The following is a 115,343-nucleotide window of genomic DNA, read 5'->3' as shown; positions in this document are numbered from 1 at the left end:
CACGCGGCTGGTTTCGTAGCCTTCGCGGATGTTTAGGAACTCGGCCCCGACGTGCAGCTCGTATAGGGCCGCCTTGTGGCGCAGGGCCTGATGCTCCAGCAGCCGGGCAGCCACGCGGGCAAAACGCTCATCGGTCAAGGGCTTCACAATGTAGTCGAAGGCCGCAGCTTCGATGCTGTCGAGGGCGTATTCGGGGTGGGAGGTGATGAAGACGGCCAGCGGCGGCTGGGGCAGGCTTTTGTAGTAGGCCATGCCGTTGTCGGCCCCCATTTCGATGTCCAGAAACAGCACGTCGGGCGGCGCGGGCAGGGCGGCCGTCATCTCGGCCACGCTGGCAAACTGGCCCAGCAGCTGCAGGCCAGCGTGTTGGCGCAGGGCTTTTACCACGGCCAGGCGCGGCAGCAGTTCGTCGTCGAGCACGGCGCAGGTGAGCGGCGGCGGCGCGGTAGTGGGCTCAACGGGTCGCGAGGTGATGAACATGACTTGCAAGATAACGCGCCAGCCCGCCAATCTGGCAGCCACTGCCCCGCGCAACCGTGCCAGCAGCCTTAGAACTTGGCCGTCAGGCCGACTTTCAGGAAACTCTGGTCGTAGCCGACTTCGCCAAAGGCCCCGATATTATCGGTGAAGAAATAGCGCCCGCCCGCAAAAATTCCGGTCACAAAATCATTGTAGCTACTAGAGCTAAGAGCTTCGAAATAATCTCCTTCGTAAGAAGTACTGCCGTGACGAATGCCGATTCCAACCCCGCCATAAGCATCAAACTCCGGGGTAACCGGATAGTGGAACGCTCCGCGCACCGTCACGAGGATGTCGCGGTACTTAATCTTGTCGCCGCCGCCGAGGTCGTAGCTGGCGCCCTGGTAGCCCACAAACCCGCCGATGCCCAGAATGCCCGGCCCAATCGTCCGGATACCCCGCTCATACGAGATGCTAAGCGCGGGCGACACCGACGAGCTACCGCCAAAATAGCCCCCCCCAAAGCTGTACACACTGCCAATGCCGATGCCCAGATTCAGGGCGTTGGTGCCTTCCTTGAAGGGACCGGTGCGGGCGGCGCGGCTGGCTCGCGGCGCGGCTTCGGCCGGAGCGGGGGCGGGCGCCGGGGCCGGCGCGGCGGCTGGCTTGGGAGCGGCAACAGGCTTGGTCGTCGTGGTTTTGGTAGTGGTTTTCGTGGTGGTGGCCGGCGCTTTCGTGGCGGGCTTGGTGGTGGTTTTGACCGTGGTTTTGGTGGTCGTTTGGGCGGTGGCGCTGCCCAGGGTCAGCCCGAGCAGAGCAACAACCAGGGCGAGACGAGAAGTGGTGGCTTCCATTAGCTACGCGGGAGTTGATTGAATAGAAAATTTTACAAATATAGCGGGCAACACTAAAGCCGAACCAGCTCTACGCGGCGGTTTTTGGCTTTGCCGGCATCGGTGGCGTTGTCGGCCACGGGCTTGGTCTGGCCGAAACCCTGGGCTTTGAGGCGGTCGGCGGCGATGCCCTGGGCGCTGAGCGTGGCCACCACCGTGCGGGCGCGGGCTTCGGAAAGCTGCTGGTTGTGGGCGGCGGTACCAGCGTTGTCGGTGTGGCCGTCCACGGAGAGCTTCAGGTCGGGGTTTTGGGCCAGCAGGCTGATAATTTGAGCAATGCTGGCCTGGGCGTCGGGCTTGAGGGTGGCCTGGTCGGTGTCGAAGTTGAGGTACACGGCCACGTGGCCGGTGGCGTCGAGGGCCTTTTTCATCTCGGCGGCGGGCAACACGGAGGCCTCCATGGGCAGGGCTTTTTTCTCCACCACGGTCAGCCAGTAGTTTTCGGGCGTGTTGCCGTAGGCCTGGTAGGCTTCCACCCAGATTTCCTTGTCGGGTGTGCGCAGCATGTACACGCCCGATTTTTCGTGGGGCAGCATGTTGTAGCGGGCCCGGTGGCGCGGCTCTTCATACTTGAGCTTGAGGTCGGCCATTTTTTCGCCCGGGCCCTCAAACACCGTCACGCCGCCGAGGTCTTTGACCAGCTTTTCGTAGGTTTTCTGCACCTGGAAGAACGAGGCCGAAGTGCCCTTGGCGTACATCGTGCGTAGCCGCCCCTCGACGGGGATGATTTTGGCGCCATCGAAAAACTCGTAGCGGTCGAAGTTGGCGTCCTTATTGAACTCGCGCAGCGAATTGCCGGGCTCCGTTTTCTCGTCCACCTTCACGTAGCCATCCAGCAGGCTGAAGAAGGGAAACGCGCCCAGTGTGGGCGTTACCACGGGCGCCGTGGCGGGGTCGAAACCGGCCGGGGCAGTGGGAGCGGCGGGGGCTGGCGTAGCGGCAACCGGCTCGGCAGCCGGGGCAGCGGCCACCGGCGCCGGCGTAGCGGCGGGCGGCGGCGCGACCGTCTCATTGGTCTTTTTATCGGAGGAGCAGGCCGCCGTCAGCAATAACAGGCCGACGACGGGCAAAACGGGCAGGCGAAGCATAGCTAAAAGGAGTTGAGAAACTAGCGGGACGATGGCGGGACGAGGACGAGCCCCGGCCCTGCTTCTAAAAGAATATCAGGTCGTGCACATCGAATGTGCCGTTGGTCAGCTGCTTGGTGGTGGCAGTCTGCCCGCTGGGCGGCAAAGTGCTGCCCGTGAAGCTGAAAGTACCCTGAATGCGCTTGGCAGCGGCATCGTAGCTCGTCACCACTACCTGCCCCACGGTCGTGCCGGCATTGGGCATGTACTGCGAATAGTAAAACGGCCCGCCCAGCCCATTTTCCGAATAGCTGGCGAGGCTGGTGCCAATGGTAGCATCGTAGTCAGCTTTCAGTAAGTAAGTACCCGCCCCGTTGAACTTTATCAGCGTGATAATGATAATACTGCCCTGGCTCATTGTGCCGCGCAGCACCAGTCGGGCCGGGGCATCCTCCGGGTCGGAGCTGCTGAGGCGCGTACCGTTCACCACCCCTATATCACCCGTCGCGTCGAAAGCCGGGCTGCCGGCCACGGTGGCTTTTATGAAGGAATTGCCGGTCGGATTGGGGTCGGGCGTGGGCGAATCGGAGTCTTTTTTGCCGCAGCCCACGAGGAACAGGACCGACAGGCAAAGGGTGCAAAACGTTTTCATGAGCAGCATTTTATAGGTTAATTATTGTACGTCGGTCGAAGTACGGGTCACCCAGAACTTGCCGTTGGTGACGGTCAGCGGCACGCGGGTGGCGTTGTTATAAAGCGTGCCCGAGAAGGTGCCTTCGATGCGGCCTTTGTTGGCGCCGTACTTGGTGATGGTGGTTTGGCCACCGGCCGGGGTACCGGCCGCCAGGAAACACACGTATTTCAGCGTCTCACCATTACGCACCACGTTGAGGTAGATGGTATTGCGAGAATAGTCGAGATTGAGACTGTTTTCCCAGGCGCGGGTGACGGGTGCGGCAGGGCCTTGTACAATCACGCCCCAGTAGTTCTGGCCGTCTTCGCTGGCCTTGGCGCTGTTCACGGCGCACAGCGTGAATTGCCGGGCACTGGCAAACACACCCTCGCCATCGGGCGCGCCAGCGCGTGAGGCGGTCTGGCTGAAAGCGTAGTTAGTGAAGCCGTCGCCGTTGAGGGTAGCCGATACTTCGCCGATAGTATCGGCGCTGGGTGTGGGACTGTCGTCGCTATCGTCGCTGCAGCTGGTGAGGGCGACGGCAAAAGCGAGTGGCAACAAGCAGGCAAGCAGGTGCAGGGGGTGGGCAAAGCGTTTCATAGGGAAAGGGCTGGAATGGTGGAGAATGAGAGATTGATGAGAGATTAATGACTAAGTAGTTGCGTAGCGTACCAGTGCCCAATCCATAAGGGTGGGTGCGGCAGCATCAACTGGACAATGTCCGACCACCCGAAAGCCCAGGCGCTGAAAAAAAGGCAGTTGGGCAGCCTCGGCAGTAGCCGTGTAGCAGGGCTGCCGGGTGGCCTGCCGGGCGGCCAGCGTGGCCAGCAACAGCCGCCGCCCCACGCCCCGGCCCCGCGCCGCCGGATGCACCGCCAGCACCAGCAGGCGCTGGTGAGGCAGGGGCGCACTGTGCTGGTGCAGCCAGCCCGTGGCCATCAGCCAGGTCTGCAGGCGCTGGTAACCAGCTATTCCCAGGCGCCAGGCCGCACCGGGCAGCAGCCCGGCGCGCAGCAGACGCCCCAACGTGGCCCGCACCCGCCCCGGCAGCCACAGGGCCAGCGCCGTACGCTCGGGGCTGGCATACACGGCCCCGTAGCGCAGGCCGAAGCGCAGCAACCCACGCAGCAGCCATGCCACCGACAACCCCGGCGCCACCGCCCGCAGGTAGGCCCATAGTGGGTAGTCGGCCAGCGCCGCCTCCAGCAGCTCGGTAGCCCAGGCCAGGTCGGCCACGTTGAGGCGCTGGGCCGGCACGGCGGCAGGGGAAACAGAAAAAACAGGGGCGCTTGACATGGCCGGGGGCGGGCAGCAAATCCGGTGAGTTTGTGTTTGCAAAACACGGATTTGCGGTGGGCGGCAGCCATGCCATTTTGTTGCAAAAAGCTTAGGACAAAGCCTTAGGCGTTGCAAAAGGCTTCGTTTTTGTTGCGCGGCGCCGAAAATGCAGGGGCGGGTCTTACCCTCGCCTGGCAAAACCTCACCGTCAAAAAGAACGGCACAACCGATTCGGACGGGACAAGCCCCACCCCTACCACCAGTTTTTACTTTGTTCTTCTAAACTGCGTCCCCCTTCCCCACCGCGCTTGGTGGGTAGCCAAATTGCTTGGAGAAGGCCGTCGAGAAATGGTTGGGGCTGCTGAAGCCCACCTGGTACGCCACCTCGGCCACCGTGCCCACCCGCGCCTGCAGCAGCGCCAGCGCCCGCAGCAGCCGGGTTTGCCGGATGCAGTCGCCGGGCGACTGCCCGGTGATTGCCTTGAGCTTGCGGTGCAGCTGCGTCCGGCTGAGGCCGATTTCCTGGCCCAACTGGTCCACGCCAAATTCCTCATCGTCGAGGTGCTGAAGAATAAGCTCGTTCAGGCGGTTCAGGAATTTCTGGTCGGCCGAAGGCAACGCGGCCACGGCGGCGACGTGGGCCGCCAATGGGTCGGGAACGGCGGGCGCTGGTTCGGCAGCAGTGAGTGGTTCTTCGACGGGTAAAGCTGGCTGCAATGCCGTTTCGACCCGCGCCCGCACCTGTTGGCGCAGCGTCAGCAGGTTGCGCACCTGGGCCCGCAGCTCGCGCGGGGCGAAGGGCTTGGCCAGAAAGCTGTCGGCCCCGGTTTCGAGGCCTTCGAGGCGCGCATCGGGGCCTGACTTGGCCGTGAGCAGTACCACCGGGATATGGCTGGTGGCTGGGTCAGCCTTGAGTTGGGCACACACTTGGTAGCCGTCGAGGCCAGGCATCATCACGTCGCTCACCACCAGGTCGGGCACTTCAGCCTGGGCCAAACCTATGCCGGCTGTGCCATCGGCAGCCAACAGCAGGCGGTAGCCCACTGCCGCCAGCGTGGCGCGAATGAACTCCCGAATTTCGGCACTGTCTTCGATAACCAGCACTAAATCAGCCTCAGCATTTACGCCAGCAGCCTCGGCGGGCCCATATTCAGCATCGGCCAGCAGTTCGGCTACGGCGCCTTCTACCACCGACACCGGGCCCACCATTGGCATGGGGATTTCGGCCACCGGCCGCAGCCCAACCGGCAGCCACACCGTGAAGTGGGCTCCGGCACCGGGCGTGCTGCTGGCCGCCACGGTACCACCGTGCAACTCCGTGAGCTCACGCACCAGTGCCAGCCCGATGCCGGTGCCCGTGCGCAACGGGCCAGCGACAGGAGCGGTGGCCTGATAGAAACGGTCAAATAAATGTGGTAAATCGGCCGCGGCAATGCCTACGCCACTGTCCTGCACCATAATGCTGACGCCTCCCAGCGGAGCAGCAACCGTAGCGACCGTGCTCGTTGCCAGCACCCGCACCTCGCCCCCATTCGGTGTGAAGCGCAAGGCATTAGCCAGCAAATTGGTCAGAATATCCTCCAACTTGGCTTCGTCAAATACCAGCGGCAGCTCTGCCGCCGCCTCAAAGTGCAAGTTGATTCCCCGGCTTGCGGCCAACGGTTCGAATGCCGCCACCAATTGCCGCACCGTGCGGGCCACATCGCCGGAGGTGGGCAGCAGGCGCAGGGCCCCCGCTTCCAGCTTGCTCAAATCCAGCAGGCGGTTGATAAGAGTAAGCAGCCGTTGGGCGTTGCGGAGTACCATCCCGCCCTGCTCGCGCACTACGGCATCGGCGGGCTCGGTGGCCAGCATCTCGGCGGGCCCCAGAATGAGCGTGAGCGGAGTGCGCAGCTCGTGGCTTACGTTGGTGAAGAAGTCAGTTTTGACTCGGTCCAGCTCCTGCAGGTGCAGCAGCGCCTGCCGCTCCAGCTGTCGTTCGGCGCGTTGCCGCTCGCGGGCTTTGGTGTTGGCCAGTACCACGTACATCCCCAAGCCCAGACTGCTTGCATACAGCACGTAAGCCCACCAGGCACGCCACCACGGCGGCCGCACCTGAAAGCTGAAGGCCACGGGCTCCCGGTTCCAAATGCCTTCGTTGTTAGCCGCTTTTACCTCAAACGTGTAGCTGCCGGACGGCAGGTTGGTGTAGGTGGCGGCAGTAGTCGTCACGGGCCCCCGCCAGGTTTCATCGAACCCCCGCAGCCGGTACTGGTAGCGCACTTTGGCGGGGTTGGTCAAGCTCACACCCACGTACTCAAAGGCCAGGTTATTCAGCCGATAGGGCAGCACCAGCGCCGTCGTCAGCGTCGTGTCGCGGAAAGCCACGCGCAGGCCGGTGAGCTGCGTTTGGGGCGCCACACGGTTGGCATGGGCGCGGGCGGGGTCGTAGTGCATCAGGCCGTTCACGGTACCAATCCATAGTTGGCCTGCCTGGTCCGGAATCACGGCGTTCTGATTGGTTTCCAGACCTGCGAAACCCTCGGCCGGGCCGTAGCTCACGGCCCGGCGGGTAGCAATAGTGAAGCAGTCGAGGCCCCGGTTGGTGCCCAGCCACACGTGCCCGGCGCTGTCGCACTGGGCAAAATAGGGATTGAGCGTTTGCAGGCCGGTTTCGAGCCCGAAGGCCTGCAAATACCCCGTGCCGGGCTCGTAGCGCAGCAGCCCGGCCCCGATGCTGCCCAGCCACAGATTCCCTTGTTGGTCTTCGCTAATTGAACCCACGCTCAACCGCCCCTCCCGGCCATCGACGCGGCGAAAGGTGTCGTGCTCGGTATCAACCAAAATCAGGCCCGCCTCATCCGAACCCAGCCATAGCCGGCCCGCGTGGTCTCGAAACACTTTCCAGAAACTACTGCTACCCAGCGCACTATTTTCATCATTAAAATTGCGAAAGCTCCCGCTAGCCGGGTCGAACACCGTCACGCCGCCCTGCCGCGTGGCTAGCCAGACGCGCCCGCGCCGGTCTTCGGCCATGCTGGCGATGCGCTGACCGCGCACGCCCGGCTTCTGGTTAAACGAAGTCCAGCGCTGCGTACCAGGGTCGTAGCGCAAGGCTCCTTCGCCCTGCGTACCCACCCAGATGCCGCCGCGCCGGTCGCGCAGCAGGCTCCGCACGAAGTGCCCGCCCAGCCCGCCCGGCAGCGGCACCGGCCGGAAGGGCCGGCCGCTGGCCGCAGCCGTGTTCAGCGCCACCAGCCCGGCCCGGGTGCCTACCCAGTAGGTGGTTAGCCCGATTTTCAAGACACTATGCACCTCGTTGTCAGGCAGTCCCTCGGCGGGCGCGTATTGCGTAAACCGCTCATCGGCCAAGTGCTGCCCCAGCCCGTTGTCGTCCACTATCCACAGGCTGCCCTCGCGGTCTTCCAGCAGGTCGTGAGCCTGCTCGCTGTCGAAATTGCGCTGCCCGGCAAAGCACACGAAGCGGCGCTGCCCGCGCTGCGCCCGGCACAAGCCGCCGCCGGTAGCCACCCACACCTGCCCGGTGCGGTCCTGCACTACGTTGAGCACTTGGTTACTACACAGCCCATCGCTGACGTCGTAACGCTGAATCTGCCAGGGCTGCCCCTTTGCCCGGCAGTTCAGGCGCAGCAGGCCATTGGCGGTGGCACACCAAGCCAGCGTGTCGCCGACGCAGTGAAAGCCGTTGACCGCCGTTCGATTCGGCGAAGCGGGCAAGGCTTGTGTCTTTAAACCCACCGCCACTAACCCGCCCGCGGTAGCGGCCCACAATTGCCCGCCCGGCCCGGGCTTCACGCAGCTTACCGAATCGCTGGGCAGGCCTTGCCCCCGGCCAAAACGCGTCAGCAGCGTATCGCGGGGCCCGCACTGTAGCCGCCACAGGCCCTGGCCCGCCGTGGCTACCCAAATTATCTGGCTGGAAGCGCAGTAGATGCTTCGCACGTGGGCCGGTAGATGCAACCCACGCAGCCGGCAGGGATGCACGCGCCCTTCGCGCAGCCACGATACGCCGCCGTATTCGTGACCCAGCCAGATAGTGCCGTCGGGGGCCGGGGCCACCGCCCGCACGTGGTTGTCGGGCAGGTGATGCCGGCCGTCGTAAGTTCGAAATTCCTGCCCGTTGAAAACACAGACCCCGCCCTGCGTTCCTGCCCAGAGCTGCCCGCGACCATCCTGACAGATAGCGTACACCATGGTTTGCGGCAGGCCGTTGGCGGTAGTGTAGCGGCGCAGGGCCAGCGTCTGGGCCGAGGTTACATTACTTAACAGCAGCAGCAGCACCCAACAGTTTCGCCAACTACCTGAGCACAAAACAAACGCACGCATTATCAGCTTAGATTATGCAACGGATAGCTAAAGTTCAGTATCGAAAGTACGAATCAAAACCGGACAACTACGTGTTGAAGCCGTTCGACCAAACAAGCTGCCATCGGCTGTGGCGTTGCCCGGTGGTCGTGTCGTATCTTCGTAGCCGTTTTCTTTAAAAAACGCTTTCCCCCGCCCAGCCTCGCCCAATGCCCGAAATCACCTGTTCCTTTTGCAACAAGCCCAAGCGCGACGTTTCCGTGATGATATCGGGTATCAATGCCCACATCTGCGAGAAATGCGTGGGGCAGGCCCAACATATTCTGGCTGAGGAAGCAAAAATGCAAAGCGCCGCCAACCAGCCGCGCTTTAATCTCATCAAGCCCCGCGCCATTAAGCAACACCTCGACCAGTATGTAGTGGGGCAGGACGAAGCCAAGCGCGTGATGTCGGTGGCGGTGTACAACCACTACAAGCGCCTGATGCAGAAGCCCCAGGAGGATGAGGTGTATATTGAAAAGTCCAACATCATCATGGTGGGCGAAACCGGCACCGGTAAAACCTTCCTGGCCCGCATGCTGGCCAAAATCCTGCAAGTACCCTTTTGCATCGCCGATGCCACGGTGCTGACGGAGGCCGGCTACGTGGGTGAAGACGTGGAAAGCATCCTCACCCGCTTGCTGCAAGCCGCTGACTATAACCTCGAAGCGGCTGAGCGCGGCATCGTGTACATCGACGAAATCGATAAAATTGCGCGCAAGAGCGACAACCCCAGCATCACCCGCGACGTGAGCGGCGAGGGCGTGCAGCAGGCCCTGCTGAAGCTACTCGAAGGCACCGCCATCAACGTGCCGCCGCAGGGCGGCCGCAAGCACCCCGAGCAGAAAATGATTTCGGTGAACACCGAAAACATCCTCTTCATCTGCGGCGGCGCCTTCAGCGGCCTCGACCGCATCATCAAGAGCCGCCTGAATACCAAGCCGATGGGTTTTGCCAAAACGAACCTCGACGAGCAGGTAGACACGCAGAATTTCCTGCGCTACGTGTCGGCGCAGGACATCAAGAGCTTCGGCCTCATCCCCGAGCTCATCGGCCGCCTGCCGGTGCTTACGCACCTCAACCCACTGGACAAGAGCACGCTAAGACTCATCCTCACCGAGCCCAAAAACTCGCTGGTGCGGCAATACAAGCGCCTGTTCGGCATGGAGAACATCGACCTGCACTTCACCGATGAGGCGCTGGAGTACATCGTGGAGAAGGCCGACGAGTACCGCCTCGGCGCCCGCGGCCTGCGCTCCATCTGCGAGAGCATCATGACGGATGCCATGTTTGAGATGCCCTCCGAAATTGGGGCTGATGAGTTGACTATCAACCTGAGCTACGCGCGCAGCAAGTTTGAGAAGTCGCCTTTGCGGCACATGCGGGCGGCGTAAGCCCCCGACTCCTTTCCAAAAGAAAGGTGAGCCTGACGAGTACCATAAATTAGTTGAAAAGCAGAAAAGCCATTGCGATGCAATGGCTTTTCTGCTTTTGTCAGAGCATAACCGGCTCCTCTCTCTAGCGGATTCGACGGCGAGGTTTACGCCGTCAAATAATTTACCATCAGTTCCGCCGCTTTGCGGGCCGCCTGCTGCTGCCCCAGCTTTGCCCGGATTTCGGCGTAGCCGGCTTTCATCTGCGCCATGTACTCCTTGTCGTCAAACAGGTGGCGGAGCTCATCCATCACGTTGCGGGCCGTGAACTCGCCCTGAATCAACTCTTTCACTACCTCGCGGCCGGCGATTAGGTTGACCAACGAAATGTACGGCACCTTGATAACGGCCTTGCCGATGGCATACGTGATGGCGCTGGTGCGGTAGCACACGATTTGTGGCACGTCGAACAGCGCGGTTTCGAGTGTGGCGGTGCCGCTGGTAACCAGCGCCGCCTTGGCATGGCTCAGCAGGTCGAAGGTTTCTTCGAAAATGAATTTGATGCCGTTACGCTCAAAGTGCTGGTAGTAGGTACGCTCCAGGTTACTCACGCCCGCTACCACAAACTGGTATTCCTGGAAAGCGGGCAGAATGGCAATCATCTCGTGCAGCATCTCCTCGATTTCCTGCTTGCGCGAACCCGGCAGCACGGCAATGATGGGTCGGTCAGGACTCAGACCGTTGCGCTCCAGAAAGTTGGGCGTGGGCTGGAATTCGGCCACGGCGTCGGCGGTAGGGTTGCCGGTGTAGTCGGCATCGTAGCCGAAACGCTGGTAAAATTCCTTTTCGAAGGGCAGGATGAGGAACATCTTGTCCACGCGTTCCTTCACTTTCTCGACGCGGCCCTGGTTCCAGGCCCAGATTTTGGGCGAGATGTAGTAGAACACTTTGATGCCGTGCTCCTTGGCAAACTTTGCCACGCGCAGGTTGAAGCCGGCATAATCGACCAGGATGAGCACGTCGGGCTTGTATTTCAGCAAGTCCTGCTCGCATTCCTTGAGGTAGCCGCGCATCTTGAGAATGCTGGTGGCAGCCTCCCAGAATCCCATGATGGCCAAATCCTTATAATGATGCACCAGCTCGCCGCCCTGCTCCTGCATCATGTCGCCGCCCCAGTAGCGAAACTGGGCGGCGGGGTCCTGCACCTTGAGCTCGCGCATAAGGTGAGCCGAGTGGAAGTCGCCCGACCGTTCGCCGGCAATGAGGTAGTATTTCATGTGTTTAAGTTATGAATTATGAGTTTTGAGTTACGAGTTATGAATTTGCAACAGCTGTTTTGAGCGGCACTGCCAACTCACAATTCATAACTCACAATTCATAACTCATCCTCCGTAGTATTCCACGAAGTTGCGCGGCGTTTCGTAGAGCTTTACGCAGTGCAGCTTAGCCGGGGTAATGGCGGGCAGCTCGCGCTCCAGAATCTGCCAAAAGGCGACGGCCAAGTTTTCGGTGCTGGCCATCTGGCCGGCCATGAAAGGCACGTCGAGGTTGAGGTTTTTGTGGTCGACCTGGTCGATGACGTGGCGCTTGATGAGGTCGGACAAGGCCTTGAGGTCTACGACGAAACCGGTATCGGGGTCGGGGGTGCCCTTCACCGTCACGATGAGTTCGTAGTTGTGGCCGTGCCAGTTGGTATTGGCGCAGGGCCCGAACACTTCGCGGTTGCGCTCCTCGCTCCACTTGGGATTGTAGAGCTTGTGGGCGGCGTTGAAATGTTCCTGGCGGCTGATGTATATCATTCGGGTAGCTGTTAGCCTTTAGCGGCTAGCTGTTAGCTTTTACTGGTGAAGCGCTAGCAGTCAATAGAGCAGCTAGCAGCTAACCGCTAAAGGCTAACAGCTAAGAAGTTTTTCGCAGCAAATATACGAAGAAGGGTACCCCGAAGAGGGCCGTAACCAGCCCCACGGGCAGCCCGGCCGGCGGATAAAGCAACCGCGCCAGCAGGTCGCAGGCCAGCAGGAAGGCTCCACCCAGCACCGCGCAAAACAACACATTGAAGCGCCCCGTGGCGCCCAGCAGCCCCCGCGTGAGATGCGGAACCAGCAGACCCACAAAGCCTACCGGACCGCACAGCGCTACCACGCCCCCGGTGAGGCCAGCAGCCAGCAACACCAGCAGCCAGCGCCGCCGCGCTACGGGCAGGCCCAGGGCGGCGGCCCGCTCCTCGCCCAGTAGCAGCAGGTTGAGGTCCTTTTGCAGGAAAGCCAATAAAACAAGACTCAACAACAAGGCAATGGCCGGATACGGCAGCACATCCCAGCCCGCCCGCTCGAAGCTGCCGAACGCCCAGAATACCACCGTGCGCAAGCTTCCCTCGGGCCTTGCCAGAAAGGTGAGCAGGCTGCCCAGGGCCGTGGCCAGCGCCCCCACCGCCACTCCCGCCAGCAGCAGCGGCGCGGGCAGAATGCGCCCCCGCCGGGTGCCGATGGCCACTACTACCAGCGTGGCAGCCAGGGCCCCCAGCAGCGCCGCCAGCGGTGGCAGGTAGAGCCCGGCCAGCGTGAGCGAAGGCACCAGCACGTAAGCCGCAATGGCCCCCAGCGAGGCGCCGGAGGCCGTACCAAGTAAATAAGGGTCGGCCAGCGGGTTATTGACCAATGTTTGCAGCAGGTAGCCGCTTACGGAAAGGCTGGCGCCGGCCAGCAGCGCCAGCAGCAGCCGCGGCAGCCGGAGCTGCAGGAGCACGAGTTGAGCGGGGTCGTCGGGGTTGTAGTGCAGAAAGGTATTCAGAATAAACTCGTAGCTGGTGGCATAGCTGCCCACCCGCAGGCCCAGCACCAGCAGCAGGACGAGACTCGTCCCCAGCAATGCCCAAATCAAGGTGTTACGCGGGCGCATCAACGGGAAGACTTGACTGGGGAGCGAGGAATGGATTTCTCGACAATCTGCCGCAGTTCGCGCACCGATTCTACTACGCGGGGGCCGGGCCGTTCCATCAGGTCGCCGGTGATGGGGTAGATACTGTGGGTTTTATAAGCGTTGATACGGCGTAGCTCGGGGTAGTTTTTGAAAAACGTGCTGTCGAGCTTTTCGAAGCTGCCGCCCAGCAAAATATCGGGGTTGAGCTTGAGGATATATTCTCGGGTGAGCGCCGGGAAGGGTTGGGCGAAGGTTTCGGTGACGGCATTCTGGCCGCCAGCCAGGCGGATTTGGTCGGTAAACAGCGTGTTCTGGCCGTAGCAATAAATAGGGTCTTGCCATGTGATGGCCAGCACTTTAGATAGCGTAGCAATTGGAGCTCTTGCCGAATCAGGCAGGGTCTTCAACTCCTGGCGCAATGAATCCGTCAGGCGCTTTGCCTGAGTTGGTCGACTTACCAAAACGCCCAGCCGGTCAATTCCTGCAAAAACATCCTCCACCCGCCGATACCGCTGGTAATACACCGGAATGCCCAGTTGCTGCAGCCGCTGCGCATCGTCGGGCGAGGTCATGCCTTCGACGGTAAAAATAACGTCGGGCTTCAGGGCCACCAGCTTTTCGAGGTCGAGCGGGTAGTTGTTGACGACGGGCTTGCGGAGGGCGGCGGCGGGGTAGTTGTCGTTGGGCGTGCGGGCAATGATGGTGGCAGTATCGGCCACCGCGAAGAGCATTTCGGTCATGCTCGGGGCCAGACCGATGACGCGGCGCGGGTGCGCGGGCAGCGTGAGCAGGCGGCCGAGGTCGTCGGTCACCTGCACGGTGGCGGGCGTTTGGGAGGCGGGTTTGTCGGGCTGGCAGGCGACTAACAGGGCCAGCAGGGGCCCGAGAAGAATGCGACGCATGGGGCAAAGGTAGCCCGGGCCGGGGCGGCCGGTTTCGGCCATTGAAGCCAACTTTTCGTTCTGTTCTACCTTTACGCTTCTAAACGCCCCGCATATGATAGTCGTCACTGGGGCGGCCGGCTTTATTGCCAGCTGCCTGGTTTCCCGCCTCAACGCCGCCAATTTCAACGACATCGTTGTGGTGGACAATTTTGCCGTCGAGAAAAAACTCCCCAACCTGCACGGCAAAAAGCTGCGCGAGTACGTGGACCGCAACGAGTTTTTCGACTGGCTCGATGACAACCACGAGCAGGTCGAATTCATTTTCCACCTCGGCGCCCGCACCGATACCACCGAGCAGGACCGCGCCGTGCTTGACCTGCTCAACCTCAACTACAGCAAGCAGATGTGGCAGGCCTGCGTGCGCTATCAGCTGCCGCTGGTGTACGCTTCCTCGGCGGCCACCTACGGCGACGGCACCCTCGGCTACACCGATACTGAGGAGGCGCTGTTCCCCCTCTACCGCCCGCTTAACCCCTACGGCGACTCGAAAAACGACTTCGACAACTGGGCGCTGCAGCAGGAAGAGAAGCCGTATTTCTGGGCCGGCCTGAAATTCTTCAACGTGTATGGCCCCAACGAGTACCACAAGGGTCGCATGGCGTCAGTTATCATGCACGCCTTCAATCAGATTCAGCAGCATGGCTCGATGGTGCTCTTCAAATCGCATAACCCCGACTACACCGACGGCGGGCAGATGCGTGACTTCGTGTACGTGAAGGATGTGGTGGAAGTGTGCTATTTCCTGCTACATAATCGCACGCACTCCGGTATTTACAACCTGGGCAGCGGGCAGGCGCGCACTTTCCTCGATTTGGCGCTCAACACCTTCAATGCCCTGGGGCGCACGGCCGATATTCGCTTCATCGACACGCCGGAGGATATTCGGGATAAGTATCAGTATTTCACCGAGGCGGCGATGGGCAAGCTGCGCAGCATCGGCTACGACCGGCCGTTTACCTCGCTGGAGGACGGAATTACGGATTACGTGCAGCAGTATCTGGTGCCGGGCAGCTATTATTAACCGTTTGTCATGCTGAACGTAGTGAAGCATCCTTTCACGCTGGAACGACGCAGTAGTCCATCGTTTCGGCGCGAGAGGATGCTTCACTGCGTTCAGCATGACACGTTCTTTAGCCCTATCCATCTGTGAATAAAACGGCTACCCATCCTGTCATTACTATCGTCGGTGCGGGCTTTGCCGGCACGGCGCTGGCGCTGCAGCTGCGGCGCGAGCTGCCGCAAGCCGTTATTCACCTCGTGGAGCCGCGCCCGGTGCCGGGGCCGGGGCTGGCCTATTCCGGGCAGCGGCCGGAGCATCTGCTCAACGTGCGCCCCCGCTCGCTGAGCTTGTATGCCGACCTGCCCGAGCACTTTGCCGAATGGCTGCGCGGGCAGCCTGAAGCCGCGCCTGCGCTACCGGAATTTGCCACCCGCGCCACCTACGGCCGCTATCTGCTGGAGGAATTGGGGGCCGGGCTTATGGCTTCGCAAAAAGCTGAGGCGGGAGTTCATTGGTACCCGACTACGGCAGTGGCAACTTCAGCTACTGCCAATGGCCGCGTGGTTGAGTTAGCCGACGGCAACGCCATTCACAGCCAATTCGTGGTGCTGGCGCTGGGCAATTTCCCGCCGCCCCCGCCCGTTGGCTCAGGCACCGGTTACCTGAAACATCCCGCTTATCACGCCGCCCCCTGGAACCCGGACACCTTAAGCAATATCGGAGCTGCCGAATCGGTAATACTCATCGGCTCGGGCCTGACGGCGGTGGATGTGCTGCTGACCTTGCGTCGGCAGGGCCACCGCGCGCCGGTGGCGGTAGTGGCCCGCCACGGCCGCTGGCCCGCCGCGCACGGCCCGGCGGAAGCGACTTATCCCGATTTTTATCCGGAACTGGCCGCTAAAACGAACGTGGCGGATACCTTGGCCGTGTTGCGGCAACACCTGCGACAGGCGGCCGCGCAAGGCATCGATTGGCGGCCGGTGCTCGATTCGCTACGGCCGCACCTCGGCCGCATCTGGGCGAACTGGCCATTGGCGGAACAGCGGCGCTTTTTGCGGCATCTGGCAGGGCGCTGGTCGGTGGCGCGGCATCGCAGCCCGCCGCAAAATGCGGCTGCCATTGCCGAAATGCTGGCCAATGGACAAGTACAGCTGCACATCGGTCGCATCAGCGAAATCAAACCTGACAGCGACCGGCTGCAAGTATGCGTGCAGCATGGGCCAGCAGCTGGTCAATGGCTGGCGGCGCAACACGTCATTTGCTGCACCGGGCCGCTGCTCGACTATAGCCGTATCGACACTCCACTGGTGCGCAGCCTGCGCGAAACCGGCGAGCTGACTCCTGACCTCCTGGGGCTGGGACTGCAAACCGATGCGCACGGCGCCTTGCTGGCCACCGATGGGCAGCCCTCGCCTACCCTGTTCACCCTCGGCCCCAGTCGCCGGCCAGCCTATTTCGAATCGACGGCGGTACCGGAAATCCGGCAGCAAGCCGCCGCGCTGGCGGCAGAACTGGCCCGGCGGGCAACTGAAAACCGCTAGGCGGCCAGCCGCTCCGGCGTGGGGTAGAGCGGCAACACGGGCGTATCGTCGGCAAAAAATGAGGCCGCCGCCGAAACAGCCGGACGCGGAGCGGGCGCAGTTTCATCGGCGTGGCGGCGCAGGGCGCGCATCAGCAGATATTTATACTTTTCGGCATCGGCCAGGGCCTGGTCGATGGCTTGCACGGCAGCCTCATACGCCACCACCGGCTGCAATTCACGGCGCGGGCGGCGGGCTTCGAAAACGTGATTCTGGAGGTATTCGGCGGCAGTTTTCATGGCGGACAAATTAGTGGCAGCCAGCACGTCTGGCTTCGTGATTCAAACGCCGAAAATGGCTTTTTCATTCACTCCAGAGCCGTTTTTTCCGGCATTTTGGCTCTTCGGCCAGCCGTTTGTCTGCCGCTGATTCTACGCGCCGATACGCAGCACTATTTTGCCGAACTGCTCGCCTTTTTTCAGCCTGCGCAGGGCGGCTTCGGTTTCGGCCAGCGGGAAAACTTCGTCCAACACGGGCACGATTTTGTGCTTTGTCACCAACGCCAGCATCTCGGCAAAATCCTGTTCCGTACCCATCGTGGAGCCCAGGATGTTGAGCTGTTTCCAGAACACGCGGGCGGGCGGCAGCTGCGGAATGGCGCCCAGCGTGCCGCCGTAGAACACGATGCGCCCACCCGGCGCAGCGGCTTCGAGCAGGGCGTTGAAGGCTGGGCCGGCGGCGCTGTCGATGATGACGTCGAAGGGGCCGCCGGCTTGTTTTACCAGCGTGGCGGCCCAGTTTTCTTCCTTGTAGCTAATGCTGCCGCGCACGCTCAGCGCCTGGGCGCGGGCCAGCTTGTCGGCGCTGCCGGAGGTTACCCACACCTCGGCGCCCTGGGCCAGGCAGAGCTGCGCAGCCGTCAGCGCCACCCCGCCGCCGATGCCGGTGATGAGCACCCGCTCGCCGGGCTGCACCTGGGCGCGGGTGAAGGCTGCCCGGTAAGCCGTGAGGCCGGCCAGCGGCAGGGCCGCCCCCTGCTCGAAGCTGAGATGCGCCGGCAAGGGCAGCACGTAACGCGCAGGACGGACAATGTATTCGGCGAAGGTGCCATCATCGGGCATGCCGAGCACACGGAAGCTTTTGCCTTGTGCCCGAGGATTATCACCCCAATCAACGCCGGGGTAAATCAGCACCTTAGTGCCGATAATCGGGGTTTCGGCCGGCACGTCTGCCCCGTGGGTTGCTACCGTGCCCGCGCCGTCGGCCCCCAGGATGCTGGGCAGGCGCATACCACCGTACTGACCTTTCTGAATCCAGACGTCGCGGTGGTTGAGGGCGGCGGCGTAGAGCTTCACCAGCACCTCGCCCGGCTGCGGGCTGGGCGTGGGCACTTCGCTGAGGCTGACGGGCTGGTGGACGGCGTGGAGTTGGATGGCTTGCATGAGAGGAAGAATTTGAAGGAAACCGGGAGTACAAAAGAACGTCATCCTGAGCGTAGCGAAAGGACCTCGCCCGCGTCGTTGGGGTAGTAATTAAATTACTGCTGCATGCGGCGCGGGCGAGGTCCTTTCGCTACGCTCAGGATGACGTTCTTTCGGCGCCCATGCTCTGCACTTTCAGCCCGAACAACACCAGCGGCCCGGCTACGAACAAACCGGTTATCAGCCCGCCGACGTGCGCGGCATTGTCCACGTTACTACCCGTCAGCCCCGAAATCAGACTACTCAAAACCAAATACATAACCAAACCCAACATGGCCTTGCGGTCTGACTTATCGAGGGCAATGCGCTTGCTCACCAGCAGCGCCAGCAGCATGCCGTAAAGGGCAAAGATGGCGCCGCTGGCCCCCACCGAGTTCACATCGTAATCATGGTACCAGATGCTGGTCAGGCTGGCCCCGATGCCCCCGATGAAGTAGCCCAGCAGCAAGCGCCAGCCGCCGATACGCGCTTCGATGAGCACGCCCAACAGCCAGAGCGAAAACATATTGAGCAGCAGGTGCGCCGTGCCACCGTGCACGAACAACGCCGTGACCAGCCGCCAGGGCTGCCCGTGCAGCGTGAGCGGCGCGTAGTTGGAGCCCCAGCGCACGAGGTCCAGGCCGCTGGGGTCGGAGGCCGACACGCCGTTGAGCACCATCAGAAACATTACTAGCAGATTGAGCTGCAGCAGGATGGGCGTGGCGAAGAACTTGCGCGAGGGCACGAACATATCGCGCAGCACCTGGCCCCAGGTTTCGGCGGGGGGCGGGGTGGTGGGCGGGGCAGGCAGCGGCGGCTCGGGCAGCAGGCCGCGGCGCTTGAGCTCGGCTACGGCGGCGGCGCCCACGGGCGGCGGGTAGCGGCCGGCGTGCTGGGCCAGGTAGAGCAGCTCGGCCTCGGTCTTTTGGGCGAAGAGCTGGGCGGCCAGCGCGGCCGTGGAGCCGGGCGGCGGGCCAGCAGCAGCAGCGGCAGAATCGGGTGAAGTCGGTGCTTCCATGCCAGATTGGGCGTCAAGGAGCGGGCCAGCTTCGGGCATCGGCCACTTTGCCAGTACGGCGGAACGGCTACAGCCGGACGTGCCGCTCCCGCACGCGGTAGGGCTGTTTGGTGGCGGGTGATACTTTAATAAGGCCCGCCAATAAGTCCTGCGTATCGGCCTCGCGCTCGTTTACTTCCGCGGCGGGCATGGGCGTGCCGGTGGCCAGCTGCTTCGACAGTCCTTTCAGGCCCTCCTGCTCCTGCGTGGCCACGCGGGTCATGCGGTCGTAGTGGTCGGCCATCGTCGGGCCAAATTTGTAGCCGTACACGGTGGCCTTGCGCCAGTCGTTCCAGGCGGCGCGCACCAGCTCGACCTGCGCGGGCAGAAAGGTGTTTTTGGGGTCGGCTTGGGCTTTATTTTGAATGTATTCGCTTAGCAATTGGGCCGTCCAGAAACGCTTGCTTAGCTCGCGGTACTGGCTTAATTCCTGGGCAGTCTTTTTTTCGCTAGCGGGCACTTTGCGCAGCTGCTCGGCAATGCATTCCTCCACGGCGGCATCGTAAACGGGCAGCGGCGAGCTGGGGGCGACGGCAAGGGTCAGCGTCGTATCGGCGGCGGTTTTAGTTTCGGCGGCCGTCGGAGCAGCCGGGTTACTCTGCCCATAATTGGCTACCCACCAGGTGCCGCCCAGCAGGGCTGCCACTCCCAATGCAATCCAGAGGCCGCGCCGGCCGCCGGGAGCGGGCGCAAACTCCGGGTCTTCGGCGAGCGGAGCCACGTAGGGCGCGGGCGCAATGCCCCGCCGCCGTAGCTCCTGGCTGGCAGCCTGCACCAGCTCGGGATGGTAGTAGCCGGGGTTCTGGGTGAAGAACAGCAGCTCGTCGGTGGTTTTCTGGTGAAAGGCGTCGGGCGCCATAGAAAATGTGATGAAGAAGGTAGAACCGAAGAAAGGCGCAAGCCAGTGAAGCATCTCGTCCCAGGCGGACATCGCGCTTCGGCGGCAAGTAACAACGTATTTTCAAAAACGTCGCCCTCAACCAGCTCCGGCCGGCGCCGTACAGCTACCAGCGGCTTCGGCCGCACCTCATTCCTCCCTCCTAATTCTTCCCTCCCATGCCCGACCCGCAGGAAAACCCCACCGACCCCCGGCCCGACCAGGCCACCACCGGCAACGCTGCCCCTGACACCCAAACCGACCGCCCCGAGGAGCAAAGCCCCGACCAGGCGCCCGCCAGCAAGCCCACCCAAGCCACCGAAAGCCAACCGGATAAAACCACCAGCACTCAGCAAAACATGGGCGACGGCGCCGGCATCCGCGGCGACTATGGCGACGCCAGCCAGACCAACGGTCTGGAAGGCGGGCCGGATGAAACCGAAACAGATACGGAGCTGACGGGCTCGTAAGAACGATAACTCCCCTCCTTGGAAAGGAGGGGATGTGAGCGCCGAAGAGGCGCGAACGGGGGTGGTTGAACCGTCAGAACGACGCAGTAATTCTCTTTCGGCAGCTATTGAATGCGGCCGGATTTGCAACTTGACTGAAAGCCCAACCGGCGCTAACGGCGCGACCGGGCGAACCACCCCCGTTTTCGCTACGCGAAAACATCCCCTCCTTTCCAAGGAGGGGAGTTGTCGTGCTGCCGGCAGCATCGGGCGTAATTTGCAGGAATTTTCGCGCTGCTGAACCTTATTAATGCCCCGTTTTCTCGCTTCCGGTTGGTTTTTCCTTTTGTTATTACTTGGCCTGACCAGCCCGCCCGCCGCCGCCCAAACCGAGGCCGATAGCGCCGAAACCGACGTGGTGCCGCCCAAGCGCGAGCTGCGCGCCATTTGGATTGCCACCGTGGCCAACATCGACTGGCCCCTGCAGCGCAACCAGACGCCCACCCAATACCGCCGCGACTACCAGAAGCTGCTCGATGTGGCCCAGGGCGCGGGTATCAACGCCGTGTTTGTGCAAATCCGGCCGGTGTCAGATGCCTTCTATAAGTCTGACTTAGAACCCTGGAGCAAGTACCTCACCAACCAGCAGGGCAAGGCCCCGGCCGATGGGCAGGACCCGCTGCCCTTCCTCATCAACGAGGCGCACCGGCGCGGCATGGAGTTTCACGCCTGGTTTAACCCCTACCGGGCCACGATGGACTCGGTGCGCCGCACGCTGGCCGCCAGCCACCCGCTGAAGCGCCACCCGGAGTGGTTTATCAAGTACAACGGGCAGTACCTCTACAACCCCGGCATGCCCGAGGTGCGCGAGCATATCACCAAGGTAATCATGGATGTAGTGCGGCGCTACGACATCGACGCGGTGCATTTCGACGACTATTTTTACCCCTACCCCGAAGCGGGCCAAACCCTACACGACGAAGCCGCCTACCGCGACTACAACCCCGACAGCATCCCCAAGCTGGCCGACTGGCGGCGGCGCAACGTGGACATTCTCATCCACGACCTGCACGACAGCATCCAGACGGCCAAGCGCTGGGTGAAATTCGGCATTTCGCCCTTCGGCGTGTGGATGAACAAGTCGAAGGATTTCCCCGAGGGCTCGGCCACCCGCGCCGGGCAGCCCAGCTACGCCAACCTCTACGCCGACACCCGCGGCTGGCTGCAAAAAGGCTGGATTGACTACATCGTGCCGCAGCTCTACTGGAGCACCAATTTCCGCCTCTGCCCCTACCCCGTGCTGGTGGACTGGTGGGCCAAAAACCGCTTTGACCGCCACCTCTACATCGGCCACGGCATGTACCGGATGCTCGAAAGCACCCGCTCCGACACCACCTGGCGCAACCCGCGCGAGCTGCCCCGGCAGGTGCGCCTCAACCGCTCGTATAATGGCGAAGTGGCAGGCAGCGTGTTCTTCTCGGCCCGCTCACTGGTCAAAAACCCGCTGGGCACCACCGACTCGCTGCGCCGCGACCTCTTCCTGAACCCCGCGCTGGTGCCCACCATGCCCTGGAAAGACGCCATGCCGCCCGCGCCCGTGGCCCAAGCCCTGCTCAACCGCGCCAATGCCCAAATCACCCTCACCTGGCAGCCCGGCCCCGCCGCCCCCGACGGCGACCTCGCCGCCTACTACGCCCTCTACCGCTTCGACGCCGACGAAACCGTGACGCCCGACGACCCGCGCAACATCATGGCCCTGCCCCGCCCCGCGCCCGGCCAAGCCGCAGTATTCGTGGATACTACCGCCGTGCCCGGCCAGGGCTACGCCTACTACATCACGGCCCTCGACCGCCTGCACAACGAAAGCCGCCCCGTGCGCCTCTTCACCAGCGGGCAGCTGCCGATGGAGGTGGTGCAAGCCAGCGCGCCGCCGGTGGCCGTGGCCACCACGCAGCTGCCGCCAGCGGTGGAGCCCGAAGCCGCCACCCCTTCGGAAGCCGAATTGGTGAAAATCAAGGTGAAGGAGGCTGAGGTGAAGGCCAAAGCCAAGCCGAAGAAGAAGCGCGGGTTCTTCGGGCGGCTGTTTGGCGGCGACTAAACGGCCGTGTCCCATTATTGAACCGGATTCCCTAGCAGTTCCCTCGTTTAGCGCCCTTTCATGTCAGCACCTGCCCAATACTGGTACTTCCTCATCAGTGGACATTTCGACGAACTTACCGGGGTAATAGGCAATTTTTATGCCTACGGGCAACACTGCGGCGAAGCGCTGGAAAATGCTCTGCAAGCTGCTGCTCAAGAATGCGGCTTCAATAGCCCATCAGCGAGCGAGGCCGCCCGGCTGGATACACTTGAAGACTTCGAGGAGCCCGACGACCTGGTTGCGCTCACCAGCAATGTATTCAGGTCGGCGGAAAACTATTCTTATCCGCTCGACACCGTCGAGCATGAGTTTATTGCGCCCACTGGCATCATCAAGTCTACGGAAGATGGGGAGTTTGATTATGAGCTGATAAAGAACTGTTTCATGGCATACAAAAGCGGTGAAACCGGGGCTTATGAATTTGAACTGGTTGCGGATAAAAGCCGGCTTATCAACACGTTTTTGCAAGCAGTTCAGTTTGTTTTGAATCCTGCACAGTTGTCGGTGATTATCAGGGGGCACTGGGAAGGCCAGAAGAGCGAGCTATGGTCCAAGCCACTAACTCAGTCTGACGATAATAATCCGGCAACTTTTTGGGAAGAGCAGTGCTCAAATCTTCTTGAAAACGGCTTTGTTGACTGCCTTATTTCGTGGCCGCAACATGAAACCAAACTCACGCTGGATGAGCACAAAAAAATCACCTTTCATACCCTCGACGAGTCTGTTTTCAATGATTTTGGCCAACGGATTCTTGCGTTGGATTTTGAGCAGGTAACGGAGCAATACGGCTTGGACTTCGGTTATTATCACTGGCACTACCGGCCAGCCGACAGCCTGGATGCGCCCGAGCTGCGGGTGCTGCTTCTGGATGCTGGCTTTCGCTTTGAGAAAAGCTGGGAGGATGAACCGACGGAGGAATTACCTGATTCCGAATAGCTAAGGAACGCCGCTACGCCGCCACTACCTTACTGTACTTGTTGCGATACTCCAGCGGCGACACACCCGTGATTTTCTTGAATATGCTGCGAAAGGCCTTCGTATCGGAGTAGCCCACCGAATACATCACCTCATTCACGTTGTCGCGGGAGGTTTCGAGGCTCATCTTGGCGGCCTCAATCTTCACGCGCTGAATGTATTCGATGGCCGTGTTGAACGTGGCTTTCTTGAAGCGCCGCTCAAAGTTGCGGCGGCTGAGGTAAGTCAGCGCCGCCAGCTCCTCCACCGAGATACGCTGCTGGAAATTGGTTTCGATGAACCGCTGGGCCTTCTTAATAGGCTCGTCCTCGTGCTCTTTGAGGCCGCTGAACATGGTGAAGGGCGACTGGCTGTGGCGGCCAATATCAATCTGGAATACCTTGGCGCAGAGCACGGCCAACTCGCGGCCCACGTATTTCTCCACTAGGTACAGCATCAGGTTAAGGTAGGAATAGGCGCCGCCGCTGGAGTAGATGCCGTGGGCATCGGTCACTACCTTTTCGGCCACCAGCTCCACCTGCGGGTACATCGCCCGGAAGGCATCGGCCGCCAGCCAGTGGGTGGCGCACTGGCGGCCATCGACCAGGCCCGTGGCGGCCAGTAGGAAAGCCCCCAGGCACAGGCTGGCTACCTCGGCCCCGGCGGCGTGCTGCCGGTTTATCCAGGCCAGGGTGGCGTGGTTGAGGGCCACGGCCTGGGCCAGGTCGCCGTGCGGGGCGGGAATGATGATGAGGTCGGTCTGAAAATCCTCGTCGATAGTGCGGGCGGCGTGCAGCGTGTACAGACCATTAGTAAACGTCTGGGACTTTTGCAGGCCTACCAACTCCACTTTAAAAGCCGGATTTTTGCCCATACCAGCCAGAAAATCATTTACCTGAGTAAGTACCTTGTGCGGGCCTTCGATGCTGCCCACCACCACATCGCCGGCGGGTAGCAGAATGGATACGTGCTTCATGGCTTAAACTTACTAAAAAATGTCGCATTCGACCCCGTATCCGGCCGCATTCAGCCCACCCGGCTTGCTAAATCGGTTAGTAATTTTGTCGGACAATTCCGCTCCTGCTTCACCACTCCCTTTTCTTGCCTCATGAGTCCCAAAACCCTCAACATCCTGTACTGGTCGCTGACCATTCTCTTTGCCTTGCTGATGCTAATGGACGGCGGCGCCGGGCTGGCGCAGGAAGTCCACGGCCAGGAATCGATGCGCCTGCTCGGCTATCCGCTCTATATCATGTACATCATGGGGGCGGCCAAGGTGCTGGGCGCGGCGGCGCTGCTGCAACCCTGGTTTCGCACGGTGAAGGAATGGGCCTACGCGGGCTTTGCCTTCAATTTCATCGGGGCGGCGGCTTCGCAGGTGCTGGCGGGCGCGGGCTGGGGCATGGCCGTGCCCGCGCTGGTGATGTTGGCGGTGCTGCTGCTCATTTACTTTCTCTGGAAAAAGCACGAAGCAGCGCGGACTGTGTAGTCTGCGATTGCACCAATATGCTCTGACTCGCGGACTACACAGTCCGCGCTACTAACCCCCAATCCCCTTTTTCACCCATGAAAACGCCCCAACTCAACCCCTACCTCAATTTCAACGGCACCTGCCGCGAGGCCATGACTTTCTACCAGGCCTGCCTGGGCGGCGAATTGATGCTGCAGGCCGTGGCCGAGTCGCCGGCGGCCAGCCACCTGCCGGCCGCCGACCAGAACGGCATCATTCACTCGGTGCTGACGGTGAGCGAGACGCTGATGCTCTTCGCCTCCGACGTGATGGGCGGCCCCCCCGCCGTGGCCGACAACAGCTCGGTGCAGCTGTGCCTGAACTGCCACAGCGAAGAGCAAATCGACGCGGTATTCTCCAAGCTGGGCGAGGGCGGCACCGTGACCCAGCCGCTGGAAGTGATGTTCTGGGGCGGTAAGTACGGCGCCCTCACCGACCGGTTCGGCAAGCAGTGGCTGTTTAATTTCCAGGCCGGCGAGCAGCAGTAAAGTCCTTTATTTCAACCATAATCATGCGCAAAGTAATTGTCGCCGAATTCGTCTCGCTGGATGGCGTGATGGAAAACCCCGCCTGGACCGCCCCCTACTGGGACGATGACCTGGCCGCTGCCCAAAGCGAGCTGATGTACGGCTGCGGTGCCCTGCTGCTGGGCCGCGTCACCTACCAGGGCTTCGCCGAGGCCTGGCCGAAGATGGAAGGCCAGCCCGGCGCCGACCAGATGAACAGCATCCCCAAATACGTGGCTACCACCACCCTCACCGAGCCCACCTGGAACGCGCAGTTTATCCAGGGCGAGGTGGCCGAGGCCGTGCGGGCCCTCAAAGCCCAGCCCGGTCCCGACTTGCTGGTGTACGGCAGCGCCGAGCTGCTCGACACCCTGCGCCGCAACGACCTCGTGGACGTGTACCGCCTGATGGTGTACCCGGTGGTGCTGGGCAAGGGCAAAAAGCTCTTCCAGGAAGGCGACACGCTAAGCAAGTTCCGCCTGCTCGACAGCAAGCCCACCGGCTCCGGCGTGCTGATTCTCACCTACGGCCGCGACGCGGCGACCACTTCCAATTCTCCCCAAATTAATCCCTCCACCAATGGGTAAGCTCGTACTATTCATGCACATCAGCCTGGACGGGCTGGTGGCCGGACCCAACGGCGAGATGGACTGGATACGCATCTCGGATGAGCTGTTCGAGTATTCGGACCGGCAAACGGCGCAGTCGAGCACGGCTTTGTACGGCCGCGTGACCTACCAGATGATGGAGGCCTACTGGCCCACGGCCGCCGAGCAGCCCGGCGCCAGCCGGCACGACATCACGCACGCAAGCTGGTATAAGCAGGCGCCGAAAGTGGTGTTGTCCACGACCCTGCCGGATTCGGCGCAGCCGAACGTGCGCATCATCCGCGACAATGTGGCTGCCGAAGTTCAGCAGCTCAAGCAGGAAACCGAGCAGGACATTGTCATTTTCGGCAGCCCCGGGGCCGCGCATTCGCTGCTGGCGGCCAATCTTGTGGACGAGTTTCGGCTGTTTGTGAACCCGGTGATACTACGCGACGGCATCCCGCTGTTCGACGGCTCGCAGCCGGCGCTGCAGCTGCAGCTGCTCGAAGCCGTTACGCTTAGCAGCGGCGTGCAGGGCCTGCACTACCGCCGAATAGCAGAGGCGTAAGTGCCCGAACAACGGTTAGCTATATTGGGGCCGGCCCGGCACTGCGGTTGCAGCGCCGGGCCGGCCTTACTTTAGGGCCATTTCCATCCTACTTATGCCTGCTGTTCCGGCCCCGCGCCTCGTTTCGCTCGATGTTTTCCGCGGCCTCACCGTGGCGCTGATGCTGCTGGTGAACCACCCCGGCGACTGGGGCCACATCTACGCCCCGCTGGCCCACGCCGAGTGGCACGGCTGCACGCTGGCCGACTTGGTGTTCCCGTTTTTCCTGTTCATCGTGGGCGTGAGCATCGCCTTTGCGCTGCGAAAAACAACTCCTGCCCTACCACCCCCATACCATCCTACCCTACTAAAAATCTGGCGGCGCACGGCCGTGCTGGCGGGCCTGGGCCTGTTCGCCTCCACCTGGCTTGATTTCGACCTCGGCACGCTGCGCATCCCGGGTGTGCTGGTGCGCATTGCGCTGGTGTATGGCCTGAGCGTGACGATTTTCCTGCTGACTTCCTGGCGCACGCAGGCGGCGCTGGTGGCGGCCCTGCTCATCGGCTATGCGGTGCTGCTGCAGGTGCTGCCGGTGCCCGGTTTCGGTCCGGCCAACCTGGCGCCCGCCACCAACCTGGGTGCCTGGCTCGACCGCCTGGTGTTCGGCGAAAATCACCTCTGGAAGGAAAGCCGCACCTGGGACCCCGAAGGCCTGTTGGGCACCCTGCCGGCGCTGGCCACCGGCCTGCTGGGCGGGCTGGCCGGGCAGTGGCTGCGCTGGCAGGCGCTGACGGCCCGGAACCGCGCCGTCGGCTTGCTGATAATCGGGGCCGCGCTTAGCCTGGCCGGAATAGTCTGGAACCAGTGGTTTCCCATCAACAAAAGCCTGTGGACGAGCTCCTACGTGCTATTCACCGGCGGGCTGGCGGCGCTGGTGCTGGGCGGCCTCTACTGGCTCTGCGATGTGCGCGGCCAGCGCCGCTGGGCCCCGCCCTTCCAGGCGCTGGGGGTGAATGCGCTGGCGGCATTTTTCGGCTCCAGCATCCTGGCGCGCACGCTCAACCGGGTGCCTATCGGGGAGCTCGGGGTGAAGGATTTTCTGTACCAGCGGGGCATTGCGCCGTGGTTTGTGGAGCCGAAAATGGCCTCGCTGGCGGGGGCGCTGGTGTGCCTGCTCATCTGGTGGGTGGTGCTGGGCGGGCTGTACCGGCGCGGCTGGGTGTGGCGGGCCTAGGTAGTACCTTCGTGGCCGAGGGGCCGGCGGCGGCGGGCCCGTTTTTTTGTTAAGAACAGACGGCGAAGGGTTTTCGGCTACGGCCGAAACGAACAGGGAACGGGGTGCAAAGCCCCGACAGACGCGCTACTGTAAGTACCGGCCGGCCCCACGGGGCGGGCGCGGGTTGCCAACGAGGTCCATTGCTCCCACTGCGGGGCGAGAAGGACGGCAAACCGGGTATGAGTCAGGAGACCTGCCTTTCGCTTGCTGGTGCTGCCTTCGCGCCATGAGGCCCGCATCAGGTTTGGCTTACGCTGGTTTTCAGTGCGTCGCGGCTATTCAGTCGGGGCCGGAAGGTCGTGCGTGCGCCAGAACCGGAAGTGCGGGTACCGGATGGCACGGGGGTGATTTTCAACCGTCACTTTCCCCTAAAACCATGTCGCTTTCCCTGGAAGAGAAAATCGCCCAATCGGAAACCCGGATTTTCAAAGCCGTTTTTCCCAACGCTACCAACCACTACGACACCCTCTTTGGCGGCACCACGCTGCACATGATGGACGAGGTGGCCTTCATCGCGGCCACGCGCTTTAGCCGGCTGCGCATGGTCACGGTATCGTCCGACAAGGTTGATTTTACGCATCCTATCCCCGGCGGCACGCTGGTCGAACTCATCGGGCGGGTGGTGCGGGTGGGCAACACCAGCCTGCAGGTGCGCGTCGAGCTGTTTATCGAACAGATGTACACCGAGGGCCGGCTGCTGGCCGTGACGGGCAGCTTCACCTTCGTGGCCGTGGACGAGCAGCGCCGGCCGGTGCGCATCCTGGCTGAACCGGCGACGGCATAAATTGCCGAACTTGCGGGTCGTTTTATGCGAATGACTTTATGAAAATCCTCATCATCGGCGGCGGCAACATGGGCCTCACCTACGGCCGTAGCTTCGTGCGCGCCCACATCACTTCGCGGCTCGACTTGCGGCTGCTGGCCCGCTCGCCCGAGCGGGTGCCGGCCCTGGCCCTGCACGACATCGGCACGGTGTGGGGCACGCCCGGCGAGTGCGTGCCGGGGGCCGACATCATCATCCTGGCCGTGAAACCGCAGGATTCGGCCGCGCTGTTTGCCTCGCTCGGCGGGCTGGTGCAGCCGTCGCAGCTCGTCATCAGCATCATGGCCGGGGTGCGGATTGACACCATCCGGCAGGCGCTGGGCACGCCCAAAATCATCCGGGCCATGCCCAATCTGCCGTCGCAGATTGGCATGGGCATGACGGCCTTCACCAGCACCGACGAGGTGACCCGCGCCGAGCTAGTGCAGGTGCAAAACCTGCTTTCGACCACCGGCAAAACCGTGTACGTGGATGACGAAAGCGCCATCGACGCCAGCACGGCCATCTCGGGCAGCGGCCCGGCCTACGTGTATTACTGCATGGGCGCCCTCATGGACGCGGCCGCCCAGATGGGCTTCGCCCCCGCCGAGGCCGAACTGCTGGTGAGCCAGACTTTCCGCGGCGCGGTGGAATTGTACTCCCAATCGGGCCTGAGCTGCGCGGAGTGGATTGCCAAAGTGGCCTCTAAGGGCGGCACGACTGAGGCGGCGCTCAAGGCCTTTGGGGCGGGCGCGGTGCGCGAGGGCCTGATGGCGGGCGCTGGGGCCGCGCGCGACCGGGCCGAGGAGTTGGGCAAATAATTCATTGTTTCTTAATAACAACCGGTTTTAAGCCACCATATTTACCAGCAAGGCTAGTCCTGCCCGCAAAAGGCCCCGTTCGCTTAGCTGCGAACGGGGCTTTTTATCTTATTACATACTTGATGCTCAAATAAATGCCGGCACGCAAAAAGCCGTTCTGACTACCGCCCACAGTTGGGACGGGTAAAATATTATGCGCCCTGCTTCGTCCATCAGGAATGCCGCAGATGGCCTGGGCACAACGTATCCAAACTGAGTTGCCACCGTTAAAACGATAACCGTCCGGCTCCGGGCGGTTGGCCGTCGCGCCTTTCTCAGCTCACCTTCACCACACACAAAGCCATTTATGCCAACAACTTACTTTTATTCGGCCTGGCTGCGAAGGATTCTTCTGCTACCTCTGGCACTGCTGAGTGCGGCTGGCCTCACTGGCTGCGAGCTGTTCGAATTCAGCCCCAACGAAATCCGCACCACCGAGGAATACCACGACCTGACCCGCAAAAACCTGGACGCCCTGGCCGAGCGGCCAGTGCCGGGCAACGGCGATACGCTGCGCTTCATCTTCACCGGCGACCCGCAACGCTTTTATGCCGAGGCGGACGAGCTGGTAGCCAGCGTTAACCAGCAGCGCGACATTGCCTTCGTGGCTATTGCGGGCGACATTTCCGACTTTGGTTTGATTCGGGAGTTTCGCTGGGTGCACGACAAGATGCGGCGCCTGCATGTGCCTTATCTGACGGTTATCGGCAACCACGACCACGCCGCCAACGGCCGCCAGAGCTACCAGGAAGTGTTTGGCCCGCTCAACTATAGCTTCCGCTACGCCGGCACCCAGTTTGTGCTGGTGAACACCAACGGCCGCGAGTACGATTTCAATGGTCAAGTGCCGGACGTGGGCTGGCTGCACAGCCAGCTGGCCGATACCGTGGGCGTGCGCCGCCAAGTGGTAATGAGCCACGTGCCGCCGATGGACGAGGACTTCGACCATCAGCTGGAAAAGCCTTACGTAGCGGCGCTGGCATCATCCCCCCTGGTGATGATGCAGCTCAACGGCCACCGCCACGGTTTCAGCGAAACCTGGCCCTACGAGGGCGCAATTCCCTACATCAACTCGGCCAGCTTTCAGAAAAACCGCTACCTCATTATCAGCCTGTGGGGTAAGCGGGAGTTCAAGCTCGAAACTGTTTACTTCTAATGCGCTACCTGTTTTTTATCTTGACGATATTGGCCGGACTGGTGGCCCCGGCCCACGCCCAACCGGGGCGGCCCGACAGCCTGCACCGGCGCTCGTGGCTGCTGCCGCATCACGTCATCGGGCAGTTTGCGGGCGGCCAGGGAATGGCTACGGTGGGCCTGGGCTACACCTCGCGGCGGCGGCTCGACCTGGACCTGCTGGCGGGCTACGTGCCTCGCCGATATAGCATTACGCCCATGGGCATCTTCACGGCCAAGGCCACCTACTCGCCCTGGCTGGTGAGCCTGGGGCAGTCGCGCTGGCAGCTGCGCCCGCTGTCGGCAGGCGGCATGCTGAGCTACACGGCCAGCAAAGGCTTCAACAAAACCTGGGACGACAAGTACAGCACCGGCTACTACTGGTGGTCGGCACACACGCGCATCGGGGGCTTCGTGGGCGGGCGGCTGGCTTACCGGCTATCGAACCAGTCCGGCCGCCCGGCGCGCTTCATCTCAGCCTATTACGAGCTGGGCACCAACGACCTGTATCTGGTCAGCATCTGGCACAACATCGGCCATCTGCCCCTGCGCAGCATTCTGACGCTGGGCGTGGGCGTGAAAGTGGATTTGTTTTAGCCACTGGCCGGGGATTTGGAAGCAGGCTAATGAGGTAGCCCGCCACAAAAAAAAGCCCCGGGTGCCGCCGATACCCCGCCGATTTACGTACTTCGCAGTCCCAAACCCCTCCATTTCGATTTTATGAACCTCTTTTCCCGCGCTACGCTGGCCCTGCTGCTGGGCACGGCCGCCCTCACGTCCTGCGATTATGGCTACAGCCCCGGCGCTAACCAGGTGCGCACCGATTTCACCCACGCCCCCAAGTGGCGCAACGAGGACGTGAACCGCGACAGCATCAACTACAAGCAGCGCACTACCACGCCCAGCGGCGAAGGCTCGGCCACGGCCATCCAGAACGGCAGCGTAGACGATAAGCTGAACTCGGCCCCCGGCAACGACCCCGGCGCTACCGCCAGCGGCCAGCCTCTGCCGCCCGCCGGCACGCCCGGCGAAGGCGTGGCCGAGCGCCCCACCGAGTCGGGCGAGTAGCACCAAGTTGGCGGGCTGGAGAATTAACGCCAGCCGCGAAGCGGCGCCACGATGGTAGCCACCGCCAGCCCCGCAAACTATACAGAGCCGCAAAGCGGCGGCACTTTCTCTCCAAGGAAGAAGTGCCGCCGCTTTGCGGCTCTGTTCTGTTATGCCTGATTTTCTACCACCGTAGCGCCGCTTCGCGGCTGGCGGTGTCCCACTTCACTAACCTGCTAATTCACTACTCCCACTACTCCGCATTGCGGATGCGCAGCGCCCAGGTATTCATCTTGCGCTCCAGCACTTCTAGCGGCAGCATGCCATCCTTGAGCAGCTCGTCGTGGAAGGCGCGCAGGTCGAACCGGGGGCCCAGCTGCAGGCGGTAGCGGTCGCGCAGCTCCTGAATTTTGAGCTGGCCCACCTTGTAGGCCAGGGCCTGGCCGGGCAGGGCCATGTAGCGCTCCACCTCGGCCGCGGCGTTGGCCTCGCTGATGGGCACGTTGTCGAGCAGATATTTAATGGCTTGGTCGCGGGTGAGGCGGCGGGCGTGCAGGCCCACATCTACCACCAGGCGGGCGGCGCGCAGCATTTCGGTGCCCAGGGCACCCAGGCGCTGGTTGGGGTCGGTGTAGAGGCCCAGCTCGTCGCCCAGGCTTTCACAGTAGAGCGCCCAGCCCTCGCCCATGGCGCTGTAGCTGCCAAAACGCCGGAACTTAGGCAACTCGGTATTCTCCTGTTGTAGCGACACCTGGTAGTGATGCCCGGGAATGGCCTCGTGCAGAAACAGGGCCTCCATGGCCGGGTTGGCCACGGTATTATAAGAGTTGGCATCGGCGATGGGCACGTAGAAAATGCCGGGCCAAGACGCATCAGCGGCCCCGCGCGAGTACTGCGCCGGGGCCGCCGTGCGGTGCGCCTCCAGTCCGCGCACCTCGAAACCAGTGCGCGGCATGCGGCCAAAATACTGCGGCAGCTGCGGGGCAATGCGCGCCTGAATGGCCCGGAAAGCCGCCAGCACTTCGGCGTCGGTTTTGAAGGGCTGAAACTGCGGGGCCGTATTCACAAACGAGAAATACTGCGTCAGGCTGCCCCGAAAGGCTATTTGCCGCTTCACCCGCTCCATCTCGGCCCGAATGCGCCGCACCTCGGCCAGCCCGGTTTCGTAGATGTCGGCCGGGCTGCGGTCGGTGGTAGTCCAGTAGTGCACCGAGTAGATGTAGCGCGCCGGGGCGCCCGGCAACGCCGCCAGGCCGCTGGTGAGGCGGGCGCGGGGCAGGTATTCTTTTTCCAGAAAATCGGCCAGGCGCTGGTAGGGGGCGCCCACATCGGCGGGCAGCTGGCGCTGGAAGGCAGCCGTGAGGCGCTGCCGCTCGGCCACCGGTATGCGGACCGGAAATCGCTGCACTGGCCCGTAAAACAAGCTCTTGCTGGCATCGGTGAAGGCCAGACTGCGGAATTGCGGCACCATTTTCAGCACCAGCGCGCGGGGTAGCACCACGCCGGCCCGCAGCCCCCGCCGGAAATTGTTGATGGCCGAGTCGGTCCAGGCCGGAAAGCCGCGCAGGCGCAGCAACCAGCGCTCGTAGTCTTGCGTGGTGCGGAAGGGCTGCGGGCCGCCGCCCGGCCCCAGCTGCGCCAGCGCCAGCGGCACCCCGCTCATCATCAGCGGCGAGCCGCCTAATGATGAGAGCGGCATCATCCAGTTGTTGAGCTGCAGGCCCGCCAGGTCGGTTTGCAGTCGGTAGCGGAACGTGTCGTAGCTGACGCGCTCCTGGTCGGAGAGCGTGCCCCGGTCGAAGCGGCGCAGCTGGCCGAGCGAGCGTTGGTAAAACTGCCGCAGCGTATCGCGGAAGGCCTGGGTCTGGTCGTTGGGCAGCAGGTAGTCGTAGCGGTGGTCGCCCTGGCCGGTGGCCTGCAGCGGAAACAGCTGGTTGCTACGCTCCCAATAGCGCTCAAACAGCGCCGCCAGCTGCGCCGACTGGGTGTAGCCCTGCGGCCGGGGCCGCCGCGGCTGTGCCACCACCGAGGAAGCACCAACTAGTACCAGCAGAAATAAGGTAAGGACGCGAAGACTCATAAGCTACCGGATAGGCGAAACGTAAGCCCGCCGGAATAGTTGGGATATATTAGATGAGGAACGAGATAAGCCGAACGTCATCCTGAGCGCAGCGAAAGGACCTCGCCCGCTTCGCTGTGGTGGTAATTCTAATCGGTGAAACAGTTTCAATTACTGCCGCGACTGGCGCGGGCGAGGTCCTTTCGCTTCCCTTCGGTCAGCTCAGGATGACGTTCGGTTTAGCTCGTTCTTACTGCCGGGCCGCCCAGGCGTCCATCTTGCGCTCCAGCACGGCCAGGGGCATAGCCCCATCCTTCAGCAACTCGTCATGAAAATTACTGAGCGAGAACTTGCTGCCCAGCTGCTTTTCGTACCGCGCCCGCAGCTCGCGGATTTTCAGCGCGCCAATTTTATAGCTCAGGGCCTGGCCGGGGATGGCCATGTAGCGCTCGATGGCCGAGGTGGCGTCGGGCTTATCCAGGGGCAGGTTGGCCAGCATGTAGTCGATGGCCTGCTCGCGGGTCATGTTGCGGGAGTGCAGGCCGGTGTCCACCACTAGGCGCACGGCGCGCAGCATCTCGTCGTTGAGGGCGCCCATGCGCTGGTAGGGGTCGGTGTAGAGGCCCAGCTCCGGGCCCAGGCTTTCGCAGTAGAGGGCCCAGCCCTCATCGTAGGCACCGTAGCCGCTGAAGCGCTGGAAGGCTGGCAGGCTGGTATTCTCCTGCTGCAGCGAAATCTGGTAGTGGTGGCCAGGAATGGCTTCGTGCAGAAACAGCGACTCCATGCCCGTGGTCACGTTGAACTTGGTGGCGTCGGGGATGGGCACGTAGAAGATGCCCGGCCGCGTGCCATCGGGGTTACCTCGCATGTACTCGGCCGAGGCCGAGGCCTGGCGGAACTCCTCGGTGCGGCGGATTTCGAAGGGCGTTTTGGGCACCCGGCCGAACATCTTCTTCAGTTTCGGGTCGATGGTCTTCTGGGTGTTGCGGAAGAAATCCAGCACCTCCTCGACCGTTTTGAAGGGCATCAGCCTGGGGTCCTTGCGCAGCGAGGCGAAGAAGGCCGGCAGGTCGCCCTGGAAGCCGACTTTGGCTTTCACCTGCTCCATTTCCTGGCGCAGGCGGGCTACTTCCTTGAGGCCGGTCTGGTAAATCTGGTCGGGCGTCTGGTCGGTGGTGGTCCAGTAGCCGGCCAGGTACTTGTACACCTCCGGCCCCTGCGGTAGCGTACCGATGCCGCTCGTGGGGCGCGACTTGGGCAGGTATTCCTTTTCCAGGAAATCGGCCAGGCGGCGGTAGGCCGGCACGATGTCTTTCAGGATAACTTCCTGGTAGGTTGAGGCCAGGCGCTTGCGGTCGGCCACCGAAAAGTCCTTCGGGAATTTCTCGATGGGCTGGTAGTAGATGGACTTGGCCGCGTCGCTCACCAGAATATCCTCACCGCGCAGCTGGGGCAGCATCTTCACCACCAGGGCGCGGGGCAGCACCACACCGGCCGCCATGCCACGCCGGAAGTTAGCAATAGCCGAGTCGGTCCACGCCGGGTAGCCGCGCACGCGGCCCAGCCAGTTGTCGTAGTCCTGCACCGTCTTGAAGGGCTGGGCGCCCTCGCCCGAGCCGTACTGCGGCAGCGTGAGTGGCAGGCCCCAGAACTGGTTGCTGGGTATCATCCAGGTGTTGAACTTTAGCCCGGCCAGGCGCTGCTTCAAATCATAGGTGAAAATATCGTAGCTGATTTTCTCGCTGTCGCTGAGCTTTTCGCGGTCAATTTTACTGACCTGGAAGAGGTAGTCTGTGTATGTAGCGCGCAACGTGTCACGGAAGGCCCTGGTCTGGTCGTTGGGCAGCTGGTCGTTGAAGCGGTTGTCGCCCTGCGCGGTGGCCGAGAGCGGGTCGAGCCGCGACTGCTTTTCCCAGAAGCTAGCAAACAGGGCCGACATATCTTTGCCGGTGCCGGTGCAGTCTAAGCCAACCCCACAAGGAATCAGCTTCTCGTTAGTACCAGTGGAGGTAGTTTTTTCCTGATTGCAGGCCGTCAGAAGGCCAGCTGCCGCCAGCCCGGCGAGAATAATCTTGTTCATGGGCCGCAAGGTATGTACGGAGCGCCTATCGGGCCCGGCTCCACAGCCCCAATGCCCACCGCCGGGCCGATTTTAGGCGCCGGTTTTGCCGCAGAGGCCGTGTGAGCACTTACACGGGCTTGCGGAGCTTCGCCCAGGCCCGTGTGAGTGCCCGGCCTGAAAAAAGCCGGGGCCGGCACGGTACTGCTACCATGCCGGCCCCGGCGGGTTGATTGCCAAGGGCAATTCTTACATCTGGGTGAGGCGGCCGGTGGCAATGCGGCCGAGCTGCGAGGCTACCTGCTCGCTGGTTTTGCCCTGCACCTGGCCGTTGACGGTGATGATGAGGGTCTGGCCCTTGTCGCGCACGTAGAGGCTGCGGTCAGCATCGTCGTAGTAGGCATTCTGGCCGATGCTGGCCATGTCCATGGTTTTGTGGCCGCCATTGCGGGCCATATCGCGGGCGTCGGCGTACATGCCTTCCGAGGCCAGCTTGATATTCACGATAGGGGCGCCGTTGGGGTCGTCGCTCGGCACGAAGCTGGTGACGGTGGTAGCGGTAGCGGCCGTCGAGTCGGAGCCCGCCTGCAGCACCACCGACTTGCCGATGATGCCCGACACTTCGGCCGGGGTGAGGATATCCCGGGCCGAACGCACGCTGGGGATGGTGCTCATGTCGGTCGGGGTGGTCGTCGTCGTGGTGGCCGTTGCAGTGCCGGCGGAGTCCGTTTCGGCGGTGCGGGCGCAACTGCTGCCTAGCAGCAGAATAGCCAGCGACAGCGGCAGGGCCGAGGCGCGCAGAAAGGAAGCGGAGAGAGAAGAAGGGGTAAGCATGAGTGAAAAAAGTGTTTGGTAAGACATAGCTAGAGGCGTGACTCGGGCGCAAAAGCTACCGCCGAGCTCGCCGGGGTTGAAAGGGTGTACGCGAAAGTATTAGAATGTGGCTAAGCCGGCCGGTCATTTTTAGCTAAAAATGCCTTTTTTTGTCGATAGAACGGCATTTTCCAGGAAAATTACCGAGGTAATCCGGGCGTAGTACCGGCTATTGGGCAGGTCTTATTAAGTCAGAAGCCTCTTCGGGCGCGGCAGCGGCGAGGCGCGCCACGGCCAGCCGGCCCAGCTCCGGGGCCAGGCGGTGGCGCGGCCGCTCCCGAATGGGGCGCGGCATGCCGATAACCAGTGTGCGCCCCGGCAGTTGCACGTAGAGGTCGCCGTGGTCGTCGTCGTAGTAGGCCTCGTGGCCCAGGCCGGTCACGGGCAGCACATCGCGGCGCTTGAGGTCGTTGCCGGCCTGCACCACCCGGAAGGCCGCCGCTGGCCGAAACGACACCTGCACCACGGCCTCGGCGCTGGCGCCGCCACTGTCTTCCACAAACATGCAGGCGGCGCCCTGGCTTTGCTGCCGCACCGGCCGCCCGGTGAGGCTGGCCACCTCGCGGGGCGTGAGCAGGCGGCAGGTTTCGGTGTTGAGCACGGCGGCCGAGTCGGGCTGCACGGTGCTGGCGCGCAGCCGCCCGCCCGTGGATAGCTCGGTGGGGGCGCCGCCGCAGGACGCCAGCAGCAGGGTGGCGCCGAGACCAAACCCGAATAGGCCGGGCCGACGGAAAAAAGCAGGAGTTTGCATGGCCGGCAGGAAAATGGCTGGCGCGCGTCTCCGACGCGTGCCGACTGGGTTCGAGTCTCAGACTCGTTAATAGAACATTTTTCAAGCAGTCGTTCGGGCTAGCGAGCCAGAGGCTCGAACCCAGCCGGCACGCGTCGGAGACGCGCGCCAGCAAAAGATACTACGGGCCGGCGCAAAAAAAGGAAACGCCGCGCCTGCTTCACGCGGGGCAAAGCGGTACTTTCGCAGAAAAAAACGCCTCCATTTTGCGCACCTTCTGTTTTCGTTTAGGATTTCTGTTTCTGCTCATCGGCCCGCTGCTGGCCTCGGCCCAGCAGCGGCCGGCCGGCCCGGTGCGGCGCCTCGCCCTGCCCCGCGTGGAGGCCGCGCGCCGGGAAGCGGCCCGGCGCCTGGCCGCCCGCAAGCCGCAGCCCCTTGCCCCGGCCTTCACGCAGTACCTGCACTCGCGCTGGGTGGATAGCCTGATGCGCGTGCTCACGCCCGACCAGCGGGCGGCGCAGCTATTTATGGTGGCCGCGTACTCCAACCGCAAGCGCATCGACGAAGACTCGGTTTCGGCACTCATTCAGCAGTATGGCATCGGGGGGCTGATATTTTTCCAGGGCGGGCCGGGCCGGCAGGCACAGCTGCTCAACCGCTACCAAAGCCAGAGCCGCGTGCCGCTGCTGGTGGCCATGGATGCCGAGTGGGGCGTGGGCATGCGCTTGGATAGCGTGCTGAAATTCCCGTTTCAGTCAAGCATCGGCGGGCTGCGCGACACGATGCTGATTTACGACATGGGCCGCGAGGTGGCCCGGCAGTTCCGGCGGCTGGGCATGCACGTTAACTTCGCCCCGGTGGTGGACGTGAGCAACAACCCCCTCAACCCCGTGACCGGCTACCGCTCGTGGAGCGACGACCCGGCCACCGTGGCGCGCCTCGGCGGCCTCTACATGCGCGGCATGCAGGACGCCGGCATCCTGGCCGTGGCCAAACATTTCCCCGGCCACGGCGACGTGGACGTGGACTCGCACCTGGCCCTGCCCACCCTGCGCGCCGACCGCGGCCGGCTCGATTCCATCGAGCTGCCGCCCTTCCGGCGGCTCATCCGCGGCGGCATCGGCGGCATGATGGTGGCCCACCTCAACATCCCGGCGCTCGATACGGCCGGTGTACCCAGCACCCTGGCGCGGCCCATCGTGACGGGCCTGCTGCGCGACGAGCTGAAGTTCAACGGCCTCATCTTCACCGATGCCATGAACATGGGCGGCGTCATCAGCAAGTTCCCGCCCGGCGAGGCCGATGTGCGCGCCCTGCTGGCCGGCAACGACATCCTCGAATTCAGCAAAAACGTGCCGCTGGCCCTGCGCATGGTGCGCGCCGCCGTGGATAGCGGCCGCATCTCGCAGCAGGAAATCGACCAGCACTGCCGCCGCGTGCTGGCCCTCAAGCAGTGGGCGGGGCTGAATAAGTACCAGCCCATCAGCTCGCAAAACCTGGTGGCCGACCTCAACCCGCCCCACGCCCAATACCTCAACCACCGCCTCACGGAGCTGAGCCTGACGGTGCTGCGCAACGACAAGAAGCTGCTACCCCTGCGCCAGCTCGACTCCTTGCGCATTGCCACGCTCATCATCGGCGGCACGCCGGCCGATACGGTGGAGTTTCAGCGGGCTGTGGCCGACTACGCGCCGGCCGCGCACTTCCACCTGCCCGCCGCCCCTTCGCTGGATGACATGGTGGACTTGCGGGCCAAGCTGTTCGGCTACAATACTATTCTGGTCGGTTTCCAGGATTTGAGCCGCAAGCCGGCCACTAATTTCGGCATCACGCCCGAGGCCAATGCCCTGCTGCGCGAGCTCGTGAAGCCGGGGCAGCAGGTGGTAGTCACGGTGTTTGGCTCGGCCTACGCGGTGCCCAAGCTGCGCGATATCAACCAGGCGGGCGCGGTCATCCTGGCCTACCAGGAAAGCGCCAACGCCCAGCAGCTGGCGGCGCAGCTCATCTTCGGCGGCATCGGGGCCAGCGGGAAACTACCGCTGGCTTTGTCAGAAAAAATGCCCGCCGGCTTCGGCCTGAAAACCGAGGGCGGCCTGCGCCTGCGCTACGCCAACCCCGAAGACGTGGGCCTCGACAACCGCCTCGAAGCCCGGGTGGACAGCCTCGTGGGCCGGGCCCTGGCCACCCAGGCCACGCCGGGCGCACAGGTGCTCATTGCCCGGCGCGGCACGGTGGTACTGCGCAAAAGCTACGGCAACCAAACTTACGCTGGCTTCGCCGCTAATGAGGAATTGGGAAGGAGGAATGAAGAATTGAATAAGAGGAAGGCAAAAAGCACGACGGCTAATTCTTCATTCCTCCTTCCCAATTCCTCATTCTCCGCCCCCCGCCCCGTGCGCAACACCGACGTGTACGACCTGGCTTCGCTGACCAAAGTACTGGCTGCCACACCCGCCCTGATGCAGCTGCAGGCAGCGGGCAAATTCAGTCCCGACAGCACGCTGGGGCAGTATTTCCCAACCCTGCGCAAAACCAACAAGGCCAGCCTAAAGCTGCGCGACGTGCTGGCCCACCAGGCCGGGTTGAAAGCGTTTATTCCCTTCTGGCAGGACCTCACCAATAAAAAGGGCGAGCTGCGCCACCGCTACGTGCACACCGATTCGTCGGCCCGCTTCCCGCTGCCGGTGGCTGCGGGGCTGTGGGGCAGCCGCCGGCTGCCGGAAATCATTGTGGCGAAAATCGGGGAATCGGCGCTGAATGAGAAGCCGGGCTACGTGTATTCGGACTTGTCGTTTTACCTCTACCCGCAGCTGGTGAAGGCCCGCACCGGGCTGACGTTTGAGGAGTATGTGCAACGCAACATCTACCGGCCGCTAGGGGCCAGCACGCTGGGCTTCCGGCCCAAAAACCTGTTTGCGCCCGGCCGCATCGTGCCCACGGAATACGATTCGACCTTCCGCCGCCAGCTGCTGAATGGCACCGTGGACGACGAAGGCGCAGCCCTGCTGGGCGGCATCTCGGGCCACGCCGGCCTCTTCGGCACCGCCAACGACGTGGCTAAGCTGGCCCAGACCTACGCCTGGAACGGCCGCTACGGCGGCCGCCAACTCTTTGCCGAAAACGTGCTGGCCGAATATACCCGCTGCCAGTTTTGCCCCCAGAACCGGCGCGGGCTGGGTTTCGACCGGCAGGCCACGCCGCCGGTGGGCAATACGGCCAAGGGCGCTTCGGGCCGCAGCTTCGGGCACGCGGGCTTCACGGGGACTTATTTCTGGGTCGACCCGGCCACGGAGCTGGTGGTGGTGGTGCTCACCAACCGGGTGCATCCTTCCCGGCACAACAACAAGCTGAGTCAGCTGAACTTGCGGACGGATATTCAGCAAGTGGCAGTTGAGAGTATAAAATGATTCACTGGACGGATAATCACCGCTATCGGCTTAGAGTTAGACAGCTAAATTCTGGATTTTCCTCCTACCTCACAACTATTTTACAATGAGAACGCGCTATTATCTGCTATCGGCTATTGGAGCTATCTTATTAGACAGCTGCGATGTCCCAGGTCCGCAGTATCGGCTTTCAGCCGAACAGCTGGCTTGGCAGCCTTACCGCATCGGCGAAGTGCTGCGATTCGGGCACGCACAGGATGGACGGGTACGTAGCTACCGGATTGCCAGCGTTGATAGTAGAATGGATGGGGCACGGGGCGTATATTTCTCAGGGCGGCCAGGATACGAGCGCATTACCGTGAAGACGCAACGATTGGATACGACGTTTTACTACTATAATTCTGCCCCGGGCCAGCCGCTCGATTCAGCTCTTTTTCAGACGATGGCCCTCGACCTGTATCTATATGCACCCGAGGGTGGTACCCCGCAACTGCAGGCGCAATACGGTTGGGATTACAGTGTATTCAGTAGAAGTCTGCCATTGGATTCTGCTATCGCTGGGGCAACTTGGAATTACCCGACTCTAAGGATTCTACCTTCCGTAACGCTAGGAGGCATTGATTATGCCCAAACCATCTGGCAGGCCCTAGACTACGGCAATCAGCAAAGCTCACGCCGCTACAAGCTTATTCGCCAGCTGTATTATGCTAAGGGCAAGGGCGTAGTAGCCTTTGAAGAAGACGGCACGGGCCTCTGGTACCGCCTGCCGTAGCACGGAAAAACTTACTGCTTGACCGTAGTGGTTTTTGTGGTAGCGCGCACCGTACCGCCGCTGGTGGTTTTGCGGGAGATGCTGCCCTTGTGCCGCACAGGCGCCGGGTCGGTGGATTTACGCCGGGTGACGGAGCTGCTGGTAACGCTTTTGCTGGAGTGGCTCATGCTGGAGCCGGCGGGGCTGCCAATGGTGACGCTGCTGCCGGCGGGGCCGCTCACGGTGCCGGGGGTGGTTTGGGCCAAGGCCTGACCGGACAGGCTGATTACGCCGAGCAGGACGGCCAGAAGAAGTGACTTTTGCATGGTGCTGATTATTGAAGCAGGTTGAGCTTGGTGCTGCCTGGCTATACGTAAGCAGCCGCCCGATGGTCGGTTGTTAACTTGCTAGGGGGCGCAGCTGCACAGCACTTCGCGGCGGACCGGGCTGGGTTGGTAATCGGGCTGCGACACTTCTTTCATATACACCACTTCGAGCTGGCGCAGCGGTGGGTGGGCGGGGTTTTCGTGCCAGATGCGCAGCAGGTAGTTGCAGTAGTAGGGTCGCATCCAGGCGTTGCTCACGAAGAGGTAGTTCTCGGAGTATTTGCGCCACCGGTCGTTGCGAAACAGTGCCACTACAGAACGCGGCTTGGCGTAGCTGACGGGGCGGCCCTGGCGGTTGAGGTCGAGCACTTTGCCCGTCTTCGTGGTGCCTTCGAGGATGTACCAGCCGTCGTCCTTAAACACCACCGGCGCAAACATGCCCCAGTGCTGGTCGATGCGAAACAGGTAGCCCAGCCAGCGGGCAGGCTCGCGCATCAGCCACCGCGGGGTGGTGAGGATACCGTCGAGATTCCACCAGCACACGTAGGCTAACAGCCCCAGCACCAGCCCCTCGCGGCTGGCGCGCAGCAGGCGGCGCGGGCCGGCGCCCCAGTCGTGCCGCTGCTCCAGATGCAGCCGCCACGGTAGCTGCCAGGCGGGCAGCCGGGGGCGCCAGGCGCGCAGGCGCTGCATGGGCAGCTGGCCGCGCCGGGCCAGCCAGTCGAGCGCCGGGGGCGGCAGCAGGCCGAGCGTTGAAACAATGTTAATCAGCCAGAACAGCCCCACGAACAGCGTGAGGCTGATGCCCAGGTGAAACAGCAACGTGAGCCCCACAAAGGCCAGCCGCCACCAGCGCACGCCCACCGGAATGAACAGCAAAATGGGCAGCCCCAGCTCTAGGTACCAAGTGGCGAAGGTGAGCGTGCGCAGCAGCTCGGGGTGCGGGTAGAGCAGACGGCCCAGCGGCAGCAGCACCTGGTCGAGGCTGAGGGCGTAGTAGAGCGCGGTGCCCTCGGTGGTCCACTCGGGTCCGGATTTGAGCAGGGCCGTACACCAGTACAGCAGCGCAATCTGCACTACGTAGGCCAGGGTGGCGGCGCTGCAGTAGCCGGTGGTTTCGGGTGGCGGCAGCAGGCGCGCATCGCGCGAGTACAGGCGGCCCCAGGGCAGGAAAATGCCCCAGAAAAGCAGCATCCGCAGCAGGTCGTCGCCGCCCTGCCCCACGAGGGGGTTGCGGTTTTGCAGCGACACCAGCAGCACCCACGAGGCCACCGTGGCCAGCCGGGTGTGGTAGCCCAGCAGCAGCGCCACCGCCACCGCTGCTGCCATGCCGAACAGCAGCGCCTGCACCTGCCACAAGCCGCTCACTACGTGGAAGGAAAACTGGTAGGGTGTCCATAGTCTCTCCAGCAGCACCGGCACCGGCAGCACCCCCATATTAGCATAAAACGCCTCCAAATCGGTGCTGCGAATGCCCAAGTCGAGCAGCAGCAGCAGGGCCACGCCCATGCGCAGCAGTGCCAGTGCGCGCAGGTCGAGGGTAAAGGGGCGCTTGAGCCAGGTAAAGAGAACTGCCATGCAAGATAAATTTTAGCACGATGGCCGCGCCACGGCTACCATCCCCCAAGAAAGAAGGCGAAAAAGCAGACCGGCCAACCGGTTTTGCTTTTTCGCCTTCTTTCTTGTCTACTAAGCGCTTTAGCGGGTGGTAGTGCCGCTGGTGGTGCCCGAAGTGGTCATGCCGGTGGTGCTACCCGAAGTGGTGGTGCGGCGGCCTGCCGTAGTGCTGCCAGCCGTGGTAGTACGCCGACGGCCCGAAGTGGTGCTACCGGCCGTGGTCATGCCGGTAGTACTGCCGGTGGTGGTCATCCCGGTGGTGCTGCCGGCCGTAGTCATACCCGTAGTACCGGCGGTGGTCCCCATGGTCGTGGTACCAGCGGTAGTACCCGCCGTAGTACCCATCGTGGTAGTGCCGGCCGTGGTGCCCATTGTAGTAGAGCCAGCGGTGGTCATACCGGTAGTGCCCGCAGTAGTAACCTGGGCCGAAGCAGTTGCGGTGTTCAGCAGGCCGAACAGCGCGAGCGCCGCAGCGCAGAATGCAGTCTTTTTCATAGTAAAGTAGCGGTGGAAATAATGTGGTGGAAGGAAACCACCTGGCGGCCAACCGGCTTTCAGGTGGCCCTTCTATACGGGCAGCGGCGACGGTTTGCTGCCTTTTAACACCGAATTAATTGGTATTTTGCTCGTGATAAATACGTAGAACCCATCAATTACCAGCGCCGCCCGCCAACTCTTCGTCGTTGCCAGCGGTTACACCTGGGTCAGTGCAGCCGGGCGTTTCCCACCGCTCAACTACTGGCCAGAGGCCGCGTATTACCGGCCTCCCCTTTCCGTTTCCAGCTATGCCTTCCAGTCCGGCCACTATTCTCTTCGACGGCGTGTGCAACCTCTGCAACGGCTTCGTACAGTTCGTCATCCGGCACGACCGACAGCGACGGTTCCACTTCGCGGCCCTGCAGTCGGAGGCTGCCCGGGCCCTGCTGGCCCGCCACGGCCAGCCCCTCCCCGCCCCCGAGCCCGACTCGGTGGTGCTAGTCGAAAACGGGCGCGTGTACACGCATTCGGAGGCCATTTTGCATATTGCGGCGGGGCTGGGCGGCTGGTGGCGGGCGCTGGCCCTGGGCCGGGTGCTGCCCCGCCCCCTGCGCGATGCTGCTTACCGCTGGGTGGCCCGGCACCGCTACCAGTGGTTTGGCCGCCAGAATAGTTGCATGCTGCCCACGCCGGATTTGAAGGCCCGGTTTTTATAATTGCTCGCTTGGGAAAACCTCACCCCCAGCCTCTCTCCAAAAGAGAGGGGAGCCAACCGCAAGGTGCATTTCCGGTGCCCTCTCTCTTTTGGGAATGCGCATCAAGCATTCTTCGGGGGTCAGGGGGTGAGGTTTTTCCAGGCGAGATACCACACATCACTCTCAAAGCCCCACCTTTACCGCATGGCTCCATCTCCTGACAATCAGCCCAGTCGCTTCCGCCGCCTGCTGGGGGCAGTGGGCCGGGTGGCGGCGCTACCGGTGCGCGGGGCGGGCTACCTCGTTCGCTCGGGGCAGGCGCACCAGCATTTTTTCCTGCCGGTGCTCAACGGCGCCCTCGGCGACCAGCTGGCCGCCCGCCACGACCCGCGCGCCATCCAGCTGAGCTTCCGGCGGGCGGGCCGCGACGTGCCCGTGGCCGAGCTGGCCCTCAGCGAGCCCCGGCAGAAAACGGTGGTGTTCATCCACGGCCTGATGGGCGACGAGCTTATCTGGCAAACCGGCTTCCAGGATGGGCCCGGCAGCCGCCGCTACGGCCCCCGCCTGGCCGAAGATGCGCGCGTGCGCACCCTCTACCTGCGCTACAACACCGGCCTGCACCTCTCCGAAAACGGCCGCGCCCTGCACGCCCTGCTCAGCGAGCTGGTGGCCACTTATCCTGAGGCCATCGGCGAGCTGGTGCTCATCGGCCACAGCATGGGCGGGCTCATTATCCGCTCGGCCGGACATTATGCTTCGCGGAGTTATGAGTTAGGAATTATGAGTTATGAATTGGCAAACGTGCCCGACTCCACCACTCACAACTCAAAACTCACAACTCATAACTCTAGCTGGCTACCCCACCTCCGCTCCGTCTTCATGCTGGGCACCCCCAACGACGGCTCGTGGCTGGAGCAGAACAGCCACTTCACCGAGCGGCTGCTCAATCGTATCAACGTCTTCCCCACGCGCTTCCTGAGCCGGGCGCTTAACAAACGCAGCAACGGTATCAAGGACTTACGCCAGGCCATTCTGGTGGATGAGGACTGGCAGGACGCCCACGCCACCGACCTGCTGCCGCCGCGCACCGAGGTGCCGCCGCTGCCCGGCGTGGCCTACCACGTGCTGCTGGGCTCGTGGCTGCGCACCACGCTGCCCACGGCCGTGCGCGAGTATTTCGGCGATGGGCTGGTAGGCACCGGCAGCGCCCGCGGCAGCGTGTTCGGGGCCGAGGCGAAGCTGCCGTCGGGGACGACGGTGCGGAGCGCGGTGTTTGCGCAGCAGCACCACGGCGGCCTGCTCAATCATCCGGAAGTGTATCAGTACCTGAAGCTTCATTTGTAGCGGTTGCGGTTTAAAGCGAATGTAGGGGCGGGGCTTGGTTACGCCCCTACATCCTAAGCCCAAAATTTTTCCTAAAAAAAGCAGGAATGAGGCAACGGTGAATTCCGAAGCCGAGTCAAGGCGAACAGAAAGCAACGGGACAGCAGTAGCCGCCCGCTTTAGCCCACCTCTGATTCACCATTCTCATTTCTCTTTTTACATGCAAAAACTTCTTCGCTTCGCCGCCGCCGTCATCGCCGTGCACGGCCTGCTCACGGCTGCCCCGGCCCAGGCCCAAACTACCACATTTGCCAACGGCAACTTCGAAACCTGGAGCAACCGCAACGCCACGCAGGCCCCCGACAACTGGCTGACTACCGACGACATCTTTGGGCAATTTCTCCCCATTCCGTTCAGCTTCGGCAGCGTGACGCGCACCACCGACAGCCACGGCGGCGCCTACGCCGTGAAGCTGGAAACCGTGACGATGCCCGGCCGCGGCGATACCATTCCGGGCGCGCTGATGCTGGGCACCCAGCTGGAAGCCTTCCGTCTGGGTTTGCCGGGCGGTATCCCTTTCACCAGCCGCCCGCAGGAGCTGCAGTTCTACTACAAGCTCACCGGCGCCCACGCCGCCGACGACTCGGCCCAGGTGCTGGTGACGCTGACGCGCTTCGTGAATGGGGCCATCGAGCCCATTGCCGTGGGCGAGCCGCTGGTGCTGGCGCCCGCCGCCACCTACACCCTGGCCACGGTGCCGCTGACGTACATCTCGTCCGACGCGCCCGATTCGCTGCAAATTGCCTTCACCAACACCGTAGTGAACCTGCCGCACCCCGGCACCGCGCTCTACATCGACGACGTGAGCCTGCGCGGCACCGCCCTGGCCACCCGCACCAAAGTGGCGTCGGACCTGCGCATCTACCCCAACCCCAGCACCTCGGGCATCTTCGAACTCAGCACCGCCGAGGCCGCCCTGCTCACTGCCCCGCTCAGCGTGTGCGATGCCACCGGCCGGGTGGTATTGCGTGAAGACAAAGCCCGCGCCACCGCCAACCGCCGTATTGATTTGAGTGGCCGCCCGGCGGGAATTTATTCCCTGCAGCTAAGCACCAGCAAGGGCGTGGTGACGCGCAAGCTGGTGGTGCAGTAGCCATTCAGTGCCCATAATAAATGAAAGCGGCGCTTCCGGTGGAGGCGCCGCTTTTATTAGGATAGTTCAGATGGTCAGCTTCCGCCGCAGCTCCTGCACGGCGTCGGGCAGCTCGGGGTGGCGGCGGCTCTGGCCTTTCCGGCGGGCCAGCACGTCGGCCAGCTCGGTGATGAATTCCAGGGAGTCGTCGAGCGGCGCGATGAGGAAGCTGCGCAGGCGGCGGCCGTCGCTGAGGGTGATGCGCAGGGTGCCGAAGGGATGGTGGCAGCCCGCATCGGGCAGGCCGGGGGCGTAGGTTTGGGCCAGGGCCTGCAGATGCTCCAGCTCGGCGGCGGGCACCAGGTACACGGGCTCGGCGCGGTAGCCGGGGGCCAGGGCCAGCTTTTCATCCAGCGCCGAGGCGTAAGTGCACATAAACAGGCCGAACACCGGCTCCGTTTCAGGGCCGATGTGCGACACTTTGAGGAAGGGCCGGTTCTGGTCCTGCGCCCATGCGCGGGGCCGGCAGCCGAGCAAGCCACCGAGCACCAGCAGCAACACAACTATTCTCATTAGGTAGAATGGGAATCGGCAAATTGCCGGGCCGACCGCCGGGAACTACGCGCCGAGCTGGAACACCAGCTGGCCGAAATCCTGCGCTACTACCCACGCCCCCAAAGCGCCGGCAGCAGTAGCGGGCTCGAAGGTAGCAGTTTGCTCGTTCACCAGCTCCGCATCGGGGCAGCCGTGCAACACCACGCGGTAGCGCCGGAAGGCCGGCTGGTAGTCGCCGTCGATGGTTTGGGTGAGCGTCAGCGTTTTCTCGGTGCCCAGCACCGTGAAGCGGCGGGTGGTTTGCTGGCCTTCCTGGTAGCCGTAGCCCTCGCCGCCGTCGTCGTAAAGCACGCTGTCGGCGGTACCGTTTTTATAGTAGACGTGCAGGGTTAGCTCTTCCACCACTTTTTCGCCCACGTATTGCATCACCGGCTGCATGGGCAGCACGGCGCCGGCTTTCACGAACAGCGGGATGCGGTCGAGCGGGGCGTGGGCCCACACTTCGGCGCCGCCGGTTTTGGGCTCGTCGGTCCAGTAGTAGTACCAGTCGCCGCGGGGCAGGTACATCCAGCGGCCATCGGTGCCGGGCGAGGTGATGGGGCACACCAGCAGGTGGTCGCCGAGGCCGAATTCGGCCATGCGCAGGTAGGTTTCGGTGTCGCTCTGGTCGAGGAAGGTGAGCGGGCGCAGCATGGGCGTGCCCTTCGTAACGTACTGCCAGAACGTGGTGTACATGTATGGCAGCAGCTGGTAGCGCAGCTCGATAAACTGCCGGGCCACGCTGGTGTAGGGCTCGCCGAAGCTCCAGGGCTCCTGGTCGCCGTGGTCGCCGGAGCTGTGGGTGCGGAAGAACGGGTGAAAAGCTCCCAAGGCAATCCAGCGGGCGTAAAGCTCGCCGCTGGGCGTATCTACGAAGCCGCCGATGTCGCTGCCGATGAAGCTGAAACCCGAGATACTCAGGCGCTGGCACTGGATGTTGGCCAGCCAGAGGTGTTCCCAGGAGGCGATGTTGTCGCCGGTCCAGCCCGAGGAGTAGCGCTGGCCGCCGCTGTAGGTGCTGCGCGTGATGGTGAAGGGCCGGTCGGGGTACGAAAAGCGCTTCACGCCCTCGGCCGTGGCGCGGGCCATCTGCATGCCGTAGATGTTGTGGGCTTTGAGGTGGGAGGCCGAAAGGCCTTCGTAATCAAAGCGTACGTCGGGCGGGAAGGTACCTTTCTCGAACACGGCCGGCTCGTTCATGTCGTTCCAGACCCCCTTCACGCCTATTTCGCCAATCAATTCCTTGAACAAGCCGGCCCACCATTCGCGCACCTGCGGCCTGGTGTAGTCGGGGAAGTTGCAGAGGCCGGGCCACACCGAGCCTTTCATCAGCGGGCCATCGCCGCGCCGGCAGAAAAAGTCGCCCGCAATGCCTTCCTGGTAAACGGAATAGTTCGGGTCGACTTTGATGCCGGGGTCGATGATGACGACGGTCTTGAAGCCGTCGGCCGCCAGCTCCTGCACCATGCGCTTGGGCTCGGGGAAGTGCGCTTTGCTCCAGGTGAAGCAGCGGTAGCCCTCCATGTAGTCGATATCCAGGTAGATAGCGTCGCAGGGAATCTCGCGCTCGCGCAGGCCGCGGGCAATTTCCTTCACGTTGCTTTCGGGGAAGTAGCTCCACTTGCACTGGTGGTAGCCGAGCGTCCAGAGCGGGGGCAGCTCGGGCGGGCAGGTGAGCAGGGTGTATTCCTGGGCGACTTCCATCAGGGTGGGGCCGTAGATGAAATAGTAGTTCATCTCGCCGCCCTGGGCCCAGAAGCTGGTGACGTCGGCCCGCTCGGCGGCGAAGTCGAAGCTGGCTTTGAACGTATTGTCGAAGAAAATACCGTGGGCGCTGCGCTGGTGCAGCACGTGGTAGAAGGGGATATTTTTGTAGAGCGGGTCGGTACCCTTCTGGTAGCCGTAGGTGTCGGAGCCCCAGTTGGTGAAGCGCTTACCGCGCAGGTTCATGTTGTCGGGCTTGTCGCCGAGGCCGTAGTAGTGCACGCCGGCGGGCACCTGCTTGCTCATCTTCACGATGTCGTTGCCGGTGTCGTCGTTGTATTCCCAGTGGAAGCCCTTTTCGTCCTCGGTGAGGACGGTGCCGGAGCGGTCGAGCACGCGGGTGCGCAGGTTTTCCTTCTGAATGAGGCAGATGAGCCGGCCGGTGGTGAGGCGGTAATGGTCGTCCTTCTCGGTGAATTCCAGAAAGGCCGGTTTGGCCTTAGCGAAAGCCTCGGTGGGCACGGCGTAGCTGAAATCGGGCTCCAGGGGCGTGTCGGTGAGGTAGCGGAAGCGCAGGATTTTGTCGCTCAGCACGTAGAGGGCCAGCCGCACGCCGTTCTGGCAGGTAAAAACGAAGCGGTTGCCGTCCTGCACGGCGCGCAGCACCGGGCCGGGGTAGTGCTCCTGGCCACTTTTGGCGGCCAGGTCGTTTATCATGTAGTTAAGTTCGTTGGCCGTGGATGCCATAGGAGGAAATTCTTGAGGGAGGGGGCCGAAAGGACCGGAAACCGGCGGCGACTAATCGTTCACCATACCGAATAAGCGTGCAAAATAACCTTTTCGGCGCGTATCGGTCCTCTTCGGGGCGGCTAGTTTTCGGCCACTGGTTGCGTGGGCGGCGCGAACGGCGCATCTTTGCCGCCGAGCTTCGCCGCTTTGCGTACACCGGTTTTTCTGCCCATGACTCAGCCTGCCCCTTCCCTACTCGTGCTGGCCTGGGACGACGCCGACCCCGGCGCGCACCCGGTCGCTGCGCCCCCTACCCTGCCCGTATTGCGCCAACTCGCTGCCCACCAGCAGCTGCTGGCCGTGCTGCCCGAGCTCCCCGCCGAGGTGCAAACCACCGAGTATCAGGCCGAGGTGGCGACCCAGCAGCACGAGGAAGCAACTGCAACGTTAGCCGCTGCTGAAACGGCCACAACTGCCACGCCAGCCACTATAGAGGCCGCGCCCGCGCTGCATCCCGAAGCCGACCACTCCTTCGGCACGGTGCTGCTGCCGCTGCCCGGCGCTGAAACGCCGGTGTCGGCTTCGCGCATCATCGGACTGGCCGAACTGGCGGGGCCGACGGTTTTCGTGCCCGCGCCCCTCCCACTGCCCGCCACGGAAGCCAGTGAATTACCCGCGGCCCCGGCTGCCACTCCCGTTGCAGGCGCGGCCCCGACGCTACCAAGCCCGACTTCTCCCAATCCCACGCTGCTGCCGGCACGGCTACCCGCGCCGCTGGCCGCGTTCGTCCACACCGCCCCGCGCCCCGCGCAGCCGTGGACGGCGCCGGCCGCGCCCTATCTGGGCAGCAGCCAGCCGCCCAGCCCGCCCGAAACCATCGGCAGTGCCGAAGCCGCCGATTTGCAGGGCGCTGCTGCCATTGAGCTGCCCCTTGCCACGCCCGAAGCGGCGGCAATTGAAGGCGCTTCCGATTCGCTGACGGATACGGCGGTGGTCAGGCATCCGTCCTTTTCCATAGCGACCACTGTATCAAGTGCCATTCCTGCCGCAATGGGCCGCGATGCCGAGGAAACTGCTTTATCCTTCAACGAAACCCCGGCCAGCACTGCCAACGGCGCCGCCGAGCTTACCGCCAGCGCCCCCGAGCCCGAAGCCGATGCTTTCGCCCAAACCTCGGCCGAAATCGGCCCCGAGGAAGCCGCCGACCTCTACGCGCCCGAGGACAACCTGACGCTGGCGCCGGAGGAAGTTGATTCCAGCCTGCCCGCCCCGCCGCTGCCCGATGCACCCGAGCGCGCCTCGCTCACCCAGGCCCTGCACGCGCTGCACCGCATGGCCCCGGAGCCCGAACCGGAATTGCCGCCCGCCATCGACCTGGCGGCGGCAGATTTGATTGAGCCCGAGCCACTACCGGCCACCGCGCCGGCGCCCGTGCCGCTGTCCGACAACCTGCACTACCGCATTATTCAGTACGCCCGCTTTGCCACCCACGTAGCGGCGGAGCAGCCCGAGCAATTCGGCGCCATCTACGCCCCCAACTGGCCCACCTGGCTGGCGGCGCTCGAAATTCGCTACCGCAGCCGGCGGCCGCTGGTGCTGCACGTTACGGAGCTGGCGGCCGCCACGGCCGCGCCCGCCGAGCGCGGCTGGCGGCTGGAGCTGGAGCGCTACGCTATCCGCCGGGCCCACACCATTTTACTGGCTACCGATGCCCTGCGGCGGCAGCTGCTGCGCCACTACGGCCACCCGCCCGGCCGCCTGCGCGTCATCGCCCCCGATGATGAGCCGGGCATCAACGCCATTCTGGCCAAAATTGGCACGGTGGCTGATTTTTAGCTTTTCTTTGCCCTTATGAATCCCTCCGACGAGCCCGAAATTACCTTTGAACACGAATTTGAAGCCCAGCTCGAAGCCGATGACGGCGACATCGGCGGCGTGTTTGTGGTGGTGCCCTACTCCGTGACGGAGGCCTACGGCACGCGCGGCCGGGTGCCCATTCGCGCCACTTTCGATGGCTTCCCATACCAGGGCAGCCTCACGCCGCTGGGCGACGGCCACCACGGCATCCTGGTGCTCAAGCAGATTCGCCGGGCGGTGGATAAGACCGTGGGCGACATCGTGCACGTGGCGCTGAGCCGCGACACCGCCGAGCGCAAAATCACCCCGCCCGACGACTTGGCCGCCGCGCTGGCCGCCGCGCCCGCCGCCGCAAAATATTTCGACAAGCTGGCCTTCAGCCATCAGCGCGACTACGTGCGCTGGCTGGAGGGCGCCAAAAAGCCCGAGACGCGGGCTAAACGCTTAGCCGAGACGGTAGCGCGCCTGGCGCAGGGCCGTAAGCGGGCGTAGGCGCAACAGTGGTTAATAACAAACGTCGGCGGTGAATACCACCGAGTACTTTTTCATGGATTTATCTGGCTGCCTGACCAGTATCACCGCCTTTATTTCCCGGCATTCAAACTTATTCGGTGAAAAAAGCCTGAATACGTAGACCTCCGCTCCTGTCCTATAGGCCACAGACTCCCGCGCATTCATCGTTTTAGCGGCCGGGAGAGAATCACTTACCAATCTGGCATCCCAAGTAACGGCCAAAGTGCCCGGTTTCGACTCTTTCGTGGGAATCACCACCAGCTTGGCTAGAAAGTCACCGTTGGCCAGCCAGACAGCTTCGCCTGTTTTGGAATTCATCATGAACCGACGCTCCACAAAAGCCTCTTTCACGGCGAATGAGAATCCACTGGCATCCGTAATACTAGCTGGCTCCATGTGGTACGTTGCCAGGAGCATGCCGTCCTTTTTGGAGTAAGCGCTGGATTCGCAGGTGACTTCAAGCATCTGCTGGGAGCCGGCGCAGGAGCCTAGCGTGAGCAGTAGTAGCGCTTTTAGGTACTTCATCGGCTGGCTGAGTTTCAGCCTAAATGCTTCGTTATGGTGATTAGACGGTGGTAAGCACCAGCGCCGTGCGGTTGGGCAGGTACACGCTCAGCCGCGGCGCCTCCACCGTGCCGCCGCCCCCCAGTGTGTCGTATATCACTGCCTTATCCAGCCGGTCGAAGCCGCCGAAAGCCGCATCATCAGTCGAAAGCAACAGCTGGTACTGGCCCGTGGCGGGCACGGGGAAGTTGTAGTCGGGCAGGCTGGTTTCGGGGTTGAAATTGAAAAGGAAGGTGAGGCCGCCGCGGGTGAAAGCCAGCACGTTGTTAACTTCGTCGTGATTTAATAATTGCGCGGCAGGGGCGGCCAGCAGGTGCTGCTGGCGGGCCAGCTGCGTCAGGGCCTTGTCGAAGGCGCCGAGGAAGTGGAACTTGAGGCCGGGATTGTCGGCGAGGCTCCACTGGCGGCGGGCGTACTGGTAGCTCCAGTCGTTGCCGGCCCGGGGGAAGTCGACCCACTCGGGGTGGCCGAACTCGTTGCCGATGAAATTGAGGTAGGCTTCGCCGCCGGCGGCGAGGGTTATCAGGCGAATCATCTTGTGGAGCGCCAGGGCGCGCGCGGCTTCGGGCGCGGGGTCGTCGGCGTTCATGTGCGCATAGATGGCCGAATCGAAGAGCCATTGGGCGAGGGTTTTGTCGCCGACGAGGGCCTGGTCGTGGCTTTCGGCGTAGGCCACGGTTTTTTCGCCGGGGCGGCGGTTGGTGAGCGTGTGCCAGAGGTCGCCGAGGGGCCAGTGCTCGTCGGGCGTGTGCTTGAGCAGCTTAATCCAGTAGTCGGGGATGCCCATGGCGAGGCGGTAATCGAAGCCCACGCCGCCTTCCTTAATGGGGCGGCAAAGGCCGGGCAGGCCGCTCATGTCTTCGGCAATGAGCAGGGCGTCGGCTTTGAGCTCGTGGACCAGGGTGGTGGCCAGCATGAGGTAGAGAATGGCGTCCTCATCAGCTCCGGGGCCGAAGTACTGCTCGTAATCCATGAAGGCCACGCCTTCGCCGTGGTGGTGGTAGAGCATGCTCGTGACGCCGTCGAAGCGGAAACCGTCGAAGTGAAACTCGTCGAGCCAGTAGCGCAGGTTGCTGAGCAGGAAGCGCTGCACTTCGGGGCGACCGTAGTCGAAGAGCTTGGAGTCCCAGCCGGGGTGGTTGCCGCGCTCGCCCTGGTGGAAGTAGAGGTTGCCGCTGCCGTCGAAGTCGGCGAGGCCCTCGGCTTCGTTTTTCACGGCGTGGGAATGCACGATGTCGAGCAGCACGGCGATGCCGCGGCGGTGCGCCTCATTGATGAGGTGCTTGAGGTCTTCGGGGGTGCCGAAGCGGGAGCTGGCGGCAAAGAAATTGGCCACGTGGTAGCCGAAGGAGCCGTAGTACGGGTGCTCCATCACAGCCATGAGCTGCACGCAGTTGTAGCCGTCGGCCGCGATGCGCGGGAGGATGTTATCGGCAAACTCGCGGTATGTGCCCACGCGGTGCTCCTCGGTGGCCATGCCCACGTGGGCCTCGTAGATGAGCGGCTCGGGCACGGCCTTCTTGACGCGGAATTTCTGGTCGGTCCACTGGAAGGGCTCGGCGGGCTGCCAGTGCTGGGCGGCAAAATCCTTGGTGTTGTCGTCCTGCACGGCGCGGCGCAGGGCGGCGGGCAGCCGGTCTTTGCCCTGGCCGTGGGCCACGACGTGCACTTTGTAGCGGCTGCCGTGGGCCAGGCGCGGCTGCCCATCAACATCGGGCAGGAAAACTTCCCACACGCCGAACTCCAGCGGCTGCAGGGGGTCGGCGGCGCGGTTCCAGAAGTTGAAATCACCTATTAAATAGAGCGCCTCGGCGCCGGGGGCCCACTCGCGGTACACGAGGCCGCCGCGCCCGGCATCGTAGTAGAGGCCGAGTTGCTGGTGGGCGGTGGCGTAATTAGCGAGGGAGCCGTGGTACTGCTCGATTTCGGTCAGGCGGGCTTTATAGCGCTCCTGGCGCAGCAGCAGCACGGGCTCGAAGGGCTGGAGCCAGGCGTCATTTTTGGTGAGGGCGAGCTTAGGGGCGGCGGGCTTTTTCTTCGGGGGCATGACGAGAGACGGGTTGGGACTCAAATGTAGGGCAAGGCAAGCGCTACTACGCACTACGGGGCGCGACTGTATAGAAGTATGCCCCGCCCGACGTTTCTTTGCCAAATGAAAACCAAACTGCTGGCTTTACCCCTGGCACTTTTACTGGCTTGCGCGGGCGAGCGGTCCGTGACGTCGTCGGGCCGGGCTTTTGAATCGAACCTGGCGATGGCGCTGCCCAAGACGAGCGCGCCCGTGACCACACGCTACGCCATGGTGGTGTCGGCGCACCCCGAGGCCTCGCGGGTGGGCACGCTGGTGCTGCAGCGCGGCGGCAATGCCTACGACGCGGCCGTGGCCGTGCAGCTGGCCCTGGCCGTGGTGCTGCCCGCCGCCGGCAACATCGGCGGCGGCGGCTTCCTGGTGTACCTCGACCGCAACGGCACCGCCGGCGCGCTCGACTTCCGGGAGCGGGCCCCTCTGGCGGCTTCCAAGAATATGTACCTCGACAAGGCCGGCAACGTGATGCCGGACCTGAGCACCACCGGGCCGCTGGCCGTGGGCACTCCCGGCACCGTGGCCGGCATGGTGGCCCTGCACAAGCGCCTGGGTAAGCTCTCGTGGCCCTCGCTGGTGCAGCCGGCGGTGGCGCTGGCGCGCCGGGGCTTCGCCCTCACAGCCCGCGAGGCCGAGGGGCTCAACCGCGTGCAGCTCGACCTGTATAAGCAAAACGTCGGCAGCACGCCGGCCTACCTGCGCTCGGGCGGCTGGAAGGCCGGCGACACCCTGCGCCTGCCCGAGCTGGCCACGACGCTGGAGCGCATCCGCGACCAGGGCCGTGTCGGCTTCTACAAGGGCGAGACAGCCCGCCTGCTCACCACCGCTATGGAAAAGCACGGCGGCCTCCTCACCCAGGCCGACCTCGATGGCTACACGGCCCGCTGGCGGGCGCCCCTGCGCGGGCGCTACCGCGAGTACGAGGTCATTTCGATGCCGCCGCCCAGTTCCGGCGGGGTGGCCCTCATGCAGATGCTGCAGATGCTGGAGCCTGTAGACATGGTGCGCTACGGCTACCACTCGCCCCTGGCCACCCACTACCTCACCGAGGTAGAGCGCCGCGCCTACGCCGACCGCGCCACCTACCTCGGCGACCCCGACTTTGGCCGCGTGCCGCTGGCCAGGCTGCTCGACATCGACTACAACCGCCACCGTGCCGGCAGCATCAAGCCCAACGGCCGGGCCACGCCCAGCCGCGAGGTGACGGCGGGCGAGGGCATCCCCGGTTACGAAAGCACCGAGACCACCCACTACAGCATTGTCGATGCCTACGGCAATGCCGTGAGCTGCACCACTACCCTCAACGGTGGCTACGGCAGCCGCGTGGTGGTGCCGGGCGCCGGCTTCCTGCTCAATAATGAGATGGACGATTTTTCGGTGAAGCCCGGCGTGCCCAACGCCTACGGGCTGGTGGGCGGCACCGCCAACGCCATTGCGCCGGGCAAGCGCATGCTTTCTTCGATGACGCCCACCATCCTCACGCGCAACAATAAGCTGGCGATGGTGGTGGGCACGCCCGGCGGCAGCACCATCATCACGAGCGTGCTGCAGGCCATCGTGGGCATTGTCGACTACGGGCTGAACGCCCAGCAGGCCGTGGCCGCCCCGCGCCTGCACCACCAGTGGCTGCCCGACCTCATCGACGTGGAGGCCGGCGCCCTCACCCCCGCTGCCCAGGACACCCTGCGCCGCCGCGGCTACCAGCTCAACCCGCGCCAGCCCTGGGGCCGGGTGGACCTTATTCGGGTGCTGCCCGATGGCCGCCTGGAGGGCGGGGCCGACCCGCGCGGCGACGACACGGCCCTCGGCTACTAGCGCGCCCGCACCATGGGCCGCGCTTCTGTGCTTCGCCGCGTTGCGGCACCGCTCCTGCTTTTCCTGTTGATTAGCACGGCGCTGCCGGGCCTGGTGCGGGCCCAATCAACTGCCCTTCCACCCCTCGACTACCCACTGCGCGAGGTGCTGGAATTGCGCATCACGCCGCTGCCGCCGGGCGGGCTGCTGCCGGTGCGCCACGGCAACTGGTGGGGCTTTGCCGATACCACGGGGCGCTGGATAATTACGCCTTCGCTGGTGGCGGGGGTGCTGTTTCCGCCGGCGGGGCTGCTGCAGGTGCAGGGGCTGCTGGCCGAAGACCGGGAGGAAGCCGAGACGCTGCGCGACCGTTACCAGTCGCGGGGCACTCCTCTGGACGACTATTGGGAGGACACGCCCCGGCCCCGCGCGTTTCTGAACGCCGCCGGCGAGCTGCTGCGCGTGACGGCCGCCGAGGCTGCCGTGCTGCTGCCCGATGGCCGCCTGCGGGCCGTGCCCCGCCGCGAGGTGCGCGCCGGGCAAGTGGAGCTACTGACCGTGAGCGACCTGGGCCTCGTGGAAAACCCGTACGCCCGGGGGCAGGCCCGCAGCTTCGTGACGCGGCCGCTGCTGGCGGGGCGCGCCGAGGCCCGGCGGGTGCCCGGCGATACGCACCCGCCGCCGGGCCTGCGCCGCCTGCAGGGCGAGGCCGCCCGCCTGCACACCACCGAGCGCACCTCATTCGAAACTTTGGGCAGAGGGCGCTACACCATTCGCCGCAGCACCCGGCAGTTTGCCGAGCGGGTCAAATATAGGCATAGCCGCCGCGAGGAGCAGGGCTGGGAGGACGAGGAGGGGCCGGTGATGCTGCTCAACCGCCGGGGGCGCCCCCTGACGGCGGCGGCGTACCAGGATATCAGCGATTTCCGGGGCCGGCTGGCCGTGCTGTACCGCTATGCCCCCGACGGCTACCGGCGCATGACCGATACCGTGGGCTACCTGGGTTTGCTGACCCGGCGCGGCCGCGTGCTGCTGCCACCCACCAACGCTGGGGTGCAGTTGTGGCCCCACCACCGGGCGCTGGTGACCCGCCAGCACCGTATCACGACTTATAATTCCGACCCTGGCATTGTGCGGCGCGGCATCGTGAACCGCCACGGTCGCTGGCTGCTGCCGCCGCAGCCTAGTCTCAGTCTGCCGGATGCGGCGGGCTACCTGCGGCGCCGGTGCGGGCGGGCGGCGGGCGATACGGTGGTGGAATTTCTGACCGGGCGGGGCCGGCCGGCGTTTCCGAAGCTGCCCGCGCTGCGGCAGGCCTCGGCCTTTGCTCACGGCCGGGCCTGGGTGCGGACGGATGCCGGGCCGGGCTTGCTCAGCACGGCCGGGCGCTGGGTGGTGAGGCCGGGGCAGTATGAGCAGCTGCTGTTTATGGGCGACTATTACACGAAGGAATTCCACGAGCGCGACCACCAGAACGTGCGCTTCGAGCCAACGCGCTTTGTGCGCGACAACCTGCACGTGCCCCACCCGCCCGGCTACCAGGAGGAGGAGCATTACTCCGACACGGCCTACGCCGTGGTGCGGCAGCAGGGCCGCTACGGCCTGCTGCGCCTGGCTACGGGCCAACTCCTAGTGCCCTGCCGCTACGACGAAATCACTTACTGGGACGGCCGCTACGGCAGCGCCCGCCGCGAGGGGCACGATTACGTGCTGCGAGCCCGCGACGGCCACGAGCTGCTGCCCGGCCGCTACCGGGGCGAGTCGTACTCCTTTGCGGGCCAGCCGCCGCGCCTGCACATCTACCCCGACCCCGACCACTGGCTGGTGGCCGATACCAGCGGCCACCCCCTGACGCCGGCGCTACGGCGGGCGCCCGGGGGCCGCAGCTTTCTGACCCCCGAGGGCCTGGCCGAGGTGCAGGTGGCCGACCACGCCGGCCAGCCCTGCTACGCCTGGGTGGTGGCCGCCACCGGGCTGCCCGCCTTTGCCGCCGACGACTGCCCCGCCATCACGTATTCGGGCCAGACGCCGTGGTTTCATACCCGCTACACCAGCTACGGCGCCCACGATAAGGGCGTGGTGCCCAGTGGAGCCTACGTGCGCTGGCTGCCGCACGGCGAGCGGCGCCTGTTGCATGTGCGCAACGGTCAGCTGGTGGACCTCACCGGCCATAGCTACTATGATTTGGAGCAGCTGGCCGGCGGCTGGCACTTCGCGCTTAATGACGACAGCCAGGAATTGCTGATTTCGCCCACCGGGCAGGAATACGTGGCCCCCAAGGGCCACCACTGGAACCGCCACTTTCACCTGCCGGGCAACGTGGTGCCCTTTGCCAACGGCACGGCCGCCGCCGTGGAGGGCCTCCGCAGCGAGCTCGTGCTCATTGGCCCCGAGGGCGGCCTCGTCACCCGCGGGGGGCGGGCGCTGGAGGGCGCCCGGGGACGCAAGCGGCGCCAGAACTAGGCGGCGCGGGCAATCTAACATCTTTATGCGATGCACAGCGGGCGGCGCGGGCCCGACCTTTGCCCCATGCTACCCATTGCCATTATCGAAGACCAGCCGGAGCTGCGCGCCGCCCTGGCCGACTACCTCTGCCAGCAGCCCGAGTTCCGCTGCGTGCTGGTGGTGGGCTCGGTGGAGGAATTTCTGGCGGGCGCGAGTGCCGTCAACCCTACCCCGCAGCTGATTCTGAGTGATATTGGGCTGCCGGGGCGCTCCGGCATCGAGGGGCTGCCGCTCATTCGGCAGCGGCTGCCGCAGGCGCAGGTGATTATGCTGAGCGTATTTAATGATGCGGAGCGGGTGGTGGCGGCGCTGCGGGCCGGGGCCGTCGGTTATCTGGAGAAAGACACCCTACCGGCGCAGGTGAAGGAGGCGCTGCTGCAGGTGGCCGCCGGGGGCTCGCCCATGAGCCCCGGCGTGGCGCGGCAGGTGGTGCGGTTTTTTCAGCCCGCGCCCAGCCAGCAGCCGCAGGAGGCGCTCACGCCCCGCGAGCAGGAGGTGGTGCGGGCCATTGAGGATGGGCTGAGCTACAAGCTGGTGGCCAAGCGGCTTTTTATCAGCGTGGATACGGTGCGGGCGCATATTCGGAGCGTGTACCGCAAGCTGGAGGTGAACAGCAAGGCCGACATCCTGCGCCGGGCCGGGCGGCAGGGGCCCGCGTAGGATGCTGGGGGTGATGCGCAAAACGCGGCGGCCCGGTTACATTTGGCTTATGCAGAAAATTCGACTGTCGGCGGTTGTACCAGCCCTGCGGCGCGGCCTGCTGGCGGCGCTGCTGCTCGTGGCCGGGCGGGCGTGGGGGCAGTCGCCGCATTTGCGGCAGCAGTGGGCGCTACTGGAGCAGCAGCCGGCCGGCAGCCCGGGCCGGGTGCGGGCATTGTGGCACCTGGCCTGGGAGAGCGAGCTGCCGCCCGAGCGGCAGGACTCGCTGGCGGCGCTGGCCACGGCGGCGGGACGGCGCCTGGGCACCCCGGCCGACACGCTACCAGGAGCGGTGTGGACGGCGCGGCGGCTGGTGTACGCCGGGCAGATGGCGCCGGCCGAGGCGCGGCTGCGGGCGCTGCTGCCCGCCGCCCGGCAACTGCCCGACCCGTGGCTGCGGGTGCAAGTGCTGCTGCTGCTGGCCCGCAACCATTGGGGTACGGCCACCCACGCCCGCGCCGAAACCTATTTGCAGCAAGCCTGGGCGCTGGTGCGGCGCCAACCCGACCCGGCGCTACGCGCCCGCGTGGCCTGGCTGCTGGGCACGTTCTACGTGGACAGCGGCACGGCGCTGGAATGGTTCTTTCGGAGCCTGCCGCTGGCCGAGCGGGCCGGCGACCAGGCCCTGCTGGTGAATATTCTGGGCAGTATCGGCTACCATTACCAGGAATTAAGGGGCCTGGACCAGGCGCAACTGTACTACGAGCGGGCGCTGGCCCTGGCGCGGGGCCTGCACAGCCCGCCCATCCTGTGCCGGGCGCTGGTGGTGAGCAGCGGACTGCTGGTGGCACGCGGCGAGCTGGCGCTGGCGCGGCGGCAATACCGGGAGGCGAGTACGCTGGCGACGCTGCGCAACACCCAATTCACCATCGCCAACAACCTGGCGACGGTGTACCAGCTGAGCAGTATGCCCGACTCGGCCTTGCACTACGCCCGGCAGGCGCGGGGACTAGCGCAGAGCCTATACGACACGTATTTGAATTATAGCACGCTGGCGCACCTCTTTCTGGAAACGAAACAGCTCGACAGCGCCCGCGTGTATGGGCAGCGGGCCTACGCGCAACACCCGCCCGACACCCTGCAGCTGGCCATGCGCGACCTGTGCGAGGTATTGGCCCGCACCCACGCCGGGCTGGGCGAGTGGCGGCCCGCCTACGTGTTTCAGCGGCGCCTGCAGGCTTACCGCGACTCCCTGAGCAGCGCCACCATGCGCGCGCGGGCCGATGTGGCCCAGCAGCGCTACACGCTGGAGCAATTGCAACTGCGCGACCAGGAGCTGGCCCGCCTGCGGCGGCAGCGCACGCTGACGCTGACTGCCGCTGCGGCCCTGCTGGGGCTCGCATTGACCGTGGGCGGGGTGCTGCTGGTGCGGCGGCGGCAGGCCCGCCGCCTGGAAGCCCTGCGCACCAGGCTGGCCGCCGACCTGCACGACGACGTGGGGGCCCTGCTCACCCAGCTGGCCTTCGACACGGCCGTGCTGCAGGGGCAGCCCGACACCGGAGCCGACCAGCAGCCCCGGCTGGCGCGTATGGCCACGGCCAGCCAGCAGGCCGTGCGGCAGCTGCGGGAGGTGGTGTGGAGCATCGACAGCCGCCACGACTCCTTTGCCAGCCTGCTCGACCGCCTGCGCGACTACGCCCACGAGGTGCTGCCCCCGGCTGGGGTGGAAGTGGACTTTCGGGCGGCACCCGAGCTGTATGCGCGGCAGCTGGCGGCCCCGGCGCGGCAGGGGCTCTACCTTATTTATAAGGAGGCGCTGCACAATCTGGTGAAGCACGCCCGCGCCACGGAGGCGACCATCCGGCTGGGGGCCGTGGGCCGGGCGCTGGAGCTGACCGTGGACGACGACGGGCCCAGTGCGCCCCCCGCCACCCTGCCCCGGCACCACGGGCTCGACAACATGGCCCGGCGCGCCCGCGAGCTGGGCGGGCACATGGCCTACGAGGCCGCCCCCGGCGGCACCGGCTGGCGCGTGCGCCTGACGCTACCGTTGGGCTAGGCAAGCGGCAATAAATAGCATACCTATGCGATGCGCGGGATGGCCGGGGCGAGGAATTTTGGGGCCGTAATACCTCCCCTTACTCTGCTGCTTATGCAACTCCGTTACCCGCTGCGCCGGCTGCTGCCGGCGCTGCTGCTGGCCCTGCCCCTGGCGGCCCGCGCCCAAACGCCCGGCGTGGGCATTGGCACCACCGCGCCCGATGCCTCGGCCGCCCTCGACATTGTGAGCTCCAGCAAGGGCGCCCTGCTGCCCCGCGTGGCGGCGGCTAGTTCCATTGCCAGCCCGGCCACGGGGCTGCTTGTGTTTCAAACCAACGCCCCGGCCGGCTTTTACTTCAATGCCGGTACGCCCGCCGCCCCCAGCTGGCAGCAGCTGGCCACGGCGGCGGGCGCGGCCGTGACGGCCAGCAACGGCCTCACCAAAACCGGGGCCGACATTGCCCTGGGCGGCACCCTCACCCAGCCCACCACCCTCGACCAGGGCAGCAACGCCCTGGGCCTGACCGGCGCCGGCAACCTGGGCGTGGGCACGGCCAGCCCCGGCGCCCGCCTCGACGTGGTGGGCTCGCTGCGGGTAGGCCAGGCCGGGCAAATTGCCCAACTCGTGTCCGATGGCAGCGTCGGCGGCCAGACCAGCATCGGGCAGAGCTTTACGCTGCCGGTAGGCGCCACCATTACCCAGGTCAACCTGTATTCGGCCACGAGCAGTCCCACCAGCACCACGCTGAAAATCTACCAGGGCGCGGGCCTGACGGGCACCGAGCTGGCCTCGCAGGCCGTGACGCTGCAGGCCGGCGGGCCCGCCGGCCTGCAGGCCTCGCCCCTGGTGCTGACGACGCCCCTGGCCGTGGCGGCGGGCACCTACACGCTGGCCGTGCAGGGCGGGCCGCTGGCCCTGGCCACCAACGGCACCAACCCCTACGCGGGCGGCATGCAGTATGGCACCACCACGGGGCCCCGCCCCGCCAGCGACCTCAAGTTTGCGGTGTACTATACCCTGGGCAGCACGCCGGCCGCCACGCTCTACGCAGATGGCGGGCGCGTGGGCGTGGGCACCGAGGCCCCCACCGCCACCCTCGACGTGGACGGGGCTACCCGCCTGCGCGGGCTGAGCACGGCCGGCTACGTGACCACCGATGCCCAGGGCAACCTGGGCAGCGCGGCCGCCCCCGCCATCCCTACCAGTGCCGACTACGTGCAGAACCAGACCACCACCGCCCAGCCCGGCGGCTTCCGGGTGAGCGGCGCCGGCACGGTGGGCGGGCTGCTGACGGTGGGCGACGGAGCCGCCATCACGGGGGCTACCACCATCAACACCACGGGCCCGGCTACCACTGCCATCGGCAGCAATAGCAATGCCACGAACCTGGCCAGCTCGGTGGTAACGATTGGCACCACCAGCTACGCCACGACGACGACCATCGGGGCGGGCTTGGGCAGCACCACCAACATCGGCAGCGGGGTCAGCAGCAACACCACCATCGGCGGCCGGAACACCACCACCATCATCGGCAACGGTGGCACCACCACCATTGGCAACGAGGTCAGCAGCCTTATTACCATTGGCAGCAGCGGCGGCAGCACCACCATTGGCAGCGGCGGTGGCTTCACCAACATTGGCAGCGGCGGCGGCTTCACCACCATCGGCAACAGTGGCGTCACCATCATCGGCAATGGCAACACCAGTGCCACCGACATAGGCGGCGGCGGCAACAGCGCTATCAGCATCGGCAGTGGCGCCTTCAGCAACACCACTATCAGCGGCGGCAACGGCAGCAACACCGCCATTGGGGCCGGCGCGGCCAGCGGGCCGGTCATCATCGGGCGCACGGGCGGCGTGGTGAAGGTAGTCACGCTGGCCCCGCTGCAGCAGGTCGTGACCGATGCCAGCGGCAACCTCAGCAGCCAGCCCGCGCCCGCCCTGCCCACCGGCGCCGACTTCGTGCGAAACCAGGCCACTGCCGACCAGAACGGCAGCTTCCGCCTCAGCGGCACCGGGGCCCTGGGCGGCAACCTGGGCGTGGGTAGCACCGCCGCGCCGGCCCAGCGCCTGACGGTGGTGAGCCCCGACAACGTGGCCAGCACCGACATCGTGAAAGTAACTTCCCTCAACGGCGCTTCGGGCGTGAGCCTGGGCTATTTTGGGCTGCGCGCCAGCGGCAGCAACCCCAACGACCGGCTCACGCTCGATGCCAAGGGCACCGGCCCCATCTTGCTGGGCACCGATGGCGGCACCGGCAACGTGGGCGTGGGCACCAGCAGCCCCGGCCAGAAGCTCGACGTGAGCGGCAACACCAACGTGAGCGGCAGCAGCTACGTGGGCGGCAACGTGGGCATCGGCACCAGCAGCCCCAGCACCCGCCTGAGCATTTCGCCCAGCACCACCGAGGCCAAAATCACCCTCTACGACACCGGCAACGCCACCGACCACTACGGCTTCGGCGTGAGCGGCGGGCAGCTCAACTACCACGTGCTGAGCAGCAGCGACCAGCACGTCTTCTACGCCAAGGGCCGCAACGGCAGCGGCGGCGGCGCCATCGAGCTGCTGCGCATTCAGGGCAACGGCCGCGTGGGCATCGGCACCAGCAGCCCGGCCCAGACGCTCGACGTGGCCGGCAACGCCACCGTGAGCGGGCGCGTGGGCATCGGTGTGGCTAGCCCCGTGGCCCCACTGCACGTGAGCGGCGGCGTCTCGGTGGCCGCCAGCGGCACGAAAGCCTATTTCTTCCAGGGCAGCACTGGCTTGAGCGGCGACGCCAGCACCAGCGCCCGCGCCGTGGCGGCCTACTTTACGGGCGGGCAGGTGTTTGTGAATGATTATATCGTGGCCGGCGCCCTCAACGTGACCAGTGACCGCCGCATCAAGCGCGTCATCGGCCTCTCGGACCGGGCCGCCGACCTGGCCTTATTAAATAAGGTGCGCATCACGGACTACACCTACATCGACCAGCACGCCAACACCGATAAGGTGGTGAAAAAGGTCATTGCCCAGGAGGTACAGGAGCTGCTGCCGGCCGCCGTCAGCCAGAGCCGCCAGGCCATTCCCAATGTGTACGCTCGCGCTGCCCGCGTCAGCTTTGCCGATGGGGTTATTACCCTCGTCACCACCCGGCCCCACGAGCTGCCCGCCACCGGTGGCACGCTGCGCCTCTACACGCCCCAGAACCAGGAGCTCACCGTGGCCGCCACCGTGCTCGACGCCCACACCGTGCGCTTTGCCAGCGCCGAGCCGCACGCCGACGGCCTGTTTGTGTACGGCAAATACGTCGATGATTTCCTGAGCGTGGACTACGACGCCCTCACCACCCTCAACGTGAGTGCCACCCAGGAGCTGGCCCGCAAAGTGGAGGCCCTGGAGCAACGCAACGCCACGCTGGAGGCCCGCGCCGCCGCCAGCGATGCCCGCGCCACGGCCGACCACGCCGCCCTGCAAACCCTGCAGCAGCAAGTGGCCCGCCTGCTGGACGAGGCCCCGGCCCCCGCCCAGGCCCGGCGCTAGGCCAACTGGGCGGCCGGCAATAAATAGCATACCTATGCGATGCGCGGCATGGCCGGGGCGGGGAACTTTGGGGCCGCAATACCTCCCCTTATTCCGCTGCTTATGCAACTCCCTTACCCTTTGCGCCGGCTGCTGCCCGCGCTGCTGCTGGCCCTGCCCCTGGTGGCCCGCGCCCAAACGCCCGGCGTGGGCATCGGCACCACCGCGCCCGATGCCTCGGCCGCGCTCGACATTGTGAGCAGCAGCAAGGGCGCGCTGCTGCCCCGCGTGGCGGCGGCTAGTGCCATTGCCAGCCCAGCTACCGGCCTCATTGTGTTTCAAACCAACGCCCCGGCCGGCTTTTACTACAATGTCGGCACGCCCACGGCCCCCAGCTGGCAGCAGATTGCGACGGCGGCAGGCGCGGCCATCACGGCCAGCAACGGCTTGAGCAAAACCGGCCAAAATATTGCCCTCGGTGGGACGCTGGCCCAGAACACGACCATCGACCAAGGTACTAACAACCTGCTGCTGACCGGCACGGGCAACCTGGGCGTGGGCACGAGCAGTCCCACGGCCCGCCTTACAGTAGCCCAAACCTTGCGCGTGGACAACACCGGTACGTCGCTCTATCAGACTGGTCAAAGTGCTTCCAACGGCGCGTTCTTTCGGCTCAATACGCAAACCTTTATGCTGGCCGTGGGCACCGTCATTCGCCAGATTGACGTGTACGCTAATGGCGGCACGGGCACCTTTGAAGTGTTTAAGGGGCTGCCGGGCGGGACGGCCTTGTCATCGCAAACGGTAACGTACACATCGGACTACGGCCTGACCACGGTGGCGCTGGCAACCCCGGTAACTGTGACAGCGCCCGGAGTGTATTCGTTTCGGGCGGGCAACGCCGACTACGTGGCCTTCTCCAGCACTAACACTTATGCTGGTGGGCAGGCGTACAGTAACGCTGGCAGTTCCTATGCCAACTACGATTTAAAGTTTGCAGTGTACTACGACGGGCCCAGCGATGCCACGTTTTACGCCGCACCGAGCACGGTTGGCATCAACACGAGCAGCCCCACGGCGGCCCTCGACGTGGCCGGCAGCACCCGCCTGCGCGGCCTGCCCACGGCCGGCGTGGTGACCACCGACGCCCAGGGCAACCTGAGCAGCAGCTCGGCCACGGCGGCCTTCGGCAGCAGCTTTATTCAGAACACGACCACCGCGCAGGCCGGGGCCAGCTTTAACATCGCCGGCAGCGGCACGGTGGGCAGCGGGCTCACCGTGAGCGGCCCGACGAACATCAACACTGGCAACGGCACCACCACCATCGGTGGCTTTGGCAGCACGACCACCATCGGCAGCTCCGGCTTCACCCGTATCGGCGATAACGCTGGCGGCACCAGCATTGGCAGCCCGGGCAACACGACCACCATCGGCAACGGCGGCTTTGTGCGCATTGGCGGCAGCGGTGGCGGCACCAGCATCGACGGTGCCACCTCCATCGGCGAGGACAACAACAGCGCGACCTTCATCGGCACGGGCAGCGGTAGCGGCGCGGTCACCATCGGGCGCAGCGGCGGCACCGTGCAGGTGAAAAGCCTGCCCACGGCCGGCGTGGTGACCACCGACGCCAACGGCACCCTCAGCAGCAGTAGCAGCGTGGGCGCGGCCGACGCCACCACGGCCAGCAACGGCCTCACCCGCACCGGCCAGGACGTGGCCCTGGGCGGCACCCTCACCCAGAACACTACCGTAACACTAGGCAGCAGCAGCCTGAGCGTGCTCGGCAATTCGGCCACGTTGCAAATCAGCCAGCCCGTGGGCAACGGCAGAATGAATGCCAACCAGTCTACTGGTGTAGGCCAGAGCTTCACGCTGCCCGCCGGGGCCCGAATTACGCAGGTCGATGTATACGTAGCGCAGTTTTCACTTCCGCCGAGCGGCAGCGGCACGCTCACGCTGTACCAGGGAGACGGGACGGGCGGCGCGGTGCTGGCCACGCAGGCGGCCACCTACGCGGCCTACCCGGCCGTGAGCAGCCTGGTGCTGGCTACGCCCGTGGTGGTGGGCGCGGCGGGCAGCTATTCGTTTAGCCTGGGCAGCAGCATGCCGTTTATCATGTCGGGCAACAATGTGTACGCGGGGGGCACGGCGTATGCTGGTGCCACAGCCTTGGCGTTAAATGACTTGCGCTTCACGGTGTACTATACCACGCCTACGTTGCCGGTGCTGTATGCGGGCACCAGCAGCAACGTGGGCGTGGGCACCAGCAGCCCCACAGCCCAGCTCGACGTGGACGGCAGCACCCGCCTGCGCGGCCTCACCACGGCCGGCCTCGTCACCACCGACGCCAGCGGCAACCTCAGCAGCAGCGATGGCGGCGACAGCTTCATCCAGAACCAAACCGCCGCCGACCAGAGCGGCAGCTTCCGCCTCACGGGCAGCGGGGCGCTGGGCGGCAGCCTGGCCCTGGGCAGCACCGCCGCCCCCGCCCAGCGCCTGAGCATCACCAGCGCCGACAACACGGCCAGCACCGACATCGTGAAGGTGACCTCGCTCAACGGCGCCTCGGGCGTGAGCCTGGGCTACTTCGGCCTGCGCGCCAGCGGCAGCAACGCCAACGACCGGCTCACGCTCGACGCCAAGGGCACGGGCGACATCCTGCTGGGCACGGGCGGTGGCAACGGCAACGTGGGCATCGGCACCAGCAGCCCCGCCCAGAAGCTTGACGTGAGCGGCAGCGCCGCCGTGAGCGCCAACCTGGGCATCGGCACCAGCAGCCCCGGCAGCCGCCTGAGCATCTCGCCCGCCAGCACCGAAGCCAAGATTACCCTCTTTGAGAGCGGCGGCACCGACCACTACGGCTTCGGGGTGAGCGGCGGGCAGCTCAACTACCACGTGCTGAGCACCAGCGACCAGCACGTCTTCTGGGCCAAGGGCCGCAACGCCAGCACCGGCAGCGTGGAGCTCATGCGCATTCAGGGCAACGGCCGGGTGGGCATCGGCACCAGCAGCCCGGCCCAAACCCTCGACGTGGCCGGCTCGGCCACCGTGAGCGGGCGCGTGGGCATCGGCGTGAGCAGCCCCGTGGCCCCGCTGCACGTGAGCGGCAACGCCTCGGTGGCCGCCAGCGGGACGAAAGTCTACTTCTTCCAGGGCAGCGGCACCGCCCTGGGCACCGACGCCAGCACCGCCGCCCGCGCCGTGGCGGCCTACTTCACCGGCGGGCAGGTGTTTGTCAACGACTACATCGTGGCCGGGGCCCTGAACGTGACCAGCGACCGCCGCATCAAGCGCGTCATCGGCCTCTCCGACCGCGCCGCCGACCTGGCCCTGCTCAACCGGGTGCGCATCACCGACTACACCTACATCGACCAGCACGCCAACACCGACAAGGTCGTCAAGAAAGTCATTGCCCAGGAAGTGCAGCAGCTGCTGCCGGCCGCCGTCAGCCAGAGCCGCCAGGCCATTCCCAACGTCTACGAGCGCGCCGCCCGCGTGCGCTTCGCCGACGGGCACATCACGCTCACCACCAGCAAGCCCCACGAGCTGCCCACCGCCGGCGGCACGCTGCGCCTCTACACCCCCGCCAACCAGGAGTTGCGCGTGGCCGCCACCGTGCTCGACGCCCACACCGTGCGCTTTGCCAGCACCGAGGCGCACGCCGACGGGCTGTTTGTGTACGGCAAGTACGTCGATGACTTCCTGAGCGTGGACTACGACGCCCTCACCACCCTCAACGTGAGCGCCACCCAGGAGCTGGCCCGGCAGGTGGCAGCCCTGCAAGCCGACAACGCCCGCCTACAAGCCGCCGCCACCCAGGCCGCGGCCGACCATGCCGACCTACAAACCCTGAAAGAGCAAATGGCCCGCCTGCTGGGCGAGGCCCCGGCCCCGGCCCAGGCCCGGCGCTAGCCTGCGGAAGCGCATGGTAGCGTATCGCATACATATGCGATGCGCGGCATAGCCGGGCCGGGGAACTTTGGGGCCGCAACTACTCCCCATCCCCTGCTGCTTATGCAACTTCGTTACTCCCTGCGCCGGCTGCTGCCGGCGCTGCTGCTGGCCCTGCCCCTGGCCGCCCGCGCCCAAACGCCCGGCGTAGGCATCGGCACCACTGCCCCCGATGCCTCGGCCGCCCTCGACATTGTGAGCAGCAGCAAGGGCGCCCTGCTGCCCCGCGTGGCGGCGGCTAGTGCCATTGCCAGCCCGGCTACCGGCCTCATTGTGTTTCAAACCAACGCCCCGGCCGGCTTTTACTACAACGCCGGCACGCCGGCCGCGCCGAGCTGGCAGCAGCTGGCCACGGCGGCGGGCGCGGCCGTCACGGCCGGCAACGGCCTCACCAAAACCGGCCAGAACATTGCCCTGGGCGGCGCCCTCAGCCAGAATACCACCCTCGGCCTCAATGGCAACAGCCTGGAGGTGAATGGGGCGACGGTATCGCAGCAAATTGCGCAGCTGACTACCGACAACACCACCGGTACGGTCGCGCCCGGGGGCTTGGGCCAGAGCTTTCAGCTGCCGGCCGGAGCCACCGTGCGGCGGGTGGATGTGTATGGAGCGGGCAGCGGCACCTTTCGGCTGTTTAGCGGCACGCCGAGCGGCTCCGTGCTGGCGACGCAGGCCGTGAGCTACACCCCCAACCAGGGCCTGACGAGCGTGGTGCTGACCACGCCCGTGACGGTGGGCGCAGCGGGCACCTATTCGTTTCAGACCGGCAGCTCGGGGGGGTTTGCCATCGCTGAGAGCGGCGGCTACTCCGGCGGCACGGCCTACCTGGGCGCGAACAGCGTCAATAGCTGGGATTTGAAGTTCGCGGTGTACTACACCACGCCCACCGGCACGGCGCTGTACGCCAGCAGCAGCGGCGGGGTGGGCCTGGGTACCAACGCGCCCACGGCCACCCTCGACGTGGCCGGCAGCACCCGCCTGCGCGGCCTGCCCACGGCCGGCGTGGTGACCACCGATGCCCAGGGCAACCTGAGCAGCAGCAGCACCAGCGGCAGCTTCGTGCTCAACCAGGGCGCCACCGACCAGCCGGGCGAGTTCCGCCTGACCGGCCTGGGCCGGGCGGGCTCGCTGCTGGCCACTGGCAACGCCTCCATCAACACCCAGGGCGCGCACCTGCAGTGGAACCGCAGCGGCGGCAACGGCGAAACCTGGCTGCTGAACCAGAAGGGCGGTGGCACCAGCAACGCGGGCATCCGCTTCGGCAAGAGCGACCAGGCTGACAACATCACCGAGTTTGGCCGCTTCATCGACAATGGCTTTCTGGGCCTCGGCGACTTCACCAACTACGGCGATACCCCGCTCACGCGCCTGAGCATCACGCCCGGCATCACCGAGGCCAAGATTACGCTGTACGATGGGGGCTTCCCCTACAATCACTTTGGCTTCGGGGTGAGCCCCGGGCAGCTCAACTACCACGTCGACGTGCCGGCGTCCAACCATGTCTTTTACGCCGAGGGCAAGAACGGCAACGGCACCGAGCTCATGCGCATCCAGGGCAACGGCCGGGTGGGCATTGGCACCACCACGGCCAGCGGCGCCCCCACGGCCCTGCTCGACGTGAACGGCAGCACCCGCCTGCGCGGCCTCACCACGGCCGGCCTCGTCACCACCGACGCCAGCGGCAACCTGGGCAGCACCACCACCGTGGGTGCGGCCGACGCCACCACGGCCAGCAACGGCCTCACCCGCACCGGCCAGGATGTGCAGCTCGGCGGCACCCTCAGCGGGGCCACCACCCTGGCGCAGGCGGGCTACGCCCTGGGCCTGACCGGCGGCAACCTGGGCGTGGGCACGGCCACCCCCGGCCAGCGCCTGAGCGTGGTGAGCACCGACAACACCGCCAGCACCGACATCGTGAAAGTGACCTCGCAGAACCTGGCCTCGGGCGTGAGCCTGGGCTACTACGGCCTGCGCGCCAGCGGCAGCAACCCCAACGACCCGCTGACCCTCGACAGCAAGGGCAGCGGCCCGCTGCTGCTCAACACCGGCGGCAGCACCGGCAACGTGGGCATCGGCACCACCGCGCCCAACACGCGCCTGAGCATCACGCCCGGCAGCGTCGAGGCCAAGATTACCCTCTTCGACGGCGGCAGCACGGCGGCGCACTACGGCTTCGGCATCAGCGGCGGGCAGCTCAACTACCACGTGCAGGCGGCCACTGCCCAGCACGTGTTTTATGCCGGGGGCAAGAACGGCGACGGCACCGAGCTGCTGCGCATCCAGGGCGATGGCAACGTGGGCATTGGCACCACGGCGGCCAGCGGGGCACCCACCCAAAAGCTCGACGTGAACGGCAACGTGCGCGTGCGTACCCTGGGCCCGGGCGTGGTGAGCGCCAGCGCCAACGGCACCCTCAGCAGCAGCGACGGCAGCGGCAGCTTTGTGCTCAACCAAAGCGCCACCGACCAAACGGCTAACTTCCGCATCAGCGGCACCGGCGCCGTGGGCGGCAACCTGGGCATCGGTACTACCGCGCCCAACTACCGCCTCGACCTGGGCCCCGGCTACGGCAGCTCGGCCACCGACGCGGCCACCAAGAAGCTGGCCGTGTACAACGGCGCCGCCGGCACCGACTTCTACGGCCTGGGCGTGAGCGGCGGCTACCTGCACCTGTTTGCCGGGGCCACCAGCACGGGCGCCCCCGCCCTGAGCATCAGCAACGGCGGCAGCGTGGGCGTGGGCACCAGCAGCCCCCGCGGCCGGCTCGACGTGGCCGGCAGCGGCGACAGCTACCTCGTGGCCAACCCCAACAACGGCGGCAGCCAGAACGTGTACCTGCCCGGCAGCCTGTTTCTGGCGCCCTTCAGCGGTACCAGCGGTACGGCCTACGTGCAGGCCCGCGTGCCCAACCCCGGCAGCAGCACCAACCTGGCCCTGACGCTACGCACCACCAACAGCGGTGCCCTGCTGGACGCCCTGCAACTGAAGGCCGACGGGGCGGTTATCTTGCCCGCGCTGGGCGGCAGCGGCACCCGCGTAGTGGTGGCCGACAACAACGGTACCCTCAGCGCGACGCAGGCGCTACCCTCCGCCTCGACCTTCGTGCAGAACCAGAGCGCGACGGACCAGGCTGCCAGCTTCCGCATCGGCGGTGACGGGGCCATTGCCGGCCGGCTGGGGCTGGGCACCACGACGCCCAGTGCGCGACTCTCCGTGGCCGGCGATGTGCTGGTACAGGGTACCAACACAGCGTCGGTGACGCAAACCAATGCCATCGACAACCGTTACGCGACGAGATATCTGGCCACTTATGTCTATACCGGCCAGACGTTCACCTTGCCAACTGCCGGCGCGCTGACGCGTCTTACCGTGCAGACCGGCAACACCACAGCTTATCCCTCGCAGCTGCGCATTTTCAATGGCTCGACGCTGGTGTATACGCAAAGCGTCTCGGTGGGGCCCGGCCTCAACACCTTCACCATTAACACGCCCGTAGCCCTGCCGGCCGGCCAGCATTTCTTCGAGTTTTTCTACCAGGGCCCCTCCAACGACACCAACCTGCTGCGGCAGATGGACGACACCTATGCTGGGGGCTACTCTACTTATGATTTCGGCAGCGGCCCGCAAAGCACGGGCCTAGACCTGTACTTTCGCCTGGAATATACCACGACGACCACTACCGCCGTGCCGTCCCTCGTCGTCACGACGAACGGCCGCGTGGGCGTGGGTACTAGCAGCCCCGGCCACCCGCTCACTATTCTGGCCGATGGCAGCGCCAACGGCGCCCTGCTGGGCTTGTACGACAACTACGGTACCGACAAGTATAACTTCAGCCTGGCCGGCGGCGGGCTCAACCTGAGCGAGAGCAACGTGGCGGGCGGCCGCCTCTTCGTGCAAGCCACCTCGGGCAACGTGGGCATCGGCACCACCACGCCGGCCTACAAGCTCGACGTGAACGGCATGATTCGCGGGGCCAACGTGTCGCCCTCCGACCGCCGCCTCAAGCAGGACATTCGCCCGCTGGGCCCTACGCTGGCGCAGCTGCTACAGCTGCACGGCGCCCGCTACCGCTGGAATGCCCTGGGCGTGGCCCGCGGCGGCGAGGCCGGCCGCGCGCAAATCGGCCTCATTGCCCAGGAGGTGGAGGCGCTGTACCCCGAGCTGGTGAGCACCGACGCCGAGGGCTACAAGGCCGTGAACTACGCCCAGCTGACGCCGGTGCTGCTGGAGGCCATCCGGGAATTGAAGGCCGACAACGACGCCCTGCGCGCCGACGCCGCCACCGACCACGCCGCCCTGCAAACCCTGCAGCAGCAAATGGCCCGCCTGCTGGGCGAGGCCCCGGCCGGCACCCAGGCCCGGCGCTAGGGCGGGCGGCCCGGCGGGCGCATATCGCATGGGTATGCGAGGCGCGGCGGGAACGACGGGAGTAACTTTGTGGTTGCACTTATCCTCCTTACGCTTCTGTTTATGCACAATCGTTACTTTCGGCGGCGCTGGCTGCTGCCGGCGCTGCTGGCCCTGCCCCTGGCGGCCCGCGCCCAAACCGGCGTCACCATCGGGGCCACCACCGCGCCCGATGCCTCGGCCGCGCTCGATATTGTGAGCTCAAGCAAGGGCCTGCTGCTGCCCCGCCTGACGGCGGCGGCCCGCCTCGGCATTGCCAACCCGGCGGCCGGGCTGCTGGTGTACCAGACCAACGCGCCCACCAGCGGGGTGGGCAGCGGCACCACGCCCGGCTTCTACTACAACGCCGGCACGGCCACGGCCGCCCGGTGGCAGCGCCTCACCGACAACAACGGCGTGAGCTACGACCCCGCCACCGGCCTGCAGGTGGGACCCACCACGCCCACCACCACCACGCTAAGCCCTTACAACGCTCTCGGCGGAAACGAGTCGCCGTTTAACGGCAGCAACAACAGCCGACGGGTGGCTTCCTACATTCCGGCCAGCGTGCTGCTAGGGGCCGGCGTGAACCCCAACCTGCTGCTGACGGCCCTGGGCGTAACCGTGACAACGAAGGCCAGCACGGCCCCGTTTACCAACTTCACGCTGCAGCTGGCCAATGCGCCCAGCAACCCGGTCGGCAGCACGACCGATGGGGGCCTGGTGATGACCACCGTGTACACGGGCACCATCAGCACGGTGGGGGGGCTGAACACGATTCCGTTCACGACGCCCTTTAAGTGGGACGGCGTGAGCGGGCTCTACGTGCAGTCGTGCTTTGTGAACACTGCCGCCGTGGGGGCTGATGTTATCTAGGCTACGGGGGCGGGCGCGAACTCGACGCAGTGGGTGGCCGGCGCCGCCGTGTGCGGCACCAATTATACGCTCAGCAGCTCGGCTATTCCCTTGCTCACCCTCACGCAGGGCGGGGCCTACACCCTGCCGGCAGGCGCGGGCCAGCCCGGCCAGGTGCTCACGCAGCAGGCTGGGGGCGCGGTGCGCTTTCAGGACCCGCAGTGGACGCAGAACGGCGCGGCTCTCTACCCCAGCACGCCGGGCAGCAACATCGGCATCGACACCTCCACGCCCAACGCTCGCCTGAGCATCTCGCCCACTACCACCGAGCCCAAGCTCACCCTCTTTGACGGGGGCAGCCGGCTGGCCCACTACGGCCTGGGCGTGAGCGGCAGCCAGCTCAACTACCACGTGCTGACCAGCAGCGACCGGCACGTGTTTTATGCCAAAGGCCGCAACGGCGATGGCACCGAGCTGCTGCGCATTCAGGGCGACGGCAACGTGGGCATCGACATGGGCGGAGCTGCGCCCGGCGCCCGCCTCGACGTGCGCGGCGGCGTGCTGGCCGGCGGCTCCAACGGCGTGGGCGCCCAGGGCGCCCACCTGCAATGGAACCGCAGCGGCGGCGAGGGCGAAACCTGGCTTATCAACAACCTGGGCTTGGGCAACGCCGCCGTCAGCGGCATCCGCTTCGGGGGGGCCACCACCGGCAGCACCACCACCGTCACGGAGTGGGCGCGCTTCCTGACCAACGGCAACCTGGGCCTGGGCACCACCACGCCCGGTGCCCGCCTGGAGGTGGCGGGCCAGGTGAAGATTACCGGCGGCGCGCCCGGCCCCGGCAAGGTGCTCACCTCCGACGGCAGCGGCCTGGCCACCTGGGAAAGCGTGGCCGGCGCCGCCGCCACGAACTTCGTGCAAAACCAAACCGCTGCCGCGCAGGCCGCCAGCTTCCGCATCGGCGGCAGCGGGCGCATCGACGGCGAAAACCAGGGCCTGCTAGTGGATGCCGGGGGCGCGGCCCGCGTGGGTCTGATGAAGTACGCCGGCCACGAGGCCGGCCTGTGGCGCGCGGCGGGGCAGGACTTCGAGATTGGTCGCACCGACGTGAGCGACCTGACCACCACGCCCACCACCTACACCACCGATGTGTACGTGGACGGTACCGGCAACGTGGGCATTGGCACGGGCACCGCCGCCGCCGCCCGCCTGCACGTGGCCGGCACGGCCGGCACGAGCAACGTGCGCCTCGAAAGCCTGGGCGGCACCGGCACCCGCCTCGTGACGGCCGACGCCAGCGGCAACCTGGGCAGCAGCACGTCCACGGCGGCCTTCGGCAACGAGTTTATTCGCAACTCGGGCACTGTGCAGGCCGGCGCCGTCTTCAACATTGGCGGCGGGGGCGTGGTGGGCGGCTCGCTCACGGCCAATGGCGGGCTCAACGTCACGGGCCCTACGTTTATCAACAACACGGGCACGGGCACCACGCTGGTGGGCAACTCGTCGAGCGGGGCAGTGTCTGTTACCGGCTCCTCGGTGTCGTTGGTCAGCGGCGTCAATAGCCTGAGCCTCAACACCAGCAACAACACCCTTTTCGGCGGCGCCAACAGCATCAGTTTGCTCACACCCGGCGGGGGCGCGCTGAGCATGGGCAGCACGGGCGTCAATTTGAGTAGTCCCAATGGCAACCTTCTTATAGGCACCGGCAATACCATAGCCCTGGGCAACGCCAACGGCACGCTGAACATCAACGGCACCAGCATGTCGCTGAGCAGTGCCCGGGGTATGCTGAACATCGGCAGCAACTGGTCGGCCAGCAGCCAGGGGGCAATAAGCTTCATCAGCAACGCCGGCACCAGCTTCTACAGCTCGGGGGCTTTCGACATCCTCAGCACGGGCGGTTTCACCCTCAATAGCTCCTCCGGAACCACCATCACGGCCGGCCCCAACTCCCTGACCGTCCTCAACAATGGCGTGGGCGTGGGCACCACCGCCCCCACCAGCACCCTGCACACCACCGGCACGGTGGCCGTGGGCGTCACGAATGGCCTGGCCGGCAGCCCCAGCCCCGGCGTGGCCCTCACCGCCACCGCCTACAACGGCCTGAGCCCCAGCGGCACCAACAGCCACTACCAACTGCCCAACCCCACTACCTGCGTGGGCCGCGTGTATTACCTGCGCAACAACAGCAGCAGCGAAATGGCCACCCTTCACACCGCCGGCGGCCTGCTCTTCGATGGCGGTGACGCCACGGGCGTAACTGGCTACGGTCTGAGCCCCAGCGGCAGCAGCAAAACCGTCACCGTCATTTCCGACGGCACCAACTGGACCGTGCTGCGTAGCGGCAACTAGCCCCGGCCGCCCGGCCCGGCCCTCTGCAGGCCCGATGGCCTTTTACGACAATGCCACACGCCGCTCCCGGCTTCGGGAGCGGCGTTTTTGTGCCCGCTGGGGCCGATTGTCGGATACGCCTACCCAGTTGGACAATGCCGGCCGGCGGGTCTATCCAAAAAAAGAATAAAAAAATAACGCGCGGCTATTGCAAAACCGAAACGCGCCCCTATATTTGGCCCGTTGACCGCTAACAGGCAGGCCGTTGGGCCTGCCCTGGCAGCGCTCGGCCCTGCCCGCAGGCCCGTCAGGCCCCCGGCGGGTGGCGCGGGGCAAACGGCCCGGCGTGGGAGCCCTGGTGTGCCCTCTGGCATTGGTCTTGCGCCACGCCAGAATAATCTTGTGTAGCGCAGCACTGGTATTGCGTCATACTATAGCACTGTTGCGTGGCACAGCACTGGTTTTACGCGGCGTACTATCGATTTTATGCGGCGCAATATTAATGTTACGCGGCGCAGCATTGGTGTTGCGCCGCGCAGTAGTGCAGTTGCGTGGCGTAGCACTGCTGCTATGCCGCCTACGAATGCGCTGCCAAGGCTCCGCAACCCTGACAGGCTGCCAACCAGCCATGCCGGCTATGCCAGCTGGCGCAGCAACCGCCGTGCTATTCTTTCTGGATTTCACCTTCACCTTTTTTCTTTTTTTCCAATGCAAACTCAATTTTACCTCCCCAACGGCGATGAAGAGCGCAAAACCTGGCTCGACAACTTCGCGGCGAAGCTGCCGCTGTACAGCAGTAAATACGGCATCACGCCCGAAACCATGAAGGACGTGCAGCTCGGGCAGCTCTGGTGGGCGGCCATTCTGGACTACCAGTCGCAGTTTACGCACTTCGGCAACACCATCACGGCGTTTAAGACGGCGCTGCGCAATGGCCTCGATGCCGGGGCCACCCTGAGCGCCCTCACCGTGCCCACCCCCACCCTGCCCGCCGAGCAGCCCCAGCCCGGCATCTTTGCCCTGGTGAGCAACATTGCCACCACCATCAAGAACAACCCGAAATATTCGGTGGCCGACGGCAACGACCTCGGCATTGAGGGCACGCCGCTGCCCAAGCCCAACCCCAGCAGTCTCGTGCCCGACCTGAGCGTGGTGCGCGGCAGCGGCGGCCACCCCGAGCTGAAGTGGCACAAGTACAACATGCCCCTGCTCGACATCTGCGTGGACCGCACCGACGGCCAGGGCTGGCAAAAGCTCGACACCAGCGACCAGACCCGCTACACCGACACCCACGCACTGCCCGCCGCCGGCACCGCCGTGGTGTGGCGCTACAAGGCCATCTACAAGCAGAAGGGCGCCCAGGTGGGCCAGTGGTGCGAGCCCGTGCTCGTGGCCGTGATGGGCTAGCCCCGGGCCACGCGCTGCCCCCCCTTGCCCGGCCGGCCGCTCCCCGTGGGGGCGGCCGGTTTTGGTGGGGGGCGGCTGCTAATATAGCATAGGTATGCGAGGCGCGGCGGGGGCTGGGGGCCGAACTTTGGGGCGGGAAGGGCTGTTGCGGTCGGGCTTCGCAGGCCCCGCAGCACCTTTGTAACCTGTGTAGTTGGAAGCATTTCCCTGCTGTATTCTTTTGCCGATGCGCTACTTCTCCTCTGTGGCTCTGCGCCGCCTCGTGTTACTCCTTGTGCCGGCCGCCTTGCCGCTGCTGGCCCAGGCCCAGGCCCCCACCGTGGGCACCCCCAGCCCCGGCAGCGGCGCGCAGGGCAGCACCTTTACCCTGTCGGGCACCGTCTTGACCGCCACGCGCAGCGTGCGCCTGGGCGGGCAGCCCGCCGCCTTTGTCGTCAACTCGTCTACGCGGCTCACCGTGACCGTGCCGCGCGGCGCCAGCACCCACAAGGTGAGTGTGAGCACCCCCGGCGGCACCGTCCTGAGCGCAGCGGCCTTCGGCGTGGACAAGGCCAATAGCTACAGCTTTCCGCTGGTCACGGCCAACTTCAGCGGCCTTGACGTGGGCACCGACTCGGCTCCCACCGTTACCGACATCGACGGCGACGGCCTGCTTGACCTGCTCGTGGGCAAGACCGACGGCACCCTGAACCGCTACGAGCAACCGGCGGCCAATGCCACTACGTTTGCGCTGGTCACGGCCAACTTCAACGGCATCGACGTGGGCGACTTTTCGACCCCCGCCGTCACCGACATCGACGGCGACGGGCTGCTCGACTTGCTCGTGGGCGAGTACGACGGCAACCTGAACCGCTACGAGCAGACGGCCCCCAACTCTACCTCTTTTGCCCTGGTTACGGCCAGCTTCAACGGCATCGACGTGGTCACTTACGCAGCCCCTGCCGTCACCGACCTCGATGGCGACGGCCTGCTCGACTTGCTCGTGGGCCGCGCCGACGGCACCATCAGCCACTACGAGCAAACGGCGGCCAACGGCGGCACCTTCACCCTGGTCACGGCCAGCTTCAACAGCATTGACGTGGGCGAGTATTCGACCCCCACTGTCGTCGACCTCGATGGCGACGGGCTGCTCGATATGCTGGTGGGCGAGGGCTATGGCAAGCTGAGCCACTACGAGCAAACGGCGGCCAACGCCACCACCTTTGTCCTGGTCACGGCCAGCTTCAGTGCCATTAATGTGGGCTTTAACGCGGCTCCCACTGTCACCGACCTCGACGGCGACGGCCGGCTCGACCTGCTCGTGGGCAAGACCGACGGCTCCCTGAACCACTACGAGCAGGCCCTGCCCGTGCCCACTATCACCAGCCTCAGCCCCGGCAATGGCTCGCAGGGCAGCACCTTCACCCTCACCGGCACCAACCTGGGCGGCTACCTGAGCACCGCCACCAGTGTGCGCCTGGGCGGGCAGCCCGCCGCCTTCGCCGTCAACTCCGCCACGCAGCTCACCGTGACCGTGCCGCCCGGCGCCAGCACCCACCGGGTGAGTGTGAGCACCCCCGGCGGCACGGCCCTGAGCACGGCGGCCTTCGGTGTGGACAAGGCCAACAGCTATAACTTCCCGCTGGTCACGAACAGCTTCAACGGCATCAACGTGAGCGCTTACTCGGCCCCCACCTTCACTGACCTGGATGGCGACGGCCTGCTCGATATGCTGGTGGGCAAGAACGCCGGCACCATCAGCCACTACGAGCAGACGGCGGCCAACGCCCTCACCTTCGCCCTGGTCACGGCCAGCTTCAACGGCATTGACGTGGGCGTCGAATCAATCCCCACCGTCACCGACCTCGATGGCGACGGCCTGCTCGATATGCTGGTGGGTGAGTACGACGGCACCCTGAAGCACTACGAGCAGACGGCCGCCAATGCCACTACCTTCGCCCTGGTCACAACTAGTTTCAGCGGCATCGACGTGGGCGGCCAATCAGCCCCTGCCGTCACCGACCTCGACGGCGACGGCCTGCTCGACCTGCTCGTGGGTGAGTACGACGGTAATGTGAACCACTACGAGCAGACGGTGGCCAACGGCGGCACCTTCGCCCTGGTCACGGACAGCTTCAACAGCATCGGCGTGACCCGTAATTCGACGCTCACCGTCGCTGACCTCGACGGCGACGGCCTGCTCAACCTGCTCGTGGGCAAGTTCGACGGCAGCATGGCCCACTACGAGCAGACGGCGGCCAACAGCCTCACCTTTGCCCAGGTCGCGTCCAACTTCAACGGCATTGACGTGGGCTCTAACGCGAAGCCCACCCTCACTGACCTCGACGGCGACGGCCTGCTCGATATGGTGGTGGGCGAGCTCGACGGCACCCTCAACCACTACGAGCAGGCCGCGCCCGTGCCCACCATCACGGGCCTGGCGCCCGGCAGCGGCCCGCAGGGCAGCACCTTCACCCTCACGGGCACCAACCTGAGCGGCTACCTGAGCACCGCCACCAGCGTGCGCCTGGGCGGGCAGCCCGCCGCCTTCGCCGTCAATTCCGCCACCCAGCTCACCGTGACCGTGCCGCCCGGCGCCAGCACCCACCGGGTGAGCGTGAGCACCCCCGGCGGCTTGGCCCTGAGCACGGCGGCCTTCGGCGTGGACAAGGCCAACAGCTACAACTTTCCGCTGGTCACGGCGGGCTTTAGCGGCATCACCGCCGGCACTTACTCGGCCCCCACCGTCACCGACCTCGACGGTGACGGCCTGCTCGACCTGCTCGTGGGTAAGCTTGACGGAACCCTGAGCCACTACGAGCAGACGGCGGCCAATGCCCCTACCTTCGGCTTGGTCACGAACACCTTCAACAGCATCGACGTGGGCTTTTATTCGGCCCCCACCTTCACTGACCTGGATGGCGACGGCCTGCTCGACCTACTCGTGGGCAAGCTCGACGGCAGCATGGCCCACTACGAGCAGACGGTGGCCAACGGCGGCACCTTCGCGCTGGCCACGGCCAGCTTCAACACCATTGACGTGGGCGACCGTTCGGCCCCTACCCTCACCGACCTCGATGGCGACGGCCTGCTCGACCTGCTGGTGGGCAAGTATAGCGGCCAGGTGAGCCACTACGAGCAGACGGTGGCCAACGGCGGCACCTTCGCGCTGGTCACGGCCAGCTTCGGCGGCATCAGCGTGAGCACCAACTCGACGCTCACCGTCGCCGACCTCGACGGCGACGGCCTGCTCGATATGCTGGTGGGTAGGTACGACGGCAGCATCGTCCACTCCGAGCAGACGGCCGCCAATGGGCTCACCTTTGCCCTGGTCACGACCTTCTTCAACAGCATCGGCGTGGGCAACCTCTCGGCTCCCACCCTCACCGACCTCGATGGCGACGGCCTGCTCGATTTGCTCGTGGGCGAGCAGGACGGCACCCTCAACCACTACGAGCAGGCCCCGCCCGTGCCCACCATCACGGGCCTCGCGCCCGGCAGCGGCCCGCAGGGCAGCACCTTTGTGCTCACCGGCACCAACCTGAGCGGCTATCTGAGCACCGCCACCAGCGTGCGCCTGGGCGGGCAGCCCGCCGCCTTCGCCGTCAATTCCGCCACCCAGCTCACCGTGACCGTGCCGCCCGGCAGCAGCACCCATAAGGTGAGCGTGAGCACCCCCAGCGGCACGGCCCTGAGCGCGGCGGCCTTTGGCGTGCTCAAGGCCAATAGCTACAACTTTCCGCTGGTTACGAACAGCTTCAATAGCACCAGCGTGGGCAGCTTATCGGTCCCTGCCTTTACCGACCTCGACGGCGACGGCCTGCTCGACCTGCTCGTGGGAAGGAGCACCGGCACCCTGGTCCACTACGAGCAGACGGCGGCCAACGTCACGACGTTTACCCTGGTCACGGCCAGCTTCAACGGCATCGACGTGGGTAGCTACGCGGCCCCCACCTTCACCGACCTCGACGGCGACGGGCTGCTCGACTTGCTCGTGGGCAATGACGCCGGCACCCTGAGCCACTACGAGCAGACGGTGGCCAACGGCCTCACCTTCGCCCTGGTCGCGGCCAGCTTTAACAGCATCGACGTGGGCGACACTTCGAACCCCACCGTCACCGACCTCGACGGCGACGGCCTGCTCGACCTGCTCGTGGGTAAGCTCGACGGCAGCATCAGCCACTACGAGCAGATGGCGGCCAACGGCCCTACCTTCGCCCTGGTTACGGCCAGCTTCAATACGATTGACGTGGGCAACAACTCAGCCCCCACCCTCACCGACCTCGACGGCGACGGCTTGCTCGATATGCTGGTGGGCAAGCGAGACGGCACCCTGAGCCACTACGAGCAGACGGCGGCCAACGGCCTCTCCTTCGCCCTGGTCACGGCCGGCTTCAACGGCATCTACGTGGGCTTTTATGCGGCCCCCACCCTCACCGACCTCGACGGCGACGGCCTGCTCGACCTGCTCGTGGGCGAGAACGACGGCAACCTGAACCACTACGAGCAGGCCGCGCCCGTGCCCACCATCACGGGCCTCGCGCCCGGCAGTGGCCCGCAGGGCAGCACCTTCACCGTCACCGGCACCAACCTGGGCGGCTACCTGAGCACCACCCGCAGCGTGCGCCTGGGCGGGCAGCCCGCCGCCTTCGTGGTGAACTCCGCCACGCAGCTCACCGTGACTGTGCCGCGCGGCAGCAGCACCCACAAGGTGAGCGTGAGCACCCCCGGCGGCACCGCCCTGAGCACGGCGGCCTTTGGCGTGGACAAGGCCAATAGCTATGTCTTCCCGTTGGTTTCGGCCGGCTTCAACACTATTGACGTGGGCAGCCTATCGGCCCCCACCGTTGCCGACCTCGACGGCGACGGCCTGCTCGATATGCTGGTGGGCACGCTCGACGGCACCATCAGCCACTACGAGCAGACGGCCGCCAACGGCCTCGCCTTCGGCCTGGTCACGGCCAGCTTCAACAGCATCGACGTAGGCACCGACGCAGCCCCCACCTTTACCGACCTCGACGGCGACGGCCTGCTCGATATGCTCGTGGGTAGAGGCGACGGGGCCATCAGCCACTACGAGCAGACGGCGGCCAACGCCCCTACCTTCGGCCTGCTCACCAACACCTTCAACAGCCTTAACGTGGGCAACTATGCCAATCCTACCGTCACCGACCTCGACGGCGACGGCCTGCTCGACCTGCTCGTGGGCAAGCTCGACGGCACCCTCAGCCACTACGAGCAGACGGCGGCCAACGGCCTCGCCTTCGGCCTGGTCACGGCCAGCTTCAATGGCCTTGACGTAGGCATCGACTCGGCTCCCACCGTCACCGACCTCGACGGCGATGGCCTACTCGATATGCTGGTGGGCAAGCTCGACGGGGCCATCGGCCACTACGAGCAGACGGCGGCCAACGGCCTCACCTTCGCCCTGGTTACGGCCAGCTTCAATGGCCTCGACGTGGGGTCCGAATCGGCCCCCACTCTCACCGACCTCGACGGCGATGGCCTACTCGATATGCTCGTGGGCACGCTCGACGGCAACCTCAATCACTACGAGCAGGTGCCGCGGCCCACCCTCACGGCCCTGAGCACGGCGGCCGAGCTGCCCGGCCAGGCCGTGGTGCTCACCGGCACGGGCTTCACCAGCGGCAGCACCGTCAGCTTCGGGGGTGTGGCGGCCAGCAGCGTCACGTTCACCTCGCCCACCAGCCTCACGGCGGTGGTGCCGGTGGGCGCGGCGGCCGGTAGCAGTGCCATTGTGGTAGCCAATGCGGGCGTGGGCAGCCTCAGCAGCCCCGCCTTCGAGGTGTTGCAGGTGTACCGTAGCGCCGCCGCCAGCGGCTGCCTCAGCACCGAGCCGCTCACCCTCAGCGGCACGGGCGGCGCAGGCGCCTGGCGCTACCTGCGCCTGCCCGCCGGCCAGGGCGGGGCCGTGGTGGCCGCCATCGAAGACACCCGCAACCTGGGCACCGTGACGGCCGGCGTGCTGGCCCTGGGCACCGGCACCACCGCCGCCGTGCGCCGCGACGGCCGCGCCAGCCGCGCCTACCTCGACCGCAACTTCTACCTCACCGCCACCAACGCCAGCTTCCCCGGCCAGACCGTGCGCGTGCGTTTCTTCGGCCTCAGCAGCGAGCTCAGCCGCCTCAGCGCCGCCGATGCCAACGCCACGCTGGCCACTCTCAACGCCAGCCAGTACGACGGCACCAACGTGAACTGCACCCTGACCGACAACGACCCCGCCGGCCAGCGCCGCCTGCTGCCCGCTCCCGCCACCGTGCTGAGCGGCACCGACTGGTTCACGGCCCAGGTGAGCGTGACCGACCACTTCTCGGAGTTCTACCTCACCGGGGCCAGCAGCCCGCTGCCCGTCGAGCTCAGCACCTTCACGGCCGCGGCCGAGGGCCCCGCCGCCCGCCTGCGCTGGGCCACGGCCAGCGAGCAGCACAGCGCCCGCTTCGACATCGAGCGCAGCCCCGACGGGAAGCAGTTCGAAAAGATTGGCGAGGTCAAAGCGCAGGGCAGCACGGCCCGCCCCACGGCCTACACCTTCCTCGATTCCACCATTCCACTAACCCACCACTCCACCACCTACTACCGCCTGCGGCAGGTGGATGTAGACGGCACCGCTAGCTACTCGCCGGTGCGCGTGGTGGCCGGGCCCACACCGGCGGCGGCCCTGTCGCTCACCCCCAACCCCACCCGCAGCGCCACCACCGCCGCCGGCCTGCCCGCCGGGGCCCCGGTGCAAGTGCTCGACGCGCTGGGCCGGGTGCTGCTCACCGCCACGGCCGATGCCAGCGGCACGGCCCGGCTGGCCCTGCCCAGCGGGCTGGCGGCCGGCGTGTACGTGGTGCGCAGCGGCAGCCAGGCCCGGCGCCTGGTGGTGGAGTAGCCCCGCGCCGAGGGGGCTGGCGGCTCCCTCGGTTCCGGTACGCTACCACATATTCATGTGATAGGATACCGGGGGCGTACCGGGTATTTTTGCGGGGGCCACATCTGGCGTGGCTTCCTGCTTATGCCTCTCTCCTCCTCCGTGCTGCGCCGGCTGCTGCCCGCGCTGCTGCTGGCCCTGCCGCTGGCCATTCGTGCCCAGTCGGGCGTCACCATCGGCGCCGCCGCCGCGCCCGATGCCTCGGCCGCGCTCGACATTATCAGTACCAGCAAAGGCGTGCTGCTGCCCCGCGTGGCCTCAGCGGCCAGCATTGCCAGCCCCGCCACCGGGCTGCTGGTGTACCAGACGGGCGCGCCGGCCGGCTTCTATTATAATAGCGGCACGCCCGGCGCCCCCGCCTGGCTCCAGCTCAACCCCGTGGGCGGCCCCGGCGACCACCTCGGCAACCACACGGCCACCCAGAACGTGCACCTGGGCAGCAATGCCCTGACGGGCACCGGCGCGAGCATTGCGGGCGTGGGCGTGGGCGTGCGCGCCGATGGCGGGCTGAACATCGGGCAGCACACCACCGGCCAGAACGTGTATGTGGGCTACCAGAGCGGGGCGGCCGTCAGTAGCGGCAGCTTCAACACCTTCGTGGGCCGCAGTAGCGGCCAGAGCAACACCACCGGCAGCGCCAACACCTTTGCCGGGCGCGGCAGCGGCCGCAGCAACACCACCGGCTCCGACAATACCTTCGTGGGCGCCAGCAGCGGCGAGCGCAACACCACCGGCACCAACAACACCTTTGTGGGCAGCAACAGCGGCGGCAACAACACCACGGGCGTCAGCAACACCTTCACTGGCTACGGCAGCGGCCTCAGCAACACCACCGCCGAGGGCAACACCTTCAACGGCAGCGGCAGCGGCACGGCCACCACCACGGGCAGCTTCAACACCTTTGTTGGCGCGGGCAGCGGCGAGGCCAACACCACCGGCAACAGCAACACCTTTGGCGGCTACGGCAGCGGCCTGAGCAACACCACCGGCGTGGCCAACACCTTTCTGGGCACCAACAGCGGGGCCAGCACCACCACCGGCAGCCACAATACCTTCACCGGTGCCAGCAGCGGCTACGCCAACACCACGGGCTTCAATAACACCTTTAGCGGTTTCAGCAGCGGCACCGTCAATACCACCGGCAACAACAATACCTTCACCGGCTACGGCAGTGGGGCCAGCACCAGCACCGGCACCGGCAATACCTTCAGCGGCAGCGCCAGCGGCCAGGCCAACACCACCGGCAGCAACAATACCTTCGACGGCTTCAGTAGTGGCACGGCCAACACCACCGGCAACAACAATACCTTCCTCGGCACCAACAGCGGCGCGGCCAACACCACCGCCGGCAACAACACCTTCCTCGGCCGCAACAGCGGCGAAACCAACACCACCGGCAGCGGCAATACCTTTGCCGGCACCAACAGCGGCCAGGCCAATACCACCGGCTTCAGCAACACCTTCCTCGGCAGCAACAGCGGCCAGGTCAACACCACCGGCCAGCGCAACACCTTCACGGGCAGCCAAAGCGGCCTGAGCAACACCACCGGCAACCAGAATACCTTCACCGGCTACCAGAGCGGGCAGTTCAACACCACCGGCGGGGCCAATACCTTCACCGGCTACACCAGCGGCCAAAGCAACACCACCGGCGGCAGCAACACCTTCAGCGGCTGGCAGAGTGGCTTTAGCAACACCACCGGCGCCAGCAACACCTTCACCGGCAGCCAAAGCGGCCTCGGCAACGGCTCCGGCAATTTCAACACCTTCACCGGCCGCAGCAGCGGCGAAGGCAACAGTAGCGGCTCCAACAATACCTTCACCGGCTACCAGAGTGGCCAGAGCAACAGCAGCGGCAGCGACAATACCTTCAGCGGCTACCAGAGCGGCCTGAACAACACCGCCGGCAGCAACAATACCTTCACCGGCATCAACAGCGGCCAAACCAACACCACCGGCCTCAACAACACCTTTAGCGGGGCCAACGCCGGCCTCGACAACACCAGCGGCCAGCACAATACCTTCACCGGGGCCTATAGCGGCCAGAACAACACCATCGGCGACCAGAATACCTTCACCGGCACCAGCAGCGGCAACGCCAACACCACCGGCGAGTACAACACCTTCACCGGTTTCTCCAGCGGCGAGGCCAACACCACCGGCAACTTCAACACCTTCAGCGGCCACAGCAGCGGCGAAGGCAACACCACCGGCTCCAACAATACCTTCAGCGGCTACCAGAGCGGCGACGCCAACACCACCGCCAGCAACAACACCTTTGCCGGCCAGAACAGCGGCGGGGCCACCACCACCGGCGGCGGCAACACCTTCATCGGCCGCAGCACCGGCGACACCAACACCACCGGCACCAACAACACCTGCCTCGGCAACGGCGCCGACGTGAGCACCGCCAACCTCACCAACGCCACGGCCATCGGCAACGGCGCCACCGTCAGCGCCAGCAACAAAATCCGCCTCGGCAACAGCGCCGTCACCGTCGTCGAAGGCCCCGTGGCCTACTCCGTGGCTTCCGATGCCCGCTTCAAGTATGAAGTGCAGGCCAACGTGCCCGGCCTGGCATTCATCCGCCAGCTGCGCCCCGTCACCTACCGCTTCGACCACGCCCGCCTCGCCGCCTTCGAGCGCAGCGGCACGCTCACGGCCTTCACCCCCGACAGCAGCGCCACCCTCCAAACCGGCTTCCTGGCGCAGGACGTGGAGCGCGCCGCCCGCACCCTCGGCTACCACTTCGACGGCGTGCACCACCCCGCCACCACCCACGACCACTACACCGTCAGCTACTCCCAGTTCGTGATGCCCCTCGTGCAAGCCGTGCAGGAGCAGCAACAGCAAATAGAAGCCCTGCAAGCCCAGAACGCCGCCCTGCAACGCACCGTCGAAACCCTGCAGCGCCAAACCGCCCAGTCCGCTGCCGACCACGCCGCCCTGCTCACCCTGCAGCAGCAGCTGCGCCGCCTCGAAGCCGGCCAGGCCCAAGCCAGCCAGTAGCGGCGGCGCCCAGCCCCAATGCCAAACGGCCCGCGCCTCCTCTGTGGAAGCGCGGGCCGTTTGCAGTAAAACCCGGGCGGCTTAGTGCTCGAGCGGCTGCGGGGCCTTGGCCACGAAGCGCAGGTTGCCGGCGGCGGCGATAAGCTTCTGGCTCAGCTCACGCAGCTTGTCGCCGGTGCCCTCGAAGGTGTGAATGCCGGCGGCGGCCACGGCAGTTTGCTCGCCCAGACGCTGCATGGTTTCGGCGGCGGCGGCGATGTTGTTGCTGCGGAACTGCAGGGCCAGCTGGTCCAGCTCGGCAGCCATGGCGCGGCTGCTGCTGGTATCGGCCGAGCGCAGCACCTGCAGCCAGCCGTCAATCTGGTCGAGCCCGCGGCTCGAATCACCCAGAAAGCCGGAGTTCACGGCGTTGAACAAGGACAGGATGCTGGCTTCGGCTTGGGAAATGTAGCTCATGTGATAAATGAGGAATGAAGAATGAAGAATCGGGGGAGACGTGCGACAACGCCGTCTGGTCAATCAGGCTGTAAAAGTACGAAGCAGAACAAACCGCGGCCATGCAATTCTACATTCCTCCTTCTTCATTCCTCATTCAGGCTCGCCTCATTCGCCCCCGGGGTGCATTTCCCACACGTCGGGGTGGTTGTAATTCACCACAATCACCGAAAACGGGTGCGGCTCGCCCTCGCGCTTCTCGATGCGGATGGCCCCGGCGTCGCGCAGCTTGTTAATGAGGTCGCGGCGCTCCCAGTCGGGCAGCTCGGGTAGGGCATCGGTCAGCAAACGCATAAAGGGACCCAGCCACAGCTCCGACACGCGGCGCTGCTGCTTGAGCTCCAGCTTGCTAAACTCGCCCAGCATCAGTTCCAGCACCCGGTGCTCGTGCTCGCGGATGAGGCGCTTGGGCGGCGCAAACGGCACCGGCTCGTCGGGTGTCGTGATGGGCCGGTTGCTGGCCATGGTGGGCACATACGGCCGCGGCGTGCTCGAAATAGTGTTGACAATGGAGCTGGTGAGCGGCGGGTAACCGGGCGGGGCCGTGTTCACCGGGCCCGGCTCGCGGGCTTCACCATTTTCGTCTTCCGTTGTTTCACCATTCTCATCGGTAGCGGCGGCAGCGGCCTGGCTGGCCCGCAGAGCCAGCGCAATAGGGTTGGGTGCGCCGGCCATGCCGTGCTCGCGCAGGCGGCGGCTGTCTTCCAGCTGCTTGGCCCTATCGAGGCGGCGCTGCTCCAGCGCCGTCACCGTCTCCTCGGAGAGCAAATCGCGGGCATCGAAGAAGTGCTGCGGCAGCAGGTTTTGCAGCAAGTCGCCGGAAGTAGCCTCGCGGAACCCCGCCACAATCACCTGCCGGGCCTGCCGGCGCAGGTGTTGCAGCATGGGAATGTAGTCGCGGTCGCCCCCCAGCAGGACGAACGTCCCAATGTCCTTCCGGGTGTAGAGAATTTCCAGCGCGTCGATGCAGAGCTGCATGTCGGCGGCATTCTTATGGTCGGTGCCCAGCACGTTGCGGGTGCTCACTCCTACTAAGTACAGCGCGCCCTGCGGGGCCGAGGGCATGCGCTCGAAGTCGGCGTAGGCATTCATTACCAGGCAGTCGTTGCCTTGTTCGGCCAGGCGCTCACGCAGCTTGCGCACCAGCTCCAGGGTGTAGTCGTTTAGGTCGGGGGGGTCATGAAAGTGATTTTTTAAGAAATAATAGACGTTTTCAAAATCAATGAAAACGGCGGCGTAGGGGGAAGCTGCTGTTTTGTTTGACATATGGCAAATGTACAAGACTTGCGCAAAGCTGAGGCATAACAAAGTGCGAAAACAGGTAAAAACACCCTTGTGCGGTAACGGAATCCTTTTATGGAATCCTATTTCGGCCCGCCGCGCCCGCCCCGCAACCGGCGGAGTGCGGCGTTCGGGCGTAATTTGCTGCCTCCTGTTTTGGCTGTGCTTTCTATGAATTCCCGACGTTCGCGTTTTTTCCCCTCTTCCTTCCTCCTTCTGGGTCTGCCCGCGCTGCTGCTGGCCGCCCCCGCTCAGGCCCAGCGCGCCGGTGATGGCCCGCCGGCGAATGACCCATTTGGCAAGCGCGTGGTGCCGGCGCGGGTAGTGCCGGGCGGGCGGTATCAGTCGCACAGCAACAACGGCCTTGACCTGACTATCAAAGCCAGTGATGGTAGCACGCTACGAGTAAGCCCCAAAGATGCTGGCGTAGTAAAGGTGGAATACTTTGCGCCGGGTCGCCCGACGCTGGCCGACCCCTCTATCAGTGTGCCGACGTTGAGCGCCCGGGAAAGCGCAGATAGGATGGCGGATAGAATGGAGGAAGCCGCCGACCGAGTACGTGAGGACGAAAGCAGTACGCGCCCAGCCGCGGGCCAAACGGTGCTGCGGCTCGACCTAGGCAGTGGCTTGGTAGCTGCCGTTCGTAAGAACCCGCTTCGCGTCAGCATTCTGCAAGGCAAGGACACGCTACTGGCCGAAGCCGCCAGCCCCTACCGTACCCAAGCCGCCGCCCCCACCCCGGCCACCACGCCCGCCCCCGGCGGCACGGCTGTGAAGTTCCGCCTGCAGCCCGGCGAGGCGCTGTATGGCACCGGCTCGCGCGCCCTGCCGCTCGACCGGCGCGGCTACCGGCTCGACCTCTACAACCAGGCCCACTACGGCTCCCAGAATGGCGAGCCCAACCTCAACATCACCCTGCCGGTGGTGCTCAGCAGCCGCGGCTACCTGCTGCTGTTCGACCATCACACCGCCGGCTACCTCGACCTGGGCAAGACGGACAAGAACACCCTCGAATACGGCGGCGAAAACCTGAACTCGCTCTGCTACTACGTGGTGACGGGTAAAAACCAGGCCGAAATCCTGGACCGCTACACGGCCCTGACGGGCCGGCAGCCACTGCCGCCGCGCTGGGCCCTGGGCCTCATCCAGAGCCGCTTCGGCTACAAGACCGACACTGAGATGTACAACGTGGCCAGCCGCATGCGCCGCGAAGGCTTCCCGCTCGATGCGCTGGTGCTCGACTTGTTCTGGTTTGGCGGCACTAAGCAGCAGGGCGACCTGGAGTGGTACAAACCGGGCTTCCCCGACCCCGTGGGCATGATGGCCAAGCTGAAAAAGGACGGCGTGAACACCATCCTCATCTCGGAGCCCTACGTGATGCGCACCTCGCGCAACGACTCGACCGTGCGCACCCAAGGCCTGATTGGCACGGACAAAGCCGGCAAGCCCTTCACCGTCGGCTCGTTTTGGGCGGGGCCCGCCAGCATCCTCGACGTATTCAAGCCCAGCGCCCGCTCCTGGCTGTGGGGCTACTACAAAAAGCTGCACGACCAGGGCGTAGCCGGCTGGTGGAGCGACCTCGGCGAGCCCGAAAACCACCCCGAGGCCATGCAACACGCTTGGGGCCCCACCCGCCAGGTGCACAACGCCTACGGCCAGGAATGGGCCGGCATCTTCACCGAAAACTACGCCAAGGAATACCCCAACGAGCGGCTCTTCAACCTGGCCCGCTCGGGCTGGGCCGGTTTGCAACGCAACTCGGTATTTCCCTGGAGCGGCGACATCAACCGCTCGTGGAGCGGCCTGCAGGCCCAGGTGCCCGGCATGCTGGGTATGGGCCAGGCGGGAGTGGGCTACATGCACTCCGATGCCGGCGGCTTCTGCGTGGGCGCCGTCGACCCCGAGCTTTACACCCGCTGGCTGCAGATGGCCAGCCTCTGCCCCATCATGCGCCCCCACGGCGAAGGTGTGCCGCCTGAGCCCTACTGGTTTCCCAATCCGTATAAGAGTGCCGTGCGCGATGCGGCGCACCTGCGCTACGAGCTGCACCCCTACCTCTACACGCTGGCCTGGGAGAATACGACCAAGGGCACTCCACTGGCGCGGACGATGGATTATGAGAGGCCTTATAGTTTGAGTAACGGTACGGAAGGTGGTGTTGGGTCTTCGGTGTTGGGTGTTGGGTCTTTGGAAAAAACGAATCCTGCCCTAACACCTAACACCAAATACCCAACATCCAGCACCCAGCTTCCCAACGACCAATATCTGCTCGGTCCCAACCTCCTGGTCGCCCCCATCCTGCACCCCAGCCAGCGCCGCCGCAACGTGGAGCTGCCGGCCGGCGCCTGGATTGACTTCTACACCAACCAAACTTACCGGGGCGGCCGTACGGCCGGCATCCCCGCGCCGCTGGCCCGTACGCCCCTGCTGGTAAAAGCCGGCGCCTTCGTGCCGATGACGCCTTACCAGCCCAGCACCGCCCTCTATCGCCCCGATACGCTGCTCGTGCGCTACTACCCCGACCCACGGGTGGGCGAGTCGGAATTCACGATGTATGAGGACGATGGCCACTCGGCCCAGGCCCTGGCGAAGAAGGAATACGAGACGCTGACCATGCGCGGCTTCTGGGGCCGCGACCAGACCGACGTGCTCCTGAGCAGCGACGGCGACTACCCCGGCCAGCCGGTGTTCCGGCTCCTGAAGCTGCTGGTGCAGCGCGTGGCGGCCCCGCCCACGGCCGTGTTTCTCGACGGCCAGCTGGCCCCCGCCGAAGGCTGGAGCTACAGCGCCGAGCGCCGCGAGCTCGACATTCATTTCCTGATGAATGCGGGCACCGCCGTGAGCATTCGCGGGTTGAAAATCGACACCAGCTCCCGCCGCGACGACGACCCCGACGCCTTGACCCTGGAAGCGCCCAACGACCGCACTTTCGGGCCGAATGGCACTACGCTGCACTACACCATCCATCAGGCTAATCGGGCGGCTGATACGCAGCTGCGCATCACCGACAGTCAGGGCCGGGTGGTATTCACCGCCCCGCTGGCCGACGCGCCGGGCGCCCACACCCTGCGCTGGGACGCCCGCAACGCCGCCCCCGGTGTGTACGTGGCCGAAACCGCCGGCCAGCACCAGCGTTTAATTGTGACGCCGTAACCTCCTCCTCGCCATGCTTCCGCTGCTCACTTCGCGCCTGCTCCTCCGCCCCATCGAAGCCGACGACGCACCCGGCATGTTCCTGCTCGATTCGGACCCGCTGGTGCACCGCTACCTGGGCGGCATCGGCGGAGCGGTAGTGCACGAGCTGAACCAGAGCGTGGCCACCATCGACTTCATTCAGAACCAGTACCGCGAGAACGGGCTGGGCCGCTGGGCGGTATTGCACCGTGAGACCGGCGAGTTTATGGGTTGGGCCGGGCTGAAGCTGGTGACCGACGAGGTGAACGGCCGCCGCGATTTCTACGACCTGGGCTACCGCTTCCGGCCCGAGTTCTGGGGCCAAGGCTACGGCTACGAGGCCGCCCAGGCCTGGTACAATCGGGGCTTTAATGAATTGGAATTGCCCTCCCTTTGTGCCTACGCCGACGTGGAAAACCTGGCGTCCTGCCGCATTCTGGAAAAAATCGGCCTGCAGCGGGGCAATATTTTCATGGAAGGCGGCACCCGCTGCCGGTGGTTTGAGCGCAAGCGGCCGGGGCTAAGCCAATAGAACGTCATATAGAACGTCATCCTGAGCGCAGCGAAAGGACCTCGCCCGCGCCGGTCGCGGCAGTTAATGATTACTACCACAGAGAAGCGGGCGAGGTCCTTTCGCCTGCGGCTCAGGATGACGTTCTATTGCACCATGCGCGCCCATTTACTTTTCCCACTGCTGGCCCTGGCCGCCTGCCAACCCGCTGTAAAAGAAGCTGCCACCTGTCCGCCCGTGCCAGCGCCCTTCACCATCCGGCACCCGGCGTGGGCCACCCACGCCACGCTCTACCAGATAAACGTGCGCCAGTACACCCCGGAAGGCACTTTCCGGGCGGTGGAAAAGCACCTCGACCGGCTCGACAGCATGGGCGTGGGTATCCTGTGGCTGATGCCGGTGCAGCCCATTGGGGTGAAAAACCGCAAGGGCACGCTGGGCAGCCAGTATTCGGTGCGCGACTACCGGGCCGTGAACCCCGAGTTTGGCACGATGGCCGACCTCAAGCACCTGATTGGCGAGGCGCACCGGCGCAAAATGCACGTCATTCTGGACTGGGTGGCCAACCACACCAGCTGGGACAACGCCCTCATCGAGCAGCACCCCGACTGGTACACCCGCGGCCCCAAGGGCGAGCTGGTGCCGCCCGTGAGCGACTGGCAGGACGTGGTGGACCTCGACTACTCCCGGCCCGCCCTGCGCCGGTACATGACCGAAAGCATGGTCTTTTGGGTGAAGGAAGCGGGGTTCGACGGCTTCCGGGCCGACGTGGCGGGCATGGTGCCGACGGAGTTCTGGGACGCCACCCGCGCCGAACTGGAGAAAATCAAGCCCGTTTTCATGCTGGCCGAGTGGGACGAATTGCACGACCCGCCCTTCCTGCCCAAAGGCGTGTTTACGCCAAACACGCACCTGCTCGAAAAGGCCTTCGACTCGAACTACGCCCTGCGCCTGCACTACCTCATCGACAGCATCGCCCAAGGCAAAAAAACCACCGCCGCCCTACCCCGCTACTTCGCCGACGAGCGCCGGATGTACCCGGCCGGCGTGCAGCTGATGAACTTCACCAGCAGCCACGACGTGAACTCCTGGGACAACCCCGAAAGCCTGCGCTACGGCCCGAACGTGCAGCCCCTGGCCGTGCTCACGACCCTGCTGCCCGGCATCCCGATGGTGTACAGCGGCCAGGAAGCGGCCTCGCCCAAGAAGCTGCGTTTCTTCGACAAAGACACCATTAACTGGAACGGCTACCCGCTGCAGAGCTTCTACACCACGCTCTTGCAGCTCAAAAAGCGCCACCCGGCCCTGGCGGCCTACGACCCCTGCGTAGAGTTCCGGCTGCTGCCCACGGCGGCCGGCGTGGTGGCTTTCGAGCGCCGCAAAGGCCCGGCGGCCGTCTTCACCGCCCTCAACCTGACCGACGCGCCCCAGACCGTGACCGCACCGGCCCCGCCCGCGCCCTACGAAGACGTATTCACCCCAAAGGGCGTGAAGCCCGGCGCCCAGCAGCTGACGGTGGAGCCCCACGGCTGGCGGGTGCTAAGCACTGCCGAATGAGCCGGAAAAACGGCAAAATCGCGCCGAAAAATACCCAGAACCGGGTATTGTGAAGCAGAGGGACGAGCCGGACTTTTGTACGGCAACCTTTCCCTCTTCTTTATGAAAAAACGTTCCTCTCCCTCAGCAATATGGCTGGTACTGCTGCTGGCACTGGCCGGCCTGGTGCCCGCCGCTGCCCAAACGCCCACGTACATCACCAGCGGCACGGCCAGCCTGCCCATCACGTTTAAGGGCCGGGTGTACTACAGCACCGGCAGCGAGGTATGGAGCACCGATGGCACTCCCGCCGGCACGAGCGTATTCAGCGCCGTGCCCCAGGTATCGCTCACGCTGTTCTGGCACCCGCTTATTGTCTTCAACGGCCGGCTTTACTTTAGCTACAACGACCCCACGGTGGGCGAAGAGCTGTGGAGCACCGACGGCACCACGGCCGGCACCCGGCTGGTGAAGGACATTTACCCCGGCGGGGCGCTCTACTCGCGCAACGACGGCAGCCCGGTAGACCCGGTGATAGCCGGCAACCGGCTATTTTTTAAAGCCATGGATAGTGGCACGCCCAGCTCGGGCAACAAGGAGCTGTGGAGCACCGACGGCACCACGGCCGGCACCGTGAAGCTGACCAACGCCAACTCGCCGCGGGTGCATCTCAACGCCGACGACACGGAAGTGCTCAACGGCAAGCTCATCTTTCGGATAGAGCAAAGCAACAACGACGCTGAGGTGTGGGCCAGCGACGGCACCCCGGCCGGCACCGTGAAGCTGACGACCACGCCGGGCAACCGCTACTCCATCACGCGCGACATGCAGACGTATGGCAACTACGTGTATTTCACGCACCATACCACCGCCGCCGGCCACCAGCTGTGGCGCACCAACGGCACCCCGGCCGGCACCCAGCTGTTTTTCACCGCCCCGGGCGGCGACGGCTACCCCGACCACTTCAATTTGATTAACAACCGCCTGGTGTTCTCCACTTACATCAACAACTCGCGCAAGCTGTGGCATACCGATGGCACCACGGCCGGCACCCAGCAGTTGGCCGACGTGGAGCCCTACGTGGGCGCCAAGGAGTTTACGCTGTTTAACGGGCGCTATTATTTTGCCGGCGTGCGCGATGCGTTTATGCCCGGCTCGGCCGGCAGCGAGCTGTGGGCGACGGACGGCACCACGGCCGGCACCCAGCTGGTGAAAGACCTGAACCCGGGCTCGGGCTCGGGTATTCCGGACCTGTTTAAGGTGGCAGGCACCCAGCTTTTCTTCACGGCCGTGACGGCTGCCAGCGGCCGCGAGCTGTGGGTGACCGACGGCACCGCCGCCAACACCCGGCAAATCAGCGAAATTGGCCCGGGCAACACCGACGGCTACGCTTTCGACCTGTTTCGCTTCAACAATAAAGTAGTCTTTACGGGCCGGCCTGCTACGAGCAACTACCAGCTGTATGAAAGCGACGGCACCACCGCCGGCACCCGCCTACTGGCCCCCGCCAATGCCACCACCACCTTCGGCACCCTCACCAGCGCCAACGGGCCGTATTCGGGCCCCGAGCGACTCTTCGGCACCGGCACCGACGTTTTCTTCTCGGCCAGATTCACGAATAGCCATGACCTTTACCGCCTGGGCAGCGGCACGTTTGCCCCCCTGGCCACGCGGGCAGCCGCGCCGCTGAATGCGGTGACGGCTTACCCCAACCCGCTGGCTGGCACCCTCCACCTGCGCTGGACGGGCACTGCCGCCAGCGCCGGCCCGCTCACGGCCACCCTGTTTGACGCCCTGGGCCGGCCGTGCCTGACGGCTCCTTGGGCCAGCGCCACCCAGCCCCTGACGCTGCCGCTACCCCAGCTGGCAGCTGGCATCTATTGGCTGGAGCTGCGCGATGCCAGCGGCCTGCGGGCCCGCCAGCGCCTGGTGCAGCCGTAGTCTTAGCGCGCCAGTAGCGGCTTCCGGACGAGCAGCCCCGGCAGCACGGCACCATGGTGCCGTGCTGCCGGGGCTTTGCTGTTGGGCTGGCCGGGCCGGCTCCTGACCTCAACCCCCGGGGCAACATCCTTGCCCCAAACGCGGTATTGGCAGGGGTTCGTCTATCCGCGGGCCTGCCCACATGCTCTTTCTCGCCACCGATATCCAGCCGTTCGACTGGCAACGCTTTTTTATTTCCAACGACGCGCCGCCGCTGTTTCTGCTCGAAATCGTGTTGCGCTGCTTCATTGGCTACCTGCTGGTGCTGGCGGCGCTGCGGGTGTCGGGCCGGCGCGGGGTGCGGCAGTTGTCGCTCTTCGAGCTGAGTATTCTGCTGGCGCTGGGCTCGGCCGCCGGCGACGTAATGGTGTACCACGACCTGCCGGTACTCTACGCGGCCGTAGCCATTGCCGTCATCATGGGGCTGTACTGGCTGTTTAACCGCCTCACGGAGTGGTTCCCGAAGTTCGGCGACTGGCTGGAGGGCGTGCCGGTGTGCCTGGTGGCCGATGGCCGCGTGCAACACCAGGCGCTTGACGAGCAGAACCTGACGCAGAAAGAATTATTCGGCCAACTCCGACAGCTTCAGGTAGAGCACCTGGGGCAGGTGCGCCGCGCCTACATCGAAGCCACTGGCCACGTCACAGCCTTTTTCTACGAGGATGCCGACGTGCGGCCCGGCCTCATCATTCTGCCCGACGTGCTACGTAAGCCGCTCGCCAGTATTACCGATAGTGGCGACTACGCCTGCACCCGCTGCGGCTACGTGGGCCACTGGCACCCGGCCCCGCGCCAGGAGTGCCCCGTGTGCGGCAACGCCTGCTGGCTGCCCGCCTGCCGCACGCGCCGCATTGCGTAAGGCCCAACTTTCGGCGGCCCCTGCCGGTTGGTACTGCTGGATTTTTTCCTTTTCGCATGTCCGCTCCCTTCGATACTAACCAGCTCAACACCCTCATTCGCACGCGCCGTAGCGTGTTCATCACGCAGTTTGTGCCCGGCAAAGTCATTCCGGATGACCTCATCTGGCAGCTGCTCGAAAACGCCAACTGGGCCCCCAGCCACAAGCAGTCGGAGCCCTGGCGCTTCACCGTTTTCACCGGCGCGGGGCTGGAAAAGCTGGCCATTTTCCAGGCCGAACTGTACAAGGAGCTGGCGGGCGAGCGGTTCCAGCAGGGCAAGTACAACAAGCTGCGTAACAACCCGCCGCAATGCTCGCACGTCGTCGCCATTGCCATGAAGCGCACGGCCGTGCGCCTGCCCGAAATCGAGGAAATCGAGGCCGTGGCCTGCGCCGTGCAAAACCTGCACCTCACTGCCCACGCCTACGGCCTGGGCGGCTACTGGAGCAGCGGCGGCGTGACCTACGACGAGCCGGCCAAGGAATTCTTCGGCCTCGGGCCCGACGACCGGCTGCTGGGCTTCTTCCAGCTGGGCTACGTGGAGGTGCCCTCGGATGCGGGCAAGCGCGGGCCGGTGCAGGAAAAGACGGTGTGGGTGCGGGAGTAAGCAGACCGTCATAAAAGCACGTCATCCTGAGCTGACCGCAGGGAAGCGAAAGGACCTCGCCCGCTTCGTTGTGGTGGTAACTCTAATCGTTCGGCTGAAAAAAATTACTGCTGCGACTGGCGCGGGCGAGGTCCTTTCGCTTCCCTTCGGTCAGCTCAGGATGACGTTCTGTTATAACGTTCTTTTACCTCCACCCTCCCCATGCTTCTCCGCCTCCACCACCTCGCCATCATCACGTCCGATTACGCGGCTGCCAAACGCTTCTACACCGACGTGCTGGGCCTCGAAATCCTGGCCGAAACCTACCGCGCCGAACGCGACTCCTACAAGCTCGACCTGGCCCTGAACGGCCAGTACCTCATTGAGCTGTTTTCCTTCCCCAGCCCGCCGCCGCGCCCCAGCTACCCCGAGGCCGCCGGCCTGCGCCACCTGGCCTTTGCCGTGGCCGACCTGCCCGCCGCCCTGCAACGCCTCGATGCCCACGGCGTACGCTACGAGCCCATCCGCGTGGATGAGCTCACCGGCCGCCGCTTCACCTTCTTCACCGACCCCGACGGCCTGCCGCTGGAGTTTTACGAAATCTGAACCCCCAATTTTTAATTAGTAATTCTTCATTTTTAATTACCCCCAATGGCAACTACCCGTGAACTGGGCCACTCCGGCCTGCACCTGGTGCCGCTCGTGCTGGGCGGCAACGTCTTCGGCTGGACGGCCGACGAGCAAACCTCCTTCGCCGTGCTCGACGCCTTCGTGGCCGGCGGCGGCAACGCCATCGACACGGCCGACTCGTACTCGACCTGGGTGCCCGGCCACGCGGGCGGCGGGCAGTCCGAAACCATCATCGGCAAGTGGCTGAAGCAGCGCGGCCGCCGCGACGACGTGCTCATCCTCACCAAAGTGGGCTCCGAGCTGCACCCCGGCGACAAAGGCCTCGCCAAAGCCCGCATCAGGCGCGCCGTGGAAGACTCGCTGCGCCGCCTGCAAACCGACTACATCGACCTCTACCAGTCGCACAAAGACGACCTGAGCCTGCCCGTCACGGAACCCCTCGAAGCCTACGCCGAGCTGCTGAAAGAGGGTAAAATCCGCGCCATCGGCGCCTCCAATTTCGCCCCCGACCGCCTACAGGCTGCCCTCGACGCCGCCCACACCCAGGGCCTGCCCCGCTACGAAAGCCTGCAGCCCGAATACAACCTCTACGACCGCGCCGACTTCGAGCAAAACCTGCTGCCCATCGTGCAGCAGAGCGGCATCGGCGTCATCCCCTACTACGGCCTGGCCGCCGGCTTCCTCACCGGCAAGTACCGCAGCCAGCACGATTTGCAGAAAAGCCCCCGCGGCGGCGGCATTGGCCAGAAATACCTCAACGAGAAAGGCCAAAAGCTGCTCACGGCCCTGGATGCCGTGGCCGACACGCACTCGGCCACGCTCGCGCAAGTGGCGCTGGCCTGGCTGATGCAGGCGCCCGGCATCACGGCGCCCATTGCCAGCGCCACCAGCCCCGGCCAAGTGACGGAGCTGCTGGAAGCGACGGAATTGCTGCTGACGGCCGAGGACGTGGCGGCCCTGCAGGCGGTATAGCTTTCATTCAACCGCCTGTCATGCTGACGAAGGAAGCATCCTCTCACGCCAGACTCATTCGTGCGTGATAAGATGCTTCCTTCGTCAGCATGACAGGCGAATTTCGCTTAACCGCCATGCCACCCAAGCTCCGCGAATGGGCCGCCCGCTACCTGCCCGCCGAGGCCCTTTCGCTGGCGGCCACTCTGGGCGCGGCGGCGCTGGTGTGGCAAGCCACCGGCCGGGGTGCCCCCGCCGCCCTGGCCGCCACCTGGGCCGGCAACCTGGCCTTCTTCGGCACCATCATCGGGCGCGATGTGTGGCGGGCGCGCCCTCTCAGCTGGGCCCGCGCCGGCCGCGTGGCGCGGGCGCTGCTCGTGGAATTCGGCCTGGCCGAGGTGCTCGACAGCTTTTTCATCCGCCCCGCCCTGCTCTACTACGTGCCGCGCTGGCTGGGCCATTTCGGCTGGGGTGTGGTGCTGGCTAAGTTCGCGGCCGATGTCACGTTTTACGTGCCGGCCATCATCGGCTACGAGTTCAGCCGGCGGCGGGGGCCGGGCCGGCGGTAGCGTTGCATACGTCCTTATCCTGGTCGCACCCTTCCCGGGCCTAGTCGCAAGCGTCCCAAGCCAGCTCGCAGCCGTCTTTGTCGAAGTTGCAAGCGTCTTTGCCGCGCTCGCAACCGTCCCGGCGCAAGTCGCAAGCGTCTTTTTCCAGCTCGCAACCGTCCCGGCCCAAGTCGCAAGCATCTTTTTCCAGCTCGCACCCTTCCCGGCCCGGCTCGCAACGCAGGCCCTTATCCCGCACAGCCCCCGCCAACGGTTGCAAATCATCCAATAATTCACTACGTTTGGCCTACCGGCCGACGTGGTTGTCGGCCTCCACTTTCATCCCTTCTCACCAATGGACGACCGTCAACTTAACCAATACCGCATGGGCGAAACCCTCGACCAGTTTCTCGCCCAGCGCGACCTCTCGGCCAGCGAAGAGGCCACGGCCGAAGCCGCCGACGTGCGCGCCGCCTTCGGCCTGCTCAAAGAGAGCGTGGGCCAGGGCACCACCTCCACCAAGGAAAACACCCAGGACGCCGGCGCCGCCGAAACCAAGCTCCTCCAACTGCTGCCCGCCCTGCTCGGCTCGCTGCGCTCGGTGGCCCGCAAGCTCCCCCTCACCGACGACGACCGCCCCGCCCTGCTCGCCCGGGCCACCATCTCGGCCAAACAGCTCGACAAGCTGCGCCCTGCCCCCCTGCGCGACGTCGTCGGGCGCCTGCTCCAGGACGCCACCACCTACCAGAAGCCGCTCCAGAAATATGGCTACTCCGATGCCGTCCACACCATCGTCACCAACGCCTACAACGACTTCGCCGCCACCGTCGGCACCACCCGCACCCTCCAAAAGGGCAACCAAAGCATCCACCGCAGCACCGACGAGCTGCTCCTCGATTTCATGAAACAGTGCTACGAGCTCGACGACCCCATGGAAATCTTCCGCGTGCTCGACAACGACCTCTACCGCGACTACCGCGCCGCCCGCAAAGTGGGCAAGAGCGGCGGCGGGAAAAAGAAGGACGACGAAGCCGGCCAGTAAGCCAGCGTTCAACAAAAAAGCCCCAAACGAATCGATTTGGGGCTTTTTTGTCGCTCATTCTTTCTTAATCACCAGTTGGGCGTAGGTAAAGCGCCGGGGTGAATACGTCTCGCCTTCCGGCGTACAGCGCTCCTGCTTCAGGTAAATAAGCGCATCGCTAACCCAGAAAAACTCCGCAGGCTCCCAAGTGGCAGGGCGCAGCTCCCACAGCAGCGTCATTTTGCCATTCGTTTTTCTGAAGAGTTGCATTCCATTAGGCATCATCGAATACACCAGCCCCTGCGAGCCCGTCAGAATCAGAGCCCGATTGGGCGAATAATCCGGTGGGCTGAATAAGTGAATGATGTTACCGTTCTGCTCCACAATAAGCCACTCCGAGCTTTCGTAATACTGCACTTGGATGCAGTGCTGCTGCAGGGCTGCACTAAATCCCTGGTACTCGTACGTCACATCACCGACCTCATTGTTGGCAATCACTTTATCCCGGAACACTTTGTTGCCAGTGGCAGTCGGAATCACCAGGCAACCGTTCTTTTTCCGAACAGGATGCGTTATTTTTTCGGCCGCTTTCTTCCCAGTGGCCGCCCTTTTCTCAGCCTGCGCGTACACCGCCGCCGAAATCCGGCTGATGCTGACGGGCGGTGGTTTTGGGCCGGCTGCCCCCAGTAGCAGGGCCGACAGCACAAAAAGCAGCAGTACGTTTTTCACGATAGTATTCACTCAGTAATGATGCCCGCAAGATAAGCCCGCCCCATCTTTGCACCCATGCCCGACCCTGCCGCCCCGCTCCCCTACCTCGTTTTCGATTTCGATTCCACCTTCACCCAGGTCGAAGGCCTCGATGAATTAGCCGAAATTGCCCTCCACGGCCTGCCCAACCAGGCCGAAGTAGTCGGCCAGATTCGCGCCCTCACCGACCGCGGCATGAGCGGCGAGCTCAACTTTCAGGACTCGCTGGCCCAGCGCCTGGCCATCCTCGGCGCCCACCGCCGCCACCTGGAGCCGCTAGTGGAGCGCCTCAAGGGCAAAGTCAGCGAAAGTATCCGTCGCAACGGTGACTTCTTCCGGCAGTTTGCCGACCGGATTTACGTCGTCAGCAGCGGCTTCCGCGAGTTCATCGAGCCCGTCGTAGCCGAGTTCGGCATCGTCCCGAGCCACGTCCTCGCCAACACCTTTACCTTCGACGCCGACGGCCGCATCACCGGTGCCGACCAAACCAACGTGCTCAGCCGCAATGGCGGCAAAATTCTTCAGCTTAAAGCCCTCGACCTGCCCGGCCCGGTGTACGTGCTCGGCGACGGCTACACCGACTACCAAATCCGCGAAGCTGGCCTCGCCAACCGGTTCTACGCCTACACCGAGAACGTTAGCCGCCCCAGCGTGGTGGCCCAGGCCGACGAAGTTCTCCCCACTTTCGACGAATTTTTATACCAATTAAAACTTCCGATGACGCTTTCATACCCCAAGAACCGCATCAAAGTCCTGCTCCTCGAAAACCCCGACGCCCGTGCCGCCGAGCTCTTCCGCGCCGAAGGCTACCAGGTGGAGGAAGTGCGGGGCGGGCTCGACGAAGACGAGCTCATCGAGCGCATCGAGGGCGTGAGCATCCTCGGCATCCGCTCCAAAACCCAGGTGACGGAGCGCGTGCTCGCCGCCGCCAACCGTCTCATCAGCATCGGCGCCTTCTGCATCGGCACCAACCAGATAGCCCTCGACGAGGCCATGAGCCGCGGCATCGCCGTCTTCAACGCGCCCTTCTCCAACACCCGCTCGGTGGTCGAATTGACGCTGGGTGAAATCATCGTGCTGGCCCGCCGCATCCCCGAGAAAAACCCCAAGATGCACCAGGGCACCTGGGACAAATCGGCCAGCGGCGCCTTCGAAATCCGGGGCAAAACGCTGGGCATCGTGGGCTACGGCAACATCGGCTCGCAGCTTTCGGTAGTGTCCGAGGCGCTTGGCCTGAAAGTTTTGTACTACGACATCGCCGAAAAGCTCCAGCTCGGCAACGCCGTGAAATGCAAAACCCTGGAGGAGCTGCTGAAACAGTCCGACATCGTGACGCTGCACATCGACGGCCGCCCCGACAACAAAAACTTCATTGGCAGCAAGGAGCTGGCTCAGATGAAGCCCGGCGCCCTGCTGCTCAACAACGCCCGCGGCCACGTCGTGGACGTGCCGGCCCTGGCCGCCGCGCTGCGCTCGGGCCACCTCGGCGGCGCCGCCGTCGACGTGTTCCCCTACGAGCCCAAAACCAACGACGAGCCCTTCGAAACCGAGCTGCGCGGCCTGCCCAACGTCATTCTCACGCCACACATCGGCGGCAGCACGGCCGAGGCCCAGCGCAATATCGCCGAGTTTGTGCCCGAGCGTATCATGCAGTACATCAACACCGGCAACACCCAGCAGAGCGTCAACTTCCCCAACATCCAGCTGCCCCTGCAGCAGGCCCACCGCCTCATCCACATCCACGCCAACGTGCCCGGCGTGCTGGCCAAAATCAACAACGTGCTGGCCGCCCACCACGTCAACATCCTCGGCCAGTACCTGAAAACCAACGAGCAAATCGGCTACGTCATCACCGACATCAACAAGGAATACGACCAGGACGTGATTCAGGCCCTGCGCGAGGTGGAGCACACCATTAAGTTTCGGGTGCTGTATTAAGCCCTTGGCGGGCAGCGCAGCAGCTTGCTACCGCAGGACGAATACGGGCGTCCGGCTCGTGTATAGTTCGCCGTTGCGCAGGCGGTAGCGGAGCACGAACTGTTGCGGCCCCGCCAGCGCGGGCAGCTGCTGCAGGCGGAGCGCCAGGTCGGCGGGCCGCTGCCGGTCGCGTGGCGGTGCTACCGGCAGCGGCTCGCCCGTGTTGTCGGCAACCAGCAAATCGTTGAGCAGGGCGCCCGCCGGGTGGGCGGCATCGTAGGCGTACACCGTGCGCACCGTCACCGAATCCAGCTCCTCGGTGGTGCCCTCGTAGCCGGGTATCGGCGAGGGCGGGCAGGCGTAGGCGGCGGGCAACCAGCCGGCGCGGGCCGGGCTACTGCCGTAGTACCTCACCTGCAGCTGCAGTGCCAGCCGCAGCTCGCTGGTGGCCACGGTATCGCCGGCCGCTATAGGCTGGTTTCCGGCATTGCGGAGCGGCGCCAGCGCAACGCCCTGCACGTCGAAAAACCGGGGCGCGGAAGCAACCTGGCAGTCATCTTCACCGATGCAGCCCTCCAGCAGGGCGGCCGCCGGCGCACCAGCCAGCAAGAGCGACAAAAGCAGCGTTTTTTTCATTTGAGTGGTAGATGATGGAGAAAAAGTGCCCGCCGGGTCGGCCAGCGGTTGAGAGCAGCAGTACAAGCGCACCTCACCCGTCTCACGTTGGCCAAAGTTCGCTTCTGACGTTCAAAAAGCTACCGTCCCTGCAGCTCTGCCGGCAGCTCCAGCACTGCGCTCAGCGGCACCGCCCGCACTTCGGCCGCCGGAATGCTGGCCTTCAAATCGGCCTGCACCTCGCCTATCACGCGTAGCGCAGTAGGCATTGGGCACTTGTGCTTTTGCATAATGTAGGCAATGGCCAGGCCCAGCCACTGGTCGGCCACCTGCTGCAGCTGCAGCAGCTCCGCGTCGGGAAAGTCGCGCAGTTGCGGCTGGCGGGCCAGCCGGTCGTCTTCCTCCAGGTGCAGGCGCACTACGTTCATCAGGAGGCTGAACACGGTTTTGTCGCGGCGGAGCTGGCGGGCGCGGGGGGCGGCGGGCATGGATGGAAGGAAGTTGTGGGAAAGCGGCAAAGATAGAGCAAGCCCTACCTGGTTTAGGGCATAAACAGTCCATTGTGATGCTGCAGATATCGCCTGGCCGGTTGGTCGAGCAGGTTTTTAGGCAATACTTGTAGTGGCTGCTTATCAAACTTATAATACTCTTTCCCATTCTGAAACTCTTCCCGAATACGGCTGCTCACATGCACGGTGCGGTCGTCGGCATCGATGGTCAGGTAGTGTCGGTCAAAGAGTTTATGCAGGTCGGACCGCAGGAGCAGGCCATTACCTAATGAGTTGGGGCCGGCCTGGGAGAAGGGTTGGATATGCGCTGCTTCCAGCACAGGCAGCGTTTTCTCGCCCGAAATGGCGCATTTTTTATCATAGGCCTGCGTCACTAGCGCTTTGAACGCCCCTTGGCCGATACGTACTTTGGTCAGCGCTTCGCGGTAAATCCCAGGTGCTTCCAGCACCAGCGAGTCGGTAGCCAGTTCCTGCAGAAACGGGCTTTGCTGGTAGCGCAGCATGGTGGCGCTCACGTCGGCCCACAGCTTGCCGCCCACTGCCTCGCTGGTGTTGTACACCTTGCCTGTCACAATAGAATTACCCCAACTCTCCGGCGCGGGTATCCAATCGGGCTGGCGGAAAAAGATGGGAGCCGTCAGCACCAGGCAGCCAATCACCGGGTTAGCTTCGGCCGGCTTCTGGCTGGCGGCGCGATACTTCCGAATAACCTGCGCAAAGTCAGCATAGTCGCTATACCCATTGCGGGGGCCAAACATTTCCCAGGCAGTAGTCAGCGGCAAATCAATCTGGTTGGTGAAGAAGCCGACGCCCGCGATGCAATGGAACGGCTTCTTGAGTTTCAGCAGAAACGGCGCGCCCGATGGCACGGCGCCAAATCGGTTGCCACCCCCCAGCGGCTTCCAGAAATTCACGTCTTCCCGCGGCTCTTGGCGCAGGAAATCAAACCAGCCTTTATCGGTAACTCCGACGTAGAAATTCATAGTTAAAAGGCAAAAGGTTATTGATTTCGCTCGGCCAGCAGCGCATCATACCGCGCCTTGAGCTCATCGTACTGCCGCACTTTCTCGGCAAACTGCTCCAGCACCTGCAACAGCCGCTGCTCGCAGTCGATGGGAGCCGGCCGCTCGTAGCTAGCCGCTGGCTCGGCCACCACAGACGCTGTATCGGGCCTCAGTTCCGGAAAGTAGGCCGCCAAATCAAGCCCGATGGCCGCGCCCACCTGCCGCAGAAAGGCCGGCGACAGATTAGCCACCTCGTAGCGGCGGTACAGGTTGGAGCGCGACATGCCCAGGTCGCGGGCCAGTTGCGTCTGGTTGATGCCGTTGCGGCTGATGATATCGGATAGGATTTGCCCCCGGTGTGGTGCGGCCATGACCTTGTGTAGTTGGGTGGGACAAAAGTCAGACAGCTTCCGGCGCATTCCCAGGCCGTTTTTCGGGCTAATCGGGGACATTGAACCATGATTTACCCGCCATATGTCGCATATTTGTCCTGCAAGTGTGCCTTATGGAACAGTCCTCCCCGCGTCTACCCGACAATCCCATCCTCAACAACCCTTACCTGGAGCCGGCCCGCCACTACGGCACCGACCTGGAGGGCAACCTCGACTACGACATTATTGAGAAGGGCCGACGGCTGTTCGTACCCGACGTGCAGGTGGTGCCCGGCAAGCAGCAAGGGCAGAAAGAGGTGTTTGCCTTCAACGAAGCCGCCGCGGCCTACGGCACGCACCTCATCAACCTGGTGCGCAAGGAAGTAGCGCAGTGGCGCACCACCAGCTACCCCGATACCACCCGCGTGACGCGGGAGCTGCTGACGTACTGGTTTCTCGACCACAGCGACTCGCCCCGGAAAAAGCTCTTTTTCGCCCAGCGTGAGGCGGTGGAAACCGCCATCTGGCTTAATGAAGTAGCCGCCCGCTCCAATGCCGGCACCCATATTCTCAACCAGCTGCGCCAGGGCCAGCAAAGCGTATCGGGCCAGGCGGCCGACCACCTGCCGCGCATTGCCTTCAAGATGGCTACCGGCTCCGGCAAAACCGTGGTGATGGCCGCCCTCATCCTCTACCACTACCTCAACCGCCGCCAGTACCGGCAGGACGTGCGCTTCGCCGACTACTTCCTGCTTGTGGCGCCGGGCGTCACCATCCGCGACCGGCTGGGCGTGCTACGCGTGGATACGACGGGTAATTACCACACTGCCACCGACTATTACCACGAGCGCCTGCTGGTGCCGCCGGCCTACGAAGACTGGCTTCGGGGGCTGAATGACCGCATCGTCATCGCTAATTACCACCAGTTTGAGCCGCGCACACTGCAGGGCAATAAGCGCGGAGTGTTCGATGGCAAGATTGGCGTGGATGGCAAAAAGCAGGAGGAATACGAAGACTACGCCCAGGTATTCCGGCGCCTGCTGAGCGGCTTCCGGCCCGGCAGCCGCCTGCTGGTGCTCAACGACGAGGCCCACCATTGCTACCTGCCGCAGGTAGCGCTCGGCAAAAAGAAAAAAGCTGCCGATGACGAAGCCGATGGCGACGAAAACGCCCGCGCTGCCGTGTGGTTCAGCGGCCTGCGCGAGCTGAGCCAGCGCTTCCAGCTTACGGCGGTGTACGACTTGTCGGCCACGCCCTACTACCTCACCGGCTCGGGCTACCGGCCCTACACGCTGTTTCCGTGGATTGTGACGGACTTTGGGCTGGTGGAAGCCATCGAGAGCGGGCTGGTGAAAATCCCCTACCTGCCCGAAAAAGACGACACCCAGGCGCTGGACATGCCCGTGCTGCGCAACCTCTACGAGCACGTGAAAGACCACCTGCCCAAGATGGGCAAGGCCACCGAGCGCCGCACCAAGGGCGAGGCCTACGTGGAGAAAAAGCCCGACCTGCCCCAACTGCTGACGGCCGCGCTGGAGTCGCTGGTGGCGCATTATGAGGACTTTGACAAGAACATCCGCACCCGTAGCGAGCAGCGGGCCGACTTGTTTACGGCCCCACCGGTGCTCATTGTGGTGTGCAACAACACCGGTGTATCGAAGGAAGTGTACAAGCACATTGCCGGCTATGAGTACCCCGACCCGCAGCACGGCCGCACGGTGGTGCGCGGGCACCACGACATCTTCTCGAACTATGCCCTCGACAACGCGGCCAAGCGCCGCCCGCCCACGCTGCTCATCGACTCCGACGCGCTGGAAAACAGCGGGCAGGTAAACGAGGAATTCCGCCGCGTATTCCAGGATGAAATCCAGCAGTTTCGACAGGAATACCGCCGCCTCTACCCCGCCCGCTCGGCCGACGACCTCAGCGACGCCGACCTGCTGCGCGAGGTGGTGAACACTGTGGGCCGCCCCGGCAAGCTCGGCGCCCACATTCGCTGCGTGGTGAGCGTGAGCATGCTCACCGAAGGCTGGGACGCCAACACCGTGACGCACATCCTGGGCTTGCGGGCCTTTGGCTCGCAGCTGCTGTGCGAGCAGGTGGCCGGCCGCGCCCTGCGCCGCCGCTCCTACGAGCTGCAGGGCTACGACACCAAAGGCCAGCCGACCAACAGCCGGGCCAGGGACGTGACCTACCGATTCCCGCCCGAGTACGCCCGCATCATTGGCATTCCCTTCAAGGCTTTCCGGCGGGGCGGCGGGGCTACGGGCGGCATCACCGGGGCCGATACCATCGTGATTCGCAGCGTGCCGGAGCGTGAGCACCTGGCCCTCAGTTTCCCCAACCTGACGGGCTACCGCGAGGAAATTCCGGTGGGCGAGCTGCAAGCGGACTTTGCCAAGGCCGGCAAGTTTGAGCTCGACTATTCTAAAATTCCGACCCACACGGTGCTGGGCACCGCCTTCTCAGCCGAAACCGAGGAAATCACCCTGAAAAGCCAGGAGGAGCTGCGCGATAATGAGGTGTTCTACGACCTCACCAGCAAGGTTATCCGCCACCATTTCACCGACCTCGATAAACAGCCGCTGCTACATTACTTCGCGCCGGTGCGCCGCATCGTGGAGCAGTGGTACCACGAGTGCCTCACGCTGGCCCACCAGACCGACCCGGCCTTTAAGCGGCTGGTGGTGCGCTGGGATGCCCGGCAGGTGGCGCACCACATTCACCAGGCCATCGTGGTGAGCCAGCCGGCGGCCGAGCGCCGCATCCGCCCGGCCCAGAACCACTACAACCCGCGCGGCAGCACCCGCTACGTGCAGGGCCAGACCACCCGGCCGGTGTTTGCCACCACCAAAAGCCCCGTCAACTACGTGGTGGCCGATACCCAGAGCTGGGAGCAAATCTGCGCCAAGACCTTAGAGGACCTGCCACAGGTGCTCAGCTACGTCAAAAACGCTTTTCTCAACTTCCAGATTCCCTACCTCAAGGATGGCCGCGAGGCCAACTACCTGCCTGATTTCCTGGCCCGCGTGCGCAGCAAAAACGGCCAGACCGTGAACCTCATCATTGAAGTAACGGGCATGGCCCGCGACAAGCAGGCCAAGAAGCTCTACACCGAGCACTACTGGCTGCCCGCCGTGAACGAGCACCTCGCCGCCCTCGGCTTGCCCGCCGACGAGCCCTGGGCCTTCGTGGAAATCAGCGAGGATGAGAAATATTTCCGCAACCAGCTGGTGGCGAAGCTTGACGCCCTGTAATCCCATGAACGACGCCACTGCCTACCACCACCGCGACCAGCGCGCCCTCATCCCGGCCGAAACCGAGGCCGGCGCCGAGCAAATCAACCCCAAGGTTCAAAACCACCCCACCAAAGTGCTCGAAAAAGACCCCATCATCCACCGCGGCCAGGACCCGCACCTGAACTGGCTGGGCAAGTACGACCACGACGAGCCCGACCAGCGCCCCGACTACCTCAACGTTGATATCCGCTCGCTCTACCGCCACGAGCATGTGCGCCCCGAGGCCCTCATGCAGCGCCTCTACCAGCAGCGCCAAACCGGTACGCCCGCCCAGCTCGACCTCTTCGGCCCCAGCTACCAAGACATAGATGAACTCGACAAGCCCCTAAGCTACTACCAACACCACGCCGACTGGGAAAACCGCCTCATCCTCGGCGACTCATTGGCCGTGATGACCTCCCTGCTCGAACGCGAAGGCCTCAACGGTCAGGTGCAGATGGTGTACCTCGACCCGCCCTACGGCATCAAGTACGGCTCGAACTGGCAAATCAAGCTCAACAATCGCACCGTGCAGGACGGTAAGGACGAACACCTGTCGTCCGAGCCCGAGCAAATCAAGGCCTTTCGTGACACCTGGGAACTGGGCATCCACTCCTACCTCAGCTATTTGCGCAACCGGCTGTTGGTGGCAAAGGAGTTGTTGACGGAATCAGGCTCGTGCTTCGTGCAGATTTCGGATGAGAACGTGCATCTGGTGCGGAACCTAATGGACGAGGTGTTTGGGAGTGAGAATTTTGTGAGCTTAATAACACTCAAAAAGACCACGGGCGCCGGAAGTCCGATGGGAGGAACTGACGTGTTGCCATCCATCAATGATTATCTGGTTTGGTACTGCCGAAAAATCCAACATGTTAAGTACAATCAACTCTACTCCGCACGGGCTGGCGAAGGTTGGGTTAATTACAACTACGTCCGTTTAGTCGATGGAACTCACCGCAGGATGACTACCGCTGAATCCCATGATTGGAAGAAGCTACCAGTAGGGTCTTCTGTTTATCGCAGGGACAATTTAACATCGTCTTCCTCCAGTGGCGACGCCTCAAAACCATTTGAATTTGAGGGGACATTATACTCTCCTGGTAACGGCGGTTGGAAGACCTCACATTCAGGTCTACGGAAGCTTGCTCAAGTTGGAAGATTGGAGTCATATGGACGAACACTAAGCTACCGCCGCTTCACGAGCGACTTCCCCTACTTCAGACTAACCAATTTATGGGACGATGTGTTGACTGGAGGATACGCTGAAGACCGACATTATGTAGTGCAAACGACAACAAAGGTCATCCAGCGCTGTATGCTCATGTGCACCGACCCCGGCGACCTCGTGCTCGACCCCACCTGCGGCAGCGGCACCACCGCCTACGTAGCCGAGCAGTGGGGCCGCCGCTGGATTACCATCGACACCTCGCGCATTGCACTCAACATCGCCAAAACGCGGCTGATGACGGCCGCTTTCCCCTACTACAAGCTATACGACGACGGCGGGCAGGACCTGCGCCAGGGCTTCATCTACAAGGAAGTACCGCACATCACCCTGAAGAGCCTGGCCAACGACGAGCCGCCCAGCACCGAAAAGCTCTACGACCAGCCCGAGGAAGACAAGAAACGCCTACGCGTGGCTGGCCCCTTCACCGTCGAAACCCTGCAAAGCCTCAACCCGGTAGCGCCCGAGGAGCTGGAAGCCGCCACCACCCCGCCCGAGGAGCTGGAAAGCCAGCAGCAGTTTGAGCAGCGGGTGTTTGCGGGCCTCACGGCCGCCGGCATCCGCAACGGGGCCAAGGGCGAGCAGGCGGTGTTTCTGCGCGTGGAGGCACGGGCCTCGCCCGCCTTGCCGGCCGAGGGCTTCTGGCGCGACGGCGAGGGCCGCGAGCGCAAGGCCTACTTCCTGCTGGGCCCGCGCTTTGGCACCGTAAGCAAAAGCCAGGTAAACGAAGCCGTGCGCGAGTGCCGCCAGCTCGGCGACGCCGACTGGCTGGTTATCCTGGGCTTTGCCTTCGACGACAGCATCGAAAACCGTGAGCAAACCTTCTCGGCCGGCACCTTCCAGGTGACGCGGGTACGCATCGGCGAAGACTTATTGCAGGAGGGCCTGCTGAAAAAGGACAAGAAAGCCGCTTCCTTCGTCACCATCGGCGAGCCCGAAATTGCCGTGGTGCCCGCCGAAGCACCCGAGGGGGCTACCGGCCCGCATGTGTGCGTGGAGGTGCGCGGCCTCGACATCTGGGACCCCATCAACAACCGCCTGGCCGCCCGCTCCGTCGAAGACCTGGCCTACTGGATGCTCGACGATGACTACGACGGCTCCAACTTCATCGTGCGCCAAGTGTTTTTCTGCGGCGGCGAGAAAACCGAGTTCAAAAAGTGGCGTCAGAAGCTTGATACCCAAGCCAGCGCCACCGCCAAGCGCCAGGCCGAAGCCACCCTGCGCGTGGAACTCGACGAGGACGCCTGGGCCCGACTCTATGGCTTCCGCTCGCACCCCATCCGACGGCAGCTGGGCCGGCGGCTGGCGGTGCGCGTCATCAGTCAGTTTGGCGAGGAAAGCACACGGGTGCTGACGCTGTAAATTATTCAAACGCCCGTAACGCAAAAGGCCGGTTCCGCGCTGCGGAACCGGCCTTTTGCGTTAGCATTCACTTTCCTACCGCTTGCTCACCCGCTGCGTGAGCGTGCTGGCGGCCGTGCTCACCCGCAGCACGTAGCTGCCAGGGGCTAGGCTGGCGGGCAAAGCCAGAGCTTGGGGCGCCGCGCCAAGCGCCAGCTGGCTGCTAAATACCATCTGACCAGTCAGCGAAAGCAGCTCTACTTTGGCGGCCTGCAGCTCGCTGCCGGCGGGCAGGGCCACGTTCAATTCCGAGGCGAAGGGGTTCGGGTACACTTCCAGCTTGCTGCTAGCGAGGGCGCTGGCACTGCGGCTCACGCTGGCTACTGGCGAGTAGCTGGTGGTGCCGTCCAGGTCTTCCTGGCGCAGGCGGTAGTAGCGGGTGCCAGCCTGAAGGGCGGCGGCCGAGGCATCGAGGTAGCGGTAGCTGCTGGGGGCGCTGGTAGTGCCAGCGGCAGCTTGCTCGGCAATTGCGGTGAAGGTTTTGCCATCCATCGAGCGCTCTACTACGAAACGGGCGCTGTTCTTTTCCTGAGCGGTAGCCCAGTTGAGTTGGATGCCGGTGGCGGCGGCTTTGGCAATGAAGCTGGTGAGTTCCACGGGCAGCGGCGAGAGCGGGGCGGCGGCGGCTTGCTCGTAGCGGCGCAGGTCGCCGGTGGCGCTGCCCATCAGCACATCGAGCTGGCCGTCGCCGTCGATATCGGTGATGGTGGGGGCGGCGTAGGTGCCCACGTCGATGGTGCCGTTGCTGTCGGCCAGGTTGCCGATGAGGATGAAAGTGGTTGAGTTCACGGCCGTTTGCTCGTAGCGCACGATGTTGCCGTTGTAGTTGCCGATGAGCAGGTCGAGCAGGCCATCGCCGTCGAAGTCAATCACCTGGGGCTTCGACACGGTGCCCACATCAATGGTGCTGAACGTGGTGGCGGTGGCCGAAGCCTTGCCCATCAGGTTGCCCTTGGGCGTGAAGGTAGCGGCGTTCACGGCCGTTTGCTCGTATCGCACGATAGTGCCATCGTTGTCGCCCACCAGCATGTCGAGCAGGCCGTTGCCGTCGAGGTCGGTAAAGCTGGGGCGGGGGAAGTCGGCGGTGCCGATGGCCGCGAACGTGCCGGGGGCAGTAGCCGTGTTGGCCGTCAGGGCGCCCTTAGCGGTGAAGGTGTACGCGCCGATAGCCGTTTGCTCGTAGCGCAGCAGCTGGCGGCCGGTGCCGGTGCCCACTATCAGGTCGAGCAGGCCGTTGCCGTCGAGGTCGGTCACGGCGGGCTTGGCGTAGTTGGTTACTTTGATGGCCGCGCCGCCGGCGGTGAGCACCGTGCCGGTGGTGGCAAAGGCGCCGTTGGCCACCGTTTGCTCGTAGGCCGTGATGTTGCCGTTGGCGTCGCCCATCAGCAGGTCAATCAGACCATCGTTGTCGAGGTCGGTAGCGTAGGGGGTGGAGTAGCCACCAGCCGCCGTGATGCCTGCCACCATCGTGGTAGTGCCCGTGGAACCAGCCGACGACGAGCGGCTCACCAGGAAGCGCGCGGCACTTAACGCGGTGCCTTTTAAGGTAGTGCCGGTGTAAGTGGTCACGCGCAGCTTGCCGCTGCTGGCAGCCGCCGGGATGCGCACCGTCAGCGCAGTGCCGGTTTTCAGCGTCACGGGCACGGCCTGGCCGTTGAGCATCACAGTGGTAGTAGTGGCCGACAGGTTGGTGCCCGAAATCACCACCGACGTGCCGCTGGGGCCCACCGTGGGCGTGAAGCCGGTGATGGTAGGCGCCTGGGCCAGCACCAGGGCCGGCAGCAGGCCGATGGTGCCGAGCAGCGCCAGGCGGCGGGAGGAAGAAGCCAGAAGTTCGCGGGAAATAGTCATCTCAACGGGGTGGCGGAAAGGCCTTAGAAAGAAAGGTAGGAGCATCAACAACAATGCTTTTCGCTGTTGACAATACAAAATTACCTGCCTCTTCTACCCTACCCGGGCGCTTTCCGACCAGTCTGGTCGCCGCCCCGTTGAATTGGGTTATTTTCCCAGCGAATGGTATGCACGCATACTAAGTCAGTGCTCGCTGCCTTCAGCAAAAAGCCAGGCGCGGGCGAGGCGGGGGGGAGGTTCCCGGGGGGGGCGGGCGCGGCCCGGGTTTTGCCGGGGGGGAGGGGTGGGCTCTGC

The 115,343-nt window shown here is 64.7% G+C and carries 83 protein-coding genes and 1 riboswitch (1 of these 84 running past the window's edge); of the genes, 48 read left to right on the top strand and 35 right to left on the bottom strand.

Annotated features, from left to right (window positions below; genetic code table 11):
* From Q5H93_RS20870 to Q5H93_RS20840, 7 genes are all read right to left on the bottom strand, one after another.
* Positions 1–480 carry the 5' portion of a LytR/AlgR family response regulator transcription factor gene (locus tag Q5H93_RS20870; RefSeq protein ID WP_305008645.1) on the bottom strand. 270 nt of this gene lie to the left of the window's left edge, so only the first 480 of its 750 coding nucleotides appear in the window; the start codon lies at positions 478–480; its stop codon lies off the left edge, out of view.
* Between the two features lie 68 nt (positions 481–548).
* A complete protein-coding gene (locus Q5H93_RS20865; protein ID WP_305008643.1) occupies positions 549–1,313 on the bottom strand; it encodes an outer membrane beta-barrel protein in 765 nt (254 codons plus the stop codon).
* Between the two features lie 53 nt (positions 1,314–1,366).
* Positions 1,367–2,440: an OmpA family protein gene (locus tag Q5H93_RS20860; RefSeq protein ID WP_305008642.1), complete on the bottom strand. Its 1,074-nt coding sequence runs from the start codon at positions 2,438–2,440 to the stop codon at positions 1,367–1,369.
* A gap of 64 nt (positions 2,441–2,504) precedes the next feature.
* Complete coding sequence (locus Q5H93_RS20855) at positions 2,505–3,071, bottom strand: DUF6252 domain-containing protein (protein WP_305008641.1); 567 nt, start codon at positions 3,069–3,071, stop codon at positions 2,505–2,507.
* Between the two features lie 21 nt (positions 3,072–3,092).
* Complete coding sequence (locus tag Q5H93_RS20850; RefSeq protein WP_305008640.1) at positions 3,093–3,692, bottom strand: hypothetical protein; 600 nt, start codon at positions 3,690–3,692, stop codon at positions 3,093–3,095.
* A 51-nt stretch (positions 3,693–3,743) separates the two neighbouring features.
* Positions 3,744–4,349 carry a GNAT family N-acetyltransferase gene (locus Q5H93_RS20845; RefSeq protein WP_305008639.1) on the bottom strand — a complete coding sequence of 202 codons (606 nt, stop codon included), beginning with the start codon at positions 4,347–4,349 and terminating at the stop codon, positions 3,744–3,746.
* A 300-nt stretch (positions 4,350–4,649) separates the two neighbouring features.
* Positions 4,650–8,651, bottom strand: a complete 4,002-nt coding sequence (locus Q5H93_RS20840; protein WP_305008638.1) for a two-component regulator propeller domain-containing protein — start codon at positions 8,649–8,651, stop codon at positions 4,650–4,652.
* Between the two features lie 233 nt (positions 8,652–8,884).
* Here Q5H93_RS20840 and clpX point away from each other — a divergent pair, with 233 nt between their 5' ends.
* On the top strand, positions 8,885–10,108 hold the full coding sequence (clpX, locus tag Q5H93_RS20835; RefSeq protein ID WP_305008636.1) for an ATP-dependent Clp protease ATP-binding subunit ClpX: 1,224 nt from the start codon (positions 8,885–8,887) through the stop codon (positions 10,106–10,108).
* A gap of 146 nt (positions 10,109–10,254) precedes the next feature.
* On the opposite strand, the gene lpxB is transcribed toward clpX, so the two are convergent.
* The 4 genes from lpxB to Q5H93_RS20815 form a co-directional block, all read right to left on the bottom strand.
* Complete coding sequence (gene lpxB / locus Q5H93_RS20830; RefSeq protein ID WP_305008635.1) at positions 10,255–11,364, bottom strand: lipid-A-disaccharide synthase; 1,110 nt, start codon at positions 11,362–11,364, stop codon at positions 10,255–10,257.
* 105 nt (positions 11,365–11,469) lie between these two features.
* The gene (locus Q5H93_RS20825; protein WP_305008634.1) at positions 11,470–11,886 is read right to left on the bottom strand and encodes a 6-pyruvoyl trahydropterin synthase family protein; all 417 of its coding nucleotides are present in this window, start codon (positions 11,884–11,886) and stop codon (positions 11,470–11,472) included.
* 100 nt (positions 11,887–11,986) lie between these two features.
* The gene (locus Q5H93_RS20820) at positions 11,987–12,985 is read right to left on the bottom strand and encodes a FecCD family ABC transporter permease (protein ID WP_305008633.1); all 999 of its coding nucleotides are present in this window, start codon (positions 12,983–12,985) and stop codon (positions 11,987–11,989) included.
* Positions 12,985–13,908 carry an ABC transporter substrate-binding protein gene (locus Q5H93_RS20815; RefSeq protein WP_305008631.1) on the bottom strand — a complete coding sequence of 308 codons (924 nt, stop codon included), beginning with the start codon at positions 13,906–13,908 and terminating at the stop codon, positions 12,985–12,987. The genes Q5H93_RS20820 and Q5H93_RS20815 overlap by 1 nt, the downstream gene beginning before the upstream one ends.
* Before the next feature lie 94 nt (positions 13,909–14,002).
* Between Q5H93_RS20815 and rfaD the strand changes: the two genes are divergently transcribed.
* Positions 14,003–14,971: an ADP-glyceromanno-heptose 6-epimerase gene (gene rfaD / locus Q5H93_RS20810; RefSeq protein ID WP_305008630.1), complete on the top strand. Its 969-nt coding sequence runs from the start codon at positions 14,003–14,005 to the stop codon at positions 14,969–14,971.
* A 125-nt stretch (positions 14,972–15,096) separates the two neighbouring features.
* Positions 15,097–16,491, top strand: a complete 1,395-nt coding sequence (locus Q5H93_RS20805) for an FAD/NAD(P)-binding protein (protein WP_305008629.1) — start codon at positions 15,097–15,099, stop codon at positions 16,489–16,491.
* Here Q5H93_RS20805 and Q5H93_RS20800 read toward each other — a convergent pair.
* The 4 genes from Q5H93_RS20800 to Q5H93_RS20785 form a co-directional block, all read right to left on the bottom strand.
* On the bottom strand, positions 16,488–16,769 hold the full coding sequence (locus Q5H93_RS20800) for a hypothetical protein (RefSeq protein WP_305008628.1): 282 nt from the start codon (positions 16,767–16,769) through the stop codon (positions 16,488–16,490). The two genes, Q5H93_RS20805 and Q5H93_RS20800, sit on opposite strands and share 4 nt — an antisense overlap.
* A gap of 132 nt (positions 16,770–16,901) precedes the next feature.
* Entirely contained in the window at positions 16,902–17,912 is a 1,011-nt protein-coding gene (locus Q5H93_RS20795; protein WP_305008627.1) for a zinc-binding dehydrogenase, read from the bottom strand.
* 136 nt (positions 17,913–18,048) lie between these two features.
* Complete coding sequence (locus Q5H93_RS20790; RefSeq protein WP_305008626.1) at positions 18,049–18,948, bottom strand: rhomboid family intramembrane serine protease; 900 nt, start codon at positions 18,946–18,948, stop codon at positions 18,049–18,051.
* 67 nt (positions 18,949–19,015) lie between these two features.
* Positions 19,016–19,846: a hypothetical protein gene (locus tag Q5H93_RS20785; RefSeq protein ID WP_305008625.1), complete on the bottom strand. Its 831-nt coding sequence runs from the start codon at positions 19,844–19,846 to the stop codon at positions 19,016–19,018.
* Between the two features lie 197 nt (positions 19,847–20,043).
* On the opposite strand from Q5H93_RS20785, the gene Q5H93_RS20780 reads away from it, so the two are divergent.
* From Q5H93_RS20780 to Q5H93_RS20770, 3 genes are all read left to right on the top strand, one after another.
* On the top strand, positions 20,044–20,334 hold the full coding sequence (locus tag Q5H93_RS20780) for a hypothetical protein (protein WP_305008624.1): 291 nt from the start codon (positions 20,044–20,046) through the stop codon (positions 20,332–20,334).
* Positions 20,335–20,659: 325 nt separating this feature from the next.
* Positions 20,660–22,411 carry a glycoside hydrolase family 10-like protein gene (locus tag Q5H93_RS20775; protein WP_305008623.1) on the top strand — a complete coding sequence of 584 codons (1,752 nt, stop codon included), beginning with the start codon at positions 20,660–20,662 and terminating at the stop codon, positions 22,409–22,411.
* Positions 22,412–22,471: 60 nt separating this feature from the next.
* A complete protein-coding gene (locus tag Q5H93_RS20770) occupies positions 22,472–23,389 on the top strand; it encodes a hypothetical protein (RefSeq protein WP_305008622.1) in 918 nt (305 codons plus the stop codon).
* Between the two features lie 13 nt (positions 23,390–23,402).
* Here Q5H93_RS20770 and Q5H93_RS20765 read toward each other — a convergent pair whose 3' ends face one another.
* The gene (locus Q5H93_RS20765; protein ID WP_305008621.1) at positions 23,403–24,383 is read right to left on the bottom strand and encodes a GlxA family transcriptional regulator; all 981 of its coding nucleotides are present in this window, start codon (positions 24,381–24,383) and stop codon (positions 23,403–23,405) included.
* A 132-nt stretch (positions 24,384–24,515) separates the two neighbouring features.
* Here Q5H93_RS20765 and Q5H93_RS20760 point away from each other — a divergent pair, with 132 nt between their 5' ends.
* From Q5H93_RS20760 to Q5H93_RS20715, 10 genes are all read left to right on the top strand, one after another.
* Entirely contained in the window at positions 24,516–24,896 is a 381-nt protein-coding gene (locus Q5H93_RS20760) for a DoxX family protein (RefSeq protein ID WP_305008620.1), read from the top strand.
* A 77-nt stretch (positions 24,897–24,973) separates the two neighbouring features.
* Positions 24,974–25,405, top strand: coding sequence for a VOC family protein (locus Q5H93_RS20755; protein WP_305008619.1), 432 nt, complete (start codon positions 24,974–24,976; stop codon positions 25,403–25,405).
* Positions 25,406–25,428: 23 nt separating this feature from the next.
* Complete coding sequence (locus tag Q5H93_RS20750; RefSeq protein WP_305008618.1) at positions 25,429–26,010, top strand: dihydrofolate reductase family protein; 582 nt, start codon at positions 25,429–25,431, stop codon at positions 26,008–26,010.
* Positions 26,003–26,578, top strand: coding sequence for a dihydrofolate reductase family protein (locus tag Q5H93_RS20745; protein ID WP_305008617.1), 576 nt, complete (start codon positions 26,003–26,005; stop codon positions 26,576–26,578). Before Q5H93_RS20750 ends, Q5H93_RS20745 begins: the two co-directional genes overlap by 8 nt.
* A 94-nt stretch (positions 26,579–26,672) precedes the next feature.
* Positions 26,673–27,791, top strand: a complete 1,119-nt coding sequence (locus tag Q5H93_RS20740) for an acyltransferase family protein (RefSeq protein ID WP_305008616.1) — start codon at positions 26,673–26,675, stop codon at positions 27,789–27,791.
* Positions 27,792–27,841: 50 nt separating this feature from the next.
* Positions 27,842–28,048, top strand: a riboswitch (cobalamin riboswitch).
* 161 nt (positions 28,049–28,209) lie between these two features.
* On the top strand, positions 28,210–28,617 hold the full coding sequence (locus Q5H93_RS20735) for an acyl-CoA thioesterase (RefSeq protein ID WP_305008615.1): 408 nt from the start codon (positions 28,210–28,212) through the stop codon (positions 28,615–28,617).
* A gap of 38 nt (positions 28,618–28,655) precedes the next feature.
* Positions 28,656–29,456, top strand: a complete 801-nt coding sequence (gene proC / locus Q5H93_RS20730; protein ID WP_305008614.1) for a pyrroline-5-carboxylate reductase — start codon at positions 28,656–28,658, stop codon at positions 29,454–29,456.
* Positions 29,457–29,802: 346 nt separating this feature from the next.
* Positions 29,803–30,651, top strand: coding sequence for a metallophosphoesterase family protein (locus Q5H93_RS20725; protein WP_305008613.1), 849 nt, complete (start codon positions 29,803–29,805; stop codon positions 30,649–30,651).
* Positions 30,651–31,265 carry a hypothetical protein gene (locus Q5H93_RS20720; protein ID WP_305008612.1) on the top strand — a complete coding sequence of 205 codons (615 nt, stop codon included), beginning with the start codon at positions 30,651–30,653 and terminating at the stop codon, positions 31,263–31,265. Before Q5H93_RS20725 ends, Q5H93_RS20720 begins: the two co-directional genes overlap by 1 nt.
* 123 nt (positions 31,266–31,388) lie before the next feature.
* Positions 31,389–31,736, top strand: coding sequence for a hypothetical protein (locus tag Q5H93_RS20715; protein WP_305008611.1), 348 nt, complete (start codon positions 31,389–31,391; stop codon positions 31,734–31,736).
* 232 nt (positions 31,737–31,968) lie between these two features.
* Here the strand turns inward: Q5H93_RS20715 and Q5H93_RS20710 are convergent, their stop codons facing one another.
* The 4 genes from Q5H93_RS20710 to Q5H93_RS20695 all read right to left on the bottom strand — a co-directional run bounded on the left by Q5H93_RS20710 (position 31,969) and on the right by Q5H93_RS20695 (position 37,457).
* Positions 31,969–33,795, bottom strand: coding sequence for a DUF885 domain-containing protein (locus Q5H93_RS20710; RefSeq protein WP_305008610.1), 1,827 nt, complete (start codon positions 33,793–33,795; stop codon positions 31,969–31,971).
* Positions 33,796–34,024: 229 nt separating this feature from the next.
* Positions 34,025–35,854 carry a DUF885 domain-containing protein gene (locus Q5H93_RS20705; protein ID WP_305008609.1) on the bottom strand — a complete coding sequence of 610 codons (1,830 nt, stop codon included), beginning with the start codon at positions 35,852–35,854 and terminating at the stop codon, positions 34,025–34,027.
* Between the two features lie 228 nt (positions 35,855–36,082).
* Positions 36,083–36,667, bottom strand: a complete 585-nt coding sequence (locus tag Q5H93_RS20700) for a hypothetical protein (protein ID WP_305008608.1) — start codon at positions 36,665–36,667, stop codon at positions 36,083–36,085.
* Between the two features lie 208 nt (positions 36,668–36,875).
* Complete coding sequence (locus Q5H93_RS20695; protein WP_305008607.1) at positions 36,876–37,457, bottom strand: hypothetical protein; 582 nt, start codon at positions 37,455–37,457, stop codon at positions 36,876–36,878.
* A 245-nt stretch (positions 37,458–37,702) separates the two neighbouring features.
* Here Q5H93_RS20695 and Q5H93_RS20690 point away from each other — a divergent pair, with 245 nt between their 5' ends.
* Together Q5H93_RS20690 and Q5H93_RS20685 are read left to right on the top strand one after the other, a co-directional pair.
* Positions 37,703–40,843, top strand: a complete 3,141-nt coding sequence (locus Q5H93_RS20690) for a serine hydrolase domain-containing protein (RefSeq protein WP_305008606.1) — start codon at positions 37,703–37,705, stop codon at positions 40,841–40,843.
* Between the two features lie 85 nt (positions 40,844–40,928).
* Positions 40,929–41,594 carry a hypothetical protein gene (locus Q5H93_RS20685; RefSeq protein ID WP_305008605.1) on the top strand — a complete coding sequence of 222 codons (666 nt, stop codon included), beginning with the start codon at positions 40,929–40,931 and terminating at the stop codon, positions 41,592–41,594.
* 11 nt (positions 41,595–41,605) lie between these two features.
* Here the strand turns inward: Q5H93_RS20685 and Q5H93_RS20680 are convergent, their stop codons facing one another.
* The 3 genes from Q5H93_RS20680 to Q5H93_RS20670 all read right to left on the bottom strand — a co-directional run bounded on the left by Q5H93_RS20680 (position 41,606) and on the right by Q5H93_RS20670 (position 44,011).
* Positions 41,606–41,899, bottom strand: a complete 294-nt coding sequence (locus Q5H93_RS20680; protein ID WP_305008604.1) for a hypothetical protein — start codon at positions 41,897–41,899, stop codon at positions 41,606–41,608.
* An 81-nt stretch (positions 41,900–41,980) separates the two neighbouring features.
* Entirely contained in the window at positions 41,981–43,477 is a 1,497-nt protein-coding gene (locus tag Q5H93_RS20675) for an HTTM domain-containing protein (RefSeq protein WP_305008603.1), read from the bottom strand.
* 120 nt (positions 43,478–43,597) lie between these two features.
* Positions 43,598–44,011, bottom strand: a complete 414-nt coding sequence (locus Q5H93_RS20670) for a hypothetical protein (RefSeq protein ID WP_305008602.1) — start codon at positions 44,009–44,011, stop codon at positions 43,598–43,600.
* A 290-nt stretch (positions 44,012–44,301) separates the two neighbouring features.
* On the opposite strand from Q5H93_RS20670, the gene Q5H93_RS20665 reads away from it, so the two are divergent.
* The 3 genes from Q5H93_RS20665 (at position 44,302) to Q5H93_RS20655 (ending at position 47,164) form a co-directional block, all read left to right on the top strand.
* Positions 44,302–44,709 carry a thiol-disulfide oxidoreductase DCC family protein gene (locus Q5H93_RS20665; protein ID WP_305008601.1) on the top strand — a complete coding sequence of 136 codons (408 nt, stop codon included), beginning with the start codon at positions 44,302–44,304 and terminating at the stop codon, positions 44,707–44,709.
* A 183-nt stretch (positions 44,710–44,892) separates the two neighbouring features.
* Positions 44,893–46,032, top strand: a complete 1,140-nt coding sequence (locus tag Q5H93_RS20660) for an esterase/lipase family protein (protein ID WP_305008600.1) — start codon at positions 44,893–44,895, stop codon at positions 46,030–46,032.
* 199 nt (positions 46,033–46,231) lie between these two features.
* Positions 46,232–47,164 carry a T9SS type A sorting domain-containing protein gene (locus Q5H93_RS20655; RefSeq protein ID WP_305008599.1) on the top strand — a complete coding sequence of 311 codons (933 nt, stop codon included), beginning with the start codon at positions 46,232–46,234 and terminating at the stop codon, positions 47,162–47,164.
* Positions 47,165–47,230: 66 nt separating this feature from the next.
* On the opposite strand, the gene Q5H93_RS20650 is transcribed toward Q5H93_RS20655, so the two are convergent.
* Complete coding sequence (locus tag Q5H93_RS20650) at positions 47,231–47,716, bottom strand: hypothetical protein (protein WP_305008598.1); 486 nt, start codon at positions 47,714–47,716, stop codon at positions 47,231–47,233.
* A 45-nt stretch (positions 47,717–47,761) separates the two neighbouring features.
* Positions 47,762–50,188, bottom strand: a complete 2,427-nt coding sequence (locus tag Q5H93_RS20645; RefSeq protein ID WP_305008597.1) for a glycoside hydrolase family 31 protein — start codon at positions 50,186–50,188, stop codon at positions 47,762–47,764.
* A 213-nt stretch (positions 50,189–50,401) separates the two neighbouring features.
* Here Q5H93_RS20645 and Q5H93_RS20640 point away from each other — a divergent pair, with 213 nt between their 5' ends.
* Together Q5H93_RS20640 and Q5H93_RS20635 are read left to right on the top strand one after the other, a co-directional pair.
* Positions 50,402–52,006, top strand: coding sequence for a glycosyltransferase (locus Q5H93_RS20640; RefSeq protein ID WP_305008596.1), 1,605 nt, complete (start codon positions 50,402–50,404; stop codon positions 52,004–52,006).
* 15 nt (positions 52,007–52,021) lie between these two features.
* Positions 52,022–52,519, top strand: a complete 498-nt coding sequence (locus tag Q5H93_RS20635) for a YdeI/OmpD-associated family protein (protein ID WP_305008595.1) — start codon at positions 52,022–52,024, stop codon at positions 52,517–52,519.
* Between the two features lie 12 nt (positions 52,520–52,531).
* Here the strand turns inward: Q5H93_RS20635 and Q5H93_RS20630 are convergent, their stop codons facing one another.
* Both Q5H93_RS20630 and Q5H93_RS20625 read right to left on the bottom strand, forming a co-directional pair.
* Positions 52,532–53,065, bottom strand: coding sequence for a hypothetical protein (locus Q5H93_RS20630; RefSeq protein ID WP_305008594.1), 534 nt, complete (start codon positions 53,063–53,065; stop codon positions 52,532–52,534).
* A gap of 40 nt (positions 53,066–53,105) precedes the next feature.
* Positions 53,106–55,151: an alpha amylase C-terminal domain-containing protein gene (locus Q5H93_RS20625; RefSeq protein ID WP_305008593.1), complete on the bottom strand. Its 2,046-nt coding sequence runs from the start codon at positions 55,149–55,151 to the stop codon at positions 53,106–53,108.
* A 105-nt stretch (positions 55,152–55,256) separates the two neighbouring features.
* Here Q5H93_RS20625 and ggt point away from each other — a divergent pair, with 105 nt between their 5' ends.
* The 12 genes from ggt to Q5H93_RS20565 all read left to right on the top strand — a co-directional run bounded on the left by ggt (position 55,257) and on the right by Q5H93_RS20565 (position 88,516).
* Positions 55,257–57,002, top strand: a complete 1,746-nt coding sequence (ggt, locus tag Q5H93_RS20620; protein ID WP_305008592.1) for a gamma-glutamyltransferase — start codon at positions 55,257–55,259, stop codon at positions 57,000–57,002.
* A 27-nt stretch (positions 57,003–57,029) separates the two neighbouring features.
* Positions 57,030–59,444, top strand: coding sequence for a WG repeat-containing protein (locus Q5H93_RS20615; RefSeq protein WP_305008591.1), 2,415 nt, complete (start codon positions 57,030–57,032; stop codon positions 59,442–59,444).
* Between the two features lie 66 nt (positions 59,445–59,510).
* Positions 59,511–60,146: a response regulator gene (locus tag Q5H93_RS20610; RefSeq protein WP_305008590.1), complete on the top strand. Its 636-nt coding sequence runs from the start codon at positions 59,511–59,513 to the stop codon at positions 60,144–60,146.
* Between the two features lie 49 nt (positions 60,147–60,195).
* Positions 60,196–62,184: a sensor histidine kinase gene (locus tag Q5H93_RS20605; RefSeq protein WP_305008589.1), complete on the top strand. Its 1,989-nt coding sequence runs from the start codon at positions 60,196–60,198 to the stop codon at positions 62,182–62,184.
* Positions 62,185–62,277: 93 nt separating this feature from the next.
* Positions 62,278–65,685 carry a phage tail-like protein gene (locus Q5H93_RS20600; RefSeq protein ID WP_305008588.1) on the top strand — a complete coding sequence of 1,136 codons (3,408 nt, stop codon included), beginning with the start codon at positions 62,278–62,280 and terminating at the stop codon, positions 65,683–65,685.
* A gap of 102 nt (positions 65,686–65,787) precedes the next feature.
* A complete protein-coding gene (locus Q5H93_RS20595) occupies positions 65,788–69,576 on the top strand; it encodes a tail fiber domain-containing protein (protein WP_305008587.1) in 3,789 nt (1,262 codons plus the stop codon).
* Positions 69,577–69,678: 102 nt separating this feature from the next.
* Complete coding sequence (locus Q5H93_RS20590) at positions 69,679–73,983, top strand: tail fiber domain-containing protein (RefSeq protein ID WP_305008586.1); 4,305 nt, start codon at positions 69,679–69,681, stop codon at positions 73,981–73,983.
* A 102-nt stretch (positions 73,984–74,085) separates the two neighbouring features.
* Complete coding sequence (locus Q5H93_RS20585; protein ID WP_305008585.1) at positions 74,086–74,877, top strand: phage tail-like protein; 792 nt, start codon at positions 74,086–74,088, stop codon at positions 74,875–74,877.
* Between the two features lie 33 nt (positions 74,878–74,910).
* Positions 74,911–77,208 carry a beta strand repeat-containing protein gene (locus Q5H93_RS20580; RefSeq protein WP_305008584.1) on the top strand — a complete coding sequence of 766 codons (2,298 nt, stop codon included), beginning with the start codon at positions 74,911–74,913 and terminating at the stop codon, positions 77,206–77,208.
* A 687-nt stretch (positions 77,209–77,895) separates the two neighbouring features.
* Entirely contained in the window at positions 77,896–78,594 is a 699-nt protein-coding gene (locus Q5H93_RS20575) for a hypothetical protein (RefSeq protein ID WP_305008583.1), read from the top strand.
* Positions 78,595–78,820: 226 nt separating this feature from the next.
* The gene (locus Q5H93_RS20570; protein WP_305008582.1) at positions 78,821–85,468 is read left to right on the top strand and encodes an FG-GAP-like repeat-containing protein; all 6,648 of its coding nucleotides are present in this window, start codon (positions 78,821–78,823) and stop codon (positions 85,466–85,468) included.
* Between the two features lie 123 nt (positions 85,469–85,591).
* Positions 85,592–88,516 carry a phage tail-like protein gene (locus Q5H93_RS20565; protein WP_305008581.1) on the top strand — a complete coding sequence of 975 codons (2,925 nt, stop codon included), beginning with the start codon at positions 85,592–85,594 and terminating at the stop codon, positions 88,514–88,516.
* A gap of 81 nt (positions 88,517–88,597) precedes the next feature.
* Here Q5H93_RS20565 and Q5H93_RS20560 read toward each other — a convergent pair whose 3' ends face one another.
* On the bottom strand, positions 88,598–88,972 hold the full coding sequence (locus Q5H93_RS20560; RefSeq protein WP_305008580.1) for a hypothetical protein: 375 nt from the start codon (positions 88,970–88,972) through the stop codon (positions 88,598–88,600).
* A gap of 147 nt (positions 88,973–89,119) precedes the next feature.
* A complete protein-coding gene (locus tag Q5H93_RS20555) occupies positions 89,120–90,277 on the bottom strand; it encodes an NYN domain-containing protein (RefSeq protein WP_305008579.1) in 1,158 nt (385 codons plus the stop codon).
* A gap of 186 nt (positions 90,278–90,463) precedes the next feature.
* Between Q5H93_RS20555 and Q5H93_RS20550 the strand changes: the two genes are divergently transcribed.
* The 10 genes from Q5H93_RS20550 to Q5H93_RS20505 all read left to right on the top strand — a co-directional run bounded on the left by Q5H93_RS20550 (position 90,464) and on the right by Q5H93_RS20505 (position 102,149).
* Positions 90,464–93,445, top strand: a complete 2,982-nt coding sequence (locus Q5H93_RS20550; protein WP_305008578.1) for a TIM-barrel domain-containing protein — start codon at positions 90,464–90,466, stop codon at positions 93,443–93,445.
* A gap of 13 nt (positions 93,446–93,458) precedes the next feature.
* The gene (locus Q5H93_RS20545; protein WP_305008577.1) at positions 93,459–93,998 is read left to right on the top strand and encodes a GNAT family N-acetyltransferase; all 540 of its coding nucleotides are present in this window, start codon (positions 93,459–93,461) and stop codon (positions 93,996–93,998) included.
* A gap of 135 nt (positions 93,999–94,133) precedes the next feature.
* Positions 94,134–95,534: an alpha-amylase family glycosyl hydrolase gene (locus Q5H93_RS20540; RefSeq protein ID WP_305008576.1), complete on the top strand. Its 1,401-nt coding sequence runs from the start codon at positions 94,134–94,136 to the stop codon at positions 95,532–95,534.
* Between the two features lie 102 nt (positions 95,535–95,636).
* On the top strand, positions 95,637–97,454 hold the full coding sequence (locus tag Q5H93_RS20535; RefSeq protein WP_305008575.1) for a T9SS type A sorting domain-containing protein: 1,818 nt from the start codon (positions 95,637–95,639) through the stop codon (positions 97,452–97,454).
* A gap of 181 nt (positions 97,455–97,635) precedes the next feature.
* The gene (locus Q5H93_RS20530) at positions 97,636–98,352 is read left to right on the top strand and encodes a DUF421 domain-containing protein (protein ID WP_305008574.1); all 717 of its coding nucleotides are present in this window, start codon (positions 97,636–97,638) and stop codon (positions 98,350–98,352) included.
* A 56-nt stretch (positions 98,353–98,408) separates the two neighbouring features.
* On the top strand, positions 98,409–98,999 hold the full coding sequence (locus Q5H93_RS20525; protein WP_305008572.1) for a nitroreductase family protein: 591 nt from the start codon (positions 98,409–98,411) through the stop codon (positions 98,997–98,999).
* Positions 99,000–99,200: 201 nt separating this feature from the next.
* Positions 99,201–99,584, top strand: a complete 384-nt coding sequence (gloA2, locus tag Q5H93_RS20520; RefSeq protein WP_305008571.1) for an SMU1112c/YaeR family gloxylase I-like metalloprotein — start codon at positions 99,201–99,203, stop codon at positions 99,582–99,584.
* A gap of 45 nt (positions 99,585–99,629) precedes the next feature.
* Positions 99,630–100,580, top strand: a complete 951-nt coding sequence (locus Q5H93_RS20515; protein ID WP_305008570.1) for an aldo/keto reductase — start codon at positions 99,630–99,632, stop codon at positions 100,578–100,580.
* Positions 100,581–100,696: 116 nt separating this feature from the next.
* A complete protein-coding gene (locus Q5H93_RS20510) occupies positions 100,697–101,128 on the top strand; it encodes a hypothetical protein (protein ID WP_305008568.1) in 432 nt (143 codons plus the stop codon).
* Positions 101,129–101,462: 334 nt separating this feature from the next.
* Positions 101,463–102,149 carry a hypothetical protein gene (locus tag Q5H93_RS20505; RefSeq protein ID WP_305008566.1) on the top strand — a complete coding sequence of 229 codons (687 nt, stop codon included), beginning with the start codon at positions 101,463–101,465 and terminating at the stop codon, positions 102,147–102,149.
* 54 nt (positions 102,150–102,203) lie between these two features.
* On the opposite strand, the gene Q5H93_RS20500 is transcribed toward Q5H93_RS20505, so the two are convergent.
* Positions 102,204–102,857: a hypothetical protein gene (locus Q5H93_RS20500; protein WP_305008565.1), complete on the bottom strand. Its 654-nt coding sequence runs from the start codon at positions 102,855–102,857 to the stop codon at positions 102,204–102,206.
* 57 nt (positions 102,858–102,914) lie between these two features.
* Here Q5H93_RS20500 and serA point away from each other — a divergent pair, with 57 nt between their 5' ends.
* A complete protein-coding gene (gene serA, locus Q5H93_RS20495; protein WP_305008564.1) occupies positions 102,915–104,816 on the top strand; it encodes a phosphoglycerate dehydrogenase in 1,902 nt (633 codons plus the stop codon).
* Positions 104,817–104,843: 27 nt separating this feature from the next.
* On the opposite strand, the gene Q5H93_RS20490 is transcribed toward serA, so the two are convergent.
* The 4 genes from Q5H93_RS20490 to Q5H93_RS20475 form a co-directional block, all read right to left on the bottom strand.
* On the bottom strand, positions 104,844–105,431 hold the full coding sequence (locus Q5H93_RS20490; protein ID WP_305008563.1) for a hypothetical protein: 588 nt from the start codon (positions 105,429–105,431) through the stop codon (positions 104,844–104,846).
* Positions 105,432–105,550: 119 nt separating this feature from the next.
* Complete coding sequence (locus Q5H93_RS20485; protein WP_305008562.1) at positions 105,551–105,898, bottom strand: hypothetical protein; 348 nt, start codon at positions 105,896–105,898, stop codon at positions 105,551–105,553.
* Positions 105,899–105,951: 53 nt separating this feature from the next.
* Positions 105,952–106,902 (bottom strand): HNH endonuclease, encoded by a 951-nt coding sequence (locus tag Q5H93_RS20480; RefSeq protein WP_305008560.1) that lies wholly within the window; start codon positions 106,900–106,902, stop codon positions 105,952–105,954.
* Between the two features lie 17 nt (positions 106,903–106,919).
* Complete coding sequence (locus tag Q5H93_RS20475; protein WP_305008558.1) at positions 106,920–107,294, bottom strand: helix-turn-helix domain-containing protein; 375 nt, start codon at positions 107,292–107,294, stop codon at positions 106,920–106,922.
* Positions 107,295–107,428: 134 nt separating this feature from the next.
* On the opposite strand from Q5H93_RS20475, the gene Q5H93_RS20470 reads away from it, so the two are divergent.
* Together Q5H93_RS20470 and Q5H93_RS20465 are read left to right on the top strand one after the other, a co-directional pair.
* A complete protein-coding gene (locus tag Q5H93_RS20470) occupies positions 107,429–110,551 on the top strand; it encodes a BPTD_3080 family restriction endonuclease (protein ID WP_305008557.1) in 3,123 nt (1,040 codons plus the stop codon).
* Between the two features lie 4 nt (positions 110,552–110,555).
* Positions 110,556–113,159, top strand: a complete 2,604-nt coding sequence (locus Q5H93_RS20465) for a site-specific DNA-methyltransferase (RefSeq protein ID WP_305008556.1) — start codon at positions 110,556–110,558, stop codon at positions 113,157–113,159.
* 75 nt (positions 113,160–113,234) lie between these two features.
* On the opposite strand, the gene Q5H93_RS20460 is transcribed toward Q5H93_RS20465, so the two are convergent.
* A complete protein-coding gene (locus tag Q5H93_RS20460; RefSeq protein WP_305008555.1) occupies positions 113,235–115,049 on the bottom strand; it encodes an FG-GAP-like repeat-containing protein in 1,815 nt (604 codons plus the stop codon).
* Positions 115,050–115,343: the final 294 nt, after the last annotated feature.

The sequence above is a fragment of the Hymenobacter aranciens genome, assembly GCF_030580865.1.
Taxonomy (GTDB): Bacteria; Bacteroidota; Bacteroidia; order Cytophagales; family Hymenobacteraceae; genus Hymenobacter; species Hymenobacter aranciens.
Note: the sequence above shows the minus strand (reverse complement) of the source record. Positions and strands in the feature narration are given on the sequence as shown.

Coding starts and splice junctions, on each gene's coding strand:
- Q5H93_RS20865 (WP_305008643.1), bottom strand. CDS start 1,313: ATGGAAGCCACCACTTCTCGTCTCGCCCTGGTTGTTGCTCTGCTCGGG.
- Q5H93_RS20860 (WP_305008642.1), bottom strand. CDS start 2,440: ATGCTTCGCCTGCCCGTTTTGCCCGTCGTCGGCCTGTTATTGCTGACG.
- Q5H93_RS20855 (WP_305008641.1), bottom strand. CDS start 3,071: ATGAAAACGTTTTGCACCCTTTGCCTGTCGGTCCTGTTCCTCGTGGGC.
- Q5H93_RS20850 (WP_305008640.1), bottom strand. CDS start 3,692: ATGAAACGCTTTGCCCACCCCCTGCACCTGCTTGCCTGCTTGTTGCCA.
- clpX (WP_305008636.1), top strand. CDS start 8,885: ATGCCCGAAATCACCTGTTCCTTTTGCAACAAGCCCAAGCGCGACGTT.
- lpxB (WP_305008635.1), bottom strand. CDS start 11,364: ATGAAATACTACCTCATTGCCGGCGAACGGTCGGGCGACTTCCACTCG.
- Q5H93_RS20825 (WP_305008634.1), bottom strand. CDS start 11,886: ATGATATACATCAGCCGCCAGGAACATTTCAACGCCGCCCACAAGCTC.
- Q5H93_RS20820 (WP_305008633.1), bottom strand. CDS start 12,985: ATGCGCCCGCGTAACACCTTGATTTGGGCATTGCTGGGGACGAGTCTC.
- Q5H93_RS20815 (WP_305008631.1), bottom strand. CDS start 13,908: ATGCGTCGCATTCTTCTCGGGCCCCTGCTGGCCCTGTTAGTCGCCTGC.
- rfaD (WP_305008630.1), top strand. CDS start 14,003: ATGATAGTCGTCACTGGGGCGGCCGGCTTTATTGCCAGCTGCCTGGTT.
- Q5H93_RS20800 (WP_305008628.1), bottom strand. CDS start 16,769: ATGAAAACTGCCGCCGAATACCTCCAGAATCACGTTTTCGAAGCCCGC.
- Q5H93_RS20795 (WP_305008627.1), bottom strand. CDS start 17,912: ATGCAAGCCATCCAACTCCACGCCGTCCACCAGCCCGTCAGCCTCAGC.
- Q5H93_RS20790 (WP_305008626.1), bottom strand. CDS start 18,948: ATGGAAGCACCGACTTCACCCGATTCTGCCGCTGCTGCTGCTGGCCCG.
- Q5H93_RS20785 (WP_305008625.1), bottom strand. CDS start 19,846: ATGGCGCCCGACGCCTTTCACCAGAAAACCACCGACGAGCTGCTGTTC.
- Q5H93_RS20780 (WP_305008624.1), top strand. CDS start 20,044: ATGCCCGACCCGCAGGAAAACCCCACCGACCCCCGGCCCGACCAGGCC.
- Q5H93_RS20770 (WP_305008622.1), top strand. CDS start 22,472: ATGTCAGCACCTGCCCAATACTGGTACTTCCTCATCAGTGGACATTTC.
- Q5H93_RS20765 (WP_305008621.1), bottom strand. CDS start 24,383: ATGAAGCACGTATCCATTCTGCTACCCGCCGGCGATGTGGTGGTGGGC.
- Q5H93_RS20760 (WP_305008620.1), top strand. CDS start 24,516: ATGAGTCCCAAAACCCTCAACATCCTGTACTGGTCGCTGACCATTCTC.
- Q5H93_RS20755 (WP_305008619.1), top strand. CDS start 24,974: ATGAAAACGCCCCAACTCAACCCCTACCTCAATTTCAACGGCACCTGC.
- Q5H93_RS20750 (WP_305008618.1), top strand. CDS start 25,429: ATGCGCAAAGTAATTGTCGCCGAATTCGTCTCGCTGGATGGCGTGATG.
- Q5H93_RS20745 (WP_305008617.1), top strand. CDS start 26,003: ATGGGTAAGCTCGTACTATTCATGCACATCAGCCTGGACGGGCTGGTG.
- Q5H93_RS20740 (WP_305008616.1), top strand. CDS start 26,673: ATGCCTGCTGTTCCGGCCCCGCGCCTCGTTTCGCTCGATGTTTTCCGC.
- Q5H93_RS20735 (WP_305008615.1), top strand. CDS start 28,210: ATGTCGCTTTCCCTGGAAGAGAAAATCGCCCAATCGGAAACCCGGATT.
- proC (WP_305008614.1), top strand. CDS start 28,656: ATGAAAATCCTCATCATCGGCGGCGGCAACATGGGCCTCACCTACGGC.
- Q5H93_RS20725 (WP_305008613.1), top strand. CDS start 29,803: ATGCCAACAACTTACTTTTATTCGGCCTGGCTGCGAAGGATTCTTCTG.
- Q5H93_RS20720 (WP_305008612.1), top strand. CDS start 30,651: ATGCGCTACCTGTTTTTTATCTTGACGATATTGGCCGGACTGGTGGCC.
- Q5H93_RS20715 (WP_305008611.1), top strand. CDS start 31,389: ATGAACCTCTTTTCCCGCGCTACGCTGGCCCTGCTGCTGGGCACGGCC.
- Q5H93_RS20710 (WP_305008610.1), bottom strand. CDS start 33,795: ATGAGTCTTCGCGTCCTTACCTTATTTCTGCTGGTACTAGTTGGTGCT.
- Q5H93_RS20705 (WP_305008609.1), bottom strand. CDS start 35,854: ATGAACAAGATTATTCTCGCCGGGCTGGCGGCAGCTGGCCTTCTGACG.
- Q5H93_RS20700 (WP_305008608.1), bottom strand. CDS start 36,667: ATGCTTACCCCTTCTTCTCTCTCCGCTTCCTTTCTGCGCGCCTCGGCC.
- Q5H93_RS20695 (WP_305008607.1), bottom strand. CDS start 37,457: ATGCAAACTCCTGCTTTTTTCCGTCGGCCCGGCCTATTCGGGTTTGGT.
- Q5H93_RS20685 (WP_305008605.1), top strand. CDS start 40,929: ATGAGAACGCGCTATTATCTGCTATCGGCTATTGGAGCTATCTTATTA.
- Q5H93_RS20680 (WP_305008604.1), bottom strand. CDS start 41,899: ATGCAAAAGTCACTTCTTCTGGCCGTCCTGCTCGGCGTAATCAGCCTG.
- Q5H93_RS20675 (WP_305008603.1), bottom strand. CDS start 43,477: ATGGCAGTTCTCTTTACCTGGCTCAAGCGCCCCTTTACCCTCGACCTG.
- Q5H93_RS20670 (WP_305008602.1), bottom strand. CDS start 44,011: ATGAAAAAGACTGCATTCTGCGCTGCGGCGCTCGCGCTGTTCGGCCTG.
- Q5H93_RS20665 (WP_305008601.1), top strand. CDS start 44,302: ATGCCTTCCAGTCCGGCCACTATTCTCTTCGACGGCGTGTGCAACCTC.
- Q5H93_RS20660 (WP_305008600.1), top strand. CDS start 44,893: ATGGCTCCATCTCCTGACAATCAGCCCAGTCGCTTCCGCCGCCTGCTG.
- Q5H93_RS20655 (WP_305008599.1), top strand. CDS start 46,232: ATGCAAAAACTTCTTCGCTTCGCCGCCGCCGTCATCGCCGTGCACGGC.
- Q5H93_RS20650 (WP_305008598.1), bottom strand. CDS start 47,716: ATGAGAATAGTTGTGTTGCTGCTGGTGCTCGGTGGCTTGCTCGGCTGC.
- Q5H93_RS20645 (WP_305008597.1), bottom strand. CDS start 50,188: ATGGCATCCACGGCCAACGAACTTAACTACATGATAAACGACCTGGCC.
- Q5H93_RS20640 (WP_305008596.1), top strand. CDS start 50,402: ATGACTCAGCCTGCCCCTTCCCTACTCGTGCTGGCCTGGGACGACGCC.
- Q5H93_RS20635 (WP_305008595.1), top strand. CDS start 52,022: ATGAATCCCTCCGACGAGCCCGAAATTACCTTTGAACACGAATTTGAA.
- Q5H93_RS20630 (WP_305008594.1), bottom strand. CDS start 53,065: ATGAAGTACCTAAAAGCGCTACTACTGCTCACGCTAGGCTCCTGCGCC.
- Q5H93_RS20625 (WP_305008593.1), bottom strand. CDS start 55,151: ATGCCCCCGAAGAAAAAGCCCGCCGCCCCTAAGCTCGCCCTCACCAAA.
- ggt (WP_305008592.1), top strand. CDS start 55,257: ATGAAAACCAAACTGCTGGCTTTACCCCTGGCACTTTTACTGGCTTGC.
- Q5H93_RS20610 (WP_305008590.1), top strand. CDS start 59,511: ATGCTACCCATTGCCATTATCGAAGACCAGCCGGAGCTGCGCGCCGCC.
- Q5H93_RS20605 (WP_305008589.1), top strand. CDS start 60,196: ATGCAGAAAATTCGACTGTCGGCGGTTGTACCAGCCCTGCGGCGCGGC.
- Q5H93_RS20600 (WP_305008588.1), top strand. CDS start 62,278: ATGCAACTCCGTTACCCGCTGCGCCGGCTGCTGCCGGCGCTGCTGCTG.
- Q5H93_RS20595 (WP_305008587.1), top strand. CDS start 65,788: ATGCAACTCCCTTACCCTTTGCGCCGGCTGCTGCCCGCGCTGCTGCTG.
- Q5H93_RS20590 (WP_305008586.1), top strand. CDS start 69,679: ATGCAACTTCGTTACTCCCTGCGCCGGCTGCTGCCGGCGCTGCTGCTG.
- Q5H93_RS20585 (WP_305008585.1), top strand. CDS start 74,086: ATGCACAATCGTTACTTTCGGCGGCGCTGGCTGCTGCCGGCGCTGCTG.
- Q5H93_RS20575 (WP_305008583.1), top strand. CDS start 77,896: ATGCAAACTCAATTTTACCTCCCCAACGGCGATGAAGAGCGCAAAACC.
- Q5H93_RS20570 (WP_305008582.1), top strand. CDS start 78,821: ATGCGCTACTTCTCCTCTGTGGCTCTGCGCCGCCTCGTGTTACTCCTT.
- Q5H93_RS20565 (WP_305008581.1), top strand. CDS start 85,592: ATGCCTCTCTCCTCCTCCGTGCTGCGCCGGCTGCTGCCCGCGCTGCTG.
- Q5H93_RS20560 (WP_305008580.1), bottom strand. CDS start 88,972: ATGAGCTACATTTCCCAAGCCGAAGCCAGCATCCTGTCCTTGTTCAAC.
- Q5H93_RS20555 (WP_305008579.1), bottom strand. CDS start 90,277: ATGTCAAACAAAACAGCAGCTTCCCCCTACGCCGCCGTTTTCATTGAT.
- Q5H93_RS20550 (WP_305008578.1), top strand. CDS start 90,464: ATGAATTCCCGACGTTCGCGTTTTTTCCCCTCTTCCTTCCTCCTTCTG.
- Q5H93_RS20545 (WP_305008577.1), top strand. CDS start 93,459: ATGCTTCCGCTGCTCACTTCGCGCCTGCTCCTCCGCCCCATCGAAGCC.
- Q5H93_RS20540 (WP_305008576.1), top strand. CDS start 94,134: ATGCGCGCCCATTTACTTTTCCCACTGCTGGCCCTGGCCGCCTGCCAA.
- Q5H93_RS20535 (WP_305008575.1), top strand. CDS start 95,637: ATGAAAAAACGTTCCTCTCCCTCAGCAATATGGCTGGTACTGCTGCTG.
- Q5H93_RS20530 (WP_305008574.1), top strand. CDS start 97,636: ATGCTCTTTCTCGCCACCGATATCCAGCCGTTCGACTGGCAACGCTTT.
- Q5H93_RS20525 (WP_305008572.1), top strand. CDS start 98,409: ATGTCCGCTCCCTTCGATACTAACCAGCTCAACACCCTCATTCGCACG.
- gloA2 (WP_305008571.1), top strand. CDS start 99,201: ATGCTTCTCCGCCTCCACCACCTCGCCATCATCACGTCCGATTACGCG.
- Q5H93_RS20515 (WP_305008570.1), top strand. CDS start 99,630: ATGGCAACTACCCGTGAACTGGGCCACTCCGGCCTGCACCTGGTGCCG.
- Q5H93_RS20510 (WP_305008568.1), top strand. CDS start 100,697: ATGCCACCCAAGCTCCGCGAATGGGCCGCCCGCTACCTGCCCGCCGAG.
- Q5H93_RS20505 (WP_305008566.1), top strand. CDS start 101,463: ATGGACGACCGTCAACTTAACCAATACCGCATGGGCGAAACCCTCGAC.
- serA (WP_305008564.1), top strand. CDS start 102,915: ATGCCCGACCCTGCCGCCCCGCTCCCCTACCTCGTTTTCGATTTCGAT.
- Q5H93_RS20490 (WP_305008563.1), bottom strand. CDS start 105,431: ATGAAAAAAACGCTGCTTTTGTCGCTCTTGCTGGCTGGTGCGCCGGCG.
- Q5H93_RS20485 (WP_305008562.1), bottom strand. CDS start 105,898: ATGCCCGCCGCCCCCCGCGCCCGCCAGCTCCGCCGCGACAAAACCGTG.
- Q5H93_RS20480 (WP_305008560.1), bottom strand. CDS start 106,902: ATGAATTTCTACGTCGGAGTTACCGATAAAGGCTGGTTTGATTTCCTG.
- Q5H93_RS20475 (WP_305008558.1), bottom strand. CDS start 107,294: ATGGCCGCACCACACCGGGGGCAAATCCTATCCGATATCATCAGCCGC.
- Q5H93_RS20470 (WP_305008557.1), top strand. CDS start 107,429: ATGGAACAGTCCTCCCCGCGTCTACCCGACAATCCCATCCTCAACAAC.
- Q5H93_RS20465 (WP_305008556.1), top strand. CDS start 110,556: ATGAACGACGCCACTGCCTACCACCACCGCGACCAGCGCGCCCTCATC.
- Q5H93_RS20460 (WP_305008555.1), bottom strand. CDS start 115,049: ATGACTATTTCCCGCGAACTTCTGGCTTCTTCCTCCCGCCGCCTGGCG.